Origin of the sequence: Sphingobacterium bambusae, from assembly GCF_033955345.1 — a bacterium.
GTDB classification, from domain to species: domain Bacteria; phylum Bacteroidota; class Bacteroidia; order Sphingobacteriales; family Sphingobacteriaceae; genus Sphingobacterium; species Sphingobacterium bambusae.
Genome location: NZ_CP138332.1, coordinates 57,672 through 173,014 on the forward strand (window position 1 = coordinate 57,672; position 115,343 = coordinate 173,014).

The window sequence follows — 115,343 nt, forward strand, 5'->3', positions numbered from 1 at the left end:
TTTAAAGCCTTCGGAAGAGGCTCAAGCTCTTGACGAAGGAATCCGCGCCAACCAATTTCTTCTAAAAGACCATACACGATAATAGCGGCGACCGCTTCGAAAGGAAAGGCGCCCTTTACTAGGTAAGATGTGCCCGCAATGAGCAATACCGGGAAAACCAAGTAAACGAATAAGGGATAGCCTACATGCTTATAATTACCCCGCCAGGACAGTGCCGGCTTAATCTTAAAAACCACAAACACGAAACATGCCCCTAATGCAGGACCTATACCCTTTAAAAGTACCTTTACAATATCGCTAGATAGTACATCCAGCAGATCGGTTTTGTTGGTCAGGTAACGGCACAGTAGGGCAATACTGTAGAAGGAGACAATAGCGAGGTAATTGATTTTCTGTTTCATGGTAAGGTAATTCGATGTCTATTTAATTTTCCACGAAAATAGGCGAATGAAACCAACAAAAAATTGACGATGGGTAAGAAATGGATTTGCTACCCTATTTTTTTTCTAATTCTACTCAAGCTTTCCGCAGTAACGCCTAGATAGGAACAAACGACCTTTAGGGGCACGCGCTGTAGCACCTCTGGTCGTTCCTTCAGCAGTTTTAAATACCGGTCTAACGGCGATAGGGTAAGTAAATTTATCTGTTCGTGCTGCTTGCGAATGAACATCGCTTCTGCTATCGCTTTGCCTATATAGAGTCCTTTGGTAGATCGGGCGTACAGCCTATGTAAATCGGCATGATTAACCGACCAAATCACGCAGTCTTCGAGTACACAGGTCTTAATAACCGTGGCCGAGCGCGTGAGAAAGGAAAGGTAATCGCTAAAAAGCTGGTTCTCAAAATAAAGATTTATACAAACATCCCTGTCGCCATCTGACACAAAATGGGCTACCGCACCTGAAATCAAAATATTGATATAGTTTTCTGTTTCATCGTAGTCTTTGATAACCGCATTTTTCTTGTAGCTACGCGGCTTAATATATTCAGCAAATGTAGTCCAAAGGCTTAAATCCGCCTCGAAAAATGGATCGAAAATCTTCTTAATTTGGATGGCCGTTGCGTGCACAACACTATCCTTCCTCTCTTCAGTCGTCAAAAATATCAAATTGAAAGGACAGCTGCCCTGTTATTGTTCGTTAGCTTTCTCTGCAGTCTGGGGGTCATCCACCTGTTTCTTTGCGAAGGGCCTCACCACAAGCACGATAATCAGCAGCAACGTAAAAATATAGAGCATGCCTAACCAAAACTTTTTAAATTCCATGGTTTCGAAATCAAAATTCCGTAAAGCAGCACTCCCAATGATAATAAACATTATTAACATGGGTAGGTTCAGTTTCTTCTTCATAAGGTCAATGTCAGATCAATATTGTTGATTTAATACCAAATTTACGTATTTATTAGGAAAAGCAGATAAAAAAGATTCCATCAGCTACGAGGTAATTGCAGTTCCAGCTGACAGGCTGTTTAAAAGAAGGTGTACCCTGAACGTCGTACCTCCTCCTACTTCACTTTCAACTGAAATCGTACCACCATGTTGAGTTATTATACCATGAGCTAAAAACAAACCTATTCCAAATCCTCCGAAAAATTTCTCATTTTTACCATCCACTCTGTAGAAACGCTCAAATATTCGTTGTTGTTCTTTTTGTTCTATGCCGATTCCATAGTCCCTAACCGCAATTTGAACCCGGTTATTAGCCGTTGATAAATCTATATCTACCTTTTTACTGTTAGGAGAATATTTTATTAAATTAGCAATCAAATTGATTAACACCTGACCTATTCTACCCCTATCTGCGTTTATCACAACTGTGGCATGCACGGTAACATCGAAGACGTGTTGCGGATTGCTAATCCGAAAATCATCCACTATTTCTTGGATAAGTGCATCAATTGCAAATGATTCTGTGCTTAAATCCATTCGTCCAGCATCTAGCCGACTTAAATCAAGCATATCACCAATCATGGATGTCAGTTGCACCAATAGCTTGTCTATTCGGTCAAATGACGAATTTAATTTTTGTATCGAGGGCGTGTTTGTTTCCCTGCCGAGCAGTCTCAGTGCCATTTGCACATGCGCCTTGATTGACGTAATGGGCGTTTTAAGTTCATGACTTAACATGCTCACAAAATCCATCTTGCGTTGATCCTCCTCTTTTAGCGCTTGAATATCAGTCGTAGATCCTACCCACATTTTCAGGTTTCCGTATTCATCATAGCTCGGGGAAACAACATTCAAGTGCCAAATATACTCCCCATGCCTATTTTTGAAGCGCATTTCAGCAATATGTGCCCTGCGCTCTGTCGCAGCCTTCTGCAGTCCGTTATGGAATCCATCGACCTCATCGGGATGTATCATTTGATCGTAGCCAAAGCTTTGTAATGCCTCAAAATCCATTCCGGCAAAATCAAGCCACTGTTGATTATAGAAGGTCACTTCGCCATTGGGCTGAATATTAGAAATTTTTGCAGGCACAAGATCGGCAAGATCTCTGAAATGTCGCATGGTTTCCTCCATGGCTTTTCTGGCATTTACTTGCTCCGTAACATCTGCAGCGACGATCAATATATCGGAAACTGCACCATCAAGTCCAGAAACTGCTTTATAAGCCACATTGAAAAATAGTTCCTTTACTTCTCCATCATGTTGTAAAAAGGCATTGATCTCATTTACATAGCGTGAAATACCGGTTGCAAATACATGATCCAATATCTCCAAAAACGGCTGACCATTCAGTTCGGGAAGTGCAAGGGCAAGCGGCAGACCAATGATATCTGTATTTTTCCCCCACACCTCCAGTATTTTGGAATTGGCCGTTTCCAGTATCAATTGTTGTCCTTGTAAAACCCCAATTGCCACTGGCGCTTCTTCAATAAAATATTTGAATCGCTTCTCGCTTTTTACCAAGCTATCATTGACCTCTGATAAAGATTCGTTCAAGTTGCCGAGCGCTTCTGTATATTGTTCCAATAGCTGTCTCGACTTTACGCGATCGGTGATCTCGAACGACATCACCAATACTCTATTCGTGTTTCCCAGTAAATCCTGCAAAGGCTGATAGGTATAGTCCACAAAGGTTTCCCGCAGGCTACCATCGGCCATCGTAAACAGCACAGGGCTCTCCTTCACATCAATTATTTCTCCCGTTTGCATTACCCTACGTAGTTGTCCGGCAAAAGGCTGATTTGCCAAATCCGGTAGTACGTCCAAAAACCGGCGACCCAACACTTGCTCTCTGGATTTTCCCCAATAGATCAGATTGCTATCGTTGATCATTTCTATAATAAGGTCATCTCCTCGGATAACGACTACAGATGCGGGCAACATGTTTATAATCAGCGCTAGATTAACGTTAGCTTCATTGAGCAGCGTTTGGGAGAGCTGAAGTTCTTTATTGGCTGTATGAAGTTCTAACTCTGCATGTTTTCGTGCCGATATGTCTGCAGCGACACCAAACCATTCCACAATCTCCCCCATTTCGTTTAGTATAGGCAACGCGCGCGAGAGCGTCCAGCCGGTTGATCCATCCACTCTCAACACACGATGTTCCAGCTCAAAGGTAGTTTTCTCAGCAATTGATCTAGCGATGGCGGCGTCAACCATGTCCATATCGTCCGGGTGAACATTTCTTTGCTTCTATCCCGTAATCGGGGCAGAGGTACTTTTTAAAAATCCCCGTCCATCTAGTTCATACATTATCGACCAATCGGGGCTAAGCCGATATACAACATCTGAAATTGCAGAAACAAGAGCTTTAAAACGATCGATATTGGCGCTATTTTCATTCATATAGTGGCAAAATCCATTATGGATTTGCCGCAAATTAGTAAAAAAAAATCATGCGGGCCGAAGATCATATCGTGTATCATCCCTTACGTCATGATGGGGAGCGAGAAGAAAAAAAATAATGAATCATTTCTTGTGTATCATGTCCGGAACCAGTGGATATTCAGGTCAGATGGCAACGCTTATCTCGGAGGTATACCTACCCCTAATGGAGATGGCTATCCGATAAATGAAAGTCTCGTGAAATCGTCCAAACTAGGGAACTGTTGGACAATAAATTGAACTTTTTGTCAGACACAAAGCACGTGGCTTCATCGATCTACATAAAATGGATTCCACTATTTTTTCTTCTTGGAGAAAACATTTGCCATGTTATCCTTCGATGGACTTTCTTTTTCCTGCTGATAAGAAGACTGCTTCTTATCCTTTGTGCTCTTTTCTTTTTTTTGTTCTTTGCTCATGATAAATATATTAAATTGAAATTATTTGAACGGATGGACGCCTGCGTAACTCGACCGGATAGCCGTCATATAGACAAAGCGTCGCTTATCTAGAGATATCGACGTAGTTATCCATTTTCAGCCGCGCCAAAAGATAGCTTATGGTAGATTCTGCGCCTTGGTTTATATTTACATTGAGCGCTTCGAGACCATCAAAACAACCACCTGTAACCGGATTGTACACGATCTGCTGCAAGTGATTTCTTCCCAAAAACCATGCAAAGGCAGCTATCAACATTTGTCGGTACTCATCATTTCCAATTTCTCGATAGAATCGATCAAGTGCAATGATCGTGTAAGCCACATCGATTGGCTGCTCTCCACCTTTAAGTCTAGCATGAATACCATCACGTTTTGCCCACCCTTTGTTGGATACCACATGTATCTCGCCATCGACAAATATCTTTTCAAGTAAAAAATCGAAAGACCGACAGGCCACCTCCTTATAAATAGGTATTCCGGTGCGCTGATAGGCCAAAAGAAGAGCCTCGGGTATCGAACTGTTCCCATACGTGAGGTAGGATTCATACCAAACCCAATTATCGGAACTTTCATGGTTGAACATGCCCGTCAAGCGACCTGCCAATGTTTCAATTACATGATGGTACTCGCTAGTTTCGACACAGCACAGCCCCTTCAAGATAAAAGCCATTGATCTCGTTGAGTAATAGGTAAGAAAGTTTGAGGATGCTCTCTCTAACAACTCCTTCGCAAGATTTACGGTCTCTGCTGGGAGGATATGTGATTTTGCAAATACCTCACCGAGCGCCCATACCGCCCTACCGTTTGCATCGTCGAGGTTTTCGTTGAAATTCTGCTCCGTAAACCGACCTCCAGTATCGACATAATTTAGAAATGTTCCGTCATCTTGCATACAATGCGCTATAAAGTTAAGGTATTTGGAGATAAGCGAAAGACAGTCGAACGCAGCATATTGATCGTAGTAATGCAGGATGGCCACCAATGCGCGAGCGTTGTCATCCAACGCATATCCACTCTTCAGATCAGGTGTATTGATCTCAGCAAACTGTATCAATCCACGGTCGGTTGTCATACGCTTTATATGTGCTAAATCTATGCGAGGTACCGAATAAGCAAGGGAACTAACTTGTCCTAACATACTTGCAAACAAGTGTATATGGGCCATCGCTGAATTTTGCCAAGATGTGGCGACTGTTTTTTGTATATTGAGATTTCGTATCCTTTCCCGCTCTGTTCTGTCATACCCCAATAAGGTAATGACGGCATCGGCCAATTGCTCTGCGGATCCAAAGTCAATCATCATTCCCATATCCGCTTTCAATACTTCGCGCGCATGTGGAATTGGGGTGGATACGACCGGACAGCCGGAAGCTAGCGCATAGGCAAAAGTCCCGCTCACGGCTTGCAAGGGATCTTTAGAAGTGAAGAGGTAGACGTCGGTCAGTTGAAGATAACCCAAAAGCTCCTTCGTTGAAAGAAATTCGTTGACAAAACGAACATGGAGAGCAAGGCCTAGATCCCTTACCAAATCCTTCAGTGTATCCCTATATTTCTCTCCCTCCTGCTTTAAGAGCACAGGGTGGGTTACACCGATTATGAGGAACAGAACATCCGGAAAAGCTTGAACGATAGTTGGAAGCGCTTCTAAGGTGGTTTCTATACTTTTTCCTGGCCCCAACAAACCAAACGTACTAAGAATTTTTCGATCTTGCAGACCGTAGCGCGACCTAAGCTCTGATTTATCGAGAGCCGGCGACAAATGGGTTCCATGCGCTATTACGCTTATTTTTGTAGCGTCTATCTGATAGTATTCAACAAGTATGTCTGCAGAATTTTGGGTCATCACAATTAACTTTTCACATGCATGCGCCATGTCGCGTACACTTTTGATCATCGCTGGTACCGGTAAGGGTAAGACGGTATGAAAAGTTAGCACAATGCTCTTCTTTAACTGGTTCAGAAAATTCACAAAGTCATCTTCCGCTTCAGCAAAAAGTCCAAATTCGTGTTGAATGCAGACAATATCAATTTCTGTAGCGTCGTTGAGCTTGTCGCTCAGCTGCTGAAAGGATCTAGCGTCAGACACATCCAAAACGAAAAAGCTATCAAATTTGTAAGGATGTACATAAGCTGAATTTTCCAAGGGAACGTAGTAGCAGGCAAATGAGTCGGCAAATTTTGTCTTTATGGAATCTATGAGATCTGTTGTGTATGTTGCAATTCCGCAGGCACGCGGAGGAAAGGTTGATATAAAAGCTATACCTTGCTGCTTTTCTACTGTCATGATGCTGTTTTATGTTGCTGTGCAGTCCCTGCGAGATGTGTTTTTGTAAACTTACAAATGCTGTACGTAGGAAGGTTATTAAAGATAGGTATAAAACATGAGTATAACTCATTAAAATAAAACTATATTTTTTTCAACAAAAAAAACCTATCCAATATTATAAGGCAATTTTTATATACGATGTCTCAATCTATGATAGGCTTGTCTTTCGGATTTAATATGTCCCTCGCCATAATATGCCACGTTCCCTTAACTGCATTTGCGAAATAAGTTTTGATCATTTTTCCAAGAATGTTAGCGTATAAACTTACACGCTAGCAGGGTCTGAAAAAGTTAGTAGCGTATGGGGTCGAAGTATTAGTTTTTCGTCCGATTGTACTAGCTTATATACCAATACAGCTAGCAATTTTTATAGAAATGCTCGAATTTTTGTAAGAAACAAGTAACGAATTTTGACAGAAAAAATGACTTGAAACAACATTAAATAAGGTTTTTATCAATGCTAAATTCAGACCGTTGAGAACAGTATCATCGTAAAAAAAATATCGCTTTTTTTTGAAACTAGCTCGAATCTTCTTATTTGCTGTTGACGCCATCCGGTAAGTATTAGGCCTAGGCGAGTAACTAAGGATCATACCGAATTCTTGGGGGGATAAAATTTAAGCATATAATTTCATTACCCTGTACAGGAAGAATTTTGTATCCCTGACTCCGCGGAATATACTCCTAAAGGCCTTAAGTTTTGCATTGAAGGATTCCGCTGAAGCATTTGTACTTTTATTGTCGAAGTAGTGAAGGATATCCGTGTGGTGTGCTGCAATTGACCGGGCAACACTCTCAAAAGATGCGATACCGGAGTTTTCTACCTGATTGTGCCACAGACCAAGCTTGGTAAAAGCTACCATCTTATCCTTGCATTTGTTGAAGATATCTCCCAGTGCCATCGCCAAATCATACGCTTTCTTTAACAGGGGAAAACGTGCAAATAAGATTTCCGCACGGTGCTTTTGGCTTTCTGTCCATTTTGAAGGATGTTTGAACAGCAGGTATCTTGATCTTGCCAATAGCTGTTTGATGGTATCGCCATTGGACAGCAGCTCAGGATCGTAGGGAATACCTTTCTTACGTGCACTGGCGATCTTCTTACTTTCTTCATCCAGCACCTCCCAACGGTACCTTATACGCAGTTCCTGAACGGCATCATAAACCAGTTTCTGCACATGGAACCTATCGATGACCCTTCTGACATTCCCAAAACACCGGCGGATTGCCTTTGCCATATTGGGAGCCATATCCATCGTTACCTCACGAACTTTATTTCTCAACCTGAGCGGGATACGTTCCAGTACAGCGATGATATCTTCTGCCTTTGTTCCCTTAATGCTGGCCAGGATGGTGCCTTTTCTTCCCTTGGAGGCTTTGCTGCCCACAACGGTATAGAGTTCGCCATTGCTAAAACTGGTCTCATCGATACTCAGCCGCTCGGAGATATTTGCCGGAAATACCGTCCAGTACTCGGCGTGGTGTTTCTGATCCCAATCATGAAAGTCGCTCAGATGGTTCCTGTACTGATCCTGCAGCTGCTTACCATCCAGCTGAAAGAGAAGTCCCAAAAGATGCGCACTGATGGGATGGTTATCCAAATATCCCCTTTAAAAAAAGCCCGAATTCCGTAGTCATCCGAGCACCTTCATGAACGAGGTTCCAATCCCTGGTAATGATCTCCCGTGTATCCAGCACGGTCCAACGTCTACGTCTGATATGTAGGGTGACTTTTTGGCCCCGGATGGGAAAGTCCTTGATCTGGGAAACCGGCATAAAGCCTTTGGATTCCAGCTTACTGTTTTCATAGCCTGAGGGGGCAATGTTTCTTTCATCAAGATAGATGTGAAGTTCTCCATCAACCTTGGAACCATCAATAATATCAAAATAATCTAAAAGCCCTTCGGGCATCAATAAAGACAGTAATTTACGTTCAGCGTCTTGCAAGGTAATCTATTTTAAGAGCGCTAAGCTAAGAATTAATTCTATGCCCCCCAAAGATTCTGCTTGATCCTAATTTACGTTCAGCGTCTTGCAAGGTAATCTATTTTAAGAGCGCTAAGCTAAGAATTTATTCTATGCCCCCCAAAGATTCTGCTTGATCCGTAACTAAAACTAGTTCCAGTGATTGATAAAAATTTATACTAATCCTCGTGTAAAAAAACAAAAAAGCGGTTTTTTTACAAAAAAAACCGCTTTTTAAATCTGAGCCTCCTATCGGGATCGAACCAATGACCTACTGATTACAAGTCAGTTGCTCTACCAGCTGAGCTAAGGAGGCTTTTAAAGCTTAATTGCTTGGTTGTGCAAATATCAGAACTTTGGCTAAAATATGCAAGGCTGATAACAAATTTGTTGTTAGGAATGCAATAATTACATGAAAATCAAAGATAAAAAAAACACTTCAAGACATTTTGACTGTCCAAAACAAAAAGAAATGTCAAAATTTCCGAAAATAATTAGTAAATCCAAAAGGCATATAAATTGTTATGCACTAAACATCGTGATGAACACGATTACATAACGTAAGAAATATATCCTATGAATTTTAACAACTATACAATTAAAGCACAGGAAGCGATACAAAAAGCCTCCGAAATAGCTGTTGGAAATCAACAACAAGCTATAGAACCCGCCCATATATTAAAGGCGCTTTTGACTGTCGACGAAAATATCGTTGGCCATCTATTAAAAAAACTAAATGCGAACGTAGACTACATCAGCACGGAGCTGGACAAGTTGATCCAATCCATGCCCAAGGTTAGTGGTAGTAATGTCTATTTGAGCAATACCAGTAGCTCGGTATTGCAGAAGGCTCAAAGCTATCTAAAAGAATTTAATGACGAATTCGTTTCCATTGAGCATCTCCTACTCGCCTTACTATCCGCTAGCGACAAAACAAGCGGTTTACTAAAAGACCAAGGCGTTAATGAGAAAGACCTGAAAACAGCGATTAAGGAACTGCGTGGATCGTCTCGCGTAACCGATCAAAATGCCGAAGCAACCTACAATGCGTTAGGCAAATATGCGCGCAACCTTAACGAGTATGCCGAGTCGGGTAAATTGGATCCAGTAATCGGTCGTGACGAAGAAATACGCCGCGTGATGCAGATCTTATCGCGGCGCACCAAGAACAACCCCATATTGGTGGGCGAGCCCGGTGTGGGAAAGACCGCCATAGCAGAAGGTATTGCCTACCGCATTATTAAGGGCGACGCCCCAGAAAATCTGAAATCGAAAGTAGTTTTCTCGCTCGACATGGGCGCGCTGATCGCTGGAGCAAAATATAAGGGCGAATTTGAGGAACGCCTCAAAGCCGTGGTTAAGGAGGTTGCGGAAAGCGATGGTGAAATCATCCTCTTCATTGATGAAATCCATACCCTAGTGGGCGCCGGTGGCGGCGAAGGTGCTATGGATGCAGCTAACATTTTGAAGCCAGCTTTGGCACGCGGCGAGCTTCGCGCCATTGGCGCAACGACGCTTAACGAGTTTCAGAAATATTTTGAAAAAGATAAAGCCTTGGAACGGCGCTTTCAGAAAGTTATGGTCGATGAGCCCGACACGCAGGACGCCATTTCCATTTTACGCGGCTTGAAAGAACGGTACGAGACGCACCATAAAGTACGGATTCTTGACGAATCTATTATCGCGGCCGTCGAATTGTCGCAGCGCTATATTACCGACCGCTTTCTACCCGATAAAGCCATTGATTTAATTGATGAAGCGGCCTCGAAACTACGCCTAGAAATGGACTCTGTACCAGAAGCCGTTGACGAATTGAATCGACGTATTATGCAACTGGAGATTGAACGCGAGGCCATCAAACGGGAACACGACGAGCGCAAAGTACAAGAGCTATCGGAAACCATAGCCAACCTATCCACCGAGCGCGATTCGTTAAAGGCGGCTTGGCAATCTGAAAAAACACTCGTCGACCGGGTGAACCAAGAGATCCAAAATATTGAAGATTACAAACTTGAAGCCGATCAAGCAGAACGTGCTGGTGATTATGGCAGAGTGGCAGAGCTGCGTTACGGAAAGATCAAAGAGGCGCAAGACAGCGCAGAGAAACTAAAATTGGAGTTAGCGGAAAAGCAGCAGGCCAGCCGCATGCTGAAAGAAGAGGTAACATCCGATGATATTGCCGACGTGGTATCCCGCTGGACCGGTATCCCTGTCAGTAAAATGATACAGTCGGAACGCGAAAAGCTGCTCAACCTAGAGGCAGAGCTGCACAAACGTGTAGCTGGGCAGGAAGAAGCAATAGAAGCCATCGCCGATGCAATTAGGCGTTCGCGTGCAGGCCTAAGTGATGCCAAGCGTCCTATTGGCTCCTTCATCTTTCTCGGTACAACTGGGGTTGGTAAAACGGAGCTCGCAAAAGCCTTGGCGGAATTTCTATTTGATGATGAGCAAGCGCTTGTGCGGATTGATATGTCGGAATACCAAGAGCGCCATGCCGTCTCTCGGCTTATCGGTGCGCCTCCGGGCTATGTGGGTTACGATGAAGGGGGACAACTTACCGAAGCGGTACGCCGAAGACCTTACTCTGTCGTGCTCCTCGATGAGATAGAGAAGGCTCATCCCGATGTGTTCAACATTCTGTTGCAAGTGCTGGACGACGGACACCTGACCGACAACAAGGGACGCGTGGTGAACTTCAAGAATACGATTATCATCATGACTTCCAATACAGGCTCGGGCGTTATACAGGAAAATTTTGCCAAGCTGACGGATGATAATCGTGATGAAGTTGTTGCCAAAACGAAAGATGAAGTATTCGACATCCTACAGAAATCAATACGTCCAGAATTCTTGAATCGCATTGATGAGGTGATTATGTTTACACCACTCGGTCGCAATGAGATAGGCAACATTGTACGGATGCAGTTTAACCGCGTGCAGCAGCAGCTTGCCGAGCAAAACATCTTTATCTCTGCCAGCGAAGAAGCCTTGGATTGGTTGGGACAATTGGGTTATGACCCGGTGTATGGTGCACGTCCGCTCAAGCGGGTCATACAAAAGCGAATTTTGAATGAGCTATCCAAAGAAATACTGGCCGGAAAGGTATCGCGCGACTCGGTTATCCAAGTGGATGTGTTTGATGGCCAATTTGTATTCATCAACAAAAGCGAACAGCAGTAAGCGCAAAGCACCGGCAGACTAAGGATACCGGTGGAACACAAAGCCGTATACAGGTTGCATCATACGCAGCCTGTATACGGCTTTTTTCGTATAAACCTACTCTGCTAACGGTATAGGATCGATTAATTGAAATCGGATATCCCGAAGTACCCCATCTCGCTCAATAACCAAACGGATAAACTCGCCTGGCTTCGACTGCAATTTAGCCATAATTTTTGCCAACGTAAGCTGACTTACCGAAGTACCGTTGACTTTTAACAACACATCATTCACCTGTACTCCCGCACGCGCAGCTGGCGCATCCTTACGTATGCCCGACACACGATACGTCGGCCTTAGCACAAACTTATACTGCAGATCATTATTTGCCAAGTTGATCGTGACACCTTGGTCTTCCGCCTGTAAGCCATGGTTATTTTTCGCTCTCGCTGGAATCTTCACCAACTCCTTTGCCCATATCATGCCATCATGCTTGATGTCCATGCCCGCCATATTGAGCAGAAAAGGCTTATTGAAATTCTTGTTCTTCTTAAGATACCATAGTTCCCGCTCGTAATCTAGCAACATATCGAAACGTTGAAGCACTTGGTTGCCGACAGAGCCAATCCTGTTCTTCGTCAATTTACTCATAAATACAGCATTGGAATCTGGATAGGCTACAATAGGGAACTTCAACTCAAAATCCCCCAGCACGACGCGCGCAACCCGATTTCTTTTGCCATGTATCTCTCCGTTGAAGCCGCGCCCGATGTATTCCTCCACGAAAGGTTTGCGCAGCATAAATCCCGGCAACAAAAAAGAGAAGAGCATCATCGGATCCGTATTGCCCATATCGAGCAGCATCTTCCCTTCTACCCAATTGCCGTCATTTCCTAGAGCCGCCTGTACATAGGGACGATCGTGCTCAATCTGAATAGGCAACTTTTTATATTTTCCAAACGCCTTACTGTAATCATAACCTCTGGGGTAAATCGTCATCCGTTGCCGTATATAGTCCATCCGCACCGAGAAGCTCTGAAAAAATTTAGAACCCAATATCCCATTGATGGCAACACCTACATCTGTCGAGATGTCGAGTTCTGTAGCCTGTATGACATAGAGCCAATGAAGCGAATCAATCACCGCACCAGCACCCAGCTCAACAACATTACCCGTCGACAAGATCCCTTCAATCCCATCTTCCAAACCTATGCCATGAAATTTCATCTTATTCTTGTTGTTGAGGTATAGGGAATCATTGGCTTGCGCGAATAAGATCGTTTCCTTGACCCCTGTGTCCAACAGGAAGGAAAAAGTTATTCCATTGATAGTTAAGGGGACAAGCACCACGTTGTTGATCAAATCAAACTTTACCGTGACAGGTTTGTTCTCTTTTAGTCGAAAGATACCCTGGCCATATAAAGAATATGGAATACATATCAAAATCAGGTAGTGGTACCATTTCATTTATAACCGGTGTATGTACGAATTTAACAATTTAAAAATAGATAATTCACCATTTTGTTTATTTAAAAAAGCGTCTGTTTTAGTATATTTGGTAAAATAGACCATTAAAAAGTCGTTATCCTACATGAAATTATCCCTGAAGCTAATCTTGCTGTCCTGCTGTATAGCAGGCATTTCCTGTAATCAAACTAAAGAAGCCAAGCAGGCCGCCGAGGATCCGGCAGAACAACGCCGTTTGGATTCGTTGGAAACCATAAAAAAAGCGGAAGAGGAGGCGAAAAAGAAACCAAAGACGGCAGCCGATATCAAGCTATCAACGGATTTAGCGTATAACAAACACACGCTCGAGGAAACCTATCCCTATAAGGATACCACGCGTATCTTTCAGATGGAAAAGATCAAGGAAAAACTGGCTTATGTAGAAAATTTTCAACGAGCACCGGCGTCCTATGCCGTCTTGCAGAACCATAAAAACAAAAATAGAGAAGCTCCACTTGTCAAAAACTATCACCGCAATGAGTATACGCGTATATCGGATTCGTTGGGCAATGAACGCTATCAGTCGGCTCCGCTGTATGCATTGGGTGAAACCGATAAACCCAGCATCTATGGACGCGACGGCTCCTTGGTGAAGCTCAAAAGCAGTGATACCCTCGCGATGGTTCAGGTGGAAGGCGTTTCTTTTGAAGGTACTTGGGAAGCACCTAAGCGCTATGTTAAGACCATAGGCGACTCGGTTACCTTTCATCGGGTGGTATTTGTCGACGTGACCAACCAAAATATTTTAACCGCAGAACGCACCGGAGATTGCGAGTGGGCAATAAGAAGTATGAATCCGGCAACGACGGGCCAACACAAACCGCCCTATGCGCAAGAAACACCAACGGGCATGTTTGTAGTACAGGAGAAGAAAACCAAGATGTATTATTATAAGGACGGCACTACCTCCATTGAGGGCTACGCTCCTTACGCAAGCCGATTCACCAATGGTGCATACGTGCATGGCGTGCCCGTCAACAACCCAAAAGGCGCGATTATTGAAACGAGCTGGTCCCTTGGCACCACACCACGATCCCACATGTGTGTCCGAAATGCCTCTTCACACGCTAAATTTGTTTTTGACTGGGCGAAGACCTTCAACGCACTGGTGATCGTGATCGAATGATATTTACATTTATTTAACACTTTGATTAATAAATTATTATTAGTTTTGCACTTGGATTAAAGATTTGTGCGTATGCGTAGTTTATTTTTTGTATTGTTGACGGGGCTGTTTGTGAGTTATATACCAACCACGCTTTCCGAAGATTTTAAAACAAGTTCAACCAAACCTATCCCAGAAAAAACAGAAGAGACAAAATCAACAAGCCAGCTTCTTTACGAGAAGATGAAGCTTGCTGCTGTTTTGAAATTTGAAGCCTTCAGTCAAGCGCTAGAGGGCTACAAACTGTTGCATCCTAAGAAGGATGGGATATTAACCGTGATTGATTTTACGCTTCCTTCCACCGCCAAAAGAATGGTTGTATTGGACATGAAAAATGAAAAAGTATTATTTCATACCATTGTTTCCCACGGTAAAAATTCGGGCGAAAACTTTGCTACTTCATTTTCCAATAGACATGGTTCTTACCAAAGTTCACTAGGTTTTTACGAAACCCAAAATACCTACCAAGGTGGAAATGGCTACTCTTTGGTGTTAAATGGCCTAGAAAAAGGAATCAACGATCAAGCTAAGGCCCGCGCTGTAGTGGTTCATGGTGCAGATTACTGTAGCGAATCGATGATCAAGGCGACAGGCCGCTTAGGTAGAAGCTATGGCTGCCCTGCTCTACCGAGAGCGTTGGCAAAACCGATCATCAATACGATAAAAGATGGAACATTGCTTTTCATCTACGCGGAGAATGAAGATTATTTGGCGAAAACAAAAGTTCTTTCTCCATTGGTGCGACGCGGTATGCTTGCCCAATCGGACGAACTAACAAACGAGAACGAGCGTTTGAACTAAAGTGCCTTACCTACATCGCTGGGATAGGCTAGTATCAAACTGCGAGAATTAGTTATTCGCGAAAACCTTACTAGAAATCATGTATAAAAAAAGTCCTGCTTTATATCAAAGCAGGACTTTTTTATGATTAGCAATACTTCCTTACACTATAGTGAGGCAATTGCATTATTTAATGTCTCAGAAGGACGCATCGCTTTCGTAGCTAAATCATCATTCGGAAAGTAGTAGCCACCAATTTCTTGTGGTTTTCCTTGCGCAGCGATCAACTCTTCGTTGATCTTCGCTTCGTTTTCTTCCAATGATTTCGCTAACGGAGCAAATTTTGCAGCCAAGTCAGCATCTTCGGTTTGCGCTGCTAAGGCCTCTGCCCAGTACAAGGTCAAGTAGAAGTGTGAACCACGATTGTCTATCTGACCAACACGACGTGCAGGCGATTTATCGTTGGCTAGGAACTTTTCTGTAGCAACGTCAAGTGTATTAGCCAATACCAGTGCTTTAGCATTATCTTGCGTTTGTGATAGATGTTCAAAAGAAGCACCTAAAGCCAAAAATTCACCAAGGGAATCCCAACGAAGGTAGCCTTCCTCTTGGAATTGTTCGACGTGCTTAGGAGCTGATCCGCCGGCACCAGTTTCAAACAAGCCACCACCATTCATCAAAGGAACGATCGACAGCATCTTCGCAGATGTTCCAACTTCTAAGATTGGGAACAAATCTGTTAAGTAATCGCGTAACACATTTCCCGTTACAGAGATGGTGTCTTCACCTTTGCGGATGCGCTCTACCGAAAACTTAGTAGCCTCTACAGGAGATAAGATGCGAATATCCAAGCCTGTCGTATCATAGTTTGCCAAATAGGCATTTACTTTTTTGATGATCTCGCGATCGTGTGCACGTGCCTCGTCTAACCAGAATACAGCTGGTGTAGCCGATAAGCGCGCACGATTGACAGCCAATTTAACCCAGTCTTGAATCGGTGCATCTTTAGTTTGACACATACGGAAGATATCGCCTTTCTCTACAGGCTGTTCCATAAGCACTTTTCCGTCAGCATCAACCACGCGAATCGTTCCTTTAGCTGCCGCTTGGAAGGTCTTATCATGCGAACCATACTCTTCTGCTTTCTGTGCCATTAAGCCCACATTAGGTACAGAACCCATTGTTTTAGGATCATAAGCACCGTGCTCCTTACAATCTTCAATAACGGCAGCATACACGCCAGCATACGAACGATCTGGGATAATAGCGAAGGTATCTTGTGGTTTACCCTCTTTGTTCCACATTTGACCAGATGTACGGATCATCGCAGGCATCGAAGCGTCTACGATTACATCGGAAGGAACATGTAGGTTAGTAATACCCTTATCAGAGTTTACCATGGCCAAATCAGGACCATTGGCGATGGCAGCCTCGATAGCGGCTTTCACTTCCGCCTCTTGAGGCTGACCAGCAATTTTACTGTATACCTCGCCCAAACCATTGTTTTTGTTGATACCAAGGCTGGCAAACAACTCGCCATACTTTGCGAAAAGATCTGCGAAATATACTTCAACGATAGCACCAAAGATAATTGGATCAGATACCTTCATCATGGTTGCTTTCAAGTGAGCTGATAACAGCACACCTGCCGCTTTTGCCTCCGCAATAGTCTCCGAAACGAAGGCTTTTAGCTTGCCAAGATTAAGCACTGAACTATCAATAACCTCACCTGCTTTTAATTTGCCAAGACCTTTTAATTCTTTAACATCGCCATTCTCGGCTACAAATTCTATTTTGAATTGGCTATCACTGTCTAGTGTCAATGATTGCTCTGTTGCAAAGAAATCACCGTCCGTCATGGAAGCTACCTTCGTTTGGCTGTCTGCAGACCAAACACCCATGCTATGTGGATTTGCTTTTGCATAGTTCTTTACCGCCTTAGGTGCGCGACGATCCGAGTTACCCTCCCGCAAAACCGGGTTTACAGCAGAACCCAATACCTTCGCATAAGTTGCTTTAATCTCTTCTTCCTCAGCATTAGCTGGGCTATCGGGATAGTTGGGTACGTTGTATCCTGCTTTTTGCAGTTCAGCAATAGCGCCTTTCAATTGTGGAATGGAAGCCGAGATGTTCGGCAACTTGATAATATTTGCTTCAGGCTGTGTGGCCAACTGACCAAGCTCGGCCAAGGCATCTGCAGTTTGCTGATCCGCGGGTAAAGAGGCAGCAAAGTTTGCAAGAATACGACCGGCTAGGGAAATGTCTCTCAATTCAACTTCGATTTCGGCAGTTTTGGCAAATGCCTGAACAATTGGTAAAAACGAATAAGTCGCCAACAATGGCGCCTCATCAGTCTTCGTGTAAATAATTTTAGATGACATAATTTTTTATTGAAATTCTATTAATTTTCGATGAACATGCTGTAGACGCGGCATCCGCAAAGTCTACGTTTTTAAATTCGCCTAAAGATAAGCATTTGAAAGCAAAAACGCCATAATTACGCGAATAATGGCACTTTTGAAAAACTGTTTGTCGTTCTTGAATCAGACTGCGCGAAGAGCTATCGCTAATGGCCATTAAGACGTGTAATCTTTGGTTTTGATGACGCGCTCGCCTCTTCCTTTTACCTTCGATTCCCGCACAAAGATACTAGCCAATTTAGCGGTGCTCGTGGGAGCGTACTGCTTAAAAAGGCCAATCTTATTGAAAAAAAGAAGCATCTTGCCGGCCAATACTTCGCCTACTCGATCGGAGTTGGGGCGCAAAATTAAACCTGGTTGGACGATTGTTAATTGGTCGAAATGCAACGCACGTACTTCCATTTCCAGAACGCCCTTCATTTTGTTGTAAAAGAAATTGGAGTTGGGGTCTACCCCTACAGCCGAGAGCAATAGGAAATGACGCACTTCCTTTGTTTGGCACCATTGCGCAAATTCAAGTTGATAGTCATGATCCACATGCCACTGTGCCGCTTTGCTTCCCGCATCTTTCAATGTGGTACCCAGACAGGAAAATGCGACATCGCCATATATATAATCGGCTGAAGCGGCCAAGTTTTCGAAATCCACTATGCATTCGATCAACTTAGGCTGCTCTTCGAAATAAGGCCGCCTAACAAAAGCCACCACCTCGGTAAAACGTGCATCGGCCAACAACTGCTTAACCAATTCTCTTCCTGTTGCGCCCGTCGCGCCAATAACAAGTGCTCTCATGACTAGCTTACCTCAATGACCGTGCCTGCCTCTACAGGATGAGCCACACAAATCAAACACTTGCCATTTTCTACCTCCCGATCAGTCAACACTTCATTATAATCCATACGAACCGCGCCGCTGACACATTGCGAAATACAGGTACTACACATCCCCGACTTGCAGGAATAGGGCAATTTTATTTTATGCGCCAACCCGATGTCCAATATCGTCCTGTTATAAGGAATGGATAGATTATATTCCATGCCTTGAAAGCGTAAAACGATATCGTGTGCGGTCATATCAACGGGCTCTTCCTCTCGCTCATCGTCATCCTCCTCTTCTTCCGGAAAGTGAAAAGTTTCCTTGCGGATATGTTGATCTGGAATACCCATCCCCAACAGGGTAAAACGGACAAGATCCATGTAAAAAACCGGTCCACAGGTAAAGAAAAGTGCCTCATTATTGGGCGGCATATGTTTTTGTACAATACGCAATAGGTAGTCTCTATTTAAACGAGCGTTCAGTAAGTTCTTCGAATTGGAGAAAATCCATACAATAGTCAGTCTATCGGGATACTGCGCCTGCCAAGCTTGCAATTCGTCATAGAACAGCGTACGCGCGGGCGAGCCATTACTGTAGACCAGCACCACTTTTGTATGCTGCTCCGCCACTAGCGCCGTTTTTAGCATGGCATACAGCGGCGTTACACCAACCCCAGCAGCAAACAGGAAAATAGTACGTTCCGTGTCAGCATCCGGTTCATAATAAAACAAGCCTTGTGGCTCCAATACGTCAATGACATCTCCTACTTTGGAACGATGGTGCAGCAATCTTGAAATTTCCCCGTTGTCCACACGCTTCACCGTAATTGCCAAGGGCTCGTCGAGTGCGGACGAGCTGCTGAACGAATAGGAACGACGCACCTCCCGCTCGCCAAAGGTGAAAGACAAGGTAAGAAACTGTCCAGATTTTGGTGTAGGATAGGTACCCGACAGATCGTTGAAAGTGATCGTTACGTTGTCATTCGGTTGAGGAGTAATACGCGCTATTTCAAATTTGTACATGCCATAAAAATAGGTTAATTATCAAGAACAGGCAAATAGATCAATTTTATAGGGCATAAAAAAATCCTGACAGTTTTCACTGTCAGGATTGTATAGTAGACGTAAAAACCGTTAGAGTTTACGTTTTACTTCAACTTGTTCGTATGCTTCCACAATATCGCCTACTTGGATATCGTTGAAACGATCGATATTCAAACCACATTCGTATCCTTGTGCCACTTCTTTCACGTCGTCTTTGAAACGTTTCAAGGAAGCAAGTTTACCCGTATGGATAACCACACCCTCGCGAATCACGCGGATATCATTGTTTCTATTGATCTTACCATCTGTCACCATACAACCAGCGATTGTACCCACTTTTGAAATTTTGAAGGTTTCGCGAATCTGTACTTCAGCAACGATCTTCTCTTCAAATTTCGGTGCCAACATACCTTCCATCGCCGATTTTAACTCATCAATAGCATCGTAGATGATCGAGTACAAACGGATATCAATCTGTTCTTGCTCGGCCAACTTACGCGATCCTTGCGTTGGACGTACTTGGAAACCAATGATGATCGCATCAGAAGCAGATGCCAATAACACATCGGACTCGGAAATTGCACCCACCGATTTGTGGATAATGTTTACCTGGATCTCGTCTGTAGACAGTTTCAACAAGGAGTCAGAAAGTGCCTCGATTGATCCATCCACGTCCCCTTTCACGATAACGTTAAGTTCTTTAAAGTTACCGATTGCCAAACGACGGCCGATCTCATCCAAGGTAATGTGTTTCGTAGCACGCATACCTTGCTCACGCTGCAATTGCAAACGTTTATTTGCCACTTGGCGAGCTTCAGATTCGCTTTCCAACACATATAATCTATCTCCAGCTGTTGGAGCACCAGACATACCCAAGATCTGTACAGGGATAGATGGTCCTGCCTCTTTCACCCGTTCGCCGCGCTCGTTAGTCAACGCTTTGACCTTACCCGAGTGAGATCCTGCTAAGATAGCATCACCTACACGCAAAGTACCACCTTGTACCAATACTGTAGTTACAATTCCACGTCCTTTATCCAATGCAGCCTCGATAACCGAACCTACCGCACGTTTGTTAGGATCAGCTTTCAATTCTAACATCTCTGCTTCCAAAAGAACCTTCTCGAGTAATAACTCTACATTCTCTCCTGTCTTCGCAGAAATCTCTTGTGCTTGATATTTACCGCCCCAATCTTCCACCAAGATATTCATGGCCGAAAGTTGTTCGCGTATTTTGTCAGCGTTAGCGCCCGGTTTATCTACTTTAGTAAACGCAAAGACGATTGGCGAACCTGCAGCTTGCGCATGGTTAATAGCCTCTCTTGTTTGCGGCATCACCGCGTCGTCCGCAGCAATAACAATGATAACGATATCCGTAACCTTAGCACCACGTGCACGCATCGCGGTAAAGGCCTCGTGACCTGGCGTATCCAAGAAGGTGATCTTCCGACCATCATCCAATTTCACCGCATAGGCACCAATGTGCTGCGTGATACCACCAGCCTCACCTTTGGTTACATTCGCTTTACGGATATAATCCAATAAGGACGTCTTACCGTGGTCAACGTGTCCCATAACGGTCACAATTGGCGCTCTAGCGATCAGGTTGTCTGCATTATCCGCTTCTTCTAGCTCGGTAACCTCTTCGTCCTCTGGCTTGATAAACTCTAATTGATAACCGAACTCATCGGCCACAATAGCAAGCGTCTCCGCATCCAAACGTTGGTTGATTGACACAAACATACCTAAGCTCATACAGGTTGAAATAACCTGCGTAACCTGCACGTCCATCAAATTAGCCAACTCATTTGCTGTAACAAACTCCGTTACGCGCAAGATTTTGGATTGTGCTGCTTCCTCCATTGCTGCTTCTTCTGCAGATAAAGCGATATCGTCACGCTTCTGTCTACGAAGTTTAGCACGCTGTGCAAATTTACCCGATTTACCTGCACCACTCAAGCGAGCAAGTGTCGCTTTGATTTGGTCTTGTATTTCTTTGTCCGAAGGTTCCTCTTTCGGCGTATCCGCCGGACGTCCCTTACCGCGGTTATCATGACGGTTACCTTGTGGTCCACCAGCACGGTTGAAACCACCGCCGCCTTGACGATTATTTTGTTGTCCTGGTCCGCGGTTAAAGCCGCCACCTTGACGATTGTTATTATTTGCGTTTCCGCCGCTACCTCCTGCATTACCAGAATTCCGGTTATCGCCGGACTGGCGTTGAGCATCAGTGGAATTTGGATTTACCGGTCCATTAGGATGCTTGTTGGAGCGTTTACGCTTGCGTTTGTTGTCGTTGTTTGCTGCATTCGACGAAGAAGCAACAGGTTTACGCTCAACAGGCAACTGGATCTTGCCCACAACCTTCGGTCCCGCTAAAGTTTCCGAACGTGCTCTGATGACACTGTTCTGCGGCTCTGCGGCAGCGGCTGCAGGAGGAGTGGTAGCATCTCCTTTTACAGGAGGCTTGCTTTCTGTAATTTCTTTATTCATGTCGGCCTTAGGCTCGGTTTTAACTTCTTCTTTGGGCTCCGCTTTAGGTTGCGTCACAGCTGGCACCTCGACCTTCTCAGGCGTGGCTGCTTGTACGGGAGCTTCTACTTTAGGAGTCTCCACGACAGGCTTAGCTTCCTCTTTTTGAGGTTCAGGCTGTACTGGCGCTACTTCTTTCGGTGTTTCAGCTTTTGTCTCCGCTACCGGAGCTTCTGTAGCTTCTACCTTTTTCGATTTCCCTCTATTCAGGCTATCCAAATCAATTTTGCCGATAACCTTCAGGTGCCCTACTTCCTCTTTCTTCTCTTGCTCCTCTTTGCTTTCCGGCTTTGCAGGCTGTGCTACCTCCTGTGGGGTGCTCTTTGCTACAGTTTCCTGCACATCAGCAACCTGATCATCCCCCTGCTCTTTAGATTCTGAAGGATAAAGGCCACCTGTTCCAGCAGTCGACTCGTCGCGACGAATTTTTCCGATAACAATTTGTTTTGCTTCGTCTTTTACGATCTTGTCTCCTTGAAATTCTTTGAGAAGAACACCATACATATCCGGCGATAACTTGGTGCTAGGCTTCGAATCGACATCGAATCCTCTTTTTACCAAGAAATCGACAGCCGTACCTATCCCAATGTTCAGTTCTTTTGCTGCCTTTAGCAAGTTTACGCTTTTTCCTTCTGTCATCTATTTTTTTACCTTCTAATATTTAGTACTACAAAAATATGCTTTTTTACACTGAAAAAACAATTTAAGAACAATTGTTTTTTCAGTGTCTTCCGGACTGGCAAGTCCTATTCAAACTCGGCTTGGAGGATACGTACGATTTCCAAAACCGTATCTTCTTCCAAGTCTGTGCGCCGCACAAGTTCTTCTTGTGTCAACGATAGCACCGATTTCGCAGTGTCCAAGCCCACACGCTTCAACTCGTCGATAATCCAGCTATCGATTTCATCTGCGAATTCTTCGATATCCACATCTTCCTCCACCTCGTCATTCTCGCGATAGACATCGATCTCGTAGCCACTTAATTTACCAGCCAATTTAATGTTATGTCCGCCACGGCCAATTGCCAAAGACACCTGATCTGGCTTCAAATACACCGCTGCAGTTTTGTGTTCTTCGTCAATTTTGATCGATGAAATACGTGCAGGGCTCAACGCGCGTGTGATGTACAAGGAATGGTTAGACGTGAAATTGATTACGTCAATATTCTCATTGCGCAACTCGCGAACGATACCATGGATACGCGAACCTTTCATACCCACACAGGCACCAACAGGGTCAATACGATCATCGTAAGACTCTACAGCAACCTTTGCACGCTCGCCCGGCTCGCGGACGATCTTTCTGATCATAATCAAACCGTCGAAAATCTCGGGCACTTCCAATTCAAATAAACGTTGCAAGAACTCCGGTGCTGTACGCGAGATAATGATCTTAGGGTTGCTGTTCATCATGTCAACCTTAGAAACCACCGCACGGATGCTATCTCCCTTTTTGAAGTAATCTGCAGGAATCTGTTCGGTCTTTGGCAAGATCAACTCGTTACCATCCTCGTCCAATACCAAGATCTCTTTCTTCCAAATTTGGTAAACCTCACCGATCACCAATTCACCTTCACGATCCTTATATTTCTTGAACACCTCATCTTTCTCCAATTCCAGAATTTTGGAAACCAATGTCTGACGAGCGGCCAAGATAGCACGACGTCCGAAGCTTTCCAAGGTGATCTGTTCGATGAAATCATCGCCCACTTCCAAATCTGGATCATGCTGATGTGCTTCCGCCAACTCGATTTCTAGATCATCATCTTCGGAAAAACCATCCTCCATCACTACGCGCGTTCTCCAGATTTCCAAATCCCCGTTATCCGGGTTGACGATTACATCGACGTTCTCATCTGTTCCGAAGCGCTTCCGAATCATGCTGCGGAAAACTTCTTCCAAAACCGTAATAACCGTTGGACGGTCAATATTCTTAAAATCCTTGAACTCCTGAAAGGAGTCGATCAAATTGATATTGCTGCTCATTTTTATTTAAATGAAATTAACACCTTGGTTTCTTTTATATGTTCAAACGGAATTTCCGCCGGTATTAATTCGGCTTTTTTTCCTTTCTCTTTTACTTTTTCTTCGATCACGATGTGACTATCTGATACGGCAACAAGTTTACCTTCCCGCTTACTACCATCTTCCGTTTTCACGCGCACTTCCCTATCGATATTTTTAGCATACTGCCGTGCAAGAAGCAAAGGGGTGTCAATACCTGGCGAGGAAACCTCCAAGCGATAAGCTTGATCGATTACGTTCTCCTCCTCCAAATGAAAACCAACGTGGCGGCTAACCTTTGCACAATCTTCAATCGCAATGCCGTTATCCCCGTCTAGCAGGATTTCCAACAGCCTATTGCTGTGCATTTTTATACGAACGATAAAAAGATCATCACGGCCTGCAATCTTCTCTTCCACCAACTCGCGTACTCTTTCTTCTATTTGCATCGTTATATTTCTATAAGTGAATTAAAAAAGGGGGCATACGATGCCCCCTCTTTTCAGATTTTACAAATCTAGGAAAATTCTTTTAAAGAACAAAATAAATCATCATTTATTGTCCACCACCGCACTAATCGTCTTCTGCATCTGTGCCATCATCGAAGTCAACGTTTCCATCGTAGGCTCTGGGCTCGGCTCAGGCAAAGCTGTGCTGATGAAAGCTTTAGCCTTCCACACCTCAATGATATCAGGCGTTTGCACCCAATATGCGTCATAAGATTTGTTATCCGAAACCAGCTTCAATCCCTTATCCTCTTTAAACTTCTGCCCGATGCGCTTATACACTACACCATCCTCTTTGGAAACAACTACATAGGTCTGCCCCACCTTAATATCATGCCAGTTTTCAACATATTCCGCAATAATAATGCTTCCAGAAGGCAGTGGTAACATGGAATCGCCTTTGATTTCAAAAGCCCTGTAGCTACCTTGATTAAACATCGGCAACGAAAATTTAGGTAATTCCGCCACATACTCGGGATCACCGTAACCATTTAGATAACCCGCGCTCGCTTTCACCGGAACTAACTCGATATTTTCGCGATCTTGGCTATCCACCGTTACGCTCAAGATACGCAAGTTGGATGCGTTGCTTCTTGGCGTTGGGCGCCATTTGTCATCGATTTGGTCGTGCGCCAGCTCATCCATCGTCAAGTCATAAAATTCAGCTATCTTTTTTAGCAACTCATACTTCGGTTCTGCACGATCTTCCTCATACGCACCTACAGAGGCCCTTTTGATCTCCATGGCATCCGCAAATTGCTGCTGTGTTAGTCCTTTTTTTTTCCTTAAAAACTTAAGATTGGAGGCGATATTTGACATATTTTTATTAAAAAATTTTAAAAAACTAATTTTATTAGTATTATTGTGCCAATAAAATTAGTAATTAAGATTGATATCACCAAATATATTAGTAGATAGATAAGGAATTAAACATGGAAAAGCACACCGTATACATCGTCACAGACAGCAATCGTACCTATTTAGAGGTGGGGCATTGCACAGACATCAACATGCGTTTAGCAGAAATAAGAAATGCATCATCAGCCCTATTTGGTAACGCGCCAAAACTGAGCAATGTAGTATATATGGCTTTTTTTGAAAGCAAGGAGAAGGCAGAAGCCCACAAAACACAGCTGCAACATTTCACCCGTATGCAGCGCGAGAAAATCATCCGTTTAAAAAACCCCAATTGGTTAAACCTTTACGCGATGCCTACAGCGACAGCAAATAAAAAAGTCGTTGTTTATGCCTAAAGCTAAACAACGACCTTTAACAACCTTACCCTAAATAACCAACCGCACTGTCCAATAGTTGGACTACCAGCCCGGCATAAAGTTTAATCCGAAGGTACCAAACTGTGTCCGCGAACGAATAAACGGCACGGCATAATAAGGCTCAATTATCATGGCACCAAAGAGATTAACGCGCATCGACACGCCCGCACTGAAAACAGGCACCCGATAGTTCTTATCATACCCCATGATTGGCGCGCCTGATTCGTCAACAATCGGCTGATTGTTAATATCCGTTTGCTGTACGACAGGTTTCTTATCGAGGCTACTTACAATGATATTGCCTTTGTTCCAGGCCAAGCCCGCATCGAAGAATAGATTGAGATCAGAAAAAAGAAAGCCCGATTTCACCGCCGCTAATTTCTCTGGACCAGTAAAGGGCAAACGAATCTCAAAGTTACCAACGAGCACACGTGCACCCATTAAATCATTAAAAGAAAGATTACCTACCTTCTCTGGGGTTAGGTTATCAAAACCACGAATAAAAAACGGATAACCTATATAGTTTCCACGGAGACGATTTTCATCCGTACCAGATCGAATGTAGGAGTACGCGCGCGCCGCGATTGTGACCGGCTTCAACCGTAGGTATCGTCTTAAATCAATGGTATAAGCAGTAAAATCCAGATCACCTATATACTGGGCTACCCCAAGGCGATATCGAAAGCCGTCCAGCGGAGCGGCCATACCAAAAGTGGATTTATCACCGACAAAAGAAGCACTGGCCTGTTGCACACTCAATGGATCTAGATTTCCAAAACCCAAAGCTGCAGCCTCTGCACTTGAAAGACGTTCACGATCGCCATAGTTGAAAAAATAACTTTGACGCCATTTCTCCGCACGGTAACCATAGCGAGCCACCGCACCACCAATTTCAAAGCGATGGTACCGATTAAACGGATAGGCAACAAAGGCATCCAATTGGGTTTCAAACTGGCGAATAATATAGTCATTGATAACAACCTCCTCGCCATTGCCTAGATCTTCGCGATCAAAAGCACGGAAACCATATCGATAAGGAATATGGGAAATAGATCCACCCCAGTTCCAACGGCTCTTTTGGTTCACATAAGCCACTTGTCCACCGAAATCATATATCTCGCCATTTATGTTAAGCGTTGTGAAAATCTGGTTGTAGCCCAAGATATCGGAGAAACTACCGAAAACACCACCCGCCATACCGGCACCGTAGCGAGAACCTACGGTCATGCCGACGCCCGTATTGGCCAAATAATCCAACTTGAATTTCGACCGGTATGGGATCGGGCGAATCTGCGACTCAGCAATGCGCTCATAGCGGTTAAAATTCTGCAAGTTTGTATTCACCACATTGACACCACGATTGACATCCGGCGGCAACATCGCGGCAGCAAAGTCTACCGATGTCGCGTCTACCAGTTTTGCCTCAAATTCCGAGGCCTTCGCTTTATAGACATTGTACTGATTACCTTTAAAGTAAGAATAGACGATATCATCATCATTGGAAATGCTCATGGCTGGAGAGTACTCCGTGATACCACTGATCCCTGTAAAATAATCCGTCATCTGCTCCACGGCCAAGGTGCTCCGTGAATAGCGAAACATATTGCGATAGCCATCGCCATTGGAAAGGAAGTAAACATAAGATCCATCTCCTGAAAAATGTGGATTCAGATTATTAGCCCCCGGAAACACAGGAATATTCGAAATCTCCTTCGTATCCACATTTAACAGCGCCAACCCCATAGGAATATCTACCGACCGCGTGTCGCTCTCATAGGCTACCCGATCTGTACTGAAAACTATAAGCTTCCCATCAGGCGAATAACTAGGCTGAAAGTCAGCATACTTATCGTTGGTTAGCTGCACCAGCTCCTTAGTTTTCAAGTTATATGTATAAATATCACTCTGCCCCTCCTTCAACCCAGAGAAAGCAACATGGTCGCCATCCGGAGAAAAGCTGATGTTCGTAAATTCGTAGATGTCGCCCATAGCCTGAACAGTTAATACCTTTCCGGTTTTGACGTCAATCACCATCAGCTTATTTTTCCCTTCACTAAACACACTAAAGGCAAATCGCTTGCTATCTGCCGAAAAATCGCCCGCAGACTCTAAGTAGCTAAACTCGTCAATATCCTTGTTTGTCATGCGACTACCCAGCTTCCTGATGACCTGCCCGGTATACGCATCGGCCAAAAACAGGTCAATGCCGAAAAGATCCTTCTCCGACATAAAGGCGACGTACTTTCCGTCCGGCGATATAGCCGGTGCGACATTCATGCGGCCGCCATTGTTAGCCGTGATCAACGGCTGTCCAATAGGTCGAGAAACCGTATCCTTATTTAAACCTTTAAAGGTAGTTTCCATGCTGTTGCGCCACAAGGTCGACATGGTTTGGGCGTCGTAGCCGAAAACACGCTTCATCGCTATTTCATAGCCATATTTAGCGGTCTCCAAAAACATCGGCATAATCACCGTATCGCCATAAGTTGCGCCAACGTAAGCTAGAAAAGCCTGCCCATACCGGTATGGAAAATAAGCGTAGGATTGCTCGGTCAGTTGTTTGAGCGAGGGAATATCCTTGCGTGCGTAGGCATCGCGCATCCACATCGCGGTGAAGGCATCTTTTTTACCGATAGAAAGATACTCCGCCATACCTTCCACCATCCAGAGGGGAATGTTTGCTACACTTTCCAGCCGCGTGGTATCCTTGCCTTCCATCAACACACGATACTGGAACGCGTGCACCATCTCGTGACCCAAGACGTGGCGTGTTTGTTGGTTAATCTGCATAACAGGCATCACAACGCGCTGCTTGAAAGCCTCCGTAACACCACCCGTTCCCACAGAAATCTCGCCGGAAATTGCAGTGGTTTGTTGAAACTCGGGATGGTTATTATAGATGATGATGGGATTTTTACGCAAAAAAGTATCTTGAAATACCTGCTGGTGCATGCCGTACCAAACCTCAGCTTCCTTCGAAAGCCATTTAACAAGGCTGTCATTCTTGAGGTAACTATACATTTCGAAATGTGGTGTTTCTTTCACTTCGAAGTTCAGCTTTTTGTAGCGCATTTTATTCTGTCCGAAATATTGCGCTTTGGTCAGTGCGGGCAGCAACATCCCCAACAGGCACAGCGCTAAAACAGTGAACTTAAGCCTGGTTTGGCACCATTCAAGGATAGTATTCATAATAAACGATTAGTTCTTATCAAAAGTAAGAAATATGTATCTAAAATTCAGTATCTGTTGTTTCGGTCTGCTCTACGCCCTCTCCTTCAAAAATTGGCTCAAGTTCCTCATCGATCGCGGTGCTATCTGAAGGCGCGGAAATCACGATACGCGGACTTGGACAATTATATTTTTTTGTAATCTCTACTTTAGCTGCTGGATACTCGCCAAAGGTCACCCCCAACTCAGGGTGCCTATATAGCTCCTCCATAAAAAGAGCATAGATCGGCAAAGCCGTTTTCGAGCCCTCTCCTGTATGCGAATTTTTGAAATGCACGCTCTGCTCGTCGCAGCCTACCCACACACCAGCAACCAAATCTTTGGTCAATCCCATATACCAGCCATCGACATAATCCGAAGAAGTACCAGTTTTGCCTCCAATTTGGTTATTTTTCTGGAACAAATCCCATTCCCATAATGCTTGCGATGTACCACCTGGTTCCTCAATTGTTCCACGCAACATGTAGGTCATCAACCAGGCATCCTGCGGATCGACCACCTGCTTTTGCTTCGTCTCGAATGAAGTCAACAACTTACCATCATTATCATAGATCGCCGAGACCAATAGAGGTTCTAGACGTTTGCCTTCGTTCATAAAGGTTGCATAAGCATTCACCATTTCAAAAACCGAAACATCATTAGAACCCAAACCTACGGAAGGCACCGACTCCAAATGACTATTTATACCACAACGATGCGCAGTTTCTACAATCTTATCCCAACCTACATCGCGCGTAATCTGTGCCGTGATGGTATTTAAAGAACGAGCCATAGCCCAACGAAGCGACATATTACGATGTGAAAAACTCCAATCTGCATTTTTAGGCTCCCAAACCTCTTTTTCACCTTTTTTATTTACGAAATCCAAACGCACAGGTTTATCCTCATAAGTATCACAAGGAGCCATACCACTTTCTAAAGCCGTGAGGTAAACAAAAGGTTTAAATGTAGATCCTGCCTGACGCTTTGCTTGGTTAACATGATCAAATTTATAGTAGCGGTGATTAATACCACCCACCCACACTTTAATCTTACCGTTGTAAGGATCCATAGCCATTAAGCCGGTATTAAGCATGGTGATATAATGCTTCAAGGAATCCATCGTAGACATTTCCACTTCCTCTTCGCCATCCCAAGTGAAGATGCGCATCTTTTTAGGCTCCCCTAACTTCGCAAAAACCGCTTCCTCATTTTTATATTTTTCCATGAGTGACGCATATATAGGCAGCTTGCGCACCCTATCCTCCAAGAAATTAGGCAGTATATTACCACTCTTATCGCGCCAAGGCAATTCGTCGCCCCAAGTATTGTCCAACCGGCGCTGCAACTCTTTCATTTGCGAGGCAACCACATCTTCAGCAATCTTTTGCATCCGTGAGTCAATGGTTGTGTATATTTTAAGTCCAGCGGTATGAATATCGATATCATGTTCTTCGCTCCACTTCTCCAACCATTTTTCAACTGCCGATCGCAGGTAAGAATCGTTATTGCTTCGCGCCTCTTGATTGTTCAGGTTTAGCTGCAATGGTTCTTTTGAAAAAGACTCCAATTGTCCCTTGGAAATATAACCCTCCTTTTGCATCTGGCCGAGCACCACATTTCGCCGCACAAGCGAAGTTTTAGGATTTCGTATGGGATTGTACAAGGTCGTACCCTTCAGCATACCAACCAAAACCGCGGCTTCAGTAGCCTTGAGGTCTTTCGGGTGTTTGTTAAAATAACGTACCGCTGCCGATTTTATACCGTAGGCGTTATTACTGAAAGAAACCGTATTGAGATACATCGTCACGATCTCTTTCTTTTGATACTTACTTTCCAGCTTATAGGCCGTCATCCATTCCTTAAATTTGGTGACACCCATTCGGATTCCTGGGATTTTACCCAATAAACCTTGCGCTTGGTTGTAGCGCGTTCTGTACAGGTTTTTAGCTAATTGTTGGGTAATGGTGCTAGCACCTCTTGGGTCGCCCTTCAAGGTAGAAACTGCACTGGAAAAAAGTCCAATAAAATCAATACCGTGATGCTTATAGAATCGAACATCTTCTGTTGCGATCAGCGCGTTGAGTACATTCTCCGAAATACTATCATAACTAACCGGATCACGATCTTCTTCAAAGTAGCGACCAATCAACACCGAATCTGCGGTGTACAATTCGGACGAAACGTTCAAGGTGGGCATGAAAATATCGCGCTGCGTTGGCGAATAACCAAAGAGCCACAGGAAGTTAAGCTGCACCGCACATACAATAATAATAAGGCTGTAAATCGCAATTAAAAGATAGCGCAGAATTTTGTTTTTAACCCTTCTAAACATACGGTAAAGATGAAAATTGTTTTTCGAAAAACAGGCATACGCCAAAAAAAAACGAAGATGCTGTTTTGAAATTAACTAATTTTAACATTTCATGGCATGGCCAATTGGTCGCGAGATTTTTACATACTTAACAAAAATTGTACCTAAAAATTTCAACATATGCTTTTTTATTCCCTCATATAAATAATTTACGTATTTTTACGTTCGAAAATTTGTGCAGCAATGTTAAAACAAACACTACAGCAAAAGTTACTACAAAAGCTTTCGCCTCAACAAATACAATTTATCAAATTGCTTCAGGTGCCTACCGTATCCCTAGATGCCCGCATCAAAGAGGAATTGGAGGAAAACCCCGCGTTGGAAGACGGCAGCCTAACCAACATGAATGATCCTGTCGAAGAATATCCCGACCGTGATCCTGACGATAACTACGAAAGTGAAAGTACCGAATACGAAGAAGAATTTAGCGTAGACGAATATATACAGGAAGACGATTACAGTGACTATTCGGGCAGCTACAGCGGCGACGATGACGATGATCGCAAAGAGATTCCGATTGCTATACAGGACTCTTTTTTCGAAACATTACAGAACCAGCTTGACTTATTGGCCTTATCCAACCATGACTACCTTGTTGGACAGCAGATCATAGGAAGCTTGGACGATGATGGTTATCTACGTCGTCCGACATTATCGTTGATCGACGATTTGGCCTTCTCACAAAACGTGAATGTGAGCGAAACGGAGGTGGAATCTATCTTGAAAATCATCCAAGATTTCGAACCAGCAGGTATTGGAGCACGCGATCTACAAGAATGTCTACTCATTCAATTGCGCAAGAAAGATGTCAACAATCCTATAATCGCACAAGCCATCAAGGTCGTTCAGAACTTCTTAGAAGAATTTACGAAAAAACATTACGACAAGATTGAAAAGCAGTTGGGTGTAGACTCCAGTGAGCTAAAAGACATTATCAATGAGATTCTTAAGCTGAATCCTAAACCCGGCGATTCCGGATCCGCCGCAGGCAAACAGCTGCATATTATCCCGGATTTCCATATCAGCAACAATGACGGTGTGCTGCACCTTACATTAAATGGAAGGAATGCACCTGAGCTACGTGTTTCGCGTTCGTATCAAGAAATGTTCGAGCACTACGAAAAGGCAGAAAAAAACGACAAGAAGATGAAGGAAGCCGTGCAGTTTGTGAAACAGAAACTGGATTCGGCGAAATGGTTTATCGACGCGATCAAGCAACGCCAACAAACCTTGCTAAAGACTATGAATGCCATTATGGAATACCAATATGAGTATTTTCTAACCGGTGACGAAAGACTACTTAGACCGATGATATTGAAGGATATAGCAGACCGTATTGAAATGGATATTTCTACCGTATCGCGGGTTGCCAATTCCAAATATGTGCAAACAGAGTTCGGCACCTTCCTGCTCAAGTCATTCTTCTCGGAAGCTATTCAAACCGATTCGGGAGAAGAGGTATCCAACAAAGAAGTCAAGAAAATACTGGAAGAATGTATCAGTAATGAAGATAAACGCAAGCCTTTGGCTGATGAAAAATTGACGGAAATACTGAAAGACAAGGGCTATACCATTGCCCGACGAACGGTAGCCAAATACCGCGAGGCGATGAACATTCCCGTTGCGAGACTAAGAAAGGAGCTTTAAGCTCCTTTTTTTATGCCCTTAAAACAGGCGCAATTGCGGATTGCTTAGCTTTTCAAGGTCGGCGTCATAAAAATTGGATAAACTGACCCCCAATAAACGCACCCTTTTCTCTTCGGTATCCGCCTTGGCAAATAGTTCCAATACCAAGGCCAACATATCATCGCTTGAACTGATGTAGTAAGTCGAGGTTTTGCTACGCGTGATTTGTGTAAAATCGGAGAACTTAATTTTAATGGTTACGGTACGCCCCTCTTTAGATTTGCCGGAAAGTCTCTTTTCTAACTTCTCGCACAGCAGCCGAAATTCCGTAATCATTTCCGAGCGCTCTAAAATATCCGTCGCAAAAGTATCTTCAATACCGATGGATTTCGATATGCGATTGGGCTTTACCGGGCGATTGTCGTCGCCGCGAACCATATGATAGAAAAACTTTCCAGACTTACCAAACTTTCGCATCAACTCATGCTCGCTAAGCTGCTTAAGATCAAGACCTATATGAATACCATATCCTTTCATCTTCTGTGCCGTAACTTTGCCCACCCCGAAGAATTTCTCGATAGGAAGCTGTTCCAAAAAAGAAGTAATCTTTGATGGCCCAATAAAGGTTAAGCCATCCGGCTTATTGAAGTCAGACGCAATTTTAGCGATAAATTTATTTGTCGACACGCCCGCAGATGCTGTCAATCCCAACTCTTCCTGAATAGCTAATTTAATTGCCTTCGCGATCTCAATTGCAGAACCAATACCCTGCTTATCCTGTGTGACGTCCAAATAGGCTTCATCCAGGGACAAAGGCTCAATCAGATCGGTGTATCGGTTAAAAATAGCCCTTATTTTTGTAGAGACATCTTTATACACGTCAAACCTAGGCCGCGTGAAGATCAAGTGCGGACAAAGCTGCAAAGCCACGCGCGAAGACATCGCTGATCGAACGCCAAATTTCCGGGCCTCATAGCTCGCCGTAGCCACCACACCACGCCCATCGGGCGAACCACCAACCGCCAAAGCTTTGCCACGCAGCTCAGGAAAGTCGCGCTGCTCAACGGAAGCATAAAATGCATCCATATCAACATGTATGATCTTTCGCTTAACATCACTCATCTTCACCCTTCTCTTCTTGATGCAGATAAACATAATATCCAGCCTCCGACGGATGATCCAAAATCATCGCTTGTCGCGGCTCTTTGCGGATCATATTCACTATCATAAAATCACCAATAGCCGCAGCTGTAAAGAACACAGCAAAGATCAGAACTGGAACACTGCCTGTGCAGCAGGCCACTATCGCGGGCAAAAAACCCAATACAACAAAGGGCATTAATGCGCCAAAGGTATACTGTGGTATAGTCAGCGGCACCCTGCAATGGCAATAGGGTGTTGCATATTTCCATAAGACACCAAACTTGATCGATCGCCAACCACCCTTAGCGAAAATAGCCCAACACAAGCCATGGATCAACTCGTGCAGTAGGATACCAACCAACAAAATCCCTATTAAAAGGGCAATGAACAGACCAGGATTTATAGCAATCTTCAAGCTGTTAAGCAGTTCGTTTGTGCCCAGACCACGCTGCCATAAAAAGTAAAATGGTAGCCAATAAACTAGAAAGACAGGTACATAAATAAAGCAACCTAGCTTGTTTGCTTTCGCCAAATCAATAGTTCGCATTTCGCGATCGCCCTGCAACTCTTCCATACCCTAAAATTAACTAAAAACGATGGACAATCATAGCAATAGCGGATAGAAATCAAATCGTATAAATTTTAGCAGGCGATATATCTTTTGATGAATAATACTATCTTTGCTGCGCAAAACACTCGTACGAAGTGCCACTATCTTTATCCAGCATATACTGAACATGAAAGGCAAGCTGAAATACTTTCTAGCGGGGCTTGGTGCCCTATGTTTAACCGACGTCGCAGAGGCGCAGGAACGTGATGACCGCGCAACGATATTGAATTTCAAAGGCATTCAATATATGAGTAAAGATTCGCTTTTCTATACCAATTTCCGGTTTCGCATGCAGAACCGAGCAGGATTTAGCAACAAATTAGACCGAGAAGACAATGGCGCTTTTGATGCGCGCATACGTCGTTTGCGGATGCGTATAGACGGTTATATTTACACGCCAAAGGTGTCCTACTCTATTCAGTTGGCCTTCACCCGATCGGATCAAGATTTTGATGATACCGGCGTAGCGAACATCGTGCGTGACGCCGTTGTTTTCTATAATTTCTCGGACGACTTTTACCTATCCTTCGGTCAAAACAAACTTCCGGGAAACAGGCAGCGTGTAAATTCCTCTGGACAATTGCAGTTCGCTGACCGTTCTTTGGTAAATGGACATTTTACCCTAGATCGAGATTTTGGACTTTCATTTAACCTCAGTAAAAAGCTGGGCGCCATGCCCATTAATGCGAAGGCCGCTATTTCTACCGGCGAGGGTCGTGTAGCAAGTGGAACGGATGATGGATTAGCGTATACTGGACGTATTGAATTCTTGCCTTTAGGCGACTTCACGAATGATGGCGACTACTCTGAGGGCGATATCGAGCGCGAGAAGACGCCAAAACTGTCTATCGGTGGTGGGTATAGCTATAATGACCGCACTATCCGTGAAGGAGGTCAATTGGGGCGATACGTACAAAATCCCTTTACCTTAAAAACGACTTTTGCAGATGCTATATTTAAATACCAAGGTTTTGCCTACCAAGTCGAATATCTACGTCGAGATGTCGATAACCCTTTTAATATTGTCGACGACCGCTTAAATCAGCTCGATGGCCCAGAACAAGAAGAGACCTATGCTTACAAAGGCTGGGGTATAAACCAACAGACATCCTACTTGATCAACAAGGGATACGAAGTAGCAGCGCGATACACCTACGTCAATCCACATCAACAAATAAGAGCATTTGAAGAGCAAACCGAAGTTATTGAACTAGGCCTTACAAAATACATCAAAGCACATCGATTAAAGGTACAAGTAAATGGAAATTACACCTTTATAAATGGTGATCTAAATAATAACTTCCGAAAAAATTTGTGGGGAGGAATGGTGCAGGTGGAACTGGGCATCTAATTCTCGTCCCAGTCTAATTCCTATTAGATCATTGCTAATATACAAAGAGCGTTTACGCTCTTTTCTTTTTTTACGGAATGCTGATTGAAAAAAATCACCCCATTTTATGGAGTTTCGCCTTTTCCACATCATTTATATGATAATAGCGTATATTTAACAACTTGAATTTACTGTATGAACTACTACCTTATAGCGGGCGAAACATCGGGCGACTTACACGGCGCAAATCTTATCAAGGCTTTAAAGAGAGAAGATAACCATGCCAGCTTTCGTATTGTTGGAGGAGATTTGATGAAGGACGCCTCTGGAGAGACTCCACTTATACATTGTGCCGATATGGCTTTCATGGGTTTCGTTGAGGTCATCAAAAATCTAAGTACAATCAAAAAAAATTTAAGTATCGTCAAAAATGATCTTAAACAACATCGTCCAGACACCCTTATATTGATCGATTTTCCCGGATTTAATTTGAAGATAGCGGCTTTTGCAAAGAAGCTAGGTATTAGGGTTTGTTATTATATCTCTCCTAAAATATGGGCTTGGAACCAAGGGCGTGTGCACAAAATTAAAAAGGTGGTGGATCACATGTTCTGTATACTCCCCTTTGAGGTCGATTTTTACAAAAAATACCAGTATAAAGTAGATTATATTGGCAACCCACTGCTTGACGCGATTGATGCTTACACATTCAACGCTAATTTCGTGGCAACTAATGCGTTGAATGACCGCCCGATTATTGCGTTACTGCCGGGCAGTAGAAAAATGGAAATAGACATGTTGATGCCTGAAATGGTTGATCTTTATTACCTTTTTCCTGCTCACCAATTTGTGATTGCGGGTGCACCGAACTTTGATGAGGATTATTACAAGCAATTTATTGGAGATTTACCAATTAAAGTAGTCTTCAACCAAACCTATGATTTACTGAAAAATGCAGATGCTGCCGTGGTTACCAGCGGCACGGCTACACTCGAGACCGGTATTCTGCGCGTTCCGCAAGTGGTTGTCTATCGTGCCAACAAACTGACCGTTTGGATTGCACGCTTAGTTATTAAAGTACGTTTTATCTCTTTGGTGAACCTGATTAATGACTTCCTCTCTGTACGCGAGTTGATACAAGACGACTGCAACACGCGCAGTATTGCGGATGAGCTGGATGAGCTTATCAACAACAAAGCGCACCGAGAAAGTGTCTTAGAAAACTACGATATGCTGAACGAAAAACTAGGCAGCCCGGGCGCCTCGGAGAAAGCTGCAAAATTAATTGTGCACTATACTGGCAAATCGTAAATTAAACTTTCAACTGCATCTTCACTCTAAGCTATTAGGACAATAACAGTAAAAGCCATGAAGTTACAAAAATTACTCCCCTTCCTTTTAGTCATGTTTACATGCACTGCATTTGGTCAGGTTGAAGAACAGCATATCGGTAAACTCGTCTTGAAAAAGAAAGACAAGAAAACATTCAATAGTCGAGATTCATCCGCCGTGATTTATATTGATACACTGATTATGAAAGACCGGTCCTCCTTGCAATTTTACGGCAAGAAAGACGTCAAGCTTGTCGTGAATTATGCAGAGATTGGTAACAGAGCCTTTATTAGCGGTATAGGTGCTCAAAATAACGCTTCCAATTTTGACATAACTGTCAATTTTCAAAAGCTAGGTTCCCTCTATGTCATCGCTAGTGGCCGCGACGCCAACAACGGTACGCGCACGTTTGACAATGGCGACGGCGGTAAAGTAGATTTTCATTACAATGGTAAAGGTCTTACCCCTCAATCCGAAGATAAGAAAGCCGCCAACTATCTCCATATCGATGTCTCGGCTGGAGGTCGCAGATTAAACCCTAACACAGACCTTAGTCAGATTTATTCACAGATTTCCATGTCCTTTGCTGGCCTACGAGGCGTGCCTCAAGGTCAGATCTATTCCGGGTCACCCGGCGTCGAAGGTAAGATAAAGCTCGAAAAAACCGAGGAATAATAAAAAATATAAAAACGAAAAACATAGAAAAGCAACATCTTCTAGAATTATGAAAAAAATCATCCTTGGTTTGCTATCGACCTGTTTCGCTGCATGTATTTTGCATGCGCAAGAAATAAAACCATTGACCCAAAAAGAACAGGTAAGCTTTAGGGGAATTGCCGTGTGGAATGACGATTGCGTATGGGTAAGCGGTTCGAAAGGAACAGTTGGTAAATCTTTGGATGGTGGTAAAAGTTGGTCGTGGATTAGTCCTAAAGGTTATGAAAGCTATGATTTTCGCGACATCGAAGTATTTTCCAAGAAGGAGGCCGTGATCCTCGCTGCAGGTAGCCCTGCGGTTATTTTACGCACGACCGACGGCGGCGATAGTTGGAAGGAGATGTATCAGGATAATCGCCCAGCAATATTCTTTGATGGCATGGACTTTAAGGGCAAGGAGGGATTCGCAGTGGGTGATCCTATCGATGGCACCTTTCAGCTGCTACAATCAAAAGATAAGGGTAAAACGTGGAAAGATGTATCTAACTTTATGTTTTTAATCGCCGACTCTGCAGAAGCTGCCTTCGCAGCCAGCGGAACCTCTATACAGTATCTCAATAATAACGTGTGGCTCGGTACAGGCGGGGCTACGGCAAATATATTTAAACGAAATGAAAAGGCGCTAACCATGGATAAATATCCCTGCCCTATCTTACAAGGTTCGCCTAGTCAGGGGATTTTTTCTATAGACTTTTGGAGCGATAAAGAGGGTATTGTTGTTGGCGGTGACTACCTGCAGGACAGCATTTCAACGAACACCATCATGTTGACATCGGACGGCGGGCAAAATTGGGTTAGTTCATCCTCTCAAACAAGCGGATTTAAATCGGCCGTTAAATTTATCAGCCGTACGGTTTTACTAGCAACCGGAACTTCTGGGACGGATATTTCGGAAGACGGCGGCTTACAGTGGCGCAACATTTCTAAGGAAAGCTTTAACAGCATTGCTGTAGGCAAAAGTCGTCGCGTAATTTATCTGACAGGTAGCCATGGCAACGTGGCTAAACTTTCTTTATAGCATCTCAGTAAACAATAAAAAAGGTTAGTCGCTTGACTAACCTTTTTTATAGACTAAAGTTGTTTCGTCAATTTCTCGACTAAAACAGATTTCGGCACAGCACCAATTTGCTTGTCTACAATCTCTCCGTTTTTGAAGAACAACAAAGCTGGGATATTACGAATACCATATTTCACAGAGATTTCCGGATTATGATCTACATTTACTTTACCAATCACCGCTTGTCCATCATATTCTGAAGCGATTTCATCAACTACGGGACCAACCATGCGGCAAGGACCACACCACTCTGCCCAAAAGTCGATTAAAACCGGTTTATCAGATTTAAGAACTAATTCTTCAAAATTGCTATCTGTTATTTCTAATGCCATAATATTTATTTGTTTATCTAATTAAACTCCTCATACAAATATAGCGTTTTTGCCAAAAGATAAAGGTCATCCGGCCTTCATAAAATTTCTATAGGCTATCAATTTAATTTATAATTTACGCCTTCCAATTTCTCGATTCCATCTAAAAATTCATTCGTCAAGTTGATCTTGATCGATTTCGCTGGCATCTCTATAGCTAGCTCATCTTGCACATCTAGAATTTTAAACTTCAGCTGGCAAGTAGATTCTGCACCTTCTGTCTTCGTCGATTCCACCAAACCTTGGACAAGCTGTACCAGTTTCTCATCTAGCAGATGCAGAGGCAATTGTATGGTAAATGATTTAGCCATTTTCTCGCGAATATCCGATAACAATTGAATATGCTTGAGCTCAAAGCCCCAGTTACCAATCTGTTTAAAGCGCTCTTGTACCAAACCTCTAATTTGCACGAAAAAACCTTCTTGCAGGTAACCTTTGAACTTCACATAATCTTCACCGAAAACCATGATTTCGTAGGAATCACTGTAATCTTCAATAATAAAGGATCCAAACGGCTTCCCAGATTTTGCCACACGGTGATTGGCAACCGCGATGATTCCACCGAGTATCACTTCCTTATTTTTAATGCGATTAAAGTCGATCAACACCTCATCCTCTACTTCACTAGCCTTAACCTTATTTATTAATTGCAAATCACTTACCTTGTTTGAACAAAAATGTTTTATTTCAAACTTGTAGTTATCGAGTGGATGGCTCGTTAAATAAATACCAATAACATCCTTCTCGTATTTCAGCTTTTCAATAAGCCCCCAGGCCGCACAAGGTGCCAAAACAGGCTCGGGCAGTTCCGTAGCCGCTGAACCACCAAACAAGCTGGCTTGCGCCGAACTTTCATTATCCTTGACGCGGTTACCATATTTGATTGCTTTCTCCAATCCGGTCGAGTTATCACCCTCCGAACTAAAGTACTGCGCCCGGTGCGTATTGGTAAAGCTATCAAAACCACCAGCATAAGCAAGGCTTTCAAAGGCCTTCTTATTGGCAGCACGAAGATCGATACGTTTGGCAAGATCGAACACCGACTTATACTTACCACCCTTTTCACGAGTTTGCACCACGGTGTCTACCGCGCCGGCGCCAACACCTTTCACCGCACCCATACCAAAACGAATAGCCCCCTTTTCATTCACCGTAAATTTGTAATACGACTCATTGACATCTGGTCCTAAAACCGCCAAGCCCATACGTCGACATTCTTCCATAAAGAACGTCACCTGTTTGATATCATTCATATTATTGGAAAGCACGGCCGCCATATATTCTGCCGGATAATGCGCTTTTAAATAAGCTGTTTGGTAAGCTATCCAAGCGTAGCATGTTGAGTGAGACTTATTAAAAGCGTAGGATGCAAAAGCTTCCCAGTCGGTCCATATTTTCTCCAATACCTTTGGAGCATGCCCTTTCTCCGCTGCTTGGTTGACAAATTTAGGCTTCATCTTATCCAATACAGCCTTTTGCTTCTTACCCATGGCTTTCCGCAAAACGTCGGCATCACCTTTCGAGAAGCCCGCCAATTTCTGCGAGAGCAACATCACCTGCTCTTGGTATACCGTAATGCCATAGGTTTCCTGCAAATATTCTTCGCAGGCATCCAAATCGTAGGTTATCGGTTCTATCCCATGTTTACGTTTAACGAACGACGGGATATACTCCATCGGTCCTGGCCGATAAAGGGCATTCATCGCAATTAAATCAGCAAAAACAGTAGGCTTCAGCTCCTTCATGTACTTCTGCATGCCGGGCGACTCATATTGGAAGACGCCAATCGTTTCGCCGCGTTGGAAGAGTTCGTATGTCAAGACATCATCAATGGGAAACTTGTCGGGATCCAACTCCACCCCATGGCGCAATTTGACATTCGTTACGGTGTCTTTAATCAGTGTGAGCGTTTTAAGCCCAAGAAAGTCCATCTTCAGTAGACCGGCACTCTCCACCACGGAGTTATCAAATTGTGTAACAAATAAATCGGAGTCTTTTGCCAGCGAAACCGGAACGAAATTCGTGATGTCATCCGGCGTAATGATCACCCCACAGGCATGCACCCCTGTATTACGCATAGAACCTTCGAGCACACGTGCCTGCTTGATGGTTTCCGCTTCCAAACCGGCACCATCAGCCAGATTCTTTAACCTATTTACCGCCTCAATCTCCTCTGAACGAAGAACTTCCTTCAGTCCTTTGTCGTCCATCGCAAAAATCTTGCTGAGCTTCAAATTTGGGATAAGCTTAGCGATCTCATTGGCATCCTGCAGAGGCAAATCCAACACACGCGCCGTATCCTTGATGGAAGACTTTGCAGCCATCGTACCGTAAGTAATGATCTGTGCTACCTGCGAAGCACCATATTTGTCGATTACATATTGCATAACCCTACCGCGACCCTCATCGTCGAAATCGACGTCGATATCGGGCATGGACACCCGGTCAGGATTTAGGAAACGTTCGAATAGAAGATCGTACTGTATAGGGTCTAAATTGGTAATTCCTAAGCAATAGGCTACTGCAGAACCTGCCGCCGAACCACGCCCAGGACCAACAGAAACCCCCATGTTTCGTGCTTCGGCAATGAAATCCTGCACGATTAGGAAATAACCCGGATATCCTGTTCTTTCGATCGTAGCCAGCTCAAAATCTAGACGCTCCGTGACAACTTCGTCAATTTCTGCATAGCGACTTTCGGCACCTTTATAGGTCAGGTGACGTAAATAGGCATTCTCGCCACGCTTCCCGCCATCAACCTCGTCTTCCGCATGTTGAAATTGCTCGGGAATATCAAACTTCGGAAGTAAAACATCTCGATTAAGCGAATAGACCTCAATTTTATCTAAAAGGTCCTGAATATTGATAATGGCCTCCGGCAAATCTGAAAAGGCCTTCTTCATCTCATCGGCCGATTTGAAATAGTATTCTTGATTGGGGAGGCCAAAACGGAAACCACGACCTCGACCTTTTGGTGTGGATAGCTTTTCGCCATCCTTCACGCAGAGCAAAATATCGTGCGCATGCGCGTCGGCCTTATTCAAGTAATAGGTATTATTGGTCGCCAACAACTTCACATCATGCTTATGAGCCAGCTCCACGAGTGTATCGTTTACCCGGTTCTCATCCTCCTGACCGTGACGCATCAACTCCATGTAAAAGTCATCCCCAAACTGCTCTTTCCACCACAGCAAGGCTTCTTCTGCTTGTGTTTCACCAATATTTAAGACCTTACTCGGCACCTCTCCATGCAAGTTGCCAGAAAGCACAATCAGGTTTTCCTTATAGCGTTCGATAACAGATTTATCAATACGCGGCACATAGTAAAACCCCTCTGTGTAAGCCGCGGAGGCCATCTTTGCTAAATTATGATAACCTGCCTTATTCTTGGCCAAGAACACAATTTGGTAGCCGTTATCCTTTCTTGATTTATCCTTATAATTTTCACAAACGTAAAACTCACAGCCCACAATCGGCTTTATGGTACGTGCCGTAGGCTCTTCCCCACGTTCAATAGCTTCCGCATTCTTTGCAGCAACCTCTTTGTTGTAACCAACGGCTTTACTCACAAAATGGAAGGCTCCCATCATATTACCATGATCGGTCAACGCAACGGCAGGCATATTTGCTTTAATCGCCGCATCCACTAAATTTGCTACACCTATAGTAGATTGTAAAACAGAGAATTGTGAGTGGTTATGTAAATGAGCAAACTCAGCATCAGCCAGTGCTTTTTGAACAGTTTCATCGATAACGACCTTAGGCGTATCGCTCTTCTGTTCCTTGCGGATAGCATCTGAAGCAGCCTTTAGGTTGATATGGCGCAGTCCTACCGATTCAATGAGATCGGGATTGTGCTGCTTAAATTCGACAAAATAACCGGTATCTACCTGCAGCTCTTCCGCCGTAAAAATTTCCCGTCTGACCAGCTCAAAGAAACAACGCGTCGTCGCTTCCACATCGGCGGTAGCATTGTGGGCTTCTGCAAACGGCACACCAAATAAATGTCCATGCAGTTCCGTCAGATTGGGCAATTTATAACGGCCACCACGACCACCGGGCAACTGCAAGAGCTCTGCCGTCACTTCTGTACAGGTATCCAACACAGACATTGCTGACATGGGAGACTCTACGCCATAGCGATAAAACTCACTGCCCATAATGTTGAGGTCGAATCCGATATTTTGTCCGACGACAAACTTAGCTTTCGCTAGTGCCTCGTTGAATTTGTGCAATACATCAAGTAAGGGTACGCCGTCTTTCTCGGCCAGCTCAGTAGAAATACCATGAATCTTTTCCGAGTCGTAGGGAATGTTAAAGCCATCAGGCCGAATAAGGTAATCTTGGTGTTCAACCAAACGCCCCATTTCATCATGCAATTGCCAAGCAATCTGAATACAACGCGGCCAATTGTCCGTATCCGTTATAGGCGCGTCCCAACGTTTGGGCAAACCGGTTGTTTCCGTATCAAAAATTATATACATGCTATTCCCTTTCTCTATAGAACAAAGTTAAAAATTAGTCGATGTATTTGATAAACATCACGGTCATTTTCTTCATATGTTGCGCTATCCCTATGAAGGCTAAGGTATAAAATTAATGATTTATCGGAAAGCGAACTTGGAAACATCCGATTTTATAAAATACGATTACAAGTAGGCAAAATACGAGAATAATATTGTTTTGCTTTTTAGCACATTTACCGCCGATAATAGCAGAGAAAAGAATAAATTGCAACACGAATAAACAAAAGAAACATGTTTTCACCTCAAACTTACCAGCACCGTCGCACTATATTACAACAAACGATGGGCAGTGGGTTGTTACTGTTCCTCGGAAATATTGAAAACCCGATAAACTTTAAACACAACACCTACGCTTTTAGACAGGACAGTACATTTCTGTACTATTTCGGTATTCAAGCGGCTAATCTAGCTGCTATTGTCGATGTGGACGAGCAACGTACCATTATTTTTGGCGACGAGTTGACCATCGACCAGATTGTATGGATGGGTCGTCAAGAAACACTCCGCGAGAAATGCGATAAATCGGCCGTTGCCGACTGCCGTCCTTTTTCCGAATTGAAAGAATACATAAGCAAGGCATCCCTTTCCGGCCGATCCATTCAATATCTCCCGCCCTACCAGTCGTTCAACAAAATTCTGTTAAGCGACCTGTTGGGAATAAGCATTCCACAGATACAAGCATCTGAAGCCTTGATTAAAGCCGTCGTTGCACAACGTTCTATCAAAGAAGATCAAGAAATTGAGCAGATCGAAGAGGCGTTGCGTATATCCGTTGATATGCATCTACTAGCGATGAAGATGACTAAACCAGGCATGAAGGAGATCGAGGTCGCTAATGCCATACGTCATTTGGCGGCCGATCAAGGTGCGCCTCTGGCCTACCCACCCATCGTGACCATACATGGCGAAATTTTGCATAACTCGTATCAGCTGAACACCTTGAAAGACGGTGACATGCTACTCAATGATTCCGGCGCCGAAACAGCCATGGGCTATGCCGGCGATTTAACCCGCACATTCCCAGTGGGAAGAACATTCAGTAGCAAACAGCGCGAGATCTACGATATCGTTCTGCAATCCTTTACCGATGCACGCGAACTATTGCGCCCCGGAATTGCTTTTAAGGACGTGCACATTAGCGCTTGCCGCACCTTGGTAGCTGGGCTTATCGATATCGGACTGATGAAAGGAGATCCTGATGAGGCCGTGCGCCAGCATGCTCACACCTTGTTTTTCCAATGTGGCCTAGGCCATATGATGGGACTCGATGTGCACGATATGGAAGACCTTGGCGAGCAATATGTGGGTTACACATCGGAGCAGCCAAAGGATACGCAAACATTTGGTCTAAAATCCTTACGCTTGGGTAAGCAACTGGAAGAAGGTTTTGTCGTCACGGTAGAGCCCGGTGTATATATCATCCCGGAGCTGATCGATAGATGGCAAGCCGAAGGCAAACACGCATCCTTTATCAACTACGATAAGGTAAACGAATACCGTGATTTCGGCGGCATACGTATCGAAGACAACTTCTTGATTTCGACGAGCGGCTACCGTTTGCTAGGACCTGAACTCGTAAAAGCAGCAGATGATATTGAAAAATTAAGATTAGATTATGTTTCCTAAACAAACCTTGGTAAAAAAGATCGCACTTGCCCTTATTTTGGCGGCAAGCGCAAACATGGCGGTAGCGCAATTGCAATGGACAGCCGATGGAACAGGATTCTACTCCTTTTCCAAAGATGGCATTGGAATTATCAATCCCATACAACCGGAGAAAAACGTAAATTTCCTGACATCTAAAGAGCTTATTCCAATTGGTGCCAATACTGCATTGGACGTGCAAAGCTTTCAAGTATCGCCTACCGGCAATAGCCTACTTCTTTTCGCTAATACACAGCGGGTATGGCGCGAAAATACACGGGGCGATTATTGGTTGTTTGATAAACAGCTTAAGACCTTAGTTCAACTTGGAAAAGGACTTCCTGCAGCTTCGTTCATGTTTGCAAAGTTTTCTCCTGACGGAACGCAGGTAGCCTATGTTTCTAAACACAACATCTATGTAGAAGATATCAAAACAAAGGAAATCAAGCAAATAACGACCGATGGAACGGATCGCATCATCAATGGAACCTTTGACTGGGCCTATGAAGAGGAATTCGGAACGCAAGATGGATTTCGTTGGTCGCCAGATGGCACAAAAATAGCTTTCTGGAAGCAGGATGCACGGCAAACAAGAAACTTTCTCATGATCAATAATACCGATAGTCTTTATGCCTTCACTATACCGGTAGAATATCCTAAAGTAGGTCTTCCCCCTTCCCCAACAAGTATATGGATACATGATATAAAGAAGGACAATGACATCAAAGTTAATGATTTACTATCTGCTACAGACGGCTATATTCCACGTATGGAGTGGCTAACTGACGGTAAAGGATTGATCTTCCAAACGCTGAACAGGAAGCAGAATGAAAGTAAAATCGTCGTTAGCAATGCCTCTACTGGACAAAGTAACGTCATCCATACCGAGCAAGATAAAGCATGGATCGATATTAAGTCGCGCTGGAATGATGGCGATCCTGCCGGTTGGGATTGGCTCAACGGCGGAAAGGAATTTATCTGGGTTTCCGAAAAAGGTGGCTGGCGCCAAATTTACACCATCGACCTGCAAGGCAAGGAAAAGCTCGTGACCAAAGAGCCATTCGATATCATACAAATAGAGATGTTTGATGCTAAGACACAGACCATCTATTTTTCTGCTTCGCCAGATAATGCGACACAAAAGTATCTCTATAAAATCAGTTTAAAGGGAGGAAAAGCGAGTCGCGTTACTCCGAGCGGCGTGCAGGGCACCAACAACTATACAATCTCTCCCAACGGAAAAATAGCGCTCTTTAATAGCAGCAACACCGGATACCGCGCCGCGAATGCGGTGGTATCGCTTCCAGAACACAAAGAGTTGGTACCGGCACAGCAGGTCGCCAAAGCCTCTGCACAAGATGCCAAGACAGAATTCTTTCAAGTAACAACGGCAGATGGTGTAACCCTTGACGGCTGGGTGGTGAAGCCAAAGAACTTTGATCCAACAAAGAAGTATCCAGTTGTATTCTACGTATATGGTGAACCAGCGTCGCAGACGGTAACGGATGCATTTGGTACAGGTAAAAATCGGCTCTATATGGGCGACATGGCGGCAGATGGCTATGTTTACGTATCATTGGAAAACCGTGGTGCACCAGCGCCGAAAGGCAGCGAATGGCGGAAGTCTATATACCGGAATATCGGCATCCTGAATATCCGCGATCAAGCGATGGGCGCCAAAGAAGTATTTAAATGGGGCTTTATTGATACCACCCGTGTAGCAGTTTGGGGATGGTCGGGAGGTGGCGCCTCTACGCTCAACCTGCTGGGACAATACCCAGATATCTACAAAACCGGAATATCTATTGCCCCAGTAACCAACCAATTACTATACGACAACATTTATCAAGAACGATACATGGGCCTTCCTCAAGAAAATGAAGAAGATTTCCTCAAAGGTTCCGCTATTAGCTACGCAAAAAACGTAAAAGGCAACCTTTTACTGGTTCATGGTACAGGTGACGACAACGTGCATTATCAAAACGCCGAAGTATATATCAATGAACTGATAAAATATAACATTCCGTTTCAAATGATGTCCTATCCAAATAGAAGTCATTCTATTAGTGAAGGTCAGGGAACATCAAAGCACCTCGCCTTGATATATACCCGCTTCTTGAAGGAAAATTGCCCTCCAGGCGCTAAATAGACAAGTTTTAAGCTGGTGGCATGCTATAGACCGTGTAGCATGCTACCAGCTTGCCTTAACAGCCTTTTTCATTATGGAAAAACAAGCAAAGCCCGAAGTTTGGATGCGTGGTCCGATCGCGAATATCCCGTCGCTACTACAACCTGTTGCCCATGCGTTACTACAGGTTGAGGAAGACATACAAGCCGTCCTGCAAAGCGTAAGCGAGCAGCAGATTTGGGAACGCCCCAGAGAGATTGCTAGTATCGCTTTTCATGTGCAGCACATCGTCGGCGTTGTTGACCGTATGTTTACCTATGCGCGCGGATCGGCACTCAGTGAAGCACAATTCGCCTATTTAAAGAATGAAGGAAAACAAACAGGTGGTATTGACAAAGATCATCTCTTGCGCGAGCTACGTGAAGGCATGGAACGGGCTCTTGCGGAGCTCCGTAGCACGGATATACAACAACTCGGCGAGACACGATACCTCGGTCGTCAACAAATTCCGACGACGCTTATTGGTTTGCTTTTTCATGCGGCGGAACATAGCCAACGACACTTCGGGCAGCTACTAGTGACGGAGAAATGGCTGAATGCTTGATGTTTCGTTAAAATTTGTTAAACAAGACCTTGAAATATACGAACCATGCCGCGGCAGCGTTTTTACTATAAACACGAGAAAAAAATACTTCATAGGTTAGTTTATAATTGGTTAGTTTGAAAAATCCTGAAACTCCCCGTTTCAGGATTTTTTTGTTAAGTACCATTTTGGCATACTTACTTCCTATATGAAATTTTACGTTCACGCTACCTAGCACTTCGGTTTTTACTGCGGATAATAGTATCTTTGCACTTTAAGCATTATACAAACGAGGATAAAGGCATGAGAAACGTTAAAGTAGGTTTGGTGCAGATGAGCTGTACAGCAAACAAACAAGAAAATCTTGACAAGGCGATTTTTAAGGTTAGAGAAGCCGCCGAAAAAGGAGCACAAATTGTATGTCTGCAAGAACTCTTTACTTCCTTATATTTTTGCGACGTAGAAGATTACGACAACTTCGCCTTAGCAGAATCTATTCCCGGCCCATCAACCGACGCCTTGTCGGCCGTGGCCAAGGAGTTGGGCGTTGTTATTATTGCGTCGCTCTTTGAGAAACGTACCGAAGGACTGTATCATAACACCACCGCTATTTTAGATGCTGACGGAAGTTATTTAGGGAAGTACCGTAAGATGCATATACCAGATGACCCCGCATTCTACGAGAAATTTTACTTCACGCCTGGCGATCTTGGTTACAAGGTATTCCAAACCAAATTTGGCAAAATAGGTGTATTGATCTGTTGGGATCAGTGGTATCCTGAGGCATCTCGCATTACAGCATTAATGGGAGCTGAAATATTATTTTATCCTACGGCAATTGGTTGGGCGACCGATCAAGATGAAGAAACGAATAAAGATCAGTACAATGCTTGGCAAACCATACAACGCTCACATGCGGTAGCCAACGGTGTGCCGGTTGTTTCTGTCAACCGCGTAGGATTTGAGCAAGATGGAGCGATGAAGTTTTGGGGCGGTAGCTTCGTGGCCAATGGACAAGGTAAATTGCTATATCTTGCTTCCCATGACCAAGAAGAAACCGAGGTTATTGAATTGGATCTGAATCAGGCAGATTACTTCCGCAAACACTGGCCCTTCTTGCGTGATCGCCGTATAGAAACCTATGCGCCCATCACTAAACGATTCATAGACGAAGATTAATCGCAATGATAACTTATGACCATTTCAATAAGGTGCTTTACACCTATTGAAATGGTCTTTATTTTTTTACTATGTCAGAAAAACAGTCTTTCGATAGCGCCTATTTCGAAGAGTCTCCAAAAAAACTAGGCTTCTCCTTTCCTGCCGAATGGGCACCACAAGAAGCCGTGTGGCTCAGTTGGCCACACAAGGAAGCCTCATGGCCCGGAAAAATTGAAAGCATCTATGCGCCCTATGCGAAATTTATAGCGGCTGTTGCCGCAGGGCAAAAGGTGCGTATAAACGTCTTAGATGAAGCTATGAAGGCATCTGCCCTATCCTATTTGGAAGAAGCGGAAGCAAGGCTAGAAAATGTTGAGTTTTATTTTAACCCGACGAATGACGCTTGGTGCAGAGATCATGGTCCCGCTTTTTTGTTACATCAAGAACGAAAAGAAAAAGCTGTTGTGGACTGGGGTTACAATGCTTGGGGAGATAAATATCCGCCATACGACTTGGATGATGTTGTGCCTACACGCATAGCAAAAGAGTTTGGTTTGAAGTTATTTAACCCAAATATCGTTATGGAGGGTGGCTCTGTTGAGTTCAACGGAAAAGGCACTGTGCTGACAACCACGGCTTGCTTACTAAACGAAAACAGGAACCCACATTTGACAAAAGAACAAATAGAAACATATCTCAAAGAGTTCTACGGGCAAGAGCAAGTACTGTGGCTGGGAGATGGTATTGTAGGTGATGATACGGATGGTCATATAGACGATATTACACGCTTTGTAAATGAAAACACCGTAATTACTGTTGTCGAGGAAAACCAAGAAGACGAAAACTACAGCATTTTACAAGAAAATCTAGAGACATTGCGATCGTTGCGTTTACTTGACGGAAGCCCATTGAACATTGTGGAACTACCTATGCCAGCCGCTGTCATCTATGATGATACGCGCTTGCCGGCATCTTACGCGAATTTTTACATAGCGAATGAGGTGGTTGTTGTGCCAATTTTCAACGACGCAAATGACCAACGTGCTTTGGATATCATACAGTCATGCTTTCCTACGCGCAAAGTAGTTGGCATCGATTCGATTGATATTATTTGGGGCTTAGGTAGCTTTCATTGTTTAAGCCAACAAGAACCAGCATTACCATAGATTTCCGTAGCATGATTTTGAAAAAGTAGAAAGCCCCCTCGTGGGCTTTCTACTTTTTTCTAAAAGGTTTTCTCCTAATTTTTTCTTTCCAAATGGGAATATCTTTGAACGATATAGTGTTTGCGTCTGTTCTATATCAAAAACAGATTCATTGCTATGCAGATACAAAACATACAAATTAACGATACAGCGGTTAGTCAAGAAGACAGTACGCCCGTGGTAAGCTTTACTATAGACATTAACATACTATGTGACACGGATTTGGAAGCGTACAAAGTTAATGGACAATTGGACACCACCTCGCTGAAAGATGCCGCTTTAAAATTAGTCAGCGAAAAGCTACATTCGTTGAATCTCAACGATAGACACTAAGAGCACTATAAGTGTTTAACGACTTGACAAGGATTGCCAAAAGCCAAGCAATTTGCAGGAATGTCTTTGGTGACGACACTTCCAGCGCCGATGGTTGTGTTGTCGCCAATGTTAACGCCGCTCAGGATGATGCTACCACCGCCAATCCACACGTTTTTTCCGATGTTTACCGCTTTCGCTACCGATTTCCAAAATGGAAAATCGGATCCATTTCTTGAAACCACACGTTCGGAAGCTCGTACAGGATGATCTACGGTATAAATATGGACGCCTGGGCCAATACCCGAATTGTCTCCAATTGCTATTCGATTACAATCTAAGAAGACACAGTTCATATTGATTTCTACATTATTGCCTAAAAAGATGTTTTCACCATAGTCTACGAAGAAGGGTGAACTAATCCAAACATTGGCACCATGCCCACCTATAAGCTCCCTAAGTATTGCGTGCAACCTATCTTTATCGGTGCTGGCCGTATCGTTATATTGCTTCTGCAGTTTTTTAGCTTCGTGCCAGCGTGCTAGCAGTGCCGGATCACCACAGTCATAAGTCTGACCAGCCAGCATGCGTTCTTTTTCTGTCATTTGTTATTTTATTTGTTATAATTCACTACCGTAGCATTTGTACGATATAAATTTAGCGCATAGGGACATAAAAGCGCTTTAACTACTTAAAAAAATCTACTTTCTCAAGGCGCAAAGTGTAACCTGAGAAACCCCAAGGTAGGATGCTATAAAACCTAAGTTAACGCGTCGAAATAGCGCAGGATTTCTTTTGTATAGATCATCGTAACGTTCTCGTGCAGACATATATAACCTTGATATTAACCGTTTTTCGGTCTCTACAAACGCACGCTGATGCAGCAAACGTAGCCAATTGGAAATCCCAATATGTTGAAGGCACAACTGTTCCAATTCTACGATCGACATATAGTAAACCAAGGAATTTTCTAAGGCTTGCACCGTCTCTGTTTCATACCCGAAGGATTCACCATAAAAACTAGCCGTAGAAAAAGATAGATCTCCCTCCACACTAAACCAAGAAGTAACCTCCTTGCCATCAATCACGGTGTAAGATCTTAATATTCCCTCTTCGACAAAATAAACCTGTTTATCGATTTTCCCTGGTTCGATCAAGATTTCCCGCTTTTTTAGACGTAACGGCTGCAGCCTATCCATAAACAACCGGATGGTATCCGTATCTAATGGATAAGTTCGCATTATCGTATCTAGAATAGTAACCATAGCCTTGCATTTTCGTAAGTATCCAAATGAAGATACATATTCTCGATGGATAACGATAGCACAAAGGCGGTGTTTTTCCAACAAAATACTACATACTTTTTGGGAACAAAAGCACAATTAAGCTGTTCTTAAAGGGAAGACAGGGACTTTTAATTGACAGCTATGCATGAGCTTTACCACATGCAGCTCTACGCGGATGGATGCTTGCAGGGTCAACAAAAAGTTACCGAATAATCATCGTATTGGAATATAATTTGAAGATATAGTATCATGAAAAAATTCGTATTTACTATTTTAGTAGTTGGTTTGATTGGAATTATCGTTTGGATGCTATTGGCGAAGTATAGCAACAAACCGACAACAGAGACCAGTCATCAAATTTTGGTAGAACGCATTGAAGCGATGGGAAAGCTGGAACTTGTTAAATACAAATTGAGCGATGTGGTAGAACATAAAACCATCAGCACCTTCCTGCCCGATGCTAGCGTGCTCCTTATTGTAAAAGCAGATGCTGTAGGTTGCATCGATCTTACCAAATTAAATCCAGACAACATTGTGGTTCAGGGCGACTCAGTTTCGCTGCAATTGCCTAGACCAGAAATATGCTACATAAAAATAGATCATGCGGGCTCAAGGGTTTACGATACGAAGATGGCTTTCTTCCGGGAAGCTGCATTAGTTGATGAAGCCTTTAAAAGCGCGGAACGACAGGTAGAAAAAGAGGTAGCCAAGTCAGACATATTGCTACAGACAAAGAACAATGCTATGCACGTTTTTCGCCCATTGTTAGAGGGCCTTGGTTTTAAACGCATAAACCTTACATTCGAGTAAGCATCTCCTAGCGTAAAGTCTTATCTTGTGTTCGATTTATTGAACTAAAAATTTAGATAAGCTTGTCTGCAGAAACTTCAACAATACAAAAGCAACATTTCCTTGTACTGGATGGCTTGCGTGGCATTGCCGCCATGGTCATTGTGCTCTTCCACTTCATGGAGTGGCTGATAACCGATTTTAAGGAAAACTTTGTAGGACACGGCTTTCTAGCCGTAGACTTCTTTTTTTGTCTATCTGGATTTGTAATTGCCTATGCTTACGATGACCGTATAAAGCACATTGGATTAAAAAAATTCTTTATTGGGCGTTTGATACGCCTACACCCTTTGGTGATCATAGGCTCCATATTAGGATTGATAGGATTACTTGTTACACCATTTTCCAAAGGGGAAGATTACAGCTTTCTTCAGCTTCTGACGCTCTTTGCCTCATCCATTTTATTGATCCCCTATCCGATATTGCCGGAACGTGCCTTCAACCTCTTTAGTCTAAACGCACCTGCATGGACACTTTTTTGGGAATATATCGGCAACCTCGCCTATGCGCTGTTCCTTTTCAAAATAAAGAAAAATATCCTTCTCATACTCACCTTATCTTTTGCAATCTATCTCGTTTACCTAAGTCATAGCTACGGAAACCTTTCGGGAGGATGGAGTAAGGATAACTGGGAAGTAGGTGGAATTCGACTAGGCTATTCGTTCTGTGCCGGTCTTTTACTTTACCGAAATCGTTTTATTATCAAAAACAATTTAGGATTTGTGGGACTTACGATCTTGTTGCTAGCGGCACTTTTCATGCCCTTTTATACGCTTAACTGGCTCTTCGAATCTATCGTTGTCATCCTGTATTTCCCTTTTCTGATCGCTTTGGGTGCGGGCGCATCGCTGAGCAATCCTTTAGAAAAGATATGCCGCTTTTTAGGAAATCTATCTTACCCCTTGTACATGACGCACTATTGTGTTATTTGGGCTTTTGGAGCGTACTTACAAAGCCCTTCTTTTCATCAAGGAACCGTTAGTTACGTCATCGCCCTAGGTTCTTTACTATTGATAGCATTTGGCTATATAGTAATGCGTTTTATAGACAAGCCGATAAGAAAAAAAATGGCAAACATGTTATGGAACACGAATGTCAAAGATTGATATCGCTTATATTTAACCACCTGCGTTACAGTAAGACGTTGGTAACCATATACTAAAACCGCTCCTTTTTCGTTCTAATAGCAGTTAGTAATTTCATAATAATTTAATAATTAGTTTGATAAAAATCCTGATGTTCCCAGCATCAGGATTTTTGATTGACAGGTTGCTGCAGCGCCTTCAAGAGCTGCGTAGCGATATGGAGGAAGATATTTTGACACCCCCAGTTTCTCTTATTGGAGACTAGGATCTACAAATGTATTTCCGGCATTGATATCACCTGTATCATAACCTTTTTTAAACCAATATGCCCGTTGTTCTGACGTGCCGTGTGTGAAGGATTCTGGATTTGATCGACCGTAGGCCTGTTCTTGCAAATGATCGTCACCGACTGCCGCGGCGGCTTGCATGCCCGCTAAGATATCGTCGTAGTTAAGATCTACGTCACTATATTGACCTGCATAATGGGCCCAAACGCCTGCATAAAAGTCTGCCTGTAGTTCCGTCATGACGGATATTTTATTGTATGCGCGCTCGTCTAGCTTAGCACGCATAGCATTTGTTTTGTCGAGCAGCCCTAACACATGCTGAATATGATGTCCCACTTCATGTGCAATCACATAAGCCAGTGCAAATTCTCCTTTGGCACCGTATTTCTGTTGGAGCTCTTCGTTGAAGGAAAGATCCAGATAGATTCGTTGATCCGCAGGGCAATAAAAAGGGCCAAAGCTGGACTTTCCAACACCACAACCTGCGGTTTCGACGGCCCCATTGTAAACCGCAAGTCTAAGTTTGGGATAGTCGCGCCGCAAATCTTCTTGGAATACATTCCCCCATACGTCCTCCGTACTGGCAAGCACAACATCTGCAAAATTAATTAACTTGTCCTCTGCTTCGGAAGATTCATAGGGCTCATTCGATGTGCTAACCTCGGATTGTTGCTGCAATTGATCAAGAATCTGTGTGGGATCACCGCCCATAAACAAGCTAATGATCACAATCACAACAGCACCAATGCCGCCGAACGCAAACTTCTGCCCGCCACTCATGCCGCGCCTGTCTTCTATATTTCCGCTTCTACGGCCTCCTTGCCATTTCATAATTTCATTTTTGTTATCCACTGCAAAATGTCGGCCAAATATCTTCTATTAATTTTGTATTTTCGCCAGCAAAATACCGGTATCATGTCGATTGAAAAGCAACTTATAGAACGAAGCAACAGCAGCTGTGAACTATGTTCGCACAATAACAATTTAAGCGTTTACACCGTTCCCCCACATGATCAACAAACAATAGAAACTAGCGTCTATGTGTGTCAAACCTGTTTGGATCAAATTGAAAAAAAGGAACAGCTGAACGCCAGTCATTGGCGACCACTATCCGAAAGCATGTGGTCTGCATTTCCTGCTGTACAGGTGCTGGCTTGGCGTATGTTGAATCGTATGCGACAAGAAGCTTGGGCAGCAGACAATTTAGACATGCTGTATCTTGATGATGAAACCCTTTCTTGGGCGAAAAAAACGGGTGATCATGAACAAGATGGGACAGTGGAATTTCACCAAGACGTTAACAATACAAGGCTGTACGACTGGGACACGGTAGTCCTCATCAAAACATTGGATGTAAAAGGATCAACCCTGTCTGCAAAACTCGGCACCGTTGTTAAAAATATTCGCCTTGTGGCGGATAATGTGGCGCAAATCGAAGGAAAAATAGATGGACAAACGATAGTCATCTTAACAAAATATCTACGCAAAGGTTAATTAAATGCGATTTATGGCATGGAGCTTAGTTATCTAGGCTCCATTGAAAATAGGCTGCCTCAGCTACGAAATTTTCATCGCGGTATACAAATTTAAAGTCTAGATAATCATCGGCGCACCCACTGATATCGGAACAGCAATATTGGCGACTAATCCGAAAATGTAATCTAAAACTCCCCTCACCTGTCGACTCATCATAACGAAACTTGAGCAAGTGTAAGTCTGTAAGCACTGGGCCACCGTCTCGATCCTTCAGCTGTTCAACGACATGATCGCTGATCTGCTGTACATTTTCTTTGGAAAGAATAGACAGCAGGTTCGAAGGTTGCGCAAGTAATCGCAAAAACAATGTATTTGCTATCGGAATCTCCAGTCTAACTATAGCGTTTGTACTCATGTTGAAATATTTTTTCGAATAATTTGGCTGATGGAAAGCGCTGATGAATGACGGCATCCATTGTCTTCGGTTCAACGGATAGATAAATACAACAGGCACGAAACACACAATATTCGATCTGCTCCATAGAAAAGCGTAGCAATCCTTTGTCGAAGGTTATCTTTTTATTCGCTATAGAAACACTAAACGGGCGATGTTCATTTTTACGGAATGTTGCATCAGGTAATATACAACTAAAAAAATCCTCCCATTTCCCCATTAGCTCGATAACCTTTTGGCGCAAGAGTTCTTGCTCAAGAACATGTAACTGTCTTGTGCCCGATTTAAATCGAGAAGCGTGAACATAAATCGCTCCGTTTTTTATGTAGCAACTCTTCGATGTCCATTGCGGTACCAGCGCCCAATGCCTACCGAAAACGTGTAGCTGCAAAGGCGGCACGTGGGGAGCCGATTTAATCTTTTCCTGTAATAAATTCCGTATGGACCACATCGCTTCAGCTTGCGATAAGCCCGCAGGAAGATATACAATCTTAGCATCCTCATCCCATCGCAAAATCTCTATTGTCCCCGACTCTCTCAACCGCACCTCGATATGATGGCCATCTAGCTCCCAATACATAGGGCAAAATACGCAAAATCCACGACTTATGTTACGCAATCGTTACGGTTTTTTCAATCAACTTTTGTTAAGTTTGCAAGGATAAACTAAATAACATTATATGAAAAAAATTCTTGCTATGGCAGTTGTAATGGCTGTATCTGGAGGATTCGCTTTTTCACAACAACATCAAGCGATCAACTTATCTTATATGGATAACGCCGTTCGTCCTCAAGATGACTTTTACAATTATGTGAACGGAAATTGGATGAAAACCGTGGAAATTCCATCCGACAAGGCGCGTTGGGGTTCTTTCGACGAGCTACGTGAACATACGGATATTGCGGTGCTTAAAATTCTGAAAGAATCTCTCAGCACAAATTTCGAAAAAGGCTCGGATGGGCAAAAAATAGCCGATCTGTATAAGTCATATGTAGATTTCGAAACACGGAACAAGCTGGGCATTTCTCCGATTAAGCCTTATCTGGCAAAAATAGATGCCATTAAAGATATCAAAGGCTTATACAAGTACCTGTTGGAAGTAGGTCCTGAGCGCGGGAATCCCTTTTTCAGCGCATATGTATCTGCACACATGAAAAACAGCGATATCAACGCCGTTTATCTTGGTGGCGGCGGATTGGGACTCGGTCGATCATACTACCAAAAAGTAGACGAGAAAAATACCGAGACGCTAGCGCAATATGCACAGTTTATATCGACTTTATACAGCAAAGTAGACCAACGCACACGCGATCTTAAAGGACCGAAGGTGCTGGCCTTTGAAAAGGAAATCGCATCCTACCTAAAGACGATTGAAGAGTCGCGAGACGCCCAAAAACGCTACAATCCTGTTGCCGTAGCCGATCTTGGCAAGATGGTAAAAAATGTAGACATCGCAGCTTACATCAAGCAATTGGGATTCACTGCAGACACAGTGATTATTGGCGAGCTCAAGTACTACCAAAATTTGGATAAGATAGTGAACCAAGAAAATCTTCCGGTCATCAAAGAATATCTGAAGTTCAATGTCATGAACGATGCAACCGGATACCTGACGAAAGAACTGGATGAATTGTCGTTTGATTTTTATGGCAGAAAGCTACGCGGTCAAAAAGAACAACGTGAATTGGAAAAACGTGGGCTAGAGTTTGTGAATGGAACCGTCGGCGAACTTTTAGGCAAGCTTTACGTGAAGGAAAATTTCCCACCAGAAGCGAAAGCAGCCTGTGAGGAAATGGTGCAGTACCTCGTAAAATCCTTTAACATGCATATCCAAAGCTTGGACTGGATGTCGGATGAAACCAAGGTCAAAGCCTTGGAGAAGCTCGCCAAATTTAAAGTAAAAATTGGCTATACAGATAAATGGAAAGACTATTCCAAGCTAGCTGTTGGCAGTTCTTTGTTCGACAACATTAAAGGGATCAGTCGTTGGAGCTTCCAAGAAAATTTAGCAAAACAAGGAAAACCAGTAGATAAAACCGAATGGGGCATGACGCCACAAACGGTAAATGCTTATTACAGTCCGCTATTCAACGAGATCGTGTTTCCTGCAGCAATATTGCAAGTACCCTTCTACGATTACAAAGCAGACGCTGCCGTTAACTTTGGCGGTATCGGTGCAGTAATCGGACATGAGCTTTCTCATGGTTTTGATGACTCGGGCTCTCAATACGACGGTAATGGAAACCTCAACAACTGGTGGACACCTGCCGATAAAGAGAAATTCGAGGCAGCTACAAATGCTTTAGTTGCTCAATTCGAGTCATACGAGCCAGTACCGGGTGTCTTCGTTAACGGTCGCTTTACCTTGGGTGAAAATATCGGTGACTTAGGAGGTTCGTCTGTAGCGTTTGATGCTTTAAAAATGTATCTACAAGACAAGGGAAATCCAGGCTTGATTGATGGTTTTACACCAGAGCAGCGCTTCTTCCTCTCTTGGGCTACCATCTGGAGAACGAAAACAACGGATGAGTTTGTCGTGAATCAGGTAAAGACCGACCCACATTCGCCCGCGCAATATCGCGCATTTGCTCCCATCGTGAACTTGGACGCTTTCCATGAAGCATTCCAAACCAAACCGGGAGACAAATTGTATAAAGCGAAAGAAGATCGCATCAAGATTTGGTAGCATAAAAATAAAGCCGGCAAATTGCCGGCTTTATTTTTTCCCTTGCTTTCCTCTTCCCTAAATGGATCGCTTGTTACCGGGGCGATTCATCATATGATCTAAAGAATATTTTCCCGATCCCGATACTAGAAACACCACTAATAGCAACAAAACGCCTATCGAAATCCACAGCTCACTATTCAAAAAACTAAAGCCTCTAGTGATGTTCACAAAAAATACGGCCGCAAATAGTATTGGCAATTGAAGTATCACAGCCAAACGAGTTTGAAAACCGAAAATGATAAATAATCCACCCACTAGATGGGCAAATACGAGATAGTGCACCGCCGACCAAATAGATAGTTGGAAATGGGTTTGTCGGATAAGTTCTGCGACTGCCGTGCTGTCATTAACAAAACTGACTCCTTTCGCAAACAGGGTTACACCCAGCATGATGCGCAAGATATCCAACCAACGAGGATGATGGTTATCGCCCCACCGTTCAATTTTTTGTACTAGGTTCATAATAGACCTCCTTTTTTATGATGTGATCAATATTCTTCTGGGTAACATCATTACCAAAAATCGATTTTAAGAAAGGTTTACCCCTTATTTGTACAAAAATCGTGCTGAAATTTGCTGCGCAACGTTTACGTTATCGATACTTTTTGATACATTTAGCCCTTGAATACACGATTAATCGAAGAAAAGAAAACAAATTTCTAGCATGGTAATAATCAACAATTTTGAAGAATACAAATCGCACGAGGGGAAAGCACTCGGCGAATCAGATTGGCACACTATTGATCAAGCACAAATTAATAAGTTTGCCGATGCTACTTTAGACCATCAATGGATACATGTAGACAAAGAAAAAGCCGAAACAGAGGGACCTTTTAAATCGACTATTGCCCACGGCTACCTCACCCTATCCTTGATCCCCTATCTGTGGAAACAAATTGCGGATGTCCGCAACGTCAAAATGGAAATCAACTATGGCATAGAAAATTTAAAATTTGGGCAAGCTGTATTGGTTGACAATCAAGTTCAGTTGAAAGCAAAGGTTAAATCGATCCTGAATTTACGTGGTGTGGTGAAGGCTACAATTGAAGCAACGCTCGTGATCAAGGACAATGCAAAGCCCGCCTATGTCGGGGATGTCGTATTCTTGTACCATTTCGCTTAAAACGTTTACCTAATAAAAGTGAGCGCATAAAAAAACAGCGTTTGGCTTTTTCAAATTGCTAAACGCTGTTTTTTTACAAATCGTGCAACAAATACGCGACTATTAAATTTCATAAAACTCAATCGGTAAACCATCTGGGTCAGCCGTAAAAGTAAATCGCTTTCCTGTTAACTCATCCGTACGTATCGCTTCACAAGCAATTCCTTGTTCCGCTAGCCTTTCCACAGCCTCTGAAACGTCCTCAACGGTGAATGCCAAATGTCTCAGCCCCGCAGCTTCCGGATAAGAGGGGCGTTTAGGCGGCGAGGGAAATGAAAACAGCTCTATCACGTATTGCCCCGCTATAGCCAGATCCGCCTTGTACGAGTCGCGGGCTTCACGATAAGTTTCCGATAGTAGCTCAAATCCCAATGTATCGCAATAAAAGGCGAGTGAGCTTTTATAATCGCTACAGATGATAGCAATATGATGAACAGATTTTATCGATAAGGCCATCTTGTTTTTAAAAGAGTTGAAAAATATCCTTCACACCTAAAATCTTACGTGCAGTAAACCCCTCTGCATACCGAACTTGGATGCTGCGCCCAAATTCCGACGCACGGCCTTTCGTTGACTCCATAAAATCCGGATTGGAAATATAGGTTTGCGGTTCCGCATCATCAGTGCTTGCATTGAATTGCGTGCCGTAGGCTAAAATGGATTGCTCCTTGATCGACCAAAATGCCGTAATATCGATTAAAATATCAGGTTTTATATATTTATCTTGGATAAGCTGTAGCTGCAGGCGCGGTCTGAAAGCCTCTTGAGGTTGCCCGTCCAAGATGGTTTCTATGCGACGCAAACCACTTAAAAATAGCGCATCATTTACCAAGGTGCTAGCGCGACCGTGATCGGGATGGCGATCATCCAATGCATTGGTGATCACGATTTCGGGTTGGTATTTGCGTATAGCGCGAATGATCTGCAATTGGTTTTCTACATCGTTCGCAAAAAAACCATCGCGAAGTCCTAAATTTTCACGCACTTGAACGCCCAAAATAGCGGCAGCGGCAGCGGCTTCATTTTTTCGTGTCTCAGCAGTTCCTCGCGTACCTAGCTCTCCCCGTGTCAAATCGATGATTCCAACCTGTTTACCTTCTGCTACATACTTTGCAATGGTGCCTCCTGCGCCTAACTCAGCGTCATCGGGGTGAACCGTCATAACCAATAGATCCAACTTCATAAGAGCTCCTTTTAGGCGCAAAGATAAACGTTTAAACGTTTACTGTTCCGAAATTAATTGTTCTATTTTTGTCATAAGTCGACTCGATTGCGGACTGGTAAAGCTGTAGAAGTAATCTACAACCTTTCCTTGCTTATCGATTAAATATTTATGAAAGTTCCAGTATGGACGCACGCCTACCGAACCATTTAAAGACCTATCTGACAAAAACTTATATAGCGGATCGCAGTATTCGCCTACAACATGAATGCGTTTGAATACCGGAAAAGTAACTTGCTCATGAATACGACAAAAAGTCTCGAGTTGCCGCCCTGTCATCGGCTCCTGTTGCCGAAAATCATTAGACGGAAACGCCAATATTTCAAAACCTCGATCTCGATATTGTTGATAGAGTTTCTCCAAGGATTGGAATTGCTTCGTAAAAAAACAACGGCTAGCTGTATTCACGATAAGCAAAACTTTACCGGAAAAGTCTTCCAACGATTTCTTTTCCCCATTAAACTGTAGTCCGTTAAAATCATAAATCGTTTGCATATCTCCTCCTTGGTTTATATGTAATGTTGGTTAGCGCGATTGCGGATATAGTGTTAGCCTCTAACAGTAAGCACAGAAACTGCCACGAACTACGTATTCTTGTTCATACGCAATTATCACTAAGCAGCGACAACACTAGTAGTTGTACAAATTTTTCACGGGCCGCATACGCTCGTAGCCACGTATAATATTCTCTATCTCAAAATCTTCTTGCGGATCATAAACCGATTTCAGATTATGACCGAAAACTTTCGCCACGCCTTGATACAAAAAGGCAGATAAGCTGCCTTTCATCTCCTTAACGAGTTCGTAGCTTGTGTTACCTGTTTGACGTTGCACCAACTTGATTAAAATCTGCCCTTGCGAAATGCTCAGATTCTTAATCTCCGCATTGAATTTATTTTTTATTTCTTGTTCACAGGCCTTAATCAATCGCGCTTCCTCTCGTTTGGAAGATACCATGGCAAGCTCACGGTCCAATTGCTCATAACGTTTTTGCGCGTAGATCGCATACGGCAATACCCGTAGTACATTTCTTTCCAAGCGCAGATATCGTTGCCTATCTTCTTCCGATTTGAAGGTGCGGCGAGCGATAACCACCACGTCGTCAATAGGAAACCAAGGAAGCACCTCGCCTGTCTCCAATCTCGTGGTCATATATTTCTGTAAAACTTCCCCTTCACCCTCGCCATAGTGTGGCACCTGCAACGCCTGACTCCTACCTATTTCAGGCAGAAGAAGCAACAGAAAACCCAACACTAAAAACCTCGTCATCATGAAATGGAAATATTTACCTATTTTATAATTTGTAAAAAATTTGCTATATTTATGTATTGTTTCCAGCCATCATACAACCTTGGGAAACACAGTAATAAAAATACAAACAAAAATATATAAAAGCAACTTTTTTCAGCGTGTTTATGGAAGATTATGTGATTGACATTGAAGCAGAAAACAAGGAAATTAGAAAGAGATACCGCGCTTTACTTCGCGCCTGTAAACCCACCTTGCAACGAGGCGATAAACAAGAAATACGCAAAGCTTTCGATTTGGCATTAGAGAGCCACAAAGAGATGCGTAGAAAATCGGGAGAGCCCTACATTTATCATCCTATTGCCGTAGCGCAAATAGCGGCCGAGGAAATTGGACTAGGAACCACATCCATTGTTTGCGCACTGCTCCACGACGTGGTAGAAGATACTGCTGTAACGCTACTGGAAATCGAAACACAGTTTGGAAAAAAGGTCGCGCGAATTATCGATGGCCTCACCAAGATTTCTGGCATTTTTGATCCCAATAGCTCCATGCAGGCGGAAAATTTCCGCAAGATGCTGCTGACGTTAGCCGATGATGTACGTGTGATATTAATCAAATTGGCCGACCGCCTACATAACATGCGTACCATGGAATTTATGGCGCGTCACAAACAATTGAAGATTGCATCGGAAACCAGTTATCTTTATGCACCCTTGGCGCACAGGCTGGGTCTTTACGCGATTAAATCAGAGCTGGAAGACCTTTCCATGAAATACACCGATCCGGACACCTATAAATTCATAGCACGTAAGCTGAATGAGAAAAAGGCCGAACGGGAGAAGTTTGTAGCGGATTTTATCGGTCCGGTGAAAAGCATTCTTGAGGAACAGGGTATCAAGGCACAGGTTTTTGGTCGTCCAAAATCTATTTTTTCGATTTGGAACAAAATGCGTAAAAAGTCTATTCCTTTTGAGGAAGTTTATGACCTATTTGCCATACGTGTAATTATCGACACCTCTACCGAGCGTGAAAAAACCGAATGTTGGAAGGTATACTCGATCATTACCGACCTTTATCGCCCCAATCCAGATCGTTTGCGCGACTGGGTTTCGTCCCCGAAAGGGAATGGATATGAGTCCCTGCACACCACGGTTATGGGTCCTAGAGGGCAGTGGGTGGAAGTACAGATTCGCACGAAGCGTATGAACGAGATCGCAGAGAAGGGTTTTGCTGCGCATTGGAAGTACAAAGAATCTAATTCGGACAGTGGATTAGACCAATGGATACAGAAGGTTCGCAACATGCTGAGCAGTCCAGAGCAGAATGCGCTTGACTTTGTGGATGACTTTAAGATGAACCTCTTTTCGGACGAAATCTTTATCTTCACACCGAAAGGCACTTTGGTGCAATTGCCCAACGGCGCAACCGCACTCGATTTCGCATTTGAAATACACTCGGACATAGGAGCTACCTGTATCGGTGCGAAGGTGAACCATAAACTTGTGCCGCTGGCCCATCCACTGCAAAATGGCGACCAGGTGGAGATCATCACCTCCAGCAAACAGTCTCCTAAAGAAGATTGGCTGAATTTTGTTGTCACCGCTAAAGCGAAGTCCAAAATACGCTCTTCATTAAAAGAAGAGAAAAGACGTGTGGCCGAAGATGGCAAGGAGATTTTAGAACGCAAGCTAAAGTCTTTAAAGATCACCTATAACACGGACAATATCAATAAAATCGCAAACTACTTCAAGTATCCCAGTTCGCAAGAGCTTTTTTACAACGTAGCAAAAGGGATTATTGACGTCAAAAACCTGCGCGACTATGCAGCTAGTGAAAAAACGCCAGAGCATAACCATAATCAATTTAGCTCGCACATCTCCGGCTTGGTGGAGAAGATCAATAAAAAAGATGTTGACACCATCCTGATCGGTGATGATTACCAAAAGGTGGATTACACCCTTGCTCCGTGTTGCAACCCGATTCCGGGGGATGACATATTTGGATTTCTAACGGTCAATGACGGTATTAAGATACACCGCACAAGCTGTCCTAATGCATCCAAACTAATGGCCAATTATGGCTACCGTATATTGAAGGCAAAATGGGCTTCTTCGCAAGCACAAGTGGCTTTCCTTACGGGCTTACGCATCGTAGGTATCGATGATGTGGGATTGGTCAATAAGATTACCAATGTTATCTCGCGCGAATTCAATGTCAATATCCGCTCGCTTGCGATAACCAGTAACGAAGGTATATTTGAAGGAAACATTATGGTATTCGTCAATAATACCGAGCAACTGGAAAACTTGATGAAGAACCTGAAGGACATCAGCGGTATCACCGGCGTAACACGTTACGACGCAGACCTTTAATCTGCATAATGTCATCATTCGTAAAAGGGTCGTTTTTTACGATGGAAATTGGTAAATTTGTATGGGATTTTAAATAGAAGTATGAATCAAGCCGAAAACTACCAAACGGTAAAGAAAATTTTCGAAGCTTACTTAGAGAACAAAAATCTAAGAAAGACACCGGAACGTTATGCGATTTTAGAAGAGATATATTCTCGTTCTGACCACTTCGATGTGGAGTCTCTTTATATCCACATGAAGAACAAAAAGTATAGAGTGAGCCGTGCTACGGTATACAACACCTTAGAATTGTTAGTTTCCTGTGACCTTGTCACGAAACACCAATTTGGGCGTAACATGGCACAGTTCGAGAAGTCATATGGTTTCAAACAGCATGACCACGTTATCTGTATTGAATGCAACAAGGTGGTCGAGTTTTGTGACCCGCGCATCAATCAGATTCAAAGTTTGATGGGCGATCTCTTGAAGTTCGACATCAAACACCATTCGCTAAACTTATATGGCGTTTGTGAAGACTGCCAGAAGAAAAATGCTCCCGAGACGGTATTGGAAAGCAGTGAATCTGTAATTTCAAATTAATGCAGTAATCGCCGATTATTGTATTACCTTTGTTCAGGAAAGACGGGCATGCCTAGTTTTTCCTGAACTTATATTTTAGGGACAGTGGAAACTATCATTTAATTTTAAATCTCAATATATCCAGTATTATGCAAGTTGATGTGCTTTTGGGCCTGCAATGGGGCGATGAAGGTAAAGGAAAAATTGTGGACGTTTTTTGTCCAAAATACGATTTGATCGCACGCTTTCAAGGTGGTCCTAATGCCGGACACACATTAGAATTTGACAATAAGAAATTTGTCCTGAACACTATCCCTTCAGGGATTTTCAATGAAGGCACCCTAAACCTCATTGGTAGTGGTGTTGTGATTGACCCGATTATCCTTAAAAGAGAACTTGACAATCTTCGTGCAGCAGGTTTTGACCCCGTTGGTAAGGGCAAGTTAGTGTTGGCAAGAAAGGCACACCTTATCCTCCCTACTCACCAGTTGTTGGATGCTGCCTCAGAATCTAAAATGGGTGCCGGAAAGATTGGTTCAACCTTGAAAGGAATTGGACCGACCTACATGGATAAGACGGGCAGAAATGGCTTACGTGTTGGTGATACCACATTAGCGGACTTCAAAGAGCGCTACGAGAAGCTCAAAGCAAAACATTTGGAAATCCTTTCCCACTATGGGGAGATTCCAGATTTCAGCGAAAAAGAGAATGCATTTTTAGCTGCTATCGATTTTATAAAAACCATCCCTCATGTTGATGCCGAGCATTTGGTGAACAATTACCTGAAGGAAGGTAAGAAAGTATTGGCAGAAGGTGCGCAAGGAACATTGTTGGACGTCGATTTTGGCTCTTACCCTTTCGTCACTTCATCTAATACGACGACAGCAGGTGCCTGCACAGGATTAGGCATAGCGCCAAACAAAATCGGTGCTGTATATGGTATTTTCAAAGCGTACGCTACCCGCGTGGGCGGAGGCCCATTCCCTACCGAGTTGGACAACGAAACTGGCGAGCAATTGCGCCAATTGGGGCATGAGTTCGGTGCAACGACAGGACGCGCTCGACGTACCGGTTGGATCGATATTCCGGCGTTGAAATATGCGATTATGCTAAACGGTGTTACGGAGCTTATCATGATGAAAGCCGACGTATTGGATACATTTGAAAAAATCTATGTCTGTACGCACTATAAGTACGATGGCGAGGTGATCGACTATATGCCTTACGAGATCATCACAAACACTGCCGAGCCTATTTTAGAGGAAGTAGAAGGTTGGAATGAAGATATTACCGGAATTCGCTCTACGGACGAGATTCCTACAGCGTTGAAAAACTACATTGCATATTTGGAGAAAGCTTTAGAAGTTCCTATCAAATATCTTTCTGTAGGTCCAGATCGCGTTCAGACGATTGAATTGTAAGCAAAACAATGGCTAAAGCCATCTTTGACGTTAATATTGCCCAATTTAAAGACAAAGCCTTGCGGTGGGGTCAGCAATTCAGCGAGTGTTGCTTCCTAGAATCCAATGCTTTTGAGGATGAATACCAGCAGATCGAAGCGTTATTAGCTGTTGATGCGTTAGACTACTGTCATTCAAATACGGGTAAAGATAGCTTTAGCAAATTAGAAATATTCAGAACCAAGTATTCACAATCGTGGATGCTTGGTTTTTTTAGTTATGACCTAAAAAACGAACTCGAGCAGTTTTCACCTCACCATGTAGATGAGCTTGGTTTTCCAGCGCTTTACTTTTTTATACCAGCAACAATCATTCGTTTTACCGGAGGAACGGTGGAAATTGAATCGGAAAATCCAGAACACATTTTTCAAGCGATAGAAAATAGCCTTAGTCCCTCTCCTATCAACTTACCTAAAGATGGGGATATTAACATACAAAAACGCGTTTCAAAAGCAGCATACCTCGACACTTTCGATAAAATGCAGCAGCATATTAAACGTGGAGACATCTACGAGGTAAACCTATGCCAAGAGTTTTACGCCGAATCGGTTGACGTGGATCCATGCTCTATTTACCAGCACTTGAATCGTGTATCGCCGATGCCCTTTTCTAGTTTTTTTAAGTTGCAAGACCACTATATCCTCTGTGCGTCGCCCGAGCGCTTTTTAGCCAAACGCGGCGAGCAATTGATTTCTCAGCCGATTAAAGGAACTGCCCCACGAGGAGGTAACAGCCAAGAGGATGAAGAAATGATCAATAGGCTCCTGCAAAACCCAAAAGAACGTGCAGAGAATGTAATGATCGTAGACCTTGTGCGCAACGATTTAACCCGAAGTGCAGCGCCTGCATCTGTAGATGCATCGCGCGTACTGGAAGTTCATACCTTTCCGCAAGTCCATCAACTTATATCAACAGTTACCTGTATAAAGGATCCTGACACGTCGGATATTAGCGCTATTAGAAACACATTTCCTGCTGGTTCCATGACCGGCGCGCCGAAAATCAAAGCCATGCAGCTTTGTGACAGCTATGAAGGCAGCAAACGAGGTATCTATGCCGGTTCTGTGGGCTACTTTTCGCCAAGCGGAAATTTCGATTTCAATGTAGTCATTCGATCAATCCTTTATAACCAGAAAAGCAGAAGGCTTTCATTTCATACTGGTGGAGCCATCACACAGGAGGCAGAGGCTGAACACGAATATGCGGAATGCTTGCTCAAGGCATCTGCCATACTGCGTACGTTGTCAGCTACGCTATCCTAAACATTCAAAAAATAGTAGAAGTACCTGAACAGATAGCCGATAGCAGAATTGTTCCGAAAAAGGTATATATTTGACGTATGCATGTTCCCTTTATTGACATACATACGCACTGTACCTTAGAAAGTACCGCACAAGAGTTTTCCTTGCCCAATATCATTATCTCAAAAAATTACCTATACCCGCTTCCTTGCTCACTCGGTATACATCCTTGGTATGTAGACTATCCAACCACGGCCCAATTCGACGCCTTGCACGATCATGGCAAGAAAGATACCGTACTGGCCATAGGAGAATGCGGCTTAGATAAACTATGTGACACACCTTGGCCGCTACAAGAAGATGTGTTTAGAAAACAAATCGCCTTTGCCAACTTAGTAAACAAACCACTTATTGTGCACTGTGTACGCGCACATCAAGAATGCATTCGCTTGTTAAAAGCAGAAAAGGTACAGGTACCGGTCATTTTTCACGGTTTTGAAAAACATCCTACTTTAGCCCAACAAATTTATCACCACGGTTATTACATTAGTTTGGGCGCTTCCATCCTTTCGGGCAAAAAAGATGATCTCATAAGGCAAGCGCCGCTAGACAAAGTTTTCTTGGAAACCGATGATAAATCTACTAAAATAGTAGATATTTATATGTATTTTTGCGCGGTTCGAAAGATTGAGTTAGATCAATTGAAGGAACGTATTTATCAAAATTTTAGACATATATTTAATTATCAACTAGTAGAATGAAAGATTTATCTTGGCTTTCGCGAACAGAAGCACTGACAGGTCGGGAGGCGTTGGAAAAATTGGCCAACACACATGTGATGGTTTTGGGTCTTGGTGGTGTGGGTTCTTTTGCGGCCGAATTTATCTGTCGGGCGGGCGTTGGGAAGATGACTATTATTGATGGCGATACCGTAGATCCTTCGAATAGGAATAGACAGCTTCCCGCACTTGCTACCAACCATGGCGTAGCCAAAGCGGAGATTATGCGTGAACGTCTACTGGCGATCAATCCGGAGTTAGAACTTCATGTTGTGCAGGATTTTATTATTCCTGAAAAGATACCAGACTTGCTGGCTCTTCAGCCAGACTATTGTGTGGAAGCTATAGACAGTATTACGCCCAAGCTTTTTTTTATTCGCCGAGCATTAGAAGCTAACATCCCTTTTGTGAGCTCCATGGGTGCTGGCGGTAAAGTTGACCCAACGAAGATCCGCATCGCCGATATTAGTAAGTCTTACAATTGTAAATTGGCACAGCATATCCGCAAAAAATTACGTAAACATGGAATCAATAAGGGAGTAAAAGTAGCCTTCTCTACAGAACTTCCGAATAAAGATTCGTTGTTGTATACGGATGGCAGCAATTTTAAAAAATCAGCTTATGGCACCATGTCCTACTTACCGGCTGCATTTGGCGGCGCTATAGCCTCGGTAGCCATTCGTGATTTAATTGGCTTAAAGATAAATTAAGCGCTGCTCTTTCCTTTCTGAAACAAACCAAGTTTTTTTTCCAACATCCTGCAATTATACTAATTTAATTAGTATAATTGCAGGGTGAATAAACAGAAACATTTTGCGATAGTCGATATTGAGACAACGGGTAGCCATGCGGGAGGAAGTCGTATTACGGAAATAGCGATCTTAATTCATAATGGAAAAAAAGTGATTGAGCGTTATCAATCGTTGGTCAACCCGCAATGCATTATCCCCCTAGCTATTCAAACCCTCACCGGTATTACGCCAGACATGCTGGAAGATGCTCCAATCTTTGACGATATTGCAGAGGATGTCTACCATCTTCTGCAGGGAAAAATATTTGTTGCACACAATGTAAATTTCGACTACACTTTTTTAGTTAAAGAATTGAAACAAGCGGGCTACGAATGGCAGGCTTCAAAGCTATGTACCGTTCGGCTGTCGCGAAAGATATTCCCCGGCCATTCTTCTTACAGCTTGGGAAACATCTGCCAGCATTTCGGTATCAAGATCGCTGGCAGGCACCGTGCGATGGGCGATGCGGAGGCTACGGTGAAATTAGTGGAGCTATTACTGGCAAACGATACCGGAAATTATTTCGAAGAGGGCTTACGAAAAAATATCGAACACCGACTCCCTACACATTTGTCTGTTGAGCAATTTAACAAACTGCCGGAGACGGTCGGCATCTACATTTTTCGGGATAAAAAAGGAAAGATCATCTATGTCGGCAAGGCTATCAATATCAAAAAACGCGTATTGAGCCATTTTAGCGGCTCGAACACCGGCTTAAGGCGACAACAGTTTATCAATGACATCTGCTCCATCGACTTTGAAGAAGCAGGTACAGAATTGATGGCCCTTTTGATGGAGTGCCAATTGATCAAAAAGCACTGGCCAATCCATAATCGGGCCCTCAAACGATATGAGCCGAAGTATACGCTTATTCGCTACCAAGATATTCGCGGATACGATCGTTTAGCGGTAAGTAAAATAAATCCGCAAATGGAGAATTTGCGGTGCTTTGAGACTGCTGGTGAAGCAAATCTGTTTCTTAGTAAACTCATGGATACCTTTGCCTTGGCGCCAGCGCTATGCACTTTTTTTTCGCCCGCTACGCAGACCCGCGAAGACCGCAAAGTGGACTATACCCAAATTCCGCCTTTAGATGAATACAGCTTAAAGATGAATGCTGTTTTTGACTATTTACAAAACACGAAACATTCATTTATTTTGTTTGATAACGGTCGCACAGAAGAAGAAAAAAGCTATATCTATTACAAAGAAGATAGACTCTACGCTTTCGGCTTTATAGAGTTTATGGACAACTGGTCGAATGTAGAAGATATTGTTTCCTATCGAGACAAATGCATCAGCAATTTCTATATGCAGCACATCGTGTTACAGTATGCCGAGCGCTATCCAGAGAAAGTCAATATCCTGCCCAGATTGACAGAAGTGTCTTAACCCCTTCTTCGCATCATTGAAAACCCAGCACTCTCCTAGCCTTCCAAGCCAAAGGATTTTTCGTGCAAATGCCGCCAATAACGACGGGGTACATGTTGCAGATGCAATTTCATATTTTTGCGTTCTACAATATTTACGGACTTAAAGTAACGCTTCCAAAGATCCGCATATAAAGGTTCTTCCTCTGCGTAGAGATCAATCAACATTCGGTTGTTAGCTCCCCCCCCTTGGTCGCCAAATGTGACCTCATTACAGGCCTGCTCATCATAATAGATTCCATAATGACGTCGAATATCGAAGATAAGCCATCGCTGATCCGCATAGCGATCCTGAAAATGTTTTTGAATAAGAGGCAGGACATTAAAATCAGGCTCAATCAAGGCGACAAAAAGGCCATCCTTCAAACGTTGAAAACGAGTAAAGGCCTTCATACGGTGTCTTTCTCGGGAAACAGATTTGACGATCTTTTTGAGTTGGATAACCAAATCATGACCGAAGTTTTGACGTACATTCTGTTGTTCCTGGAAATAGTACGTTGCCATGCGAACAATCAAACAGGGCGACTCAGGAAGTTCCGAGAGAAAAGCGTGCCACAACTCTTGATAGCCCATTTTACCTACTTTTTCCAAGAGACCTTTCTTAACACGTGCGGCTTTCTCCGGCTGGCTCAACACTTCATGCACGCTTTGAAACATGCCCTGCTGCTGCACCTTACTATGTTGGAGCGTCAGCGGAAAAACACGATGTTCAAAGACTTCAAAGACAGCGGTTAAGATCCCTTCCCAGGTACCATCAAAATACATATCTACCTGCCGCATCTTTTAAAACAATTGCAGTTGTTGATTTGCACTGCCGACATATTTACTTGTCGATGTACTTAAGATGTAACTTTTTATAATATCCGTCCGTTTATCGGTATAGATTTGTAGAAATCCCTTACAACGTATAAAGTACTTGGCACGATTAACCGCTACCCCTATTTTTTTTAGATTGTCGAGGCTTAATGCTCCAAACCGTCGTGCGGCAACAATTTTTTGAGCCGATGAGACACCTATTCCTGGCACGCGCAAAATCAACTGATAATCTGCGGTATTGATATCAATGGGAAAACGATCCATATTGCGCAACGCCCAACTTAACTTCGGGTCGATATCGAGATCCAGTAAAGGATGATTGTCATTGACTATCTCATTGGCGTTAAAGCCATAGAAACGCATCAGCCAATCGCTTTGATAGAGTCGATTTTCGCGTGCCGTAGGCACCGCTGTACCAATTGCGGGAAGCCGATTATCATAGGAAATAGGTACGTAGCCCGAATAGTAAACCCGTTTCATTTGAAACTTTTTATAAAAGTAGTTCGCGGCCGTAATAATCTGCTGATCCGACTCGCCACTAGCGCCTATAATAAGCTGTGTGCTCTGCCCTGCTGGCGCAAATTTAGGCGTGGTCTTAAACAACTTCTTTTCTTCACGGGTTTTCATCAGCTGATCTTTCAAGTAGGTCATAGGTCGAATCATATCCTGCCTATTTTTTTCCGGTGCTAACAGTTTTAAACCGCTATCCGTCGGTATTTCCAAGTTGATACTCAGCCGATCAGCGTATAAGCCGGCCTCATGGATAAGTTCGGGAGAAGCAGCTGGAATAGTCTTTAAATGTATATAGCCGTTGAAATTATGTTCTTGCCGAAGCTTCTTTGCGATCAACACCAAGCGCTCCATTGTATAGTCCGCATCCTTAAAAATACCCGAACTCAGGAAGAGCCCCTCAATGTAATTGCGTCGGTAGAAATTGATCGTTAAGTCAACGACCTCTTGTACAGTAAACGCAGCTCGCTTTATGTCATTGCTTTTTCTAGATACACAATAGGCACAATCGTAAATGCAATGGTTAGTTAACAAGATTTTTAATAAGGATACGCAACGGCCATCTTCGGTATACGTATGACATATACCCGCTCCGGTGTTTCCCAAACCTTGATCTTTATTTTTACGATTACTGCCGCTGGAACTGCAGCTCACATCGTACTTCGCAGCATCTGCTAAAATCTCTAGCTTTTCTTTTATACGATCACTCATCACACAAATATTTGTCTAAAAATACTAAATAAATTAGCTTTTTTTTAGACAAATACACGTGCCCTTGTGAGAAACAGGTAGAAATCGCAATTTTGCGCTATAAAGTACCTACAATTATTTTGGTCAATTTATCGTAATCAAAATAACGCCAAGCAATGTCCTGTACGCGACTTGCCGTCATCTGCTGTATTGTTTCGCTATAATGATTATAATAGTCATAACCGAGGCCCGAAAAATATATCGATTTAAATTTATCTGCGTGGGAAAAAATAGATTCTAGGCTTCCTAGCATCGACCCCATCATATAATTTTTTACTAGGTCAATTTCCTGATCGGATGCACCTTCATTTCTTAAATTGGTGAATTCCCGTTCGATCTCCGTTAGGGTTGCCTGCGTAGTTTCTACACCTACCTCCGTTGCGATGGTAAACAAACCGCTATATTTTAGACTGGCGGAAGCCGATCCAATGCTATAGGTATAACCTTTGTCTTCGCGGATATTCCGCATCAGGCGCGAACCAAAATAACCACCAAAAAGTGTGTTGACAAACTGAACGGCCGGATAGTCGGCATGTGTGCGGTTAATCGTCGGCATGCCCAAACGTATGGCCGACTGTAGCGCTTCAGGTTTGTTCTCGAGTACCAACGCTGGCGTAAAAGAGGGAAATTCAGGACGGACAAATGTAAGCTCGTCGCTGCTGTTTAACCATTGTCCCTCAAAAAGTTCACGGATACACAGCAGAACTTCCGCCGTAATGTTGCCGGAAAGAATCAAGGTGGCATTCGCAGCTTGAAATTGCCTTTTGTACAGCGCTATCAGGTCTTCACGGTTAAGCTGATCGTAGGCTTCTATCGTAGGTGTAACGCCGTAACGTGTGGTACCGAACAGATGCTTATAAAATAGTCTTCGTGCTAGGTAGTCATTCTTCTGCAGGGATATTTGTAAAGTTTGCCTATTATTTCTCACATAGGTTTCCAATTCCATCTCTGGAAAAATAGCGTCCGTCAAGACATCGTAAAGTACCGGTAAAACAGCACCCAAGTGCTTCGTCAAGGTGTAAAGACTTACGGCCGTATGATCGAAACTATATTCGGGCATAAGATAACTGCCGTAGAAATCGATCTCCTCTGCAATTTGTGCACTAGTTCGCGTATGTGTTCCCTCTTTTACCATATGGCTTAAACAGGTGTGTAAAAGCGGATTTTCCGGCGATACAAAATGATTTTGGAATACAAACTCGGCTTTTACAAGTTCCTGATCTTCCGCCCGAAATACGAAAACCTTTAACCCGTTATCAAAAACCAATGTCTCCGGTTCAATAAGAGACATATTTTGGATATGATGTCTCTCGGGAGCTAAGCTTCTATTCAACATGTGATACTTCTTTTGCATGGTAAATTAATGTGGAGGAATTTTCTTTTACAAAGACCTGTCGGGCAACACGTTGCAAATCCGCTCTAGAAACAGCAAGATATTTATCCACCTCTAAATTATAAAGGTTCGCATCTCCCAAGGCTTCGTAAAACGCCAAATTCATCGCCTTATCCAAAATAGAGAGCTCTGCAAAAACCATAGTCGATTCTATTTTGTTCTTTACTTTTTGCAATTCCAAATCGCCAACAAGCTCATTGCTTAGCAGATGAAGCTGGTTCCAAAGTTGTTGTTCTGCTTCCTTTAGTGATACCTGAGGTAAGGGCTTACCTTCTATCACGAACAAATTATTGTCAACAGACCCCATGACGTACGCATTAACTTCGCTAAACAGTGGCTGGTCTTTAACCAACGCGCGATAAAGCCGTGAAGAACTTCCCCGCGAAAGTATATCGGAGAGTAAATCCATCACCGGATAGTCAGCATGCAGTCGATCCACGCCATGAAAGGCAATATAAAGGCTGTCAACGGGCACATCCGCTTCCACTTCCTCCCGACGTGCTTCTGTTTGTGGCGGCTCTGTCGGCAAACTGCGCGACATGCGCGGTTTCGCGGGAATATCGCCAAACCATTTCTCCGCCAGCATCTTAATCTGATCCGTGTCCACATTACCCGTTACCACCATAATAGCATTATTGGGTACATAATGTTGATCGAAAAAAGCTCTGACATCCTCCATAGAAGCATCTTCTATGTGGCTTAACGACTTACCAATCGTAGCCCAACTGTATGGATGCACTTTATAGGCTAAAGGTCTCAATTTCAACCAAACATCGCCATACGGCTGATTCAAATACCGTTGCTTAAATTCTTCAATGACAACACTACGCTGCACTTCTAGGCTGTGTTCACTGAAGGCCAGACTTAACATACGGTCACTCTCTAGCCAAAAAGCCGTTTCGACATTTTCTGCTGGCAGGGTAATGTAGTAATTTGTTATGTCGTTGCTGGTAAAGGCATTGTTCTCCCCGCCTACCTCTTGCAGAGGCGAATCAAAGTTGGGAATGTTAACAGATCCTCCGAACATGAGGTGTTCAAACAAATGCGCAAAACCCGTTTTGTCTGGAGACTCGTCGCGAGCGCCGACATCATAAAGGATATTGACACAGGCCATAGCCGTCGCTGCATCCTCGTGTACGATAACGCGTAAGCCGTTATCAAGCGTAAAACGTTTATAATCTATCATGAAAAGATACAGTATATATTATTAGACTACCCAGTTTACATCTTTCTTTAGCAAAGAAAGCGTCTGTTCCTCTAAGGAACCCGGGAGCGGTTTAAAATCATAAGCCCAATTGGCCTGCGCCGGCAAGCTCATAAGAATAGACTCTATGCGCCCATTGGTTTCCAATCCGAAGCGTGTACCTGAATCGTAGACCAAGTTAAATTCGACGTAGCGACCACGACGCAACAATTGCCAATCTTTTTCTGCAGCACTGAATTTTTTGCTGCGATTCCGTTCGACTATTTCGGTGTAGGTAGGCACAAAGGTACGTGCCAAATCACAGGAGAAAGCAAAAAGACCCTCCTCCGTTAATCCTGTTTTGGCGGGAGTTAATTTATCATAGAAAACACCACCCACGCCACGAGTCTCCTGTCTATGCTTAATAAAGAAGTAGTTGTCTGCCCATGTTTTAAAATCACGGTAAAAATCGGGGTGATGCCTGTCACATACATTTTTCATCATTTGATGAAAGAAACGAGCATCATCTTCGATAACATAGTGCGGGGTAAGATCGATTCCTCCTCCGAACCAACGAACTTGTTCATTCAACTCGAAATAACGAACATTCATGTGAATGATGGGAACCCAAGGATTATAGGGGTGAATAACAATACTGATTCCAGTAGCAAAAAAATCCTCTTCATCTACGCCAAATGCACGTTTTATCGTCTCTGGCAATTTTCCATGTACGGCAGAAAAATTAACGCCCCCCTTTTCCAGAATATCTCCTTGCTGTATAATCCGCGTACGTCCACCGCCGCCGCCTTCACGTTGCCAAATTTCTTCCTGGAAAGTAGCTTTGCCGTCCAAATCTTCAAGGCCTTTTGTTATTTCATCTTGAATGGTCTGATAGGTCTGGGCAATATATTCTTTTGTTAACGTCATTAAGTCAATTTTGATGCTAAGGTGTTTACCTCCACATTAGCAGGTTGTTTGTTATAGAGAATCTGATATACCATATTACATATGGGCATCTCCAAGTTATATCGTTGTATTATGTTCTGTATACAAGCCGAAGCGTAATACCCTTCCGCTACCATGTTCATTTCCAACTGCGCAGACTGCACCGTATAGCCCTTGCCAATCATATGTCCAAAGGTTCTATTACGACTGAACTGGGAATAAGCAGTAACGAGCAAATCACCCAAATAAGCAGAGGCATTGATATCGCGATTAGCTTCTGGGTCTATCGCCATGACACAGGTCTCCATCTCCCGTATAGCGTTGGATACCAAAACTGCCATAAAGTTATCTCCAAAGCCTAGACCATGACAAATGCCACCTGCCAGCGCGTATATATTCTTCAGTACGGCGCCATATTCAACACCATACACATCTGTCGAAAGGATAGTGTTGATGTAACGGTTGCGAAGCACGGACGCTACACGTTCAGCATTTGCTGTATCTTTAGCCGCGATCGTTAAGTAAGAAAGTTTCTCTGCCGATACTTCTTCAGCATGGCAGGGTCCGCCAATGACAATGATATTCGCTAAAGGTATTTGGTATATTTTAGATAGATACTCCCCTACAATCAAGTTCTCATCCGGAATAATGCCTTTGATAGCTGTGACAACCAACTTACCTTTGAAATCTGCCGCATCCACGCCCTTCAGTGCGTCTTTAAGATAAGCAGACGGTGTATTCAGAATAACGATATCGGATTGTTTAATGACCGTACGCGCATCGGAAAAAAGATGGTCGGCATCCACACGTAGTTCTACCGCACTTAAATAAGTAGGATTGTGTTTATAGGTTTTTACATACGCGAGATCTTCCTCTTTTCTGATCCACCAAAGCACCTGTTTTTTCTCGTGGTTGTCGCCCAACATCTTGATCATCGCCGTCGCCCAACTTCCACTGCCCAGCATCCCGATTTTTTGTTCGGTTTCTTCCATTATGCGTTTGTTAATTTTTAGCTAACAAATATACATATAATAAATTGACCGTCCGTAAACTGGACGGTCAATTGTGTATTTCATATGTCTAACATAAGAATCCGTTTTCACGGATTTATTTTAAGGCACTAAAATTCAATTTTCCAACAAGGTCTTTCAACTCATCAAGCTTGAAACCATCGCCTTCAAGCTTTACAAGATACCGATCTTTATAGATAAAGGTGATATCCGAATCAACAATACTTCCCTCCTGCTGCGGCTTCGTTTCTCGCGTTGATGCCCTGTAACCATGCACATCTTCATTTTTTGTCACCTCATAATCGGAATCCTTTTCCGAATCCATCGTCAAGCCCATAGCCATTAATGACACCACTGCCGCCCCTGTTTCTCCCGCGCCATCTGTCAAGGTTAACATCAATTCTTTGTCGTCCTGCGCTTCATAAACGGCATTCCCAGAAGCTACGTCTACCCCATAAGCTTGGTTGCCACCGGAATAAGCCGATCTACGCCAGCCATTTAAGTTCTCAGGAAAAAATGCTTTAAGCTCTTCGTTACTGAGTTTGGTAACGTTCTTCAACTGAGCTTGCATTTCTTCCATTTTAGAAGCGCCATCTTGTAGGTTACCAAGGTTTCCCAACCCTTCAACTACACTTGTGCCTTCTTGAGTATCTTCTTGCTCCGACTGCCCAGTTCCTTTACCTCCGCTGCAAGCAACAAATAGGGACGTTGACAACGTCATGACCCATGCAAATTTTGATACGTTCATCATACTTTATATTGTTAAAAATTAAGCGTTGTAATCGAACTCCGCAAAAACGCGTCCAAAGATAGTAGAAAAGCAGATTTGATCTAAAAACCCGATCACGAGAGAATCAGTTGCAGGATTTATCTGCTTTTTGTACCTTTGCTGTATCCAAAAAACGTTTATGTAAGAATTGATTATATCCAGAACGATACACTAGACTGTCTAACCGACAGTTTTCTATATGTTTAATTTTCTGCTTTTATAATCATGCTTACTATACAAAACGTAACTTATCTACATCCCGATAGGGAATTACTTTTTCAGGACCTTAGTTTATCCATTGCATCGCAACAAAAAGCCGCTTTGATCGGCAATAATGGTAGCGGCAAATCCACGTTGTTAAAGCTCATCGCTGGTGAGTTATCTCCGTCCGCCGGGCGTGTGCAGTGCGATGGCACAATCTACTATGTTCCGCAGATCTTCGGGCAGTTTAACAGTTCCACAATAGCCGATGCTCTTGGCGTTGGCGATAAGCTTCGCGCCTATTACCGCATTTTGGATGGCGACGCAGGAGAGGAAACTTTCGCCCAATTGGATGATGATTGGGGAATTGAAGAACGCTGTCATGAGGCCTTAGCGGAATGGGGATTTCCAACCCTAAACCTTTTGGATACCGTATCTATCTTTAGCGGAGGCGAAAAGATGAAGCTCTTTTTGGCTGGAATACAGATAAATCAACCACGATTGCTATTGTTGGACGAACCGAGTAACCATTTGGACACCGTAAGCAAAGCTATGCTTTACAACTTTATACGCCACACAAATATTTCGATTCTACTGGTAAGCCATGATCGTGCACTGCTCAACCTGCTAGACAGCATGTACGAACTAAATCCTAAGGGCGTAACATTATACAGCGGGAATTACGATTTTTACAAAGAACAGAAGGATCTTTCTCTCCACGCTCTTCAACAACAGATCCATAGCCAAGAGAAAGAGCTGCGCAAAGCCAAGGAAAAAGAAAGGGCAACCATGGAACGTCAGCAGCGCACGGATGCCCGTGGTAAAAAGAAGCAGGAAAAAGCGGGAGTTGCCCGAATCATGATGAATACCCTACGCAACAATGCGGAAAACAGTCGCTCAAAACTACAGGGTCAACACCAAGAGAAAATAGATGGTATACGAACCGGTTTGATTGATTTACGTGCCAACCGGCCAGCGACAAGCACCATGCGTTTTGGTTTTACAGAAAGCGAACAACCACCTGGAAAATTACTCGTAGAAGCGAAAGACATGAATTTGCAACACGATGGAACAGACTTGTGGCGCGCTGGCATAAGCTTCCAGATCAGAAGTGGCGAACGTATTCAACTTTCCGGTTCCAACGGCTCGGGGAAAAGCAGCCTAGCTCGCCTCATTTCCGGATATGATGCTCCAACCCGTGGCACATGTCATCGGTCTGCACATCGATCAGTTTACATCGACCAAGACTATAGTTTGTTACGTGATGATTTGACTGTCTACGAACAAGTGCAACACACAAATGATGGCGGGCTACCTGAACATCTCTTAAAAACTCGACTTGATCAATTTCTATTCCCTATGCAAAAGTGGGGACAGCCGTGCAAACAGTTAAGTGGAGGTGAAAGGATGCGTCTGGCATTGTGTTGTCTAACCGTTAGCAAGGAAGTGACAGATCTTCTTATTCTTGACGAACCAACGAACAACTTGGATATACAAAATATCGAGATATTAACCGCTGCCATCAACGAATTTAAAGGAACATTGATTGTGATATCCCACGACCAAACATTTAGTGAAGCACTAGCGCTACAACGGTCTATCGACCTGCAAACGCATAACTAATCACATCCGTCAGGTCCGCAAGACGGCCCTTCTATAACCTCCAAGTTGCTGCCGTTTTTTGTAGCCCACTCTTCAAAAGCTTTTTGAATGGTTTGGCGAAAAACGGTAGCATCCTGTGCTCCTGAAATAGCGTATTTCCTATCGTAAACAAAGAAGGGAACTCCGCGGACACCAATTTGTTGTGCTTCGTAAATATCTTGACGAACCTCATCCTCAAAAACCTTATTTTCTAAGGCATGTTCCAGCGCAAGTACATCCAAGCCGAGCTGCGTCGCAATACGCTTTAGTAAATCAATATCATCAATGTTTTCTCCGTCGGTAAAATGAGCCTTAAACAACAGCTCCTCAGCTTGATCTTGTTTACCATAACGCTTCGCGAAATGAGCAAGCTCGTGAGCCTTGAACGAATTAGCAACAATCGCCTTGTCCAGCTTGAAGGTCAATTGTTCTCCCTTCGCCATTTCTGTCACTTGATTACACATTGCTTCTGCCTGCGCACGTGGCATGCCTTTGCTATCCGCTAGGTTGTCGTAATAGTTTCGGTTTGTATCTGTCTGCAAGTGGGGATTCAACTGATAACTTTTCCACTCAAGCTCCACTTGCTCTTTGAAAGGAAGTGCATCCAAAACCTGTTCGAATTTCCGCTTACCTATATAACAGAATGGGCACATCACGTCGCTCCAAACTTCTACTTTCATCTTTTCTGCCATGATCTTATTTTAGGCTAAAAATACGAAACTGCTTTGGTCTATCTCTGTGCATCGTAAAATTTGACATTGCAAGGAAAATATATACCTGCCATATATACGCGCTCCTACTTCGTTCCGTATAAAAGCAATCTTTTAAAGGCATAGATGGCGGGGAGCTTCGGAAAGGCTGCAGCAATGCGTTCTTTATACGCTTCGATGAACAAACTACGCTCTTCGGCTGCCAACCGATCCATGTAAGGAATCAACGCCGAGCCCGCAATAAATTGATATAAAGTGTCATGATCCGTTGCTATAATTGGATACACACGTTGCTCTACCCGTAAATTAACCAAGCCCGCATCGAAAAGCCATTGCGTATAAGCATCGATACTTTGTACCGGGGATTGACTTGTCCAGCCTTTCAAATAATCACTAAACGGCTTTTCTTCGGCCAACTCGAGCAAGATGCTATTTAAGGTGTTGTCCCTTTGCATGGGCATTTGTACAAGGAATTGCCCGCCAGGCTGCAAGAGGCTCAACAAACTAGGAAACAACTGCTCGTGGTTATCCGACCACTGCAGCGCGGCATTACTAAAAATGATATCCCATTTCTCGCCAGAAGCGACAAGCTCCTCGATGGTTTGCTGTCGAAAATTCAAATTTTGGCGTTCCACCGCAGCCGATTGTTCCAACATCTCGGGAGAAGAATCTACGCCCAACACGGCTGCGTTAGGAAATCGCTCGGCGATTATCGAGGTCTGCTCGCCCGTACCGCAACCTAGATCGACAATCTTAGCGGGGTCATTAGATTGTATAAAGCCAAGTAAATCATAAAATGGTTGGTAGCGTATATCTTTGAAGTTATTATATAGATCAGGGTTCCAAGGCATAGAAAAGCGTCGTTTTAAATTTACTATAAAAATAAAAGCCCTAAAATTATACAAATTTTAGGGCTTAACGATATGTTGTTTATTGAAGATCAAATCGATCGAGATCCATCACTTTTGCCCAAGCTTTAACGAAGTCTTGCACAAATTTATCCTGCGCATCTGCGCTGCCATACACCTCGGCGATAGCGCGTAACTCCGCATGAGACCCAAAAACCAAATCGGCTCTAGTAGCCGTCCATTTTAACGCATCGGTTGTGCGGCAACGTCCTTCATAGACTTCTTTACGGCCATCAATCGCCTTCCAAGCGGTACTCATATCCAACAAATTCACGAAGAAGTCGTTGGTGAGCTGGCTTGGCCTATCTGTGAAAACCCCATGCTTGGATCCATCAAAGTTAACATCTAAAACGCGTAAACCACCAAGGAGTACAGTCAACTCGGGCGCTGTCAACGTCAGCAACTGTGCTTTGTCGATTAGCAGCTCCTCCGTAAACGCAGGTGCATTCGCTTTGCGATAGTTGCGGAAACCGTCTGCAAGTGGTTCTAGGTAACCGAAAGATTCCACATCGGTTTGCTCTTGCGAAGCATCCATACGACCGGGCTTAAAAGGTACCGTTATCGTGTGTCCTGCGTTTTTTGCCGCGCTGACCACAGCGACACAACCAGCCAATACGATTAGATCCGACAAGGATACACGCTTAGTCCCCTGCTGCGCTGTGTTAAAGTCCTGCTGAATTCCTTCAAGTACCTGCAATACGTGGTTGAGCTGAGCAGGGTTATTGACCTCCCAGTCCTTCTGTGGCGCTAAACGTATCCGGGCTCCATTTGCTCCGCCTCTCTTGTCGGAACCACGAAATGTAGATGCAGAAGCCCAGGCTGTTGACACAAGCTGCGATACGGATAAGCCCGACGCTAGAATTTTCGCTTTTAAGGTTGCGACGTCTTCCTCGTTAATTAATGCATGATCCAACTCGGGAATAGGATCCTGCCAGAGCAACACCTCGCTGGGAACTTCCGGTCCTAAATAACGCGCACGTGGTCCCATGTCACGATGTGTCAACTTAAACCATGCTCTAGCGAAAGCATCCGCCAGCAAATCGGGATTTTCTAAAAATCTACGCGATATTTTCTCAAATTCTGGATCAAAGCGTAGAGATAGGTCGGTCGTTAACATCGTCGGACGATGTTTCTTGGTACCATCATAAGCATCAGGGATAATATCGTCGGCATCCTTAGCTACCCACTGGTGTGCTCCTGCAGGGCTCTTTGTAAGTTCCCATTCAAAGGCAAAGAGATTTTCAAAAAAATTATTGCTCCACTGTGTAGGTGTTTTTGTCCAAATAACTTCCAACCCACTGGTGATTGTATCTGCACCTTTTCCTGATCCATAACTATTTGCCCATCCCAAACCTTGTGCCTCTATTCCAGCAGCTTCAGGCTCATCCGAAACATGCGTAGCCGGCGCCGCGCCATGCGTTTTACCAAAACTATGGCCACCCGCAATCAGCGCGACGGTTTCTTCGTCGTTCATCGCCATTCGTCCGAAGGTATCGCGAATGTCCTTTGCCGCTAAAATCGGATCTGGATTTCCATCGGGCCCTTCTGGGTTAACATAAATAAGGCCCATTTGAACCGCAGCCAACGGTTTCTCTAAGAATCTGGAATGCGTATCACCGTCGGCATCATCATCAGAGACGACAACACCTCCTTCTTTGCCTGCACCTTCCGAGCCGTGTGCATAGCGTAAGTCGCCACCTAGCCAAGTAGTTTCCGATCCCCAATAAACATCCTGATCAGCTTCCCAGACGTCAGCCCTGCCACCAGCAAAACCAAAGGTCTTGAAGCCCATAGATTCCAAGGCCACATTTCCTGTAAGAATCAATAAGTCGGCCCAAGAGATCTTGTTGCCATACTTTTGTTTGATTGGCCACAACAAGCGTCGCGCCTTGTCCAAACTCACATTATCGGGCCAACTGTTCAACGGAGCGAAGCGTTGTTGCCCAGCACCTGCACCGCCACGGCCATCGCCCACGCGATACGTACCGGCACTATGCCATGCCATACGTATGAACAAGGGACCGTAATGGCCAAAATCCGCTGGCCACCAGTCTTGGGAATCGGTCATGAGGGCATGCAAATCCTGTTTTACTGCTGCCAAGTCTAAACTATTGAATGCCGCGGCATAATCAAAGCTCGCCCCCATAGGGTCAGTGAGCGTTGAATGCTGACGCAAGATACCCAACTTCAATTGCTTCGGCCACCAGTCGCGATTGCTTGTTCCGCTGCCGCCAACTGGTGGTTTCATACTGCCATTGTGAAAAGGGCATTTGCTGATGTCGTTTGATTGGTTTTCCATTATGTATAATCTTTATATTGAATAAACAGATTCGTAGAAGCTATGTTTTTCTTCTGACGATAAAGTTAATTGATATCTCGCCTTGTTGCTAATCGATAAATTCTATAAAATATAGTTAAAGCCGATTGCGCCCTCGTATTGCTGCTAGAACTAATCCACAAAAAGACCGTTTTATTCTAACGAATAATGTATATTTATCCGTCTAACAAAAATTACATTCCTTGAAGGGTTACTTTCTATTTATCGATACGGAAACCTCGGGCATACCGAAGCGTTGGAACAAGCCATACTCCGACCAATTAAATTGGCCTTCGGTTATACAGTTGGCTTGGATTATCTATACAGCTGATGGACAAGAAGTAAAACGTGTTAGCAAATATATATACGAAGGAGACATTCAAATTAACGCTGCTTCACAGCAGGTACATGGAATCACAGCGGACTTCTTAGAAAAGCACGGTGATCGCAGAAAGCATATATTGCGCAAATTAGCCTACGATATAAAGAAGTATGCCCCTTTGATCATAGGCCATTTCATCGAGCTTGACATTCAAGTACTAAGTGCGGACTATTTTCGTGCCCAACTGCAAAACCCTTTTCCGAAGCAACTGTTTTTTTGTACTATGCTGGAGAGTAAGAAATATGCAATGAATCCTGCGGTAGAGTACTTGCGATTAGTGCAACTTCATGAACAGTTATTTGATATCCGTCCGCAAGATATACACGAGGCAGAGCATGATGCAGAAATCACCGCCCGATGTTTTTTTGAAATGCTGCAACGAAACAATATTACCGAACAAGATTTACATATGCAGCAACTAGAGTTTTCACAAAAGCTTAACTTTGCAGACAAACAGGATGTCTAACTTTGCATCCTTAATAGAGCCGGCATATGCAGAACGTAGTAGAACTTTTAAAACAGACCAAACCCTTTGATCTTCTCCCCGAAAGTGTGTTAGTAGGTATTGCCGATTCGCTGGTCGAGACCAAATATTCGAAAGATACCTTGGCTTACAGACAAGAAATAACAGCGATGCAAGGTGTTGATATCTTGGTAAAAGGTGAATATGAGACCTTCTTTTTCGATGCCGCGGAAAACAAAAGATCTATAGAAATACACCATTCGCCCTACTGCTTCGGTGGTATATCCGTATTGCTGAATAGAACAAAAGCGCTGAAATCTGTCATGGCCAAAAAGGGAACAGTAGTGTACAACCTGCCGCGACAAGAATTTCTAGCATTGTGCAGTGCCTATGAGGAGTTTTTTCAGTTTTATACCACCGATTTCGGAAAGCGGATGCTCGACGACGAGTTTTCCCATTTTGTCAAGACACCAGCGAGTTTCGAAGAGAGTTATATCGCTGCAGAGCAACTGTATTCGCGAAAAATTGATGGCATTATCTATAAAGATATTGTATCCTGCTATGCAGAGACGCCTATTTTCGAAGCCGCTAGACATATGGCAAAACATAGGGTCAGTTGTTTATTCGTAAAAGATACAGAAGATAATATCATAGGTTATGCTACTGACCTTACGCTGCGCGACAACGTGATTGCGAAGCGTATCGATGCAGAAAAGCCCATCGCCAGCGTGATGGACAATCCCATTCTTTCGATATCGCATCAAGCTTACCTCTATGAAGCAGTACTAATGATGTTCAGTACCAAAGCTCGATACCTGTTGGTGGAAAAAGATGGCAAGTATGTGGGCTTTCTGAGCAGAAACAGGCTTTTAAGCGAGCAGGGACAATCGCCCTTGGTATTTATCCAATCAGTAAAACTTGCAGAAACAACGGATGAACTACGTCAAAAGTGGAACTATGTGCCCGAGGTGATCAAGCAACTACTGGGGCGTGGCATCAATGCGGAGATTACGAATCAGGTGATTACCACCATAGCTGATACCATCGCTATCAAGGTGATTGAGAAGGTAATTCGTGAGATGGGCGAACCGCCTGCAAAATTTGTTTTTATGATCACGGGCAGCGAGGGCCGAAAAGAACAAACTCTTAAAACCGATCAGGACAATGCGATCATTTACGAGGATAAGGCCAATGAGCATCGCGAGATGGTGCGTGCCTATTTCTTGAGCTTTGCGACAAAGGTTTCCGACTATTTAAACGATATCGGCTTTGTTTATTGTAAGGGTGGGTATATGGCCAGTAATCCAGATTGGACACATTCACTATCCCATTGGAAAAAGAACTATAAAAAGTGGATCGAAGAAACAGTACCGGAAAATGCGATTAAATTCTCCACATTTTTTGATTGTCGATTTCTGTACGGCGATCGTCAAATAATCGAGCAGCTGAAGGAGTTTTTGGAAGAAGAGTTGCAGAAACCAAATGATCGCTTCTTTGCGTTCATCGGAAAAAATGCTTTGCAATATGAACCGCCTTTGACGTTCTTCAACAACATAAAGACCGAAACTATTGGTAAAACCGAAGTGTTTAACATCAAGAATGCGATGACACCGATTGTCGATTTGGTTCGTGTTTATGCACTAAAGAAACGAGTTTATCAGGAAAATACCGGCGAACGGTTAAAAAAACTTATGGAACTTGGCGTATTCACTCCTGAGCAATACCAAGAACTTTACCAAAGTTACTACTATTTGATGGCGCTGCGACTGGAGAACCAGGCAAACCAGATACTGGTTGAGAAGATCGAGCCAAATAACTACATCAGGATTGAAAAGCTGACAAAAATCGAAAAGGTGACGTTAAAGGAAATTTTTAAAACTATAAACAACTTTCAGGTCGGTATAAAGATGCGATTCACCAACAATATTTTAGGATAATGTAATCAGCTACATAGCCTAAGCTGAATTATCATCAACAGCCGCTAAATGGTTAGCGACTGTTGATGACGATGACGGCGACCACGATTACGATGACCGCAAGATACTGCGCTTGCCGGTTCTTAAGAAAAATAGCCGTGAGCAAAAGCAGATCATTTTCTACGAAGCCTTCTATCGTATTTCCTCCAAAGTTTTGGCTTGCAAACAATACGTTACCGTTGGCATCCTCCAGTTCATGGCTTGTGCCAAGCCAAGTCGTTGCCTTCCACGTATAAAGCTTACCCATAATGTTTAAAGAAACTTTTCCGCTCCAATTTGCGTAAGAGATGTCTCCTACGACTAGCCCCTGATGATCGATGATGCTCGTGTAGGACTTGAATGTCCCTTTGGTTTCAAACCTGTACTTTGCAGCGCATACATTTGCATCTGAACGTTGCTTAAAGGATTCGGTACGCAACTCTCCTATTTGTTCGGCGCCGTCATAAATGCGGGTGACGCTACCAAAAGCTCCTTTTTTCCAAGTATACTTCTTATTATGCATATTATTATCCGGTTTTTGCTGATTGACAAACAGCTTCGATCTATTAGTATACCGCAGGTTGCTTTTGTTACAATAAATTATAACTTCAATTCTCCCGGAGAAATGCCGTAGTATTTCTTGAAAGCGCTGCTAAAATTGTTCTGATGACCAAAACCGGTCAACAGCGCGACCTCATAAACCGACATTTTGTCTTCCAGCAGGTAGGATCGTGCTTTTTCCATACGCAACCGTGTTAGGTAGTCGTGTATCGTAACGGAAAAATATTCTTTAAAATCCTTCCGCAACTTGCTTTCACTCATCAGTACTTCTGAGGCCAATTCACGCTGAGTGGGTGGATTGGCCAATCTTTGTTCCAATATTTGTCTCGCCAATTCTAGACGAGCAACATCGTCATCGTTAAAAAGTGGCGTACTCTGCTGCGACCTGTCATTATATTGCTCGAATTGATACATCAACAATTCCACAACACGGGATTCGGTATGCAACCTTCGGATTTCACCCGTCTTCTTGGATTCTACCAGTTCAGAAATCGTATGCTGCATCTCGTAGGTAGCCATAAGATCCTCCTCAGAGAATGATGTGTAAAGGCCTTTCTCGATATCATCTACAAAGTGTTTATGAAGCAACGAATCACGCTTGATAAGATTAAGGTAGTACTCTTTAGAAATGACGGCAATAAAATAGCTATAGGCGATTCCTTCTTTTACTTCGTGGGTGGTTTTGACTGATGGGATATAACGAATATTATGACGGCTCATACCATAAGGTAGTTTGCTATCATTGGTCTTATAAAAAATAAACTGGCTGGTGATAGCCTCGCCTTCTATCTCCGTATGAATGTGTACGGGTTGATCGAAAGACATCTGGGAATAAAGCACAAACAAACCGCTGGTAGACAACTGAAAGTTGGTCATATGGACGGGACTGCGCTTAATCTCTACCCTACTTTCTACAAGAGGCTTTTCCGGCACATAAACATCAGGAATCTCTTCGATAAAAAGCCATTCATCCAATTCCACTATTTTACCTTTTACCAGCATAAGACAGAGTTAAAAATATTATTGTTGCTAAAGATACACATTTTTCACTGTTGTTTATATTGAATCTAAATAACAGTCGTTTCTTCGAATAGCATACTACTTATAGCCTCAGGCAATTCGCCATCGCTGGAAATTTGCAGATTGAGTATTCCGGACTGGTCTAAAAAATCAAGCTTGGCAACCATTTTCGCACTAGCCGATGGCATATCTAAACAAATATTGTCAATGGATGAAAAGAAAATTTCCATTTCGATCCGTTCATCCTTAACCATATATCGGAACCCCTGATCGACAAGATTTTTGATCTTTCCACGGTAGTTGTGTATGTAGCCATTATTGAAGACATTAATCTCCAAACTTTGCTCGAGTGCAGCGCAAGCCGACAGAAAACGTCTTACAGCGATCGGGCGGATGGCTTTTTTGTGCATGTCGTAGTGCTCACATCGAACGCCATCATTTGCTACTTCCAGTTTAGGCAAAGGATCAAAGGTAGACTTATAGTCGGTTTGCTGTTCACACCACGTCAGGAGTTTTCGAAAAGCGTCACGGTCACTATCTACCCGTAAGCGTATTCCATGCGCTAGCGCCCCTTTACGATCAAAGAAATGTATCGCTTCTTCGTCCTTATCGTTCACGATGATTCCTGCATGCCACAAATCAGTCTTAACCTTCACATATTCTTTTCCAGGATTTCCCTCACTCTTCTCCGTAGATTGCACTTCGTAAACCTGTACCGTCTTCTGGGTGCAACAAGCGTTGCGAGTAAAAACTGTGACCTCTCCCATTTTAACCAATTGCCTAAAAACCTCATCAATTGACTGCTTAGCGATATATCTACAATTTTTTGACTTATCAAGCATCCAAAGATCAATTTCAGCCACCTGTAATCTATTAGCTTGATCTGCTAAGCTTAGAAATGGGTCTTCTGCAAGCAGGAGTTCTCTTTTTTGTCGAAGGGATAATTTTTCAGCACGATCGTCGGGCAGCTTCGAGTTAAATAGATAGGCATCTAGTGGCATCTCTTCTAAACGAATGTAAGGGCGAAGCGTACGCGGATTAAGTTCTACGGAAGCCTCTACGGAAAAAATCGTATAAATATTTGTCGGAGTAAGCACTTCAACGGGACTTCCATCAAATAGTTTACGGCCATGCTTCAGCATAATAATCCGGTCAGCATAAGTTGCAGCAAAGTTCACATCATGTACAACGATAACCACAATAAAACCGCGACGAGCAAGTGCTTTAGCGATGGCCAATACCTTCTGCTGATAGTGCATATCCAATGCCGAAATAGGTTCATCAAGTAACAGTAGGCTATCTGGATTTTCCCATACCTGTGCAAGGGAACGTGCAAGCTGAACCCGTTGCTGCTCGCCACCAGAAAGGCTGCTAAACACACGATCGGCAAATTCATCCACGCCGCAGAGGCACATAACTTCCTTCACAATGGCAATATCCACTTCCGCCGGGCGCGACTTAAAATGCGGATAGCGTCCCATCATGACAATTTCCTCAACTTTAAAAGCTAGCGATACATGCTGTTGTTGACTAAGCATGGCGCGGCTACGCGCCAAAAGTCGAGCGTCGTACTGATCCAATTTTTGTCCATGCAGACTCACCAAACCATTACTAGGTTTGTACTCACCACAAAGCACCTTCATCAAAGTAGATTTTCCAGCACCATTGGCTCCTAAAAGTGCCAACACTTCCCCTTTGCGGATCTGAAAAGAAACATCCTTCAACAATAGGCGTCCCTTGACCTCGTAATTTAGTTTCTCAACCCGTAACATGCGTTCAATAAATATGATTCACTATTTTTCTTTAATCAAAATATACAGGAACACTGGCGTCCCTAACAAGGCCGTGATTACGCCAATGGGCAATTCTATTGGCGCCACCAAGGTGCGCGATAGCACGTCAGCGAGGGTCAACACAAATGCGCCCATGAGCAGCGATCCAGCGAGCACATATCGGTTATCAGCGCCGCCTAAAAGACGCACCGTGTGCGGCACCAGCAAGCCCACGAAGCCTATTACCCCAGATACCGCCACCGATGCGCCAACCGCCATGGTAGAAAATACCACCACCCAAAGCTTAACATGATCGGTGCGCATGCCCAAGAGATCCGCCTGCATCTCACCAAGCGAAAAAGCATTCAACTGCTTTCCGAAAAAAAGAAGGATCGATAAGGGAATGACCACAAAAGGCGCGACAACCGCTAGGTTATCCCATGTGGCACCACCTAAACTTCCTAACATCCAAAAGGTAATACTACGTAGTTGTTGCTCGGTGGCCATATAGGTCATTAATCCTGTCAGTGCTCCTGCAAAGCCATTGATGGCTATTCCGGCCAAGAGCATCGTTGTAACCTGCGGTCTCCCTTCCTTTCTTGCAATCTGATAAACGATAAATGCCGTTAACCCTGCGCCAAAGAAGGCACCAAACACCAATAGATAATAACCCAAATATTCGGATAGACCGACAAACAGTAAAGTTTCAAATGCAATAATCAATACGGCGAACAGCGATGCTCCGGCAGAGATACCTATCAGTCCAGGTTCAGCCAGCGGATTGCGAAAAATGCCTTGAATCGCGGCTCCCGAAACACCCAGTGCCGCGCCAACTAGTATACCGAGTAGCACGCGTGGCATACGAACGACGAAAAGAACATCTGCTTGCAAGCTCATCGTGCTGTCTTCAGCTGCTACGCTAAGTTTTGCGATCAGCAACTTTATGACTTCGCCTACTGGAATATAAAACGCCCCCAAACCAAGGGCTAAAACTGTCGTAAAGATGAGAAAAACCATCAGAACCACTATAATCAAACGTTGCTTAGCTGACACTGATCTCTTGTTTAAAATGCTGAGCTATTGGTTAAGGCCTGATGCAAGGCCATCACGGACTCCGGCAAACGTGTGCTGAAATTCACGAGTAGTGAGGCGTTCATGCTTATTATGCGTTTATTTTTACCCGCCTCGGTCAAGCGAACGCCTGGCATCTTCAAGATGGCGTCTTTTCCTCCCAAACTGCTCGCACCAAAATCAAACATCAGGATGACATCAGGATTGGCCTTCACCAAGGCTTCCGTAGTATAAGGTTTAAATTCCGTAAACTCCTGCACAGCATTTTTTGCACCCGCCATAGCGATTAAAGCATCTATACTACTTCCTTTTCCGGAAACGCTCATCGTGCCTGTTCCGCGTGCATAGATAAACAACACCGTGGGCTTCTTTTTGCCGATTGTCTCCACATCAATACGTTCCCTTATTTTTTCCATCGTTACTTTAGTTGCGGTAACGACCGTTTTTCCTTTCTCCGTAAGCTGCACGGCATCCGCCACCTGTTGAATAAATCGATAGGCTCCTTTTTCCGTAAATTCCTGCTTCAACAAGACGACTTCAATCCCCGCACTGCGCAAGTGTTTTGACACTGCAGCAGACAGGTCACCTTCGGGAGCCAACACCATCGTAGGCCGGAACGCCATGATTCCCTCAGCCGATAAAGATCGATTTTTACTAACGCGCGGTAGTGCCGCGGCCGCTTTTGGCGAGATGCTTGTCACGTCCGTCGCCACGATATCATCTCCAATCCCAAGTCCGAAAACCGTCTCAGTAATCGCACTACTCAACGTGATGAGGCGGCGATCTTGCGCCAAAACAAGTTGCTGCACAAGTAAAACAACCACTATTACTATTAATCTTTTCATGTCATCTATATTCTTCTGTCGGAGCAAGCGACTCCTCTCCATAGTGCGAACTGCGCTAAACCAGCCTTGCTTCAAATCGATACAAAACAAATCAATAATCAATCTAAATACAAATTAAATATAGATTCACCCTCATTAGATTAATTTCTAAACAAGTAAACAAACACATTGTATATCAACATCATACATACAATACACAGCACAATAGCCTGATGCTTAAATCGATTTGAATACAAGATTTGACACTTTTCATATAGAAAAATTGAAATTGAATGCCTTTTTTTGTGCCATTATTTAGATTGAATAAAAATAATTTAACAATACCCTTTGCGATATGCGCCCGAAGTTACTGTTGTTTATCACGATTTACTTACCTAGCCTTTTATGGGCTCAGGATCGGGGCAAACTAGCCGGGCTTATCGTGGATTCCTTAAAATATCCCATTTCGGACGCGACCGTAACCCTATTTCCGGATCGTCAAGTTTACAAATCCGATAAGATGGGCGCATTCCACTTTTCCAACCTTTACACCGGTGTTTATCAGCTTCATATTAGCCGAAAAGGTTTTGAAAGCAAGCAACTGGATATTGATTTGAACCGCGACACTTTAATAGAAATTACGTTACAAACTGAAAAACAACAAATTGACACCGTTCAAGTAAATGGTAAAATAACTGCTATCGACAACTTGATTACTGCAGAAAATGCCGCCATGCCGGTTAAAATAATTACCAGACGAGAGATTGAACTGATGGGAAGCAGGAGATTGGACGAAGTGATGAAAGAACAAACAGGCGTTGCCGTAGTGAATGATGTTGCTGGAGGATCTCGTGCCATTGGCGTACAGATACAGGGCTTTAGCAGCAATTATGTTATGGTACTAGTAGATGGACAACCGATGTTAGGCCGCAACAATGGTAATTTTGATCTATCCCGTATTTCAGTTACCAATATTGAACGCATCGAAATCATCAAGGGTGCATCTTCCTGCCTCTACGGCAGCGATGCCTTAGGTGGTGCCATCAATATCATCACCCGCCATGGTGCTTTGGCTCCACAGGCGCAAGCGTCGCTGTTGTATGGTAGCTTGAATATTGTCGATGCCACGCTTGAAGCGGAAACACCTTTTGCAAACCAACGCGGTAGCCTCGTGATTTCTGGGAACTATTATCGTACCGACGGATTTAATACGGATAGCCAGCATTTAACCGGAGAAAGCACAACGGTTCCGCCCTATCAAAACTACAGTTTTCAAGGACGCGGCCGTTACCGGCTTACAAAGAATGGTACATTGGGCGTTACCGCCCATTACGCCGCCCGCAATTCGCAAATGACAAATGCCTGGTCGGATGCTTTGGCACTGAACGATCAACAGCGCGATCAGGACCTCAATTTAGGCTTCAGCTACGACCAGCAATTCGTATCAGGAATACGCAGCATGACACGATACTATTTCTCCCGAAACCACACCGCCATGCAGGCAGAATGGCTTCGGGCGGGTATTCTCGCTAGTGCTGAAGAGTTTGGGCAGCAAGTGCATCGCGTAGAACAGCAATTTGCCTACAGCCCATCCAACATATTGAAATTTACCGCCGGCCTTGGCGGTAGCTTAGAGCGAATGGATAATCAGGATCTAGACGAAGAACGATCACTGTACACAGCGTTCGGATACGTACAAACGGAATGGAAACCAATGGATCGCATGTTGACCACGCTCGGACTCCGTTACGATCACAGTAACGTATATAACGGACGATTAAGCCCAAGTGTAGGCTGGCAATATCAAATAACGCCGACATTGTTAGCAAAAGCTGGCGTTGGTGCGGGTTTCAAAGCGCCGGATTACAAAATGCGCTATCAAGTATTCTACAATCCTGCGGCAAACTATTTGGTAATCGGTGCTGATCGGGTTGCAGAAGTTATTGAAGCCATGGACAATAGCGGCGAATTAAGTTATAGAAACACTTACATGGTCAATCATGTAGCGGGAAATTTAAAAGCAGAGAAAAGCCTTTCCAACAATATAGGCTTGGTATGGAATGCCAGCAAACGCTGGCAGACAGAGCTATCGATATTTTACCACCGTATAAACAATCAAATTAACACGGTGAGCGTCGGAAACGGCACGACTATAGCACAACTGTACAGCTACAGAAATCTGCCTAAGGCCGTCAATAAGGGCTTTGAAGTTAGTGTCAATTACCAAGCGACAACCGACTTAGCTCTATCTGCAGGCTATCAATACCTCGTTGCGAAAGACCTTGGCGTATTAGATAGCATTCGTTCAGGAAGCTTCCCCTACAACTATTACAGCAATCCCCTTACAGGAGAATATCGACAAAGCCGAACGAGTGATTATTGGGGTATCGAAGATCGTTCAAGACATATGCTGAACCTTAAAGCGCTTTACAGCATTAGACCTTGGCAAATGAACATCAACCTGCGTGCAAACATACGCGGTAAATATCCTTTCCAAGATAGTAACGGAAACCAATTTATCGATGACGCTGATGCCTTTGTTCCGGTACACACCTTGATCAATCTAACCGTAGAAAAATACCTGTTCAAGAATAGGTTGACCTGTAGACTAATTGGCGATAACCTACTCGACTTCACCAACCGAAATATGCTAGGGCAGCCGGGTCGTGTGATCATGGCGGGTGTTAGTTATCGTTGGATAAAAGAATAGTGTCACACAGTTTCAAGCGACATCGCTTGAGCCATAATAATAGAAAAAAATAACATGATGAAAATAGCATACATCCATAGAAAAAGCAGCACATTGATTGGCACCTGTTGCTTCGGCCTACTCCTATTATTCGGAGCTGCTTCTTGTGGTAAAGATGAGGAGGTTGCTCCATCCTACGTGGATGGGAAGAGCACCGTGATATATGACTTAGCGGGAGACACCGAAGCCTCAATGGGAACTTCGGTCGGCAACGGCAAAGAAAATCGAAGTTTCCAAACTTTTCTTTTTCGTTTGCGCGATCGGCGGCAAATATGGATCAAGACCAAAGCCGACTCGCTGCAATACTTACAAACAAACGATTGGGATATCGCATTCACCGGTCCCTACAACTCGGAAATATTTTTAAACAATGCCAACGATATCTTCAATCCGGGTTATCAAGGGCCGGCGACAAAGACTGCCGTGATTGTCGTGCCACAAGCATACGAAACGGTCGTTACTGCGCCTAGCGATGCCGAATTTGACAGTAGTACAATCGGTAAAATAGGTGTTGCCCTATCCAACGAATCAAGTGGGTGGTTCCAGTACAACAACAACACCCATATTATGATTGCGTTGACAAACCGCACCTACATCCTACGTCTTCCCGATGGGAAGTATGCAAAGCTACAGCTAATAAATGCATACAAAGGCAATCCGACTACGGTTACCAATATGAACTGGCCTGCTCCATACTATACCTTTCGATATTACGTACAGCAAGATGGCAGTAAAAACCTCGACACGAGTGAGTAATAGCATTAAACAAAATCATACTATAAATTTTACGAATTCTCATGAACAGATTATTTAAAATCGCAGCGTTAGCCTGCGCCTTGACCGTTGGTTTCTCCGCATGTAGTAAGGATGAACAAACTACAGAAGTAGAACAAGAATACCAAGCAAAAGTGATGGTAAAAAATGGTGAAACCGTCGATTTAAAAAGTGCTTCCAGCTTAAAAAGCAATTCGGGCACGATCAAACGCACAAACGATGTTTATGCTCTGCGCAATTTCCGCCAGTTTAAACTTGACGCAGATGGTAACGCAACAACCACTGCCGCGGACAATTTCTACTTTGACTTCAAAGAAAATGATGGAACAGACGATAAGGGGCCAGTAGTACTTCCAAACTCGGCTCGCGTAGCAGATCTAAAAGTAAACACCGAAAGTGGTTACAAACTATCCTATATCGACAAAGCATTTGAAAACGTACTTGCTACAGACAGCTTTACCGAAGCTGCCAACGGTTCTTTAGGTTTGCAATCCACCTATACACCGAACGTAATCGGTTGGTTAAACTATTCAGGCTCTCCCAACCACACGGTAATGCCCGTTGCGAACCGTACTCTTGTTGTTTCAAAAGAAGGAAAAGCACTGTTTAAATTTCGCGTAAACAGCGTGTATTCCAACGAAACGCCTGAAAAAGAAGTATCTCCAACGAATTACTTCTACTACTCGATCGACTACCAAGAGTTTAAATAAGATTGGAGAACCTTTAAAAGCGATCAGATTTTTGACCGTTCGCACATTGAAGATATAACTTTTAATAAATTTTAGCGCGATGTTGACTACTTTAGAAACGAATAATGAATAGCCCTATGCAATGGAAGAACACCGGGATATTTATTTGCTTATTCACGCTCATCTTCATGAGCGCTGCCTGCAGCAAAGATGACGATCCTAGACAAGAACCCCTTCCGGAAGAGGAAGCCGCTGACCCAGCTTTATTTAACACGTTGGTTAGGGTGAACAACCTGCAAGCCACGCAAAGCAATGAGACGAGCGCAGCAAGCACATTATATTTTAGCCTAGAGACAAAGAAGCAATACACCGCAGAACACGCTCAAACACGTAATTGGGACTTGGCGTTTAGTGGTCTATTTAACAGCTTCTTGTCGGGAAACAACGGGCAGAATAGCAACAATTTCGGCTTCGGAGGTAGTGCCACTGGCGGTATTTTGATTGTTGAAAAATCTTTCGATGAGGTGATCGACATACCTTCGGACAACGACTTTAAGACAGGAAGCACCTTAGTAGGAACCGACAATTACGGAGACTTTGGCGAAGGTATGGGCTGGTATTTATATGATTTTGAGGGCTCAATCGTACGTGATGGTGCTACACAAAATCAGCATGTTGCCTACGCATTGGTAAACCCGTTAACCTTGAGTAACGGTACGGTTGTTAAACCTCGAACCATTATACTACGCACGGCAAAAGGCAATTATGCGAAAATTCGTATACTCTCCTGCTATAAGGATTTGCTAGAGCCAAGCCTTTGGTTGAAGGATGCACCAAAAATGTATTTTACCTTTGAGTATGTTTTGGTTCCTGCCGGTAGCAGTAGTTTCACCATCAAGTAAGGTCATTTAGTACCATTGCTGCTGTAGGAAATAGCTTGTCTCTTCCTGCAGCAGCAATGTACTGTAAACCATCTTTAATAAATCCTGTAAAGACGGCCTTGATCTGTCACAGCATATAGCGCTCCATCGGTGCCCTGCGTAACATCCCTAAATCGTTGATTCTCTCCCGCCAAAAGACGTTCTTCACCGACCACTTTATCCTCGCGAATTACTAAACGGACGATGTGCTGACCGCTTAAGGAGGCTATAAACAAATTGTTCCGCCATTCGGCGTGATGGCTATGGCTATAAAATGTCATCCCACTCGGTGACACCACCGGATCCCAGTAATACACCGGCTGTTCCATTCCATCCAGTTGTTGAATAGCATCGCCGATAGCGGCACCTCCGTATTCGATACCGTAGGTAATCGTGGGCCATCCATAGTTTCTACCGCCTTGTACTAGGTTCAATTCGTCGCCACCACGCGGTCCATGTTCACTCTGCCAAAGATCACCCGTTTCGGGATGAATGGCCAAACCCTGCGGGTTACGATGTCCTATAGCATATAGCTCGGGGCGAGCGTTTCCTTGTGCGAAAGCCGGGTTGCCGGGTGCAGGCTGGCCATCTTTTGTTATACGCACAATCTTTCCCAGTGCAGAAGTTACATCTTGTGCCTGAGGCCGCGTAGCCAATGCCGATCGTTCGCCGGTGCTTACCAACAGGTTCCCAGACCGATCAAATACAATCCGACCACCAAAGTGCAAGTCTCCTGCAAAAGCGGGTGTGGCTCGATAAATGACGGACGCCTGCTCAATGCTCTCTTCGTTTTCGGAGAGCACGCCTTTACCAACAGCCGTAAGGTTGCCTGACGCACTCGGTTCGGAAAACACCCAGTATATGGTTCTATTTGACGAAAAATCGGGATCGAGGCATAGCCCCAACAGACCGCCTTGGCCTGCCGCATCAACAGCAGGAAGTCCATCTATAGGCTCACTCAGATCGCCGCTAGCCGTAGCAATCCGTAATGTTCCACCCTTCTCTGTAATCAGTAAACGACCATCTGGTAAACTCGTTACACCCCAAGGGCGCTGCAATGCACTACTAATGGCTGTGGCTGTAAATCCTGTGCTGCTTGTTACGCCGGGAGCACGCGTCTGCCCAACAAAAGCAGGCTGATAGTCTGTCTCGGCCGGTTCGGTCTCTACCGGCGGCCCGAGTTCAATGGTATCTTCGACCATATCATCTGTTTTACAGGAATGAAGACCTAGCGAAAAGCTGAAAGGTAGACTCAGCAAAAGGACAGCCTTAAGGATAAGTGGAGTAATCTTTTTCATAGTCAGTTCTCATTGTTAACTGATATAGAACAGCTTAGAATTAATTACGTTTTAAAAACATGGAATTAACGGCCTAATCGATTTGTGTCCGTATCTTTGCTGTGTTTAAGTTATAGGCAAACAAGCTAAGAAATAGATCGGGTAAAAAAATTTCATCTACATGATGTACGGAGAAGAGACTTACAGAAAAGAGTACGGAAAACAAGTAGAAAAATATTTGAGTGCTTTCGGGTTGACGGAAGAAGATTTGGGTAAACTGATCAATTCTAGTTCAGACAATGTGCGTGAAATCGTACGGGGTGCCGTTGGTCTAAGTTTGGGTAAGATGATAAAAATTGCCAATGTTTTTTCCATGCACTACTATAATTTCGCTGACCCCTTTCATCCTTTACCCGAAGAAAGACACTTATCGCTAACTACCCGCAGGAAAATCGAGAAACGTAAGCGCATCGGCATTACCGTTCGAGATAATAGCAGTTTACTAGCCAGAGAATTGGACAGGCTTATTGCCGAAGGTATATTGAACAAACCCATTACGGCATCGACCTTACACCAGCTGATGGATGAGCGCTTGGCAAAACGGAGTCCGACGGAAATCACAAATTTGTTAAATAAGCGCCCGCGTAACAAGCAGATCATAAAATTGCCGAGTAAAGTTGGGAAACAAAACCTTTACATACACGTGGACTTCCTTGCCCCACAGCAGCAAACGCCAAGCCTTGATTTATTTCAATCTGCCGCCGAGCAGGAAAGCAAAGGTTAACAAATTCAACGCTTCAATTAAGCATAGAAAGGTTCTAAATAAACTATTTTTGATTATCTTTGATGCGAAAAGAGCTGCCGCCAGCAGCGCAACTCGTTTGCTAATCGTTCGCATGTGTATTGCCTCGTTAAATAATGTGAAAGTTATTTCGAGAATGGATTTTATTAGCGATTTTCATATATGATTAAGCAGATATCAGCATGCAAACTCAAGCAGAAATCTGAATATTTGTATAGAATCGTTTTAAATAATGAACTATGATATTAAGTCAGAATATTAAAGAGAACACAACAGCATCACACCAGAAACTAGAAGGTATTGTTGTTCGTCAATTAAAATCGGTACGCTCTAACGCAGATTATGCCGATGTTTTAAAGAATTTTTATGCTTATTTCCATGCGGTGGAGCAGGCGATCGCGCCATTTATCACAGCGGAGGTATTACCGGACTACTCGGAACGTCGAAATTCATCCTATATCAAACAAGATATCGAAGAACTCGGAGGAAGCGTAGATGAGTTACCCGCTACTACTGCACCGACGGTATCCAATGCCTTAGAGGCGCTATCAGCCTTGTACGTATTGGAAGGATCCATTATGGGAGGCCCTTATATCGTCCAAATGTTGAACAAATATGGAATTTCTAGCGGTACGTCCTTTTTCTCGGGTTACGGCGAAGATACCGGAAAAATGTGGGCTACGTTCACAGCTGTATTAAATGCATATGGCGAAGATCCGGCGACACACGACAATGCTATCGCCATCGCAAACGAAACATTTTCCAAATTTGGAGATGTGTTTGCTGCAGCAACAATCGAAAAATAACGTATTTTTACTTTATGTCTGAGACAAAAGAAAATAAAAAGAAATTATGGCTTAAACGCGCTGGTATCGGCGCGTTTATGTTTTTTCTGTTAAAAGGTATTGCTTGGCTTGTAGTGTTCGCGCTAGCCGCCAAATCTTGCGCATAACCTACCGTGGGCAAATGTAGGCCCAACCAAAGCCTCAATCCTAGATTTTTTCAAAACCATCGCGAATTTACGACTTAGACCAACGTGGTGCCTCGCGGCATTGGCGCATTCGTTAATTTGTCGATTTCGCAATATTTTCACCAAAATTTGAACAATAATTCGGAAAACAACCGGTTGACACCGACACAAATACAGCGCTTTAACATTTTTTAACAAACTTTATTCGGAAAACACTTGCCTTAGTGTAAAACATACACTATCTTTGTACTTTCATAATTTAGGTTTATAATTGGTTAGTTAAGGGCTTTCATTCTCCCCGTTTGAAAGCCCTTTTTGTTTTTAATCGAATTTCAATAGTGCCTCAATTTAACACCGGTTCTTCCGCTTCTTTTTATAAGCATAGTTTGTTTCTCTGCTGCGAAAGCCTTAATTTTAATAAGCTATGTCAGCACATATCATGCGGATAGCTAATCACCTATGTAAAACAGATAAATCTTTCATTGTATTATGGATATGAAAACAATCAAAGGCCCAGCGATCTTTTTAGCACAATTCATGGATGAAGTAGCTCCTTTCAACACCTTAGACAACATTGGCTCTTGGTTAGCACAACTCGGTTACAAAGGCGTACAGATCCCAACTTGGGACAAGCGCTGCATAGATCTAGAAAAAGCTGCCAATAGCAAAACCTACGCCGACGAATTGAAAGGAAGCCTGTCCGAGAAAGGTTTAGCAATTACCGAGCTCTCGGTACATTTGCAAAGCCAGCTGGTTGCTACCCATCCCGCCTACGACATCATGTTCGACGGATTTGCGCCGGCACATCTGCACCAGGATCCTAAAGCGAGAACGGCATGGGCCGTGAATCAAGTGGAACTAGCCGCCAAAGCTTCAGCCAACCTTGGCTTAAACACCTTAGCCGCATTCTCTGGTGCCCTCCTATGGCACACGGTATACCCTTGGCCCCAACGGCCTTCGGGACTTGTCCAAGCAGGCTTCAAGGAGCTAGCAAACCGATGGCGGCCATTATTGGATATCTGCGATCAGCACGGCGTAGATATTGCTTACGAACTGCATCCAGGTGAAGATCTGCACGATGGGATTACTTTTGAACGCTTTCTCGAGGAGCTTCAGGGACATCCACGTGCGAACATCCTTTACGATCCCAGCCATTTTGTGCTCCAACAGTTAGATTATTTGGCATTTATCGATTTCTATCACGAGCGCATCAAGGCCTTTCACGTAAAAGACGCGGAATTTTTAAAAAGTGGAAAATCAGGCGTATATGGTGGGTACCAAGATTGGATCGATCGTCCGGGGCGTTTCCGTTCGTTGGGCGACGGGCAGGTTGATTTTAAAGGGATTTTCACGAAGTTGTCGCGCTATGGCTTTGACCGATGGGCAGTGATCGAGTGGGAATGCTGTATCAAAGATCCTGTTCAAGGCGCTAAAGAAGGCGTAGCGTTCGTAAACAATCACATTATCAACGTAACACAAAAGACATTTGACGACTTTGCTAGCACGGGAGCAGACGATAATCTGAACAAACGCATCTTAGGTCTATAAAAAAAGTGCGCCGGCTTTCCGGCGCACTTTTCTACTTGTAGATCCTCACTCCTAGTAACCGAAGATCTCCTGTAAAGACAACTTCTTCACCTTACCGATTTTCTGCAACTGTTCTTCGCTCAAGGACTCTTGATTACCAACGATACAGTAAACATAAGGTTTATTGCTTAGTTCCTTTGCATGGAAGGTTTTCAGATCGGCATAACCCAACTTAGGCGCTTGCTCATACACGATCTTACGAATATCCATATCGTTACCTAAGCGTTTCGCAGCGATGTAGCTATTTAGAATTCCGGCGTTGGTGATACGTTCGCTGGCCAATGACTTCATCAAGCTCACCTTTGCCGTTTCGAGTGCCAATGGCGATTCAGGAAGCACGTTCAGCAGTTCATTCATACCTGCGATGGCTTCCTCAAATTTATCCGTCTGCGTACCTACGTATGCGCCAACCATATAATGGTTTTCTTTTTTCTGCGGCTGTCCAAAGTAAGCATATGTCGAATAAGCCAACGCTTTGGATTCACGGATAGTTTGAAAAACAATACTACCCATGCCTCCACCGAAATAATTATTGAAGAGCGATACTACAGGCGTATTAGCCGCATTATACAATTCCGAATTCCGGAACCAAAATACCTCAGCTTGCTTCATTTCGTAATGCGCGAAAAGCACATTGTTTTCTGCAGTAGCCAACTCTTTAAAACCAACGCCTCGCTGTACACCAACATACGCTCCTTTTCCAACTTTCAATGCTGGTAATTTTGCAGTCAGCTGCTTCACTTCACGAGGACCGTAATACAAGATACTATGCTTCGTATTGGCAAGATCATGTAAGATCTTTACCAAGTCCGCCGCTTTCAATTGATCGAGTTCGGCATCGCTAAACGTATAGTTAAAAGGGTTTTGTGCACCATATTTAGCATAGGCACGGAGCCCCTCCATGATACTTCCCTTGTTTTCTTTCGCATTTGTACGCGATTGTTTCAAGCGTGAAAGATAAGCTTGAAATGCAGCATCGTCAACCACGCAATTGCGCAAAAGATCCTGAATAAGTAAAACTGTGGCATCAAAATTTTCATCGAGTCCAGAGATCGAAATACGCGTTTCTTCATTTCCTGCCGAAACCGAAAAACCTGAAGCCAATTTGTAAAAGGCTTTACTGAAATCCTCGCTACTTTTGCTCTTGGTACCCAAAAACTCGAAATAGTCTACCGCGAGTGGCAATAGTTTGTTATCCCATTTACCCAAAGGATATTGATAAGAAAGGCTAAACAGCGCGTTATCTTTATTTTGAACAGCCAAAACATCAATATCGCCTAGCTTACCTTTAGCGACTTCCTTGTCATAATCTACCCATACCGGTTGTATAGCCGCTTCCGGCAATGCATTCACCGTTTTCAAAAATTCAGATTGATCGTCGCGATTAACAGTTATAGGCGTGATTGCTGGCTTTTCTACTTTAACCACATCCTTATCAACCCCTTGCTTTTTGTAAACCACCACATAATTTTGGTCATTAAGGTACTTGTTGGCAAAATCAACCACATCTTTTTTAGTCAAAGTACTCAGACGATCAGTGTAGCCCAATTCCTTTGCCCAATCCACTTCCGAAGTAAAAGCAGACATCAGTTCCTCTGCCCTACCTTGGTAGCTTTCATTCAAGGATATTTGTTCTTTACGTTCATTGTTGATGATCGAGGTGATCAAATCGTCCGAAAACTCTCCTTTGCGTAGCTTGGACAACTCGGCAAGCAACAAATCACGTACATCTTCCAACGACTGGCCTTGCGAGGGATTACCCTGCAAAATAAGCATGGAATAATCTTTAAGGACGTAAGGAAATGCTCCCGCACCCAGCAATTTCTGCGATTTCACCAAGTCAAGATCGATCAAGCCAGCCGAGCCATTGGTCAAAATATTGGCCATTAAGTTAAGCATCTGTGCATCTTCGCTGGCAGCTCCAGGAAAACGGAAACCTAAAAACAGAAATTCTGCGTTCGGTCCCTTTACTTCCCGAACAATAGGCTGTGCTATCGCTTTCTCCTGTTCAAAGACATAAGCTGGTACTTCCTTCGGTTGCATATAGGCAAACGCACGGTCGATCTTCTTTATCATCTCAGCCGGATCAAAGTCTCCAGACATAATGACGCCCATATTATTGGGCACATAATACGTATTATAATATTCTCTGATGGCGTTAAGCGATGGATTTTTTAAATGCTCTACAGTACCAATGACCGTTTGCTTTCCATAATTATTATTGGGGAAAGTGGCTTCGAACATTGCTTCCACAGCCTTACGACCGTCATTGTCTAAGCCAATATTTTTTTCCTCATATACCGCTTCTAACTCGGTGTGGAACAAACGCAGCACGGGAGCACGAAAACGCTCCGCTTGAACCGCAAGGTATTTATCCACTACATTGTTCGGAATATCCTCGATGTACACCGTCTGCTCGAAAGACGTAAAGGCATTCGTACCATCGGATCCCATGTTGCTCATCAGCTTATCGTATTCATTTGGAATCGCAAACTTAGCTGCCTCGCCCGACACCGAATCAATCTGGTGGTAGATGGCTTTTCTTTTTTGCTCGTCTGCGGTCGAATTGTATTGCTCATAGAGAGCATCAATTTGGTCAAGCAAGGGTTTTTCCTTCGACCAATCCAATGAGCCAAACTTGTCGGTTCCCTTGAAAAGCATGTGCTCTAGGTAGTGAGCCAGTCCTGTGTGATCTTTAGGATCCGTTTTACTTCCAGCTTTCGTGGCGATATACGTTTGTATACGCGGCTGTTTCTTGCTTGGACTTAAGATAACAGTCAAGCCATTTTTTAATTTGTAAAACCGAGCTTGTGTTGGGTCATTACTTACGTAACGATAGGTGTAACCTGCCTCGGTGGCCTCTTTCCATTCATACTTCTTTTGTTGGGCAAATGCTCCCACCCAAATGAAAAGCAAGGATGCAACCACCGCTGCTCTAAAAACTTTTCTCATACGCTTAATACGATTTTAGATAATAATTTTATAATTTGCCGAAGAGCATCGTTCACTAGCTATCTGGTGCTTTTGCGCTGACTCTATCGGGCAATTAAACGCTTAAATTTAGCTTAAAACTAGCTAACCTTTCAATAGTCAAACCCATCTTCCGTTTTTTTTATTGAAAAATGACGATACATCAAGAAAAAATCAATTAAAAGAAGTTAAAAACCAGTCTACATATAGTTTTAACATAGACTAAAAGCATCAATAAAAAAAGAATGATCCCACCGCTTTGCAGCAGATGGGATCATGATGTTTAATTCAAGGCTATTCCTTAATGTTCGTGTTCCCCCTCAGCGTGAATTTCGAATTGTTGTGTTAGTACATTCTCGTCTAGGAGCGCAGTAACCTAATATTTACGATTCCAATCGACACGTTCGAATTTCGCTTTGGTATCACCTGTTAATCTACGCAAGACAAAAATCACCGCTTTGGTGGAACCTTCATCATCATGGACACAAGAACATCACACAGACCGGAAAAAGCTGTGTTGAGTGGAATCACAAAAGAAAGACTGTTTGAGACGAGAACGACTACTTACCAGATTTACGTTTAAAGATATTGAGCTCTTCGAGCAGTCTCTTAAAATGCTCGTTATTTTTTTCCTCCTCGCCGAGCAAAAATCCCCAAGCTTTAAGATCGCGAACGCGATCAAACAAGATTTTGCAGATTGCCAAAATCGGAATTGCTAAAAACATTCCGGATATACCCCATAACATTTCGCCTACAATTATAGCCATCATGGCGAAGAGCGAATTTACCTTAACTTTCGATCCCACAATCTTCGGCACCACATAGTTACTATCCATTAGGTGGATAACAATCAAAGCCAAGATAACGAGCAAAACATGGGTTATAGACGATGTCGCGAAAGTGATCAATGCGATGATAAGCATAGCTACCACAATACCAATATAGGGCAACACATTAAATACTCCCGTTATAATGGCGAGCATCAGGCTGTATTTAACCCCTATGATGCTTAGCGCGATAAAGGTGAGCACGGCTACGATGAGCATTTGCAAAACCAAGCCTATCAAGTATTTTTTAACAACATATTGGATCTGTTGCACAATATCCATCACGATCACGTGGTGTTCGGTACGGTTAACCAAAAGCAAGAACCGCACGATATGCCCGCGATAAATCAGGATAAAAAAGGCATATAGAAACGTAAAAACAAATAGAATCAGTAAGGAGGATAGCGAGAGCAATGCAATACCGACAATAGCTGTTCCCTGACTAACAGATTTAGAAACAGTGTTTGTTAAGTACTCCATCTGTTCACTTTGTGCAACACCATAGGTCTTGTGCACCCAAACCTGAGCCAGCTGAAAGCCATCCATAATCTGCTTTTCGAAAGCAGGCCAATCATCCTTCAACATGGACAATTGGGATCCCAACATGGTAAAAAGCCCTCCAACTAGACCAAAGAATAAGAGTAGCGCCAAGACGGCAGCCAGTGTTCGATGAAACTTCAGTTTCACCTCCAGCCAATTGCATACCGGTACCAGCAACAAAGAAAAAAGACTACCCAGAATTAGCGGAACAATGATCGTTTGTCCGATATGGGCGATATATCCCAAAGCAATAATGGAAATCAAGGTACAAGCGAGCTTGATGTAAAAGGGTAAACTAAAAAATCTGATCATCTTGGAGAAAGTATCGTGCCTCCCGAATATAGCATTTTTTTTAATCTTACAGTAATCCTTATGACGAAAACATGCAGCTATTTTTGTTTCGAGCATATCCCGTTAAGAACTACACAACAACAAGGCTTCCGCCGACAACAGATTGTATTATTCTGCGCCCCGATAATTTAACAGGTTCGCAAACAGACGATAAGCCCCCGGAACGGCCAAAGGAAGTTGTCGAAATAAAGATAACGCGGTGTATACGAAGTATCCTTTACCTTTTTTTGCGACCAACAGCAACCCCGATTCCTGCCAGCTTCCCTGATCTGCACTCGACAACACAGGTACGAAATCCTCGTCCCATGCCTGCGGCAGAAAAAGTGCGCGATCATGTGTCCATCCCTCAAAATCCGATGCATCAATTACATTCGGGTAACGCAATATTCGGTGGTCGCCAACAAAACGAATAGTAGACTGCGCGTTGGTTATTCTATTGGACGACAGCTGTATGGGATAAGGGCAAACGGTAGCCCCTTCCAAGTCGTAATCTGTATTATATTGGCCGATTACCAATCCACCCTGCTCCACAAAATCCCTTAATTTACTGTTCACATGCCAAGTATAGCTACCACTGTAATTATAAAGTCTTATGCCCAACACAATAGCATCATAATGAGATATGTCCGCAGTGAGGAAATGGGCTATTTCATAACAATCCACCTGCTCCACAAAACTTTTTAAAGCTTCCGCTACTTCGTCTTCCCTCCCTTTAATATAGGCTATCCGTCGCACACTCGAATTGACGACAGCTTTCACCACCTTCATCGTTGACGTTGGAAAATAATATTGCGGTGTGATGTGCGGGTAATCGATACATTTCATTGCCTCCTTATAAATCTCTCCATCGATTTCGATCTCGAAACTAAGCTCTGTCGACCATGGCGAGGCTCCACTACTCAATGCGAACGCATATACCTCTTCTTCGCCCTCGGCCAACACAAAAGACATTTGTTGCGGAAAGATAGCACATTCCGACGTCGCCGTCAAGCGCAGCTTCCCCTTGTTAATCCCCTTGCCCAAAGCCTTTACACGTACTTTTACAACAGCGGGATTTTCGTCGGCGATAAGCAAAGTAGGCTGTTCGAAAACAGCGCAAACCGGCGGAGATACCGTTAACGTTGTTCCTCTTAAAGACGACGTTTCCCTTGGTCTACCGGCTAAAATGGGAATAGCCATGTCTACAACGTGACCAGCAACAGCAATTTTCAGATCAATAGATAAGGACAAAGTGCCTGTTTCTGTTGTCACCTCGTGTATAGCTTTCGTTAGATAGCGGCCACGTTCGCTCCCTTCTTTTAACCAAGCCGCCTGCGCGAACGCTGCATCACGAGGTACCCTATAGTCGATAAAAAGTTGTTCCTTACCGTTAATCAACAAGTCGGGAGATAAGCGTGCGGTATGCTTGCCTGTGGCGATTAATTGTAGAGGCAAGAGCGCGTTGTGCCGGAAGTTCAATTCTATATTGATCTTCTCTCCGGGACAAACCGTCAGCACATTGCCGTAGGCGTTCACTTCCAAGTCCAACAAACGAAATAGCAGCTGTTCCACAGCTAAACGTTTCTTTGCCACGCGTGGATCGTCAGCATACGTGGATATATGTTGCAATAAACTGTGTAACACTGCAGCAGCACGCTTTTCATGTCCACCTGTAACCAAGTCAATTAATTGATCTACGGTTTGTTTAAATTTAAAGCATGCGATAGTTGTGTCATGCTCATTGGCCTGAAGGAAAGTCTCCTTGAGCAATGGTGCACCGGCAACCCACTCAAAATACTCGAAACTTGCCCCTTCACTCGCCAGACATGCCATCGCTTGACACCTGTGTTGATTTCTGCTCTCGGCGGCCAATCTCGAAAACGATTGCGCGATGTAACGACTTCTTGCCGGTATAAATAGTGGTATCTGATACGATTTTGGTGTGATCTGCCCGCCAATTTCCTTCACGCCAGACTCTGCATATACGTTCCACAAGAGCTGCTTCGTCTGCCAAGTGTCTAACTGTGCTAGTTGATCGGGGTAAGCACTAGTTTTGGCCGCCAACGCGAAAGCCTTGCCAATTAAAATAGCGGAAGCTTGATGATGTCCATGCCGATCAGCCACAACCGGCGAAAAACGAGAAATGATGATATCGGGTTGATATTGCCGAATAATATATACGAGATCTTCGAGTATTGCATCTTCACCCCAAACAGATATAGACTCCTGCGCGCATTTTGAAAAACCAAAATCCTTCGCACGGGTAAAAAATTGGCGCCCGCCATCCACACGACGTGCTTGTATAGATTCCTGTACCCGTAGAATACCGAGGTCATCGCCGCTTTCCGCTCCGATAAAATTCTGTCCCCCTTCTCCACGCGTCAAAGATAAATAGGCAACATCCATGAAACGCTCCTTGGCCAAGTAAGCTATAAGCTTATTATTCTCATCATCAGGATGTGCCCCCACATACAGCACCCGTCCAAACTCCCGCAGCTTCATCAGTTCCAAAACGGTGGTTGACAAATGCTCCTCACCCCCTTGTGCCTGATAACTGCCTTGCGCAATATGTACATTAAAATTTCCCAACATAATAAACCAATTAAATCTTAAGCTATTTACTTCATGGATTAGCGCGCAAAACTATCGCAAGCATGGCGCCTTCCCTCCCGGTATCAAAAGTAGCAAAAAATAATAAAATCTACTAATTCTATAGATTTAATTTGTTTTATCGATTTATGTTCTTAGATTTGTCCTATCATACAAAAACATAGGTTTATAATTGGTTAGCTAAAGGTTTCCATTCTCCCCGTCTGGAAACCTTTTTTCGAAGAATATTAACTAAACAACATATATAGAGAAAGAGGATGCCTTGTGCTCCTCTTTTGTTTATCCTGATACTTAAGCTTCCTGTTGCCCGTCCAGCTGTTGTCGCAAAAGCTTCACATCCAAACCTTTCTCATATTTAGCAATAACAATACTGGCAGCCGCATTACCGATGATATTAGTTATTGCGCGCGCTTCACTCATAAATCGATCTATCCCAAGTATTAGGCCAACAGCCTCCACAGGTACGTGCCCCACCACCGGCAGCGTGGCCGCCAACGTCACGAAACCACTTCCCGTAACACCTGCCGCACCCTTTGACGTCAACAGCAACACCAACAGTAGAGATATTTCCTGTTGCAACGAAAGGTACATGTTTAATGCCTGTGCAACAAAAACGGCAGCCATTGTCAGGTAGATACAGGTGCCATCGAGATTAAAAGAGTAACCTGTTGGAATCACAAGTCCGACAATAGATTTTGAACAGCCCGCCCGTTCCAATTTTTGCATGATGCCCGGCAGCGCAGATTCCGAGGATGAAGTTCCCAGCACGATCAGTAGCTCCTCCTTCATAAAACGGATAAGCTTCAGTATACTGATCCCGACATAGAAATAAAGTACGCCGCCAATCACGAACACAATAAATACAATACAAGTTAGATAAAAGCTTAGCATCAATAGCCCCAACTTAGATAAGGCCTCTACACCATATTTCCCAATGGTGAAACCCATTGCCCCCATTGCGCCAATGGGTGCCAAGTACATAATCATGCGGATGATGGCAAAGAGCCCTTTCAGAAAGGAGTTCAGCACCGTCATGACGGGTGCCGCCGCTTCCGAACCAATTTTTGTTAAAGCGATACCGAAGAGAACTGCAAAAACGAGCACCTGCAAGAGATTGTCCGACGCCACCGCGGCAATAACATTTTCCGGAATAATACTCAGTATCCATTCCATCATATTTTTTTGCGTCTGCGCTTCCTTCACGTAATGTGCTACACTTGATGCGTCTAAGGTATTCGGATCGATATTCATTCCTGTACCCGGCTGTATCCAATTGACGAAAATTAAGCCGATCAACAGAGCAATGGTTGTCATCACCTCAAAATAAATTAAAGCGGAAAACCCAACCTTGCCCACTTTTTTTACGTCCTGCATTCCCGCAATACCAATCACGATGGAACTAAAGATCAATGGTGCTATGACCATCTTAATAAGCTTGATAAAGCCATCACCCAAAGGCTTCAGCTTTATGGCACTATCCGGATAAAAAACACCTAGCAATATCCCAACCGTTATCCCGATCAAGACTTGTACATACAAACTTTGGAAAACTTTACGCATAATGAGGTCTATTTCACATCTATAATTGAAAGACCTAATATAGATATTTTTCCATGCGCGACCATGGCATTAAAAATTACGCTCACAGAAAGAAGACACGGTAGAGCATATTCGCAGGCTGATAAAGCGAACACACAGGGAGGGACAAATGGGCATAAAAAAAGCGATTTAAAACTCCCTGACGAAAGCTTCAAATCGCTTAAAAATTAATGCATTGCTATTATTTCTTAGTAGCGTTCAATTGAATACCGATTTCGATATCTTTGCTGATCATCCATTCCGCTGGATCACCTTCCGAAGTACCAAATTTAATACCCCAATCGGCACGGTTTACCGTGAATTTAGCTGCAACAGAAACTTTATCACCTTCAACCGCAACTTTTGCAGGGAAAGAGATATTCAATGTGCTGTCTAGCAATGTCAAATTACCGCTAACGGTCTTATTGGCACCTTCGATAGCATCTTTCGCTGTAGTAGCATCCAAATCAGCTACTTTCGTGATTTTAAAGGCTGCAGTAGCAAATTTCTCTACATCAAAGAAATCAGCATTTTTCAAATGGTTTTCAAGATCTGAAGCTTTTTTATCAGCTTCTGTAACCGATGCAGAATCAACTTTCAACGATTTCATATCGATCGTGAAGTCACCAGCAGCGATGTTGTTGTCTGCCACAGACAGTTCGCCTGATGTCAACGACAACGTTCCCCAACGTGGTGCAAAACCGCCTTTGTGAAAAGCTTTCCAATCAACTTTAGATGTTGCCAAATCAACCGCATAAGCATCTCCTTGTGCTTCCGCTACCGTCTGCTCGCTAGACGTATTGGTGTTCGAACCGCTTCCGCCACAAGAAGCGAAAACAAGGGCGGCAACAGCCACCATAGATAAACCGATTTTTTTCATAAATGTGCTTTTTTGTTCTAAATCAATGCTAAAATTATTTATCTTTTTTGAGTTACGCAATATCTAGTATAATAATAGTCATAAAAAGACATAAAAATTACTGTCTTATAGAAGTTCAAACAAGTATTTTACCTCCCTCCCCACTGCTCCAACGAAGTTCTAATAATTGCGATAGCTTCAACAAGCTGTTTCTGTGAAATGACTAGCGGTGGGGCAAACCGAATTTTGTCACCATGCGTTGGTTTTGCCAAAAGACCGTTCTGCATCATCAATAAACACAGCTCGTAGGCCGCATCCTTATTTTCATGACTGATAACAATCGCATTCAACAGGCCTTTTCCACGTACCAATTTAATTGCCGGGTGATTCATTTCTTCAATTGCCGTGCGAAAGATTATCCCTAAGGCTTCCGCTTTTTCGGCCAAACCTTCCTCCCGTAGCACTTCCAACGCTGCTATGCCCACTGCACAAGCCAATGGATTTCCACCATATGTAGAACCATGCTCGCCCGGTTGGATTGTAAGCATCACTTCATCATTTGCAAGTACCGCCGATACTGGCAGCATACCGCCACTCAATGCTTTGCCCAAGATCAATACATCGGGCTTCACCGCTTCATGATCACAAGCCAATAGCCGCCCAGTGCGCGATAGTCCAGTCTGAATCTCATCCGCTATAAAAAGGACGCGATGCTGCTTACATAGAGAAAAAGCTTTGGACAAGTAACCCTCATCCGGAACTAAAACACCAGCTTCTCCTTGAATAGGTTCAATCAATAAACCCACAACGTTCGCATCTTGTAGCGCAAATTCCAACGCATCCAAATCGTTATAGGGAATTGTTATATATCCATCAACAAAAGGCCCAAAACCATTTCTAGCTGTCTCATCCGTACTAAACGAAATGACATTGACCGTTCTACCATGGAAATTACCATCCAACGTAATGATTTTTGCCGCCCCATCCGCTACACCCTTCACCAAGTATCCCCATTTACGTGCCAATTTAATAGCGGTTTCCACCGCTTCTACGCCAGTATTCATAGGCAATACTCTGTCATACCCAAAATATTTGGTAATATAAGCGACATACGTAGCCAATTTATCGCTATGAAAGGCTCGAGATGTCAACGTCAATTGCTGCGACTGCTTAACCATCGCTTCAACGAGTTTCGGATGGCAGTGTCCTTGATTGACGGCAGAATAGCCGGATAAGAAATCGAAATATCGCTTTCCCTCAACGTCCCACACGAAAGGACCCTCGCCCTTTTCCAAAACCACCGGCAAGGGGTGGTAGTTATGCGCACCAAAGGCATCTTCATCTTTAATCAATTGGGCAGTTTTCTCTGGTAGCTCGTAATTTTCGATCATCATCTAACGTTCTATACCCATAAAAATAAGAATTAAATCTAAAAAAGAAGAGTCTACGACAAGTTGCCGTAACAATTTACCAGCACGCTATTTCGCATTTCCCCTCCTTCAATGGCGATATTTCAGAATATTTTGGAGATATTTGAAATTTCTAACCTTACAAAAACAAAAGGCATGCTGCCCACACCATACATCATTATACTATGTTTCTTCCTTCTGTTCGGTAAAGACGTGACCGCTACCGTTGTTCAACGCGACTCCTCCGAGCAGCAAGCAATCAGCCAGATTGATCAAAAATCCGTCGAGCTGGAACAGATGAGAAAGCAACAGCATGACGATTCGTTACATCGCATTCGACTAGAAAACCAACTGCTGCAGGTGCAACGCAACGATTTTGATGAAAAGCGTAAGCTGATGGAAGAAATCAATCTTCTACGCAGCCGCGACTCGTTAATTGTGCATCGCAGAAAGCTAAAAGTCGACTCGCTCAGACGGCTGAACCAAGGCGTGGCTGTGGTTCCCTTTCGGGATACAATTTTCAGGGTATATACTGCCATCGGCAGCTACAGCGCCAAAGACAGAGCAAATGCTATAGAAAATAGACTGCGCAACTTGGTAAATAATATACAATTCCATACAGATTCGCTTAAAGTCGAAAAAAATGAAGACAGTTGGCTACTGTCTTGGCAGGATCAGCTTATTTTGAGCGTCAATCAGCAAGACGCCCTTTGGGCAAACCGAGATGCTCAGGAATTGATTGCCAACTATGCGGATTCTGTGAAGCGAGCTGTCGACAAGGAGCGAGAACAAACAAGTTTACAGCGTATCGTACAAGCACTAGGATTAGCCGTACTTATCTTGGCCTCCTTAATCCTGATTATATTCGCTATTGGGAAGCTGACGAAATACGTAAAAAAGAAAACGTTACTGGCCAAACATAGATATTTTCATGGTGTCAAAATTCGGGGATACATCTTAGTCACGCCATCCAAACAGATCAAAGTCGTTTGGGCGATACTAACCTTATTGAAATGGCTATTGATTGTCTGTGCGGTCTATTTAGCGCTGCCTATCATGCTAAATTTGTTTCCCCAAACCGAAGGCTATGCTCCTATCTTATTGGGGTATTTTCTATCGCCATTAAGAAACGTTGCTGCCGCAGTAATCGCTTACATCCCCAATCTGATCACGATATTCGTTATTTTTCTAGTCTTTCATTATCTGCTTAAGCTGCTCAAATTTTTTGCGAAGGAATTGCAAAACGAAGCACTTACGATCCCCGGATTCTATAAAGAATGGGCCATGCCCACCTACCAAATCCTACGAGTATTACTATTAGCATTTCTGCTTGTTGTGATCTTCCCCTACCTTCCCGGGTCCGATTCTCCTATTTTCAAGGGCATATCGGTATTTATTGGTGTATTGTTTACCTTCAGTTCTGCTGGTGCGCTCGGCAATATTGTTGCGGGGCTGCTTCTCACCTATATGCGCTCCTTTGCCATCGGCGACCGCATCAAAATAGGCGATGTCTCTGGCGATATTATCGAAAAATCACTCTTAGTTACCCGTGTGCGGAGTATCAAGAACGAAGTGATATCCATCCCCAACGCGCAAATATTGAACAATCACACTATTAACTATAGCGTCGACGCCCAACAGTTAGGTCTGATCGTTCATGTCAACATTACCTTGGCCTACGAGATTCCTTGGCAACGCGTACACCAGCTGGCCAAACAGGCGGCAT

The 115,343-nt window shown here is 43.6% G+C and carries 92 protein-coding genes, 1 tRNA gene and 1 pseudogene (2 of these 94 cut by a window edge); 38 read left to right on the forward strand and 56 right to left on the reverse strand.

All coding sequences use genetic code 11. The annotated features are described in order from the left end of the window. The 10 genes and pseudogenes from SCB77_RS00320 to SCB77_RS00365 all read right to left on the reverse strand — a co-directional run. Positions 1-401: the 5' portion of a CPBP family intramembrane glutamic endopeptidase gene (locus tag SCB77_RS00320; protein ID WP_320184439.1), read on the reverse strand. It extends 301 nt beyond the left edge of the window; only the first 401 of its 702 coding nucleotides appear in the window; the start codon lies at positions 399-401; the stop codon falls past the left edge of the window. Positions 402-490: 89 nt separating this feature from the next. Then, positions 491-1,099 (reverse strand): Crp/Fnr family transcriptional regulator, encoded by a 609-nt coding sequence (locus tag SCB77_RS00325; RefSeq protein ID WP_320184440.1) that lies wholly within the window; start codon positions 1,097-1,099, stop codon positions 491-493. A 30-nt stretch (positions 1,100-1,129) separates the two neighbouring features. Further along, the gene (locus SCB77_RS00330; RefSeq protein WP_320184441.1) at positions 1,130-1,348 is read right to left on the reverse strand and encodes a hypothetical protein; all 219 of its coding nucleotides are present in this window, start codon (positions 1,346-1,348) and stop codon (positions 1,130-1,132) included. An 84-nt stretch (positions 1,349-1,432) separates the two neighbouring features. Further along, the gene (locus SCB77_RS00335) at positions 1,433-3,331 is read right to left on the reverse strand and encodes a PAS domain-containing sensor histidine kinase (protein WP_320186645.1); all 1,899 of its coding nucleotides are present in this window, start codon (positions 3,329-3,331) and stop codon (positions 1,433-1,435) included. A gap of 108 nt (positions 3,332-3,439) precedes the next feature. Continuing rightward, positions 3,440-3,616 (reverse strand): annotated as a pseudogene (locus SCB77_RS00340) (PAS domain-containing protein); the annotation flags it as partial. Between the two features lie 512 nt (positions 3,617-4,128). After that, positions 4,129-4,251: a hypothetical protein gene (locus SCB77_RS00345; RefSeq protein ID WP_320184442.1), complete on the reverse strand. Its 123-nt coding sequence runs from the start codon at positions 4,249-4,251 to the stop codon at positions 4,129-4,131. Positions 4,252-4,336: 85 nt separating this feature from the next. Continuing rightward, positions 4,337-6,556, reverse strand: coding sequence for a glycosyltransferase (locus tag SCB77_RS00350; RefSeq protein ID WP_320184443.1), 2,220 nt, complete (start codon positions 6,554-6,556; stop codon positions 4,337-4,339). A 659-nt stretch (positions 6,557-7,215) separates the two neighbouring features. Then, positions 7,216-8,199 carry an ISAon1 family transposase gene (locus SCB77_RS00355; RefSeq protein ID WP_320184444.1) on the reverse strand — a complete coding sequence of 328 codons (984 nt, stop codon included), beginning with the start codon at positions 8,197-8,199 and terminating at the stop codon, positions 7,216-7,218. Beyond that, positions 8,192-8,545, reverse strand: a complete 354-nt coding sequence (locus tag SCB77_RS00360) for an ISAon1 family transposase N-terminal region protein (RefSeq protein WP_320184445.1) — start codon at positions 8,543-8,545, stop codon at positions 8,192-8,194. Before SCB77_RS00360 ends, SCB77_RS00355 begins: the two co-directional genes overlap by 8 nt. A gap of 261 nt (positions 8,546-8,806) precedes the next feature. Continuing rightward, positions 8,807-8,879, reverse strand: a tRNA-Thr gene (locus SCB77_RS00365). Between the two features lie 260 nt (positions 8,880-9,139). Here SCB77_RS00365 and clpB point away from each other — a divergent pair. Beyond that, a complete protein-coding gene (gene clpB, locus SCB77_RS00370; RefSeq protein WP_320184446.1) occupies positions 9,140-11,743 on the forward strand; it encodes an ATP-dependent chaperone ClpB in 2,604 nt (867 codons plus the stop codon). Between the two features lie 96 nt (positions 11,744-11,839). Here clpB and SCB77_RS00375 read toward each other — a convergent pair whose 3' ends face one another. Then, positions 11,840-13,189, reverse strand: coding sequence for a PDZ domain-containing protein (locus SCB77_RS00375; RefSeq protein ID WP_320184447.1), 1,350 nt, complete (start codon positions 13,187-13,189; stop codon positions 11,840-11,842). Between the two features lie 124 nt (positions 13,190-13,313). On the opposite strand from SCB77_RS00375, the gene SCB77_RS00380 reads away from it, so the two are divergent. Then, positions 13,314-14,354: a L,D-transpeptidase gene (locus SCB77_RS00380; protein ID WP_320184448.1), complete on the forward strand. Its 1,041-nt coding sequence runs from the start codon at positions 13,314-13,316 to the stop codon at positions 14,352-14,354. Positions 14,355-14,426: 72 nt separating this feature from the next. Then, positions 14,427-15,194, forward strand: coding sequence for a murein L,D-transpeptidase catalytic domain family protein (locus tag SCB77_RS00385; RefSeq protein WP_320184449.1), 768 nt, complete (start codon positions 14,427-14,429; stop codon positions 15,192-15,194). Positions 15,195-15,340: 146 nt separating this feature from the next. Here SCB77_RS00385 and SCB77_RS00390 read toward each other — a convergent pair whose 3' ends face one another. The 7 genes from SCB77_RS00390 to SCB77_RS00420 all read right to left on the reverse strand — a co-directional run bounded on the left by SCB77_RS00390 (position 15,341) and on the right by SCB77_RS00420 (position 25,312). After that, positions 15,341-17,554, reverse strand: coding sequence for an NADP-dependent isocitrate dehydrogenase (locus SCB77_RS00390; RefSeq protein ID WP_320184450.1), 2,214 nt, complete (start codon positions 17,552-17,554; stop codon positions 15,341-15,343). A gap of 195 nt (positions 17,555-17,749) precedes the next feature. Further along, a complete protein-coding gene (locus SCB77_RS00395; protein WP_320184451.1) occupies positions 17,750-18,385 on the reverse strand; it encodes an NAD(P)H-binding protein in 636 nt (211 codons plus the stop codon). Between the two features lie 2 nt (positions 18,386-18,387). Then, positions 18,388-19,431 carry a ferredoxin--NADP reductase gene (locus tag SCB77_RS00400; protein WP_320184452.1) on the reverse strand — a complete coding sequence of 348 codons (1,044 nt, stop codon included), beginning with the start codon at positions 19,429-19,431 and terminating at the stop codon, positions 18,388-18,390. A gap of 111 nt (positions 19,432-19,542) precedes the next feature. Next, positions 19,543-22,623, reverse strand: a complete 3,081-nt coding sequence (gene infB, locus SCB77_RS00405) for a translation initiation factor IF-2 (protein ID WP_320184453.1) — start codon at positions 22,621-22,623, stop codon at positions 19,543-19,545. A 107-nt stretch (positions 22,624-22,730) separates the two neighbouring features. After that, on the reverse strand, positions 22,731-23,969 hold the full coding sequence (gene nusA / locus SCB77_RS00410; RefSeq protein WP_320184454.1) for a transcription termination factor NusA: 1,239 nt from the start codon (positions 23,967-23,969) through the stop codon (positions 22,731-22,733). Positions 23,970-23,971: 2 nt separating this feature from the next. Beyond that, on the reverse strand, positions 23,972-24,436 hold the full coding sequence (rimP, locus tag SCB77_RS00415) for a ribosome assembly cofactor RimP (protein ID WP_320184455.1): 465 nt from the start codon (positions 24,434-24,436) through the stop codon (positions 23,972-23,974). Between the two features lie 102 nt (positions 24,437-24,538). Next, positions 24,539-25,312, reverse strand: coding sequence for an XRE family transcriptional regulator (locus SCB77_RS00420; RefSeq protein WP_320184456.1), 774 nt, complete (start codon positions 25,310-25,312; stop codon positions 24,539-24,541). 113 nt (positions 25,313-25,425) lie between these two features. Between SCB77_RS00420 and SCB77_RS00425 the strand changes: the two genes are divergently transcribed. Further along, a complete protein-coding gene (locus tag SCB77_RS00425) occupies positions 25,426-25,746 on the forward strand; it encodes a GIY-YIG nuclease family protein (RefSeq protein WP_320184457.1) in 321 nt (106 codons plus the stop codon). A gap of 63 nt (positions 25,747-25,809) precedes the next feature. On the opposite strand, the gene SCB77_RS00430 is transcribed toward SCB77_RS00425, so the two are convergent. Then, positions 25,810-28,956, reverse strand: a complete 3,147-nt coding sequence (locus SCB77_RS00430) for a basic secretory protein-like protein (protein WP_320184458.1) — start codon at positions 28,954-28,956, stop codon at positions 25,810-25,812. A gap of 40 nt (positions 28,957-28,996) precedes the next feature. Then, on the reverse strand, positions 28,997-31,309 hold the full coding sequence (locus SCB77_RS00435) for a transglycosylase domain-containing protein (protein ID WP_320184459.1): 2,313 nt from the start codon (positions 31,307-31,309) through the stop codon (positions 28,997-28,999). A 222-nt stretch (positions 31,310-31,531) separates the two neighbouring features. On the opposite strand from SCB77_RS00435, the gene rpoN reads away from it, so the two are divergent. Next, positions 31,532-32,995, forward strand: coding sequence for an RNA polymerase factor sigma-54 (gene rpoN, locus SCB77_RS00440; RefSeq protein WP_320184460.1), 1,464 nt, complete (start codon positions 31,532-31,534; stop codon positions 32,993-32,995). 18 nt (positions 32,996-33,013) lie between these two features. Here the strand turns inward: rpoN and dinB are convergent, their stop codons facing one another. Together dinB and SCB77_RS00450 are read right to left on the reverse strand one after the other, a co-directional pair. Beyond that, positions 33,014-34,096 carry a DNA polymerase IV gene (gene dinB, locus SCB77_RS00445; protein WP_320184461.1) on the reverse strand — a complete coding sequence of 361 codons (1,083 nt, stop codon included), beginning with the start codon at positions 34,094-34,096 and terminating at the stop codon, positions 33,014-33,016. After that, positions 34,089-34,691, reverse strand: coding sequence for a DUF3267 domain-containing protein (locus tag SCB77_RS00450; protein ID WP_320184462.1), 603 nt, complete (start codon positions 34,689-34,691; stop codon positions 34,089-34,091). The genes dinB and SCB77_RS00450 overlap by 8 nt, the downstream gene beginning before the upstream one ends. A 163-nt stretch (positions 34,692-34,854) precedes the next feature. Here SCB77_RS00450 and SCB77_RS00455 point away from each other — a divergent pair, with 163 nt between their 5' ends. The 4 genes from SCB77_RS00455 (at position 34,855) to SCB77_RS00470 (ending at position 39,124) form a co-directional block, all read left to right on the forward strand. Continuing rightward, entirely contained in the window at positions 34,855-36,078 is a 1,224-nt protein-coding gene (locus SCB77_RS00455; protein ID WP_320184463.1) for a porin, read from the forward strand. 174 nt (positions 36,079-36,252) lie between these two features. Then, positions 36,253-37,368 (forward strand): lipid-A-disaccharide synthase, encoded by a 1,116-nt coding sequence (gene lpxB, locus SCB77_RS00460; protein ID WP_320184464.1) that lies wholly within the window; start codon positions 36,253-36,255, stop codon positions 37,366-37,368. Between the two features lie 57 nt (positions 37,369-37,425). Continuing rightward, complete coding sequence (locus SCB77_RS00465; protein ID WP_320184465.1) at positions 37,426-38,064, forward strand: hypothetical protein; 639 nt, start codon at positions 37,426-37,428, stop codon at positions 38,062-38,064. Positions 38,065-38,113: 49 nt separating this feature from the next. Next, entirely contained in the window at positions 38,114-39,124 is a 1,011-nt protein-coding gene (locus SCB77_RS00470; RefSeq protein ID WP_320184466.1) for a WD40/YVTN/BNR-like repeat-containing protein, read from the forward strand. A 53-nt stretch (positions 39,125-39,177) separates the two neighbouring features. Here the strand turns inward: SCB77_RS00470 and trxA are convergent, their stop codons facing one another. Further along, complete coding sequence (gene trxA / locus SCB77_RS00475) at positions 39,178-39,495, reverse strand: thioredoxin (RefSeq protein ID WP_320184467.1); 318 nt, start codon at positions 39,493-39,495, stop codon at positions 39,178-39,180. 98 nt (positions 39,496-39,593) lie between these two features. Beyond that, a complete protein-coding gene (dnaE, locus tag SCB77_RS00480; protein ID WP_320184468.1) occupies positions 39,594-44,018 on the reverse strand; it encodes a DNA polymerase III subunit alpha in 4,425 nt (1,474 codons plus the stop codon). A 273-nt stretch (positions 44,019-44,291) separates the two neighbouring features. Here dnaE and SCB77_RS00485 point away from each other — a divergent pair, with 273 nt between their 5' ends. The 6 genes from SCB77_RS00485 to SCB77_RS00510 all read left to right on the forward strand — a co-directional run bounded on the left by SCB77_RS00485 (position 44,292) and on the right by SCB77_RS00510 (position 51,114). Then, complete coding sequence (locus SCB77_RS00485) at positions 44,292-45,686, forward strand: aminopeptidase P family protein (RefSeq protein WP_320184469.1); 1,395 nt, start codon at positions 44,292-44,294, stop codon at positions 45,684-45,686. After that, the gene (locus tag SCB77_RS00490) at positions 45,676-47,853 is read left to right on the forward strand and encodes a S9 family peptidase (protein ID WP_320184470.1); all 2,178 of its coding nucleotides are present in this window, start codon (positions 45,676-45,678) and stop codon (positions 47,851-47,853) included. Before SCB77_RS00485 ends, SCB77_RS00490 begins: the two co-directional genes overlap by 11 nt. Positions 47,854-47,926: 73 nt before the next feature. Then, entirely contained in the window at positions 47,927-48,436 is a 510-nt protein-coding gene (locus tag SCB77_RS00495; RefSeq protein WP_320184471.1) for a DinB family protein, read from the forward strand. A gap of 282 nt (positions 48,437-48,718) precedes the next feature. Then, on the forward strand, positions 48,719-49,594 hold the full coding sequence (locus tag SCB77_RS00500) for a carbon-nitrogen hydrolase (RefSeq protein WP_320184472.1): 876 nt from the start codon (positions 48,719-48,721) through the stop codon (positions 49,592-49,594). Between the two features lie 71 nt (positions 49,595-49,665). Further along, positions 49,666-50,742: an agmatine deiminase family protein gene (locus tag SCB77_RS00505; protein ID WP_320184473.1), complete on the forward strand. Its 1,077-nt coding sequence runs from the start codon at positions 49,666-49,668 to the stop codon at positions 50,740-50,742. Between the two features lie 156 nt (positions 50,743-50,898). Then, positions 50,899-51,114 (forward strand): hypothetical protein, encoded by a 216-nt coding sequence (locus tag SCB77_RS00510; protein WP_320184474.1) that lies wholly within the window; start codon positions 50,899-50,901, stop codon positions 51,112-51,114. Positions 51,115-51,119: 5 nt separating this feature from the next. On the opposite strand, the gene SCB77_RS00515 is transcribed toward SCB77_RS00510, so the two are convergent. After that, on the reverse strand, positions 51,120-51,698 hold the full coding sequence (locus tag SCB77_RS00515) for a sugar O-acetyltransferase (RefSeq protein ID WP_320184475.1): 579 nt from the start codon (positions 51,696-51,698) through the stop codon (positions 51,120-51,122). Positions 51,699-51,794: 96 nt separating this feature from the next. Then, positions 51,795-52,358: a Crp/Fnr family transcriptional regulator gene (locus SCB77_RS00520; RefSeq protein ID WP_320184476.1), complete on the reverse strand. Its 564-nt coding sequence runs from the start codon at positions 52,356-52,358 to the stop codon at positions 51,795-51,797. Between the two features lie 270 nt (positions 52,359-52,628). Here SCB77_RS00520 and SCB77_RS00525 point away from each other — a divergent pair, with 270 nt between their 5' ends. Next, a complete protein-coding gene (locus SCB77_RS00525) occupies positions 52,629-53,189 on the forward strand; it encodes a DUF4230 domain-containing protein (protein ID WP_320184477.1) in 561 nt (186 codons plus the stop codon). A 62-nt stretch (positions 53,190-53,251) separates the two neighbouring features. Beyond that, positions 53,252-54,334, forward strand: a complete 1,083-nt coding sequence (locus SCB77_RS00530) for an acyltransferase family protein (RefSeq protein ID WP_320184478.1) — start codon at positions 53,252-53,254, stop codon at positions 54,332-54,334. A gap of 230 nt (positions 54,335-54,564) precedes the next feature. Here SCB77_RS00530 and ypfJ read toward each other — a convergent pair whose 3' ends face one another. Beyond that, the gene (ypfJ, locus tag SCB77_RS00535; protein ID WP_320184479.1) at positions 54,565-55,431 is read right to left on the reverse strand and encodes a KPN_02809 family neutral zinc metallopeptidase; all 867 of its coding nucleotides are present in this window, start codon (positions 55,429-55,431) and stop codon (positions 54,565-54,567) included. Between the two features lie 84 nt (positions 55,432-55,515). Between ypfJ and SCB77_RS00540 the strand changes: the two genes are divergently transcribed. Continuing rightward, complete coding sequence (locus SCB77_RS00540) at positions 55,516-56,094, forward strand: PhnA domain-containing protein (protein ID WP_320184480.1); 579 nt, start codon at positions 55,516-55,518, stop codon at positions 56,092-56,094. Between the two features lie 25 nt (positions 56,095-56,119). Here SCB77_RS00540 and SCB77_RS00545 read toward each other — a convergent pair whose 3' ends face one another. Both SCB77_RS00545 and SCB77_RS00550 read right to left on the reverse strand, forming a co-directional pair. Continuing rightward, positions 56,120-56,491 (reverse strand): hypothetical protein, encoded by a 372-nt coding sequence (locus tag SCB77_RS00545; protein WP_320184481.1) that lies wholly within the window; start codon positions 56,489-56,491, stop codon positions 56,120-56,122. Continuing rightward, positions 56,469-57,110: a hypothetical protein gene (locus tag SCB77_RS00550; RefSeq protein WP_320184482.1), complete on the reverse strand. Its 642-nt coding sequence runs from the start codon at positions 57,108-57,110 to the stop codon at positions 56,469-56,471. Before SCB77_RS00550 ends, SCB77_RS00545 begins: the two co-directional genes overlap by 23 nt. A 118-nt stretch (positions 57,111-57,228) precedes the next feature. Here SCB77_RS00550 and SCB77_RS00555 point away from each other — a divergent pair, with 118 nt between their 5' ends. Further along, positions 57,229-59,217: a M13 family metallopeptidase gene (locus tag SCB77_RS00555; RefSeq protein ID WP_320184483.1), complete on the forward strand. Its 1,989-nt coding sequence runs from the start codon at positions 57,229-57,231 to the stop codon at positions 59,215-59,217. Between the two features lie 57 nt (positions 59,218-59,274). Here the strand turns inward: SCB77_RS00555 and SCB77_RS00560 are convergent, their stop codons facing one another. Beyond that, a complete protein-coding gene (locus tag SCB77_RS00560; RefSeq protein WP_320184484.1) occupies positions 59,275-59,721 on the reverse strand; it encodes a DoxX family protein in 447 nt (148 codons plus the stop codon). A gap of 202 nt (positions 59,722-59,923) precedes the next feature. On the opposite strand from SCB77_RS00560, the gene SCB77_RS00565 reads away from it, so the two are divergent. After that, positions 59,924-60,382, forward strand: a complete 459-nt coding sequence (locus SCB77_RS00565; RefSeq protein WP_320184485.1) for a MaoC family dehydratase — start codon at positions 59,924-59,926, stop codon at positions 60,380-60,382. A 102-nt stretch (positions 60,383-60,484) separates the two neighbouring features. Here the strand turns inward: SCB77_RS00565 and SCB77_RS00570 are convergent, their stop codons facing one another. The 4 genes from SCB77_RS00570 to SCB77_RS00585 form a co-directional block, all read right to left on the reverse strand. Then, the gene (locus SCB77_RS00570) at positions 60,485-60,877 is read right to left on the reverse strand and encodes a VOC family protein (protein WP_320184486.1); all 393 of its coding nucleotides are present in this window, start codon (positions 60,875-60,877) and stop codon (positions 60,485-60,487) included. A gap of 7 nt (positions 60,878-60,884) precedes the next feature. After that, entirely contained in the window at positions 60,885-61,604 is a 720-nt protein-coding gene (gene bshB1 / locus SCB77_RS00575; RefSeq protein ID WP_320184487.1) for a bacillithiol biosynthesis deacetylase BshB1, read from the reverse strand. Between the two features lie 39 nt (positions 61,605-61,643). Beyond that, the gene (locus SCB77_RS00580) at positions 61,644-62,138 is read right to left on the reverse strand and encodes a glutathione peroxidase (RefSeq protein WP_320184488.1); all 495 of its coding nucleotides are present in this window, start codon (positions 62,136-62,138) and stop codon (positions 61,644-61,646) included. A gap of 135 nt (positions 62,139-62,273) precedes the next feature. Further along, positions 62,274-62,915 (reverse strand): DUF4294 domain-containing protein, encoded by a 642-nt coding sequence (locus tag SCB77_RS00585; RefSeq protein ID WP_320184489.1) that lies wholly within the window; start codon positions 62,913-62,915, stop codon positions 62,274-62,276. Between the two features lie 143 nt (positions 62,916-63,058). On the opposite strand from SCB77_RS00585, the gene SCB77_RS00590 reads away from it, so the two are divergent. The 7 genes from SCB77_RS00590 to SCB77_RS00620 all read left to right on the forward strand — a co-directional run bounded on the left by SCB77_RS00590 (position 63,059) and on the right by SCB77_RS00620 (position 71,487). Then, entirely contained in the window at positions 63,059-65,266 is a 2,208-nt protein-coding gene (locus tag SCB77_RS00590) for a RelA/SpoT family protein (RefSeq protein ID WP_320184490.1), read from the forward strand. Positions 65,267-65,347: 81 nt separating this feature from the next. After that, positions 65,348-65,845: a Fur family transcriptional regulator gene (locus SCB77_RS00595; protein WP_320184491.1), complete on the forward strand. Its 498-nt coding sequence runs from the start codon at positions 65,348-65,350 to the stop codon at positions 65,843-65,845. A 128-nt stretch (positions 65,846-65,973) separates the two neighbouring features. Next, positions 65,974-67,245 (forward strand): adenylosuccinate synthase, encoded by a 1,272-nt coding sequence (locus SCB77_RS00600; protein WP_320184492.1) that lies wholly within the window; start codon positions 65,974-65,976, stop codon positions 67,243-67,245. 8 nt (positions 67,246-67,253) lie between these two features. After that, a complete protein-coding gene (locus SCB77_RS00605; protein WP_320184493.1) occupies positions 67,254-68,546 on the forward strand; it encodes an anthranilate synthase component I family protein in 1,293 nt (430 codons plus the stop codon). A 77-nt stretch (positions 68,547-68,623) separates the two neighbouring features. After that, complete coding sequence (locus tag SCB77_RS00610; protein WP_320184494.1) at positions 68,624-69,286, forward strand: TatD family hydrolase; 663 nt, start codon at positions 68,624-68,626, stop codon at positions 69,284-69,286. Then, a complete protein-coding gene (locus SCB77_RS00615; protein ID WP_320184495.1) occupies positions 69,283-70,014 on the forward strand; it encodes a tRNA threonylcarbamoyladenosine dehydratase in 732 nt (243 codons plus the stop codon). The genes SCB77_RS00610 and SCB77_RS00615 overlap by 4 nt, the downstream gene beginning before the upstream one ends. A gap of 84 nt (positions 70,015-70,098) precedes the next feature. Next, a complete protein-coding gene (locus tag SCB77_RS00620; RefSeq protein ID WP_320184496.1) occupies positions 70,099-71,487 on the forward strand; it encodes an exonuclease domain-containing protein in 1,389 nt (462 codons plus the stop codon). A 35-nt stretch (positions 71,488-71,522) separates the two neighbouring features. Here SCB77_RS00620 and SCB77_RS00625 read toward each other — a convergent pair whose 3' ends face one another. The 7 genes from SCB77_RS00625 to SCB77_RS00655 all read right to left on the reverse strand — a co-directional run bounded on the left by SCB77_RS00625 (position 71,523) and on the right by SCB77_RS00655 (position 78,883). Continuing rightward, positions 71,523-72,305 carry a TIGR03915 family putative DNA repair protein gene (locus tag SCB77_RS00625; protein WP_320184497.1) on the reverse strand — a complete coding sequence of 261 codons (783 nt, stop codon included), beginning with the start codon at positions 72,303-72,305 and terminating at the stop codon, positions 71,523-71,525. A 3-nt stretch (positions 72,306-72,308) separates the two neighbouring features. Next, positions 72,309-73,562 (reverse strand): putative DNA modification/repair radical SAM protein, encoded by a 1,254-nt coding sequence (locus SCB77_RS00630; protein ID WP_320184498.1) that lies wholly within the window; start codon positions 73,560-73,562, stop codon positions 72,309-72,311. A gap of 97 nt (positions 73,563-73,659) precedes the next feature. Then, positions 73,660-74,937, reverse strand: coding sequence for a M16 family metallopeptidase (locus tag SCB77_RS00635; protein WP_320184499.1), 1,278 nt, complete (start codon positions 74,935-74,937; stop codon positions 73,660-73,662). Continuing rightward, positions 74,927-76,180, reverse strand: coding sequence for a M16 family metallopeptidase (locus SCB77_RS00640; RefSeq protein WP_320184500.1), 1,254 nt, complete (start codon positions 76,178-76,180; stop codon positions 74,927-74,929). Before SCB77_RS00640 ends, SCB77_RS00635 begins: the two co-directional genes overlap by 11 nt. A gap of 21 nt (positions 76,181-76,201) precedes the next feature. Further along, positions 76,202-77,104 (reverse strand): oxygen-dependent coproporphyrinogen oxidase, encoded by a 903-nt coding sequence (gene hemF, locus SCB77_RS00645; RefSeq protein WP_320184501.1) that lies wholly within the window; start codon positions 77,102-77,104, stop codon positions 76,202-76,204. Next, on the reverse strand, positions 77,104-78,114 hold the full coding sequence (locus tag SCB77_RS00650) for an NAD(P)H-dependent glycerol-3-phosphate dehydrogenase (RefSeq protein WP_320184502.1): 1,011 nt from the start codon (positions 78,112-78,114) through the stop codon (positions 77,104-77,106). The genes hemF and SCB77_RS00650 overlap by 1 nt, the downstream gene beginning before the upstream one ends. Positions 78,115-78,229: 115 nt before the next feature. After that, entirely contained in the window at positions 78,230-78,883 is a 654-nt protein-coding gene (locus SCB77_RS00655) for a hypothetical protein (protein WP_320184503.1), read from the reverse strand. Between the two features lie 243 nt (positions 78,884-79,126). On the opposite strand from SCB77_RS00655, the gene SCB77_RS00660 reads away from it, so the two are divergent. Then, the gene (locus SCB77_RS00660; protein WP_320184504.1) at positions 79,127-80,725 is read left to right on the forward strand and encodes an ABC-F family ATP-binding cassette domain-containing protein; all 1,599 of its coding nucleotides are present in this window, start codon (positions 79,127-79,129) and stop codon (positions 80,723-80,725) included. On the opposite strand, the gene SCB77_RS00665 is transcribed toward SCB77_RS00660, so the two are convergent. The 3 genes from SCB77_RS00665 to katG all read right to left on the reverse strand — a co-directional run bounded on the left by SCB77_RS00665 (position 80,722) and on the right by katG (position 84,660). Next, positions 80,722-81,435, reverse strand: coding sequence for a DsbA family oxidoreductase (locus tag SCB77_RS00665; protein WP_320184505.1), 714 nt, complete (start codon positions 81,433-81,435; stop codon positions 80,722-80,724). The genes SCB77_RS00660 and SCB77_RS00665 overlap by 4 nt on opposite strands. Positions 81,436-81,539: 104 nt before the next feature. Further along, on the reverse strand, positions 81,540-82,304 hold the full coding sequence (locus SCB77_RS00670) for a methyltransferase domain-containing protein (RefSeq protein ID WP_320184506.1): 765 nt from the start codon (positions 82,302-82,304) through the stop codon (positions 81,540-81,542). A gap of 79 nt (positions 82,305-82,383) precedes the next feature. Beyond that, positions 82,384-84,660, reverse strand: coding sequence for a catalase/peroxidase HPI (gene katG / locus SCB77_RS00675; RefSeq protein WP_320184507.1), 2,277 nt, complete (start codon positions 84,658-84,660; stop codon positions 82,384-82,386). Between the two features lie 221 nt (positions 84,661-84,881). Here katG and SCB77_RS00680 point away from each other — a divergent pair, with 221 nt between their 5' ends. Both SCB77_RS00680 and SCB77_RS00685 read left to right on the forward strand, forming a co-directional pair. After that, a complete protein-coding gene (locus tag SCB77_RS00680; RefSeq protein WP_320184508.1) occupies positions 84,882-85,526 on the forward strand; it encodes a 3'-5' exonuclease in 645 nt (214 codons plus the stop codon). Between the two features lie 26 nt (positions 85,527-85,552). Next, positions 85,553-87,460 carry a DUF294 nucleotidyltransferase-like domain-containing protein gene (locus tag SCB77_RS00685; protein ID WP_320184509.1) on the forward strand — a complete coding sequence of 636 codons (1,908 nt, stop codon included), beginning with the start codon at positions 85,553-85,555 and terminating at the stop codon, positions 87,458-87,460. Positions 87,461-87,512: 52 nt separating this feature from the next. On the opposite strand, the gene SCB77_RS00690 is transcribed toward SCB77_RS00685, so the two are convergent. From SCB77_RS00690 to SCB77_RS00710, 5 genes are all read right to left on the reverse strand, one after another. Then, positions 87,513-88,001, reverse strand: a complete 489-nt coding sequence (locus SCB77_RS00690; RefSeq protein ID WP_320184510.1) for a hypothetical protein — start codon at positions 87,999-88,001, stop codon at positions 87,513-87,515. 77 nt (positions 88,002-88,078) lie between these two features. Further along, on the reverse strand, positions 88,079-89,041 hold the full coding sequence (locus SCB77_RS00695; protein ID WP_320184511.1) for a helix-turn-helix transcriptional regulator: 963 nt from the start codon (positions 89,039-89,041) through the stop codon (positions 88,079-88,081). A 65-nt stretch (positions 89,042-89,106) separates the two neighbouring features. After that, the gene (locus tag SCB77_RS00700; protein WP_320184512.1) at positions 89,107-90,831 is read right to left on the reverse strand and encodes a heme ABC transporter ATP-binding protein; all 1,725 of its coding nucleotides are present in this window, start codon (positions 90,829-90,831) and stop codon (positions 89,107-89,109) included. 21 nt (positions 90,832-90,852) lie between these two features. After that, positions 90,853-91,884 (reverse strand): FecCD family ABC transporter permease, encoded by a 1,032-nt coding sequence (locus SCB77_RS00705; RefSeq protein WP_320184513.1) that lies wholly within the window; start codon positions 91,882-91,884, stop codon positions 90,853-90,855. Positions 91,885-91,895: 11 nt separating this feature from the next. Continuing rightward, the gene (locus SCB77_RS00710) at positions 91,896-92,747 is read right to left on the reverse strand and encodes a heme/hemin ABC transporter substrate-binding protein (RefSeq protein ID WP_320184514.1); all 852 of its coding nucleotides are present in this window, start codon (positions 92,745-92,747) and stop codon (positions 91,896-91,898) included. A 334-nt stretch (positions 92,748-93,081) separates the two neighbouring features. On the opposite strand from SCB77_RS00710, the gene SCB77_RS00715 reads away from it, so the two are divergent. The 4 genes from SCB77_RS00715 to SCB77_RS00730 all read left to right on the forward strand — a co-directional run bounded on the left by SCB77_RS00715 (position 93,082) and on the right by SCB77_RS00730 (position 97,840). Beyond that, positions 93,082-95,436 (forward strand): TonB-dependent receptor, encoded by a 2,355-nt coding sequence (locus SCB77_RS00715; RefSeq protein WP_320184515.1) that lies wholly within the window; start codon positions 93,082-93,084, stop codon positions 95,434-95,436. A 54-nt stretch (positions 95,437-95,490) separates the two neighbouring features. Beyond that, the gene (locus SCB77_RS00720; protein WP_320184516.1) at positions 95,491-96,231 is read left to right on the forward strand and encodes an HmuY family protein; all 741 of its coding nucleotides are present in this window, start codon (positions 95,491-95,493) and stop codon (positions 96,229-96,231) included. 41 nt (positions 96,232-96,272) lie between these two features. Continuing rightward, positions 96,273-96,959 (forward strand): hypothetical protein, encoded by a 687-nt coding sequence (locus SCB77_RS00725; RefSeq protein ID WP_320184517.1) that lies wholly within the window; start codon positions 96,273-96,275, stop codon positions 96,957-96,959. 116 nt (positions 96,960-97,075) lie between these two features. Continuing rightward, positions 97,076-97,840, forward strand: coding sequence for an HmuY family protein (locus SCB77_RS00730; protein WP_320184518.1), 765 nt, complete (start codon positions 97,076-97,078; stop codon positions 97,838-97,840). 74 nt (positions 97,841-97,914) lie between these two features. Here SCB77_RS00730 and SCB77_RS00735 read toward each other — a convergent pair whose 3' ends face one another. Then, positions 97,915-99,156 (reverse strand): PQQ-dependent sugar dehydrogenase, encoded by a 1,242-nt coding sequence (locus SCB77_RS00735; protein ID WP_320184519.1) that lies wholly within the window; start codon positions 99,154-99,156, stop codon positions 97,915-97,917. Positions 99,157-99,316: 160 nt separating this feature from the next. Here SCB77_RS00735 and SCB77_RS00740 point away from each other — a divergent pair, with 160 nt between their 5' ends. The 3 genes from SCB77_RS00740 to SCB77_RS00750 all read left to right on the forward strand — a co-directional run bounded on the left by SCB77_RS00740 (position 99,317) and on the right by SCB77_RS00750 (position 102,455). Then, a complete protein-coding gene (locus SCB77_RS00740) occupies positions 99,317-99,919 on the forward strand; it encodes a helix-turn-helix domain-containing protein (RefSeq protein ID WP_320184520.1) in 603 nt (200 codons plus the stop codon). A 257-nt stretch (positions 99,920-100,176) separates the two neighbouring features. Then, the gene (locus tag SCB77_RS00745; RefSeq protein WP_320184521.1) at positions 100,177-100,743 is read left to right on the forward strand and encodes a biliverdin-producing heme oxygenase; all 567 of its coding nucleotides are present in this window, start codon (positions 100,177-100,179) and stop codon (positions 100,741-100,743) included. A gap of 659 nt (positions 100,744-101,402) precedes the next feature. Beyond that, complete coding sequence (locus SCB77_RS00750) at positions 101,403-102,455, forward strand: sugar phosphate isomerase/epimerase family protein (protein WP_320184522.1); 1,053 nt, start codon at positions 101,403-101,405, stop codon at positions 102,453-102,455. Positions 102,456-102,506: 51 nt separating this feature from the next. Here SCB77_RS00750 and SCB77_RS00755 read toward each other — a convergent pair whose 3' ends face one another. The 6 genes from SCB77_RS00755 to rocD all read right to left on the reverse strand — a co-directional run bounded on the left by SCB77_RS00755 (position 102,507) and on the right by rocD (position 113,602). Further along, the gene (locus tag SCB77_RS00755) at positions 102,507-105,446 is read right to left on the reverse strand and encodes a M16 family metallopeptidase (protein ID WP_320184523.1); all 2,940 of its coding nucleotides are present in this window, start codon (positions 105,444-105,446) and stop codon (positions 102,507-102,509) included. Positions 105,447-106,024: 578 nt separating this feature from the next. Beyond that, on the reverse strand, positions 106,025-107,143 hold the full coding sequence (locus SCB77_RS00760; protein WP_320184524.1) for an AI-2E family transporter: 1,119 nt from the start codon (positions 107,141-107,143) through the stop codon (positions 106,025-106,027). Positions 107,144-107,290: 147 nt separating this feature from the next. After that, the gene (locus SCB77_RS00765; protein ID WP_320184525.1) at positions 107,291-109,753 is read right to left on the reverse strand and encodes a PIG-L family deacetylase; all 2,463 of its coding nucleotides are present in this window, start codon (positions 109,751-109,753) and stop codon (positions 107,291-107,293) included. A 309-nt stretch (positions 109,754-110,062) separates the two neighbouring features. Continuing rightward, complete coding sequence (gene dctA, locus SCB77_RS00770; protein WP_320184526.1) at positions 110,063-111,331, reverse strand: C4-dicarboxylate transporter DctA; 1,269 nt, start codon at positions 111,329-111,331, stop codon at positions 110,063-110,065. 220 nt (positions 111,332-111,551) lie between these two features. Continuing rightward, complete coding sequence (locus tag SCB77_RS00775) at positions 111,552-112,229, reverse strand: YceI family protein (RefSeq protein ID WP_320184527.1); 678 nt, start codon at positions 112,227-112,229, stop codon at positions 111,552-111,554. Between the two features lie 128 nt (positions 112,230-112,357). After that, complete coding sequence (rocD, locus tag SCB77_RS00780; protein ID WP_320184528.1) at positions 112,358-113,602, reverse strand: ornithine--oxo-acid transaminase; 1,245 nt, start codon at positions 113,600-113,602, stop codon at positions 112,358-112,360. 108 nt (positions 113,603-113,710) lie between these two features. Here rocD and SCB77_RS00785 point away from each other — a divergent pair, with 108 nt between their 5' ends. Continuing rightward, positions 113,711-115,343, forward strand: the 5' portion of a protein-coding gene (locus SCB77_RS00785) for a mechanosensitive ion channel family protein (protein ID WP_320184529.1). It continues 260 nt past the right edge of the window; only the first 1,633 of its 1,893 coding nucleotides appear in the window; the start codon lies at positions 113,711-113,713; the stop codon falls past the right edge of the window.

What these genes read in the sequence shown, in the direction of transcription:
- SCB77_RS00520 (WP_320184476.1), bottom strand. Translation starts at nt 52,358, where the DNA reads ATGGTTACTATTCTAGATACGATAATGCGAACTTATCCATTAGATACG.
- SCB77_RS00595 (WP_320184491.1), top strand. Translation starts at nt 65,348, where the DNA reads ATGAATCAAGCCGAAAACTACCAAACGGTAAAGAAAATTTTCGAAGCT.
- SCB77_RS00715 (WP_320184515.1), top strand. Translation starts at nt 93,082, where the DNA reads ATGCGCCCGAAGTTACTGTTGTTTATCACGATTTACTTACCTAGCCTT.
- SCB77_RS00435 (WP_320184459.1), bottom strand. Translation starts at nt 31,309, where the DNA reads ATGTTTAGAAGGGTTAAAAACAAAATTCTGCGCTATCTTTTAATTGCG.
- SCB77_RS00345 (WP_320184442.1), bottom strand. Translation starts at nt 4,251, where the DNA reads ATGAGCAAAGAACAAAAAAAAGAAAAGAGCACAAAGGATAAGAAGCAG.
- SCB77_RS00775 (WP_320184527.1), bottom strand. Translation starts at nt 112,229, where the DNA reads ATGAAAAAAATCGGTTTATCTATGGTGGCTGTTGCCGCCCTTGTTTTC.
- nusA (WP_320184454.1), bottom strand. Translation starts at nt 23,969, where the DNA reads ATGAGCAGCAATATCAATTTGATCGACTCCTTTCAGGAGTTCAAGGAT.
- SCB77_RS00605 (WP_320184493.1), top strand. Translation starts at nt 67,254, where the DNA reads ATGGCTAAAGCCATCTTTGACGTTAATATTGCCCAATTTAAAGACAAA.
- SCB77_RS00420 (WP_320184456.1), bottom strand. Translation starts at nt 25,312, where the DNA reads ATGTCAAATATCGCCTCCAATCTTAAGTTTTTAAGGAAAAAAAAAGGA.
- SCB77_RS00725 (WP_320184517.1), top strand. Translation starts at nt 96,273, where the DNA reads ATGAACAGATTATTTAAAATCGCAGCGTTAGCCTGCGCCTTGACCGTT.
- SCB77_RS00485 (WP_320184469.1), top strand. Translation starts at nt 44,292, where the DNA reads ATGTTTTCACCTCAAACTTACCAGCACCGTCGCACTATATTACAACAA.
- SCB77_RS00765 (WP_320184525.1), bottom strand. Translation starts at nt 109,753, where the DNA reads ATGTTGGGAAATTTTAATGTACATATTGCGCAAGGCAGTTATCAGGCA.
- SCB77_RS00510 (WP_320184474.1), top strand. Translation starts at nt 50,899, where the DNA reads ATGCAGATACAAAACATACAAATTAACGATACAGCGGTTAGTCAAGAA.
- SCB77_RS00400 (WP_320184452.1), bottom strand. Translation starts at nt 19,431, where the DNA reads ATGTACAAATTTGAAATAGCGCGTATTACTCCTCAACCGAATGACAAC.
- SCB77_RS00330 (WP_320184441.1), bottom strand. Translation starts at nt 1,348, where the DNA reads ATGAAGAAGAAACTGAACCTACCCATGTTAATAATGTTTATTATCATT.
- SCB77_RS00455 (WP_320184463.1), top strand. Translation starts at nt 34,855, where the DNA reads ATGAAAGGCAAGCTGAAATACTTTCTAGCGGGGCTTGGTGCCCTATGT.
- SCB77_RS00380 (WP_320184448.1), top strand. Translation starts at nt 13,314, where the DNA reads ATGAAATTATCCCTGAAGCTAATCTTGCTGTCCTGCTGTATAGCAGGC.
- SCB77_RS00600 (WP_320184492.1), top strand. Translation starts at nt 65,974, where the DNA reads ATGCAAGTTGATGTGCTTTTGGGCCTGCAATGGGGCGATGAAGGTAAA.
- SCB77_RS00565 (WP_320184485.1), top strand. Translation starts at nt 59,924, where the DNA reads ATGGTAATAATCAACAATTTTGAAGAATACAAATCGCACGAGGGGAAA.
- SCB77_RS00720 (WP_320184516.1), top strand. Translation starts at nt 95,491, where the DNA reads ATGATGAAAATAGCATACATCCATAGAAAAAGCAGCACATTGATTGGC.
- rpoN (WP_320184460.1), top strand. Translation starts at nt 31,532, where the DNA reads ATGTTAAAACAAACACTACAGCAAAAGTTACTACAAAAGCTTTCGCCT.
- SCB77_RS00430 (WP_320184458.1), bottom strand. Translation starts at nt 28,956, where the DNA reads ATGAATACTATCCTTGAATGGTGCCAAACCAGGCTTAAGTTCACTGTT.
- SCB77_RS00490 (WP_320184470.1), top strand. Translation starts at nt 45,676, where the DNA reads ATGTTTCCTAAACAAACCTTGGTAAAAAAGATCGCACTTGCCCTTATT.
- SCB77_RS00555 (WP_320184483.1), top strand. Translation starts at nt 57,229, where the DNA reads ATGGCAGTTGTAATGGCTGTATCTGGAGGATTCGCTTTTTCACAACAA.
- SCB77_RS00685 (WP_320184509.1), top strand. Translation starts at nt 85,553, where the DNA reads ATGCAGAACGTAGTAGAACTTTTAAAACAGACCAAACCCTTTGATCTT.
- SCB77_RS00755 (WP_320184523.1), bottom strand. Translation starts at nt 105,446, where the DNA reads ATGAGAAAAGTTTTTAGAGCAGCGGTGGTTGCATCCTTGCTTTTCATT.
- SCB77_RS00425 (WP_320184457.1), top strand. Translation starts at nt 25,426, where the DNA reads ATGGAAAAGCACACCGTATACATCGTCACAGACAGCAATCGTACCTAT.
- infB (WP_320184453.1), bottom strand. Translation starts at nt 22,623, where the DNA reads ATGACAGAAGGAAAAAGCGTAAACTTGCTAAAGGCAGCAAAAGAACTG.
- SCB77_RS00750 (WP_320184522.1), top strand. Translation starts at nt 101,403, where the DNA reads ATGAAAACAATCAAAGGCCCAGCGATCTTTTTAGCACAATTCATGGAT.
- SCB77_RS00695 (WP_320184511.1), bottom strand. Translation starts at nt 89,041, where the DNA reads ATGCTGGTAAAAGGTAAAATAGTGGAATTGGATGAATGGCTTTTTATC.
- SCB77_RS00710 (WP_320184514.1), bottom strand. Translation starts at nt 92,747, where the DNA reads ATGAAAAGATTAATAGTAATAGTGGTTGTTTTACTTGTGCAGCAACTT.
- trxA (WP_320184467.1), bottom strand. Translation starts at nt 39,495, where the DNA reads ATGGCATTAGAAATAACAGATAGCAATTTTGAAGAATTAGTTCTTAAA.
- SCB77_RS00560 (WP_320184484.1), bottom strand. Translation starts at nt 59,721, where the DNA reads ATGAACCTAGTACAAAAAATTGAACGGTGGGGCGATAACCATCATCCT.
- katG (WP_320184507.1), bottom strand. Translation starts at nt 84,660, where the DNA reads ATGGAAAACCAATCAAACGACATCAGCAAATGCCCTTTTCACAATGGC.
- SCB77_RS00390 (WP_320184450.1), bottom strand. Translation starts at nt 17,554, where the DNA reads ATGTCATCTAAAATTATTTACACGAAGACTGATGAGGCGCCATTGTTG.
- SCB77_RS00670 (WP_320184506.1), bottom strand. Translation starts at nt 82,304, where the DNA reads ATGCCTTGGAACCCTGATCTATATAATAACTTCAAAGATATACGCTAC.
- SCB77_RS00375 (WP_320184447.1), bottom strand. Translation starts at nt 13,189, where the DNA reads ATGAAATGGTACCACTACCTGATTTTGATATGTATTCCATATTCTTTA.
- SCB77_RS00495 (WP_320184471.1), top strand. Translation starts at nt 47,927, where the DNA reads ATGGAAAAACAAGCAAAGCCCGAAGTTTGGATGCGTGGTCCGATCGCG.
- rimP (WP_320184455.1), bottom strand. Translation starts at nt 24,436, where the DNA reads ATGCAAATAGAAGAAAGAGTACGCGAGTTGGTGGAAGAGAAGATTGCA.
- SCB77_RS00335 (WP_320186645.1), bottom strand. Translation starts at nt 3,331, where the DNA reads ATGTTGCCCGCATCTGTAGTCGTTATCCGAGGAGATGACCTTATTATA.
- SCB77_RS00590 (WP_320184490.1), top strand. Translation starts at nt 63,059, where the DNA reads ATGGAAGATTATGTGATTGACATTGAAGCAGAAAACAAGGAAATTAGA.
- SCB77_RS00585 (WP_320184489.1), bottom strand. Translation starts at nt 62,915, where the DNA reads ATGATGACGAGGTTTTTAGTGTTGGGTTTTCTGTTGCTTCTTCTGCCT.
- SCB77_RS00745 (WP_320184521.1), top strand. Translation starts at nt 100,177, where the DNA reads ATGATATTAAGTCAGAATATTAAAGAGAACACAACAGCATCACACCAG.
- SCB77_RS00660 (WP_320184504.1), top strand. Translation starts at nt 79,127, where the DNA reads ATGCTTACTATACAAAACGTAACTTATCTACATCCCGATAGGGAATTA.
- ypfJ (WP_320184479.1), bottom strand. Translation starts at nt 55,431, where the DNA reads ATGAAATGGCAAGGAGGCCGTAGAAGCGGAAATATAGAAGACAGGCGC.
- hemF (WP_320184501.1), bottom strand. Translation starts at nt 77,104, where the DNA reads ATGACGTTAACAAAAGAATATATTGCCCAGACCTATCAGACCATTCAA.
- SCB77_RS00760 (WP_320184524.1), bottom strand. Translation starts at nt 107,143, where the DNA reads ATGATCAGATTTTTTAGTTTACCCTTTTACATCAAGCTCGCTTGTACC.
- SCB77_RS00515 (WP_320184475.1), bottom strand. Translation starts at nt 51,698, where the DNA reads ATGACAGAAAAAGAACGCATGCTGGCTGGTCAGACTTATGACTGTGGT.
- SCB77_RS00615 (WP_320184495.1), top strand. Translation starts at nt 69,283, where the DNA reads ATGAAAGATTTATCTTGGCTTTCGCGAACAGAAGCACTGACAGGTCGG.
- SCB77_RS00700 (WP_320184512.1), bottom strand. Translation starts at nt 90,831, where the DNA reads ATGTTACGGGTTGAGAAACTAAATTACGAGGTCAAGGGACGCCTATTG.
- SCB77_RS00740 (WP_320184520.1), top strand. Translation starts at nt 99,317, where the DNA reads ATGATGTACGGAGAAGAGACTTACAGAAAAGAGTACGGAAAACAAGTA.
- SCB77_RS00570 (WP_320184486.1), bottom strand. Translation starts at nt 60,877, where the DNA reads ATGGCCTTATCGATAAAATCTGTTCATCATATTGCTATCATCTGTAGC.
- dinB (WP_320184461.1), bottom strand. Translation starts at nt 34,096, where the DNA reads ATGAGTGATGTTAAGCGAAAGATCATACATGTTGATATGGATGCATTT.
- SCB77_RS00450 (WP_320184462.1), bottom strand. Translation starts at nt 34,691, where the DNA reads ATGGAAGAGTTGCAGGGCGATCGCGAAATGCGAACTATTGATTTGGCG.
- SCB77_RS00540 (WP_320184480.1), top strand. Translation starts at nt 55,516, where the DNA reads ATGTCGATTGAAAAGCAACTTATAGAACGAAGCAACAGCAGCTGTGAA.
- SCB77_RS00385 (WP_320184449.1), top strand. Translation starts at nt 14,427, where the DNA reads ATGCGTAGTTTATTTTTTGTATTGTTGACGGGGCTGTTTGTGAGTTAT.
- SCB77_RS00735 (WP_320184519.1), bottom strand. Translation starts at nt 99,156, where the DNA reads ATGAAAAAGATTACTCCACTTATCCTTAAGGCTGTCCTTTTGCTGAGT.
- SCB77_RS00650 (WP_320184502.1), bottom strand. Translation starts at nt 78,114, where the DNA reads ATGGAAGAAACCGAACAAAAAATCGGGATGCTGGGCAGTGGAAGTTGG.
- SCB77_RS00500 (WP_320184472.1), top strand. Translation starts at nt 48,719, where the DNA reads ATGAGAAACGTTAAAGTAGGTTTGGTGCAGATGAGCTGTACAGCAAAC.
- SCB77_RS00550 (WP_320184482.1), bottom strand. Translation starts at nt 57,110, where the DNA reads ATGTATTGGGAGCTAGATGGCCATCATATCGAGGTGCGGTTGAGAGAG.
- bshB1 (WP_320184487.1), bottom strand. Translation starts at nt 61,604, where the DNA reads ATGAAGTTGGATCTATTGGTTATGACGGTTCACCCCGATGACGCTGAG.
- SCB77_RS00465 (WP_320184465.1), top strand. Translation starts at nt 37,426, where the DNA reads ATGAAGTTACAAAAATTACTCCCCTTCCTTTTAGTCATGTTTACATGC.
- SCB77_RS00350 (WP_320184443.1), bottom strand. Translation starts at nt 6,556, where the DNA reads ATGACAGTAGAAAAGCAGCAAGGTATAGCTTTTATATCAACCTTTCCT.
- SCB77_RS00470 (WP_320184466.1), top strand. Translation starts at nt 38,114, where the DNA reads ATGAAAAAAATCATCCTTGGTTTGCTATCGACCTGTTTCGCTGCATGT.
- SCB77_RS00395 (WP_320184451.1), bottom strand. Translation starts at nt 18,385, where the DNA reads ATGAGAGCACTTGTTATTGGCGCGACGGGCGCAACAGGAAGAGAATTG.
- SCB77_RS00580 (WP_320184488.1), bottom strand. Translation starts at nt 62,138, where the DNA reads ATGCAAACGATTTATGATTTTAACGGACTACAGTTTAATGGGGAAAAG.
- SCB77_RS00640 (WP_320184500.1), bottom strand. Translation starts at nt 76,180, where the DNA reads ATGATAGATTATAAACGTTTTACGCTTGATAACGGCTTACGCGTTATC.
- SCB77_RS00730 (WP_320184518.1), top strand. Translation starts at nt 97,076, where the DNA reads ATGCAATGGAAGAACACCGGGATATTTATTTGCTTATTCACGCTCATC.
- SCB77_RS00665 (WP_320184505.1), bottom strand. Translation starts at nt 81,435, where the DNA reads ATGGCAGAAAAGATGAAAGTAGAAGTTTGGAGCGACGTGATGTGCCCA.
- SCB77_RS00655 (WP_320184503.1), bottom strand. Translation starts at nt 78,883, where the DNA reads ATGATGAACGTATCAAAATTTGCATGGGTCATGACGTTGTCAACGTCC.
- SCB77_RS00630 (WP_320184498.1), bottom strand. Translation starts at nt 73,562, where the DNA reads ATGAGTGATCGTATAAAAGAAAAGCTAGAGATTTTAGCAGATGCTGCG.
- SCB77_RS00610 (WP_320184494.1), top strand. Translation starts at nt 68,624, where the DNA reads ATGCATGTTCCCTTTATTGACATACATACGCACTGTACCTTAGAAAGT.
- SCB77_RS00525 (WP_320184477.1), top strand. Translation starts at nt 52,629, where the DNA reads ATGAAAAAATTCGTATTTACTATTTTAGTAGTTGGTTTGATTGGAATT.
- dnaE (WP_320184468.1), bottom strand. Translation starts at nt 44,018, where the DNA reads ATGTATATAATTTTTGATACGGAAACAACCGGTTTGCCCAAACGTTGG.
- lpxB (WP_320184464.1), top strand. Translation starts at nt 36,253, where the DNA reads ATGAACTACTACCTTATAGCGGGCGAAACATCGGGCGACTTACACGGC.
- dctA (WP_320184526.1), bottom strand. Translation starts at nt 111,331, where the DNA reads ATGCGTAAAGTTTTCCAAAGTTTGTATGTACAAGTCTTGATCGGGATA.
- SCB77_RS00690 (WP_320184510.1), bottom strand. Translation starts at nt 88,001, where the DNA reads ATGCATAATAAGAAGTATACTTGGAAAAAAGGAGCTTTTGGTAGCGTC.
- SCB77_RS00505 (WP_320184473.1), top strand. Translation starts at nt 49,666, where the DNA reads ATGTCAGAAAAACAGTCTTTCGATAGCGCCTATTTCGAAGAGTCTCCA.
- SCB77_RS00625 (WP_320184497.1), bottom strand. Translation starts at nt 72,305, where the DNA reads ATGCGGCAGGTAGATATGTATTTTGATGGTACCTGGGAAGGGATCTTA.
- SCB77_RS00545 (WP_320184481.1), bottom strand. Translation starts at nt 56,491, where the DNA reads ATGAGTACAAACGCTATAGTTAGACTGGAGATTCCGATAGCAAATACA.
- clpB (WP_320184446.1), top strand. Translation starts at nt 9,140, where the DNA reads ATGAATTTTAACAACTATACAATTAAAGCACAGGAAGCGATACAAAAA.
- rocD (WP_320184528.1), bottom strand. Translation starts at nt 113,602, where the DNA reads ATGATGATCGAAAATTACGAGCTACCAGAGAAAACTGCCCAATTGATT.
- SCB77_RS00635 (WP_320184499.1), bottom strand. Translation starts at nt 74,937, where the DNA reads ATGTTGAATAGAAGCTTAGCTCCCGAGAGACATCATATCCAAAATATG.